The sequence below is a fragment of the Psychrobacter sp. van23A genome, assembly GCF_030845275.1.
GTDB lineage: Bacteria > Pseudomonadota > Gammaproteobacteria > Pseudomonadales > Moraxellaceae > Psychrobacter > Psychrobacter faecalis.
In genome coordinates this window covers 865,073-980,415 of record NZ_CP132595.1, presented here as the reverse complement: position 1 = coordinate 980,415, position 115,343 = coordinate 865,073, and the positions used below count along the sequence as shown (strand labels likewise).

The following is a 115,343-nucleotide window of genomic DNA, read 5'->3' as shown; positions in this document are numbered from 1 at the left end:
ACGCTCCCCTTCCCGCCATGGAACCATGGACCGCACTTGAGTTTGAAGGTCGTGACATCTATATTCGTGAAGGCTGTCACGTCTGTCATACACAAATGATTCGTCCGTTACGTGCTGAAGTTGAGCGTTATGGACCTTATTCGCGTGCTGCAGAATCAACGTGGGACCATCCATTCTTATGGGGTTCAAAACGTACTGGTCCTGACCTTGCACGTGTTGGTGGACGCTATTCTGAAGATTGGCAAAAACAGCATCTGATTGCGCCCCGTTCTTTAGTACCTGAGTCAGTAATGCCTGGTTTCCCTTGGCTTGCAACCAATGAAGTAAACGGTACCAATGTGCAAACTAAAATGCGTCTATTCCGTGATCAGTTTGGCGTGCCTTACACTGAAGAAGATATCGAAGGAGCGCCAGATGCGGTACTTGGCGCCACTGAGCTTGATGCTCTGGTTGCCTACTTACAGCAATTGGGTACCGCGATGGAAGGACAGCGCTAATGGGTATTGGTGAATTACAAACAATTGCGACCGTTTCTGCTTTTATTGCCTTCGTGGGCGTTGCATGGTGGGCGTATTCGCCAAAAAACAAAAAACGCTTCGAAGAAGATGCACAACTTGCGCTTGATGACGAGGATATCGAATCTTTGTCTGAAGAGCAGCGCAATAAGGATAAACGATGACATTTTTTTGGAGTTCTTGGATCACCATACTAAGTATTATGTGTTGGGCGGGTATCCTCGGCGTCTTACTAATGGTGTTGAAGTACAAGCCAGAAGTAGAAGAAGACGGTACTACTGGGCACACTTACGACGGTATTCAAGAATACGATAAGCCACTGCCTAAATGGTGGTTAGTGATATTTTTTGGCTCAATCATTTGGGCCGTTGCATACTGGATATTTTTCCCTGCTATCTTTCCATCAAAGTGGGAAGGTATTACAACCGTAGAAGTGGATGGCAAAACCTTACCATGGACTTCTCATAACGAGTTGAACAGCGAACTTGAAAGTAATAACAAAGTATTTACCGATAACTTTGAGCAAAACATTTTGGCCAAGGCCGATGCGAGCGGTGCAACAAAAACCCTAGCAACGCTTTCTGAGATGCAAGCAACCCTGCGTCATAGTGAGAAGCCACCAGCAGAGCTACAGGCTCAAATCGACGAGAAAGTGGCCGAGTTGGCACCTTATGTCGAAAAGCTGGCTGAAAACCCGAATGCATTGAAGGTTGGTAGTCGCTTGTTCTTACAGAATTGTGCTGTCTGTCACGGCTCTAATGCGAAAGGTGCGCTAGGCTATCCTAATTTGACCGACAATGACTGGTTATATGGCGGTGAAGCTTCACATATCCTAACGACGCTACATAATGGTCGTGTTGGTGGTATGACAGCTTGGCGTGACCAACTTGGCGAAGATGGTGTGCGGGCAGCGGCTGAATATGTCTTGTCAATCTCTGGTAACCAACCAGGTTATGAGCTTGACCAAGCTAAAGTTGCTCAAGGTAAAGCCATTTTCCATGAGCCTACTAACTGTGTGCTTTGTCATGGTGAAGACGCTAAAGGTATGATCTCTACTGGGGCGCCAAACTTGACTGATAACATCTGGTTATATGGCGGCGATCGCGAAAGTATCCGTGATACCATCCGTTATGGCCGTGCCGGTGTGATGCCAGAGTGGGAAACCAAACTAGGTAATGAGCGTATTATGCTGCTTGCTGCGTATGTTTATTCTCTATCAGACAGAACGCCTCAGCCTGCTAAAGCGCAGCCTGTTTCTGCCGCTGCACCAAAAGCAGCCACACCTGAAACGGCAGTTGCAAACTAAGCACATTTAGTCAGTTGTATATCGTAAATAAGTAGTGTTTGACAAAGGGAGGACTGTGATTGCAGTTCTCCCTTTTTAGTTATTTATCAGCTTTATGTTTTATTAATAAACTCTGCCTACGAGCAACTCGCAAAATCAAACTGCCGATAGATTTAATACTTTTTATGCTCTATCACCACTGGTTTTGATATTTATCAAGCTCAATAGTGATACGCACTTTGTCTATCAATAAGTCGCAGATAAGTATTGCTTTTTAGCATTCTCACCCCATTTATAGTAGGGAAACTGCTAAAATAGTAATCTATTAGAAACACTATAGAATCATATATTTAAGCATATTTTAATCCTTTATTTACAATCGCTCATTTGGTAGCAAGTTTGGATACTTTTTTTGGTATGGCTCTTGCTACTTACTGACATTGATAACATCGCACATCCATATACCCAGGTATTGAAGGTATTTGTTCATCATGCCAGCAGACTGATTCTTTTTTTAAAGAGGCACGTTTATGTCAGCACAACCATCCAATAAAATTCCTGTCGTTGAGGTGGATCTTAACGCCAATAAAAAACGCGTTCACCCTAGATTTATCACCGGATTTTACCAAAATATCCGCGTGATTAGCATGTATGCGTTATTGGCATTATTTTTGATTTTACCGTGGATAAGGTATAACGGCAGGCAAGCTATCTGGTTCGATGTGCCGTCGCAGCATTATTATATTTTTGGTATGACGTTTCTGACCCAAGACTTTTACTTTCTTGCCGTCTTTGCGCTTATTGCGGCTTTTGCGCTATTTATGGTGACGGTATATGCAGGGCGGGTTTGGTGTGGTTATGCCTGTCCGCAAACCATCTGGACGCATATGTTCCAATACGTTGAAAAAATAGTCATCGGCGATCGCAATAAACGTATCAAGTTTGATAAAGAACCTATGAATGCTAAAAAAGTCTTCAAGCGTTTTTTAATCTACTTTATTTGGTTTGTATTTTCGATGATTACGGCGATGACGTTTGTCAGTTATGTATCAGGGACAGAAGCTCTATATGGTAGTTGGCAAATGTTAGGGGGCGTTATCCCCTTCCCTGACTGGTCAACTTGGATATGGGTATCGATATTTATTTTCGCTTTTTCAACTTACGTCAATGCAGGCTACATGCGTGAGCAGATGTGTATCCAAATCTGTCCGTATGGCCGCTTCCAAAGCGTGATGTTTGATAAAGATACCTTGATTGTTTCTTATGATTATGAGCGCGGTGAACCTCGCGGCGCCCGTAAAAAAGGCACCCATCCTGAGAATTTAGGCGATTGTATTGACTGTACGATGTGCGTGCAAGTATGCCCGACGGGTATTGATATTCGTGATGGGTTGCAGGTTGCCTGTATTCAGTGTGCCGCCTGTGTCGATGCTTGTAATGATGTAATGGATAAAGTTGGCTACCCACGTGGCTTGATTCGTTATACCACAGAGCGTCAATTGGTCGAAAAAGAGCCAAGCCGTGTACTGCGCCCGCGCTTTTTTGCTTATTTAACCTTGCTTGCGGTACTTTGTGGCGGTGTGGTTTATGCATTGACAGACCGCGTACCGTTAGAGATTGATATTCGCCGTGACCGTAATCAGTTGTCGTCAGTAAACCAACAAGGCATGATTGAAAACAGCTATATCGTTAAATTGACCAACAAAACCCAAAGTGCGCACACTTATAAAATAAGCCTTGAGCCACAAGATGGGTTGAGCTTAGGCGTACGCTTCAACGATGTACCGTTAGAAGCAGGCGAAAGCTTTGATATGCCAGTCAGTATTTATGGCGACCCTGAAATGATTGAGTTTGGTCAAACGCCGATTACTTTAACAGTAGCCAGCGAAGATGGTAAATATAATGTAAGTAAACAAAATATCTTTACCACGCAAGGGCAGTAATTATTGAGTATGTAGTTGCTTTTATCTATTCATCCGCTCGTTAGTGGCACTCAGTCAAAGGCTAATTATCATTGACTTGCGGGTGAAGTATTTGTCATTAAACTGGCTGCATTGAGCCGTCGGTTTATTTTTTGATAGCGTTTATAATAAGCTGACAAATCGCACTTTATAAACGAATATCTGATTAATAGGTATGTTATGTCTAGTCCAGCACCGAACTTTAAGCATCAAGACAGCCAACCATGGTACAAAAACTATATGGTGGTTATCTTTGTCATTGGCATGCCAGCTTTTGTAGTAATCGCTTGCATTTGGTTTGTTTATTATTCTTATCAAATCCGTGATAGCGTGGTACGCGACGATTGGTATATGGATGGCAAAACCCTATATCATGACGTCTCACGCGACAAGCTCACCTATGATTTAGATTTACATGGCAAGATGCAGTTTGCCGATAATGGCGATGTCGTTTTTTATCTCAATTATCCTGAGCAAAGTTTGCAGTCTGGTAAGTTATTGAACGGTGAGCCTTTGACCTATCCTGACTCTTTAGAGTTGTCTATCTCGCACGCCACCGACATTAAAAAAGACCGCGATGCGGTACTCAAGCACCAAGCAGGTAACAAGTACACAGCACAAGTCGATTTGGATGACGTAAGAGGCAAATACTATCTGCAAGTCAGTTATGATGGAAAGAATGATTGGCGCATGCAGGATGTGGCAAAATTACCGCGCCCTGAGGTGAGTTTTAACCCTCTACCCGTTTTTGCCAAAAGTTAATTGTTAACGTTAGATTAATACCAAAAAATCAGCTATTCGTGAATAATGCGCTGGTTTTTTTTGGGGGTTAATTTTATAAAAATATAACGAGTGAAAAGTAATATCGATATATCACGCACTGTTGATATCAGTTTTTCTTGCTTGCTGTGCCTGCGCAGACAGAGGCCACAAAAAATTGATATCAGCAATACCGTCGCGTTTTTAGGATATTTTGACTATAGCTATCTATATGATTTAAATCACCGGATTAATCGTGGGGATTTTTTGCGTGGTACGGCTAGTTTTTGCCATGCTATCGGTGCTTTCTGCCTGCTGATCATGGTCGTGGTTGTGATGACTGGCAAACTTCGGATTAAAAACTTGAGTTTTTGGCGCTACTGGTAAACCAATCTCAGCCAAACTGTCGGTCTGCCCTGCTTGGATATTATCGCCTTCAAATAAGCGCTCATTGTCATCGCGCTCTATGCTTAAAGTTTCAAAGTCAAACAACTCGCGATCGGCCAATTGTGACGGCGCGACGTTTTGCATCGCTTTAAAAATAGACGCCAAACGCTGCGGATGGGCGTTATCCCATTCGCGTAGCATATCATTGATAATTGCGCGTTGCAGATTGGTTTGGCTGCCGCATAGATTACACGGAATAATCGGAAATTCTTTTAAACGTGCGTATTCAATGATGTCTTTTTCTTCAACGTAAGCAAGCGGACGAATCAGTAAGTTCTGCTTATCATCGCTTAGCAGTTTTGGCGGCATGGATTTCAGAGCGCCGCCGTGGAATAAGTTTAAAAAGAAAGTCGCCAGCATATCATCGCGGTGATGACCAAGGGCGATTTTGGTGGCACCGATTTGTTTGGCAAAACCATATAGCGAACCGCGACGCAGGCGTGAGCAGGCTGAGCAGTACGTTTTACCTTCTGGCACCACGCTTTTGACGATACTATAGGTATCTTTTTCTAAAATATAATGCGCGATACCTTGCTCATTCAAATAAGTGGGCAAAATATCTTCTGGATAACCGGGCTGCTTTTGGTCAAGATTGACCGCAACGATATCAAAGCTAATCGGGGCAATGCGTTTGAGCAGCAATAAGATATCGAGCAGCGTATAACTGTCTTTACCGCCTGAAACGCAAACCATGACCACATCGCCATCTTCAATCATATTAAAATCGCGAATCGCCCATGATACTTGGCGGCGTAGCTTTTTTTGTAGCTTGCGAAATTCTGCCGTTTCAGTCGGTAAAATTTGCGTAGAGGATGTTTGCTCAGTGGTATTATTACTTATAGCCGCGCCAGCAATGTCGTCATACCCCATACTATCAGTATCTTCAGCATAACTATCCCAGCCAGTATCGGTAGAACTGGTTTTCGAAGAGGCTTCATCAAACTGAGAAGGGATTTTAGGCGTAAACAAGGTCGCGACGGTCATAAGGCACTCAATATCTTTACAAAGTTGATGTTACGGTAAAAATAAGCAGCCGTAACTTTAACAGGCTGGCTCTAAAAGCAGCGATTATAACAAATTTTGCTAACAGATTGAAAAGTCGCACAAAATTAGTGGCTTTTTGAGCCTATTTTTATCGCCACTTAAGGGCAATTAAACATATCTTCAAAGTTATGCAATAATGTCACCTTAGTTAAAATAGCCATTTCTCAAAAACTCAAGTTTTTCAAATTTCTTAAACCAACAATAGACAATACTATGACTCAAATAACTGCGCAGACCTCCTCTCCCAGTCCCAAAGACAATGCTGATTTAGAAACACTACATAAAAGCCAAAATGCCGTGGTGCTGCTATCAGGCGGGCTTGATTCCGTGACGTGTTTGTATTGGGCAAAGGCGCGCTATGCGTCTGTGACGGCGGTCAGTTTTAACTATGGTCAACGCCACAATAGCGAGCTTGTCGCTGCCAAAACCATTGCAAAGACTGCCAATGTTAACCATCGCATTATTGATATCGATATCGCCCAGCTTGGTGGCTCATCACTCACCGACCACAGCATGACTGTCCCTGATGGCGATACTAATAAATTCCCGAGTAACGATAGCGATGGCAGTGATGTCAATAATATCGATAACGTTGATAACGTTGATAACGTCGATAACGTCGATAACGTCGATAACGTCGATAACGTCGATAACGTCGATAATAATGCCATTCCAAATACCTATGTGCCGGCGCGTAATACCATATTTTTATCTTATGCTTTGGCAGTCGCTGAAGTCACTGATGCTAATCATATCGTCATTGGTGTCAGTTCGGTCGACTATTCAGGCTACCCTGATTGTCGTCCAGAATATATCGCCGCCTTCGAACACATGGCAAATCTCGCCACCAAAGCTGGCGTTACTGGTCACCATTTATCGATTCAAACGCCGTTGCAGCATTTATCCAAAGCCAAAACCATTGAGCTCGGTTTAACGCTCGGGGTCGATTATGGACAGACGATCTCTTGTTATCAGGCAGATGCCAATGGTCTTGCTTGCGGTATTTGCGACAGCTGCGTCCTACGTCGCCAAGGATTTGCCCAAGCTGGGGTTTCTGATCCGACGCGTTACCAGTCTAATGAGTCTTAATAAACCTTTGGAAATATTCTCTTAAGTATTTGAAAATGGCGCTATTATTGTCTTGGCGCGGCCGCTTATTAAACATTTGCGCAACATTTGCTTGCATTAACACAGCACGCTAGCGTTGTATTTTAGACGATTTACTTGCTATGGTATGGGCGACTATGTCAGTCACAAGCGACATGTACTGCTGGTTTACTAAAATATAATGAGTGACATAGATAAAAAAGCTTTTATAGTTACCTATACTTTTATCATCACTTATATAAGCCATAAAACCTGTGACCACATAACACTACCAAGATTTTATATAAAATCTGAGAAATTGACACGACCCGTAGAGGATGTTTATGAAGTTTTTGCCCGTTTTACCCCTAGCTCTTGCTGCGCTGTTTGCCTTACCACAAGCAAACGCAGCCGACATCAAACAAGACAATATCAATACCTGTGTCAAAGGCGCGGTCAAATATAAAGTCGCTAATAAAAGCGATGCCACCAAGCTTTGTAACTGCACCATCGGTGTCCGTAGCAATATGACCATCGGTCAAATGTGGGAAATCGAAAGCTATGCAAAAAGTAAAAAAGACCCATCAGGTCTCCCTTACGTGAAAAAAATGCAAAAAGACTTGCAACAATGCACCGTGGGCTTGGACCTAAAACAGCCACAAAAACCTGCCTAAGCGGCTTAAGAAAATATTTGCTAAAAAATACAAAAGACTGGCCATTGCCAGTCTTTTTTGTTGCGAATGAATAAGTGAAGTGTAAAACGGAGTATTTATTTCTGCCAATCTGCCTATAATAAGACCATCTACTATAATATACGTATAACCGAAACTAATAAGGATTTTATAATGGCTAAGCCCACTACAGAGAACCTTGCCCTGCCCGATTTTCCGGTCACTATCGTGCGTGAGCTAGACGGCAATTTTATTCATGACGATATCAGCCTAAAAGAGCTGGTTGCCCATACCGATAAAGGGCTTATCTTATATTTTTATCCAAAAGACAACACCCCAGGCTGTACCACCCAAGCGACAGAATTTACTACTCATATCAATGCATTTGATGAGTTGGGCTACGATATCATCGGTGTGTCGCGCGATAGCGTTGAGTCTCACGAAAAATTCATCGCTAAGTACAATTTGCATATTCCTCTGATTAGCGACAGTGATGAGAAATTGTGCCAGTATTTTGATGTAATTAAAGAAAAAAATATGTATGGCAAAGTCAGCTTAGGTCTTGTACGCTCAGCCTTTGTCTTTGATAAAGATGGCACGCTCACCCATGCACAGCGCAATTTACGCGCAGCCGGCTACACCGAACGCTTACTTGCCACGCTCGCCCCATAATATTTTTATGATTGTTTGGCAATTTTATTTATCTCTATCGACTACGATAAAACCTTTTTTTTGTGAGTAATATGAATCAACAGACTGACAGCACCACCGATAATAACACTGATAAAAAAGCGATGCGCAAGGTAACGGTGGCGGTCATCGGCGCCGGTACCGCCGGTCAAAATGCCTTTCGCCAAGCCAGAAAACTAAAAGACGACGTCCTCATTATTAATGACGGCTCTTGGTCAACGACTTGTATTGCCGTCGGCTGTATGCCGAGTAAACTTCTCATCGCTGCTGCCGATCGCGCCTATGACACCAACCATTCTGGCGAGTTTGGTATTCATGCTACTGCTCAAATAGATGGCAAACAAGTGATGGAGCGGGTTCGCGCCGAACGCAATCATTTTGCCAGTTACGTGCAAAAGCAAGTAGAAAGCTGGCCTGCTGAGACAAAAATAGCGGGTCGCGCTTACATCAACCAACAAGGTCTCATTGAGGTCAATGATGAACTTATCGAAGCCGATAAAATTATCGTGGCGACTGGTAGTAAGCCGTTTATCCCTGATAACTGGGCGGATAAACTTGGCAAAACATTATTGACTTCCGATACCGTCTTTGAGCTAACTGATTTACCAAAGTCTCTCGCCGTCATCGGCGCAGGGGCTATCGGCTTGGAGCTCGCCCAAGCCTTTACACGTTTGGGCGTCGAGGTGACACTTTTTAATCGCGACAAACGCGTCGCCGGTTTAAAAGATGAAGATATCAATAATAAAGCCATTGATTGCTTAAGTCGTGAGATGACCATGCATTTGGGTAGCAAGATTAACGACGTCGGTCAGCAAGCAGCAGATAACGAAGGCTCAGCGGCTTTTATCGATTACGAAGACAGCGCTGGTGAGACGCGCCAGTGGCAGGGCGATTATGTATTGGTCGCTACGGGCCGACGCAATAATATCGCGGCTCTAGGCGTTGAAAACTTGGGCGTTGGGCTTGATGACAAAAATTGTCCAAAGCAGCTCGATAAAAAAACGGGTAAAATTGGCAATTTAGAAGTTTATATTGTCGGTGATGCTAATGCCAATCTGCCTTTATTACACGTTGCCAGCGATGAAGGTTTTAGTGCGGGTAGTATGGTCTGTAACAACAATAGCGATGCTTATATCCGCCCAACTGCTGCGCCATTTTCTATCGTCTTTTGCTCGCCACAAATCGTCAATGTCGGCATGTCGCTACCTGAGATACAAGCAGATCCAGAGCTTGAATATGTGATTGGAAAAGTCAGCTTTGACAATCAAGGTCGTAGCCGCGTGATGGGTGTCAATTGTGGTCTACTGCATATTTATGGTTGCAAAAAGACAGATAGAATCTTGGGCGCAAGCATGGTTGCCCCTGATGCTGAATATATCGGTCATATATTGGCGATGGCTATTACCAATGATATGAGTATAAAGGACATGCTCGATACGCCTTTTTATCATCCGACGATACTAGAAGGTCTGCGTACGGCGTTACGTGATGTGCAGCGTATGATGAAAATTCCTTATCAGTATCACGATACTCAAGAAGGGACTTTTTAATCGACTGATAAAACCATTTTTATTAAAATTAACGTTAATATGGTTTAAGCTATTACGCGCAGCTAAGCTCAGATCGAAAATGAGCTGCGCGGTTTACGCTGATTGTTCCTTAAAAATTTAGCGTTAAAACTTTATTATTAGATGATTTTATAGCTGAATTATCTTAGTATAAGCTCTTTTTACGATTCATTTGATGTAGACCCAAACTTTGCATGGATAAAACAATGGCAATCGCTGGTATTACTGACTTCTTTCAAGAGATTGTTCGCGACCTACATACCAGCCTATATATTGCTATCGGCGGCTCCATCGAAGAAGACTCACTCGACTGGACTTCTAAATCAGTAGAACTGGTGAGCACGGCCATCAAAATCCTAATACTGCTGGCGGTATTGGGATTTTTTTATTGGCTTGCCATCTATCTTATCAAGAAAAGCAAAAGCCGCATTGGGCTCAATGAACGCCGCTCTAAAATCGCCCGCTCGGTATTACGCTATATTTGGATAGTCAGCAGTTTAATCGCTATTATGAGTCAGCTAAGCTTTGAACCAGATACGGTCAAAGCCACGGCTAAAGCCAGTACGTGGGCGGGAATTTACTATGTGTTATGGGCGTCATCTGGACAAATTATACATAAGGTTTTACAGCATTATGGTCTAAACGCCTCTATTGAGCAGCTGCTTAAAAATATTTTATCAGTGCTATTACTAGTCTTCGGGCTTGCCAGCGTTATGGCACAATTTGGCTTTGATATCGTGTCTTTGGTAGCAGGTCTGGGGATTGCCGGTATTGCCGTGGGTTTTGCCGCCCAATCGACGCTTGCTAACTTTATCGCCGGCATTACCATTTTACTTGAGCAGTCCTTTCAAGTCGGTGACTGGGTCAATATCAATGACAATGAAGGGCGGGTTGTGGTCATCGCGTTACGCACGACCCATATTTTAACCCGTGATAACATCACCGTCATCATCCCCAACTCCAATGTCGCCTCATCAGTAGTCACCAATTTAACTTCAAAAAACTTTATCCGTTTTGATATCCGTATGCGCATTGCTTTTGAAGATGATGTCGACAAGGCGCGCGAGGTTATTTTACAAGTATTGTCTGATAGTGAAGTAGTGCTAAAACGCCCTGAAACCTCAGCGACGGTAGACGAGATTGGCGAATATGGGGTATTTTTTGTCATCCGTTTTTGGGTCAAGCCTGCCGCCGTTGCGCGTATGCCAAAAATTAAAGAAGCCTTGACGGAAAATATCAAACGGGCGTTCGATGAGGCAAATATCTCAACCCCCTACCCGCATATGCGCCTGCTAATGCCAAAAAACGTTGATTCTCCTATCGACACCAAACCCTTTGCAACCACGACCAAACTGATTACTGAAGACAACTCATTAAAAAAAGATGCTGAATAACGGCTCGATAATCTCAAAACCCAGTAAGTCATCATTTTTTCAACGTAGCTTTTAAACACTGCACCATAAACACTGCCACTTTAAACTATCAACTTCGTAATTATGGTAAAATTGCCAGTTAAACCTCATAATTTTAAGCCTTAAGATTTTAAACATCAGGGTTTTGAGGTGCATTATTTATCAATTTAGCCCACAGGTAACCGTATGACCGAAACTACCACGCCCAACTCCTTATCAACCGCTGCAGCCGAGTTGTCGCTTGACCTTATTATTACTTGTGCCGATGGGCTTGAAGCACCGCTACAAATTGAGCTAAGCAGCTTTGGCATTGCAAGTGAGATGAAAAGTACAGGACGCTTAGCGGTCACTGGTAGCTTGCGCGACCTTTATACCATTTGTTTATGGTCACGGGTAGCGTCGCGGGTCTTGATGCTGATTAAACGTAAAAATATCAATACCGAATACGATGTGGCAGAACAGCTGTATGGCTTGGCAAAATCGGTCAATTGGACCGAGCAATTTAGCTTAGAGCAGACGTTTGCCATTCGTCTGTCTGTCGATAAGCGCGTTGCCGTCAGTCAACAATTCGCCATGCTGCGTATCAAAGATGCGATTGCCGATACTTTTAATGAAGTGTATGACAGCCGTCCTAATGTCGATAGTAAAAATCCCGATTTCTCAGTATTTGCGACAGTCAATGACAAGCAAGCTGAGCTATATTTAGATTTATCAGGCACCAGTTTGCACCGCCGTGGCTACCGTGTGGCTATGACTGAAGCACCGCTAAAAGAAAACTTAGCGGCGGCGCTACTTTATAGCGCAGGTTGGCATAAAAAGAATGATGCCGGTAATGCACCTTTTTATAACGCCCTAATCGACCCGATGTGCGGTTCAGGTACCTTTATCATTGAAGCGCTACTCATGCACTGCGATTATGCTGTCGGTATCGATAAAGCGGCCAATCAATTTGGCTTTTATCAATGGCAACATCATGATGAAGCGCTATGGCAACAAATGATTGACGATGCGCAAACGCGTTTTCGTGAAGCTTTAGAGATTATCAACGAACAACCTGATACCTTGCCGCTCATTCTGGGCTTCGATGCCGATAGTGGGGCAATTCTCGCGACAGAAAAGAACTTGATTGCCGCAGGTTTGCAGGATTTATTGCCGCTACTTGACCTTGAAACCCGCGCCCTTAATCAGCTCAGCCACGTTTTAAAGCCATTAGCCGATGATGGCCGCTTAAGCAATCCTCTGGTCATTACCAACCCACCTTACGGTGAGCGCTTGGGCGATGAAGAGATGATTAAGCCATTATATCAAGCGCTTGGGCTTATCTTACAAGACAGCTTTGCGGGTAGTGGCGTCAATCCGATGCTTGGTATCTTGGCAGCCAATGTCGAACAGGTTGATATCTTGCCCATTAAAGAGCCAAAAACTTTGCGCTGCCATAATGGGGCAATCACGGTTTATTTCCGCTACGGTACCTTAATTGCTGGGCAAACAGGTAGCCTTATTAGTCGCTTTGAGAAGCGCGAGATTGCCGTGGAAGAAGGCCAAGACTTTATTAACCGTTTGCAAAAAAATCTGGGCAAACTTAAAAGACTCGCTAGCAAAGACACTGTCAGCAATATTCGCGTCTACGATGCTGACTTGCCTGACTTTAAAGTGGCGATTGATTTGTATGGCGATTATGTGCACGTGCAAGAATACGCGCCACCAAAAACCATTCCGGTAGAGACCGCGAAAAAACGTTTTAATTTGGCCTTGATGGGCATTCGCGAAGTGCTCAATATTAACCGCGAACAAGTTTTTATCAAAACTCGGGCACGCCAATCGGGCAATGACCAATATAGCAAGCAAGGCAGTAGCGAAAAACGCGGTAAATTTTATGTTGCGCGCGAAAATGGCGCCTATCTGTACGTCAACTTTACCGATTACCTCGATACAGGCTTGTTTATTGACCACCGCAATATGCGCGCCCGTATCAAAGACAACAGCCGCGGCAAATCGGTGCTGAACTTATTTGCTTATACTTGCACGGCGAGCGTCCACGCAGCACTGGCTGGCGCGAAAAAAGTCACCAGCGTTGACTTGTCGCAAAACTATCTTGATTGGGGCAAGCAAAACTTTGCTTTAAATGGTTTAAATGTCAGCAGCAATAAATATCAATTTGTCGCCGCTGATATTTTTGAGTGGATTAAGGGTAATACGGAACAATTTGATATTATCTTTATCGACCCACCAACTTTTTCAAATTCAAAAAAGTTCCAAGGTACTTTTGATGTCCAGCGTGACCATGCTGCTCTTATCAACCGCGCGATGAACCGCTTAACCTCTGACGGTGTGTTATATTTCTCAAACAATTTCACCCGCTTTGAGCTCGATGAGCAGTTAACCGAACGCTACGACATTATCGATATCACGCCACAAACGATAGGCTTTGATTTTAATATCAAAAAGCCGATTCATCAAAGTTTTGAGATTCGCCATCGTTAGAGCTGCTTGGTTAAATATAAAAGCAGCATTTAAGCCCAGTCTTTTCCAGTCAGTCTTAGCGTACACATAACTATGACCCAATCAGCTTTGATTGGGTCATTTTTTGTTGCTATGATAGAACGTTACTAGCAACCGTTAAGCGACAGATTTTTAACCGCTTTAATCCCACTTTTGCTAGCGTTTTGATTTATATACAAAATATCAAACCCTTAATCACTCTAATAACAAGGATAATCTCATGGCTTTATCATTAAATAAAGGCGGTAATTTATCGCTCACCAAAACTGACCCAAATTTAACCAAGCTACTTATCGGTCTTGGTTGGGATGAGCGCGCAACCTCTGGCGCTGAGTTCGACCTTGATGCCAGCGTGTTTTTGCTAAATACCGCTGGTAAAGTACGCGGCGATCATGACTTTATTTTTTACAACCAGCTAAAATCTGACAATGGCGCAATCGAACATACCGGCGATAACCGCACGGGCGAAGGCGACGGCGATGATGAAGTCGTCAAAGTAAACCTGACCCAAGTGCCTGCTGATGTCGATAAAATCGTCGTTACGGTCACGATTCATGATGCTGCTGCTCGTAGCCAAAACTTTGGTCAAGTCGCCAATGCTTTTATCCGTGTGGTCAATGAAGAAACAGGCACAGAAGTGGTACGTTTTGACTTAGCAGAAGATTACTCTGTTGAAACGGCAATGGTGTTTGGCGAAGTTTATCGTCATAACGGTGAGTGGAAATTCCGCGCCGTTGGTCAAGGCTATTCAGGCGGCTTACAAGCCATGTGTCATCAGTATGGCGTCAATATCTAACTCGATATTAACCTCTGCCAACAACTTAGCCCATACTAAAAACAATGCCTAGACATAAACACCGCCGAAACTTAGAGCAATATGGCAGCGCTATCCCTTGCCATTCTGCCAGTAAAATATGGTTGCAAAATAGTCACAATTATTCCTAGCTAAAAGACTGGTAATGCTTTAAGTTTCGTTTAAAATTAGGCAAAAAAGTGGTTAGCAATAACCACTTTTTTTGTGGTTTGTGTTTATAATAGACCGACTTTAGCTTTATGCAACCAGACAGGATATGTCATGAGACATTTTTATTTAGACTTTATCTTCACCATTATTGCCCTAGCAGTCGCGGCATGGTGGGGATATTCACACGGCGGTATAGGCGGTATGATAACCACCTTATCTATTACCGCTATTTTGGCCGTCATGGAAATCTCATTATCATTCGATAATGCGGTGGTCAACGCCTCAGTCCTCAAAGGCTGGGACGAGTTTTGGAAAAAGATATTTTTAACCGTTGGTATTTTAGTTGCTGTCTTTGGGATGCGCTTGGTATTCCCAATCGTTATCGTAGCAGTGACGGCTGACCTTGGGGTTATGCAAGTGGTCGATTTGGCCTTAAACGATCCTAAAGAATACTCAGCCAGACTATTGGCGCACCATGCTGAAATCTCAGCCTTTGGTGGTATCTTCTTATTACTCGTGTTCTTAAACTTTATCTTTGATGATAAAGAAGTACATTGGTTTGATTGGCTTGAGAGCCGCTTGGTCAAACTGGGTAAAGTCGATGCCATGAGCGTGTTTGTCGCCCTTATCGTGTTGATGATTGCGGTATCATTTGCCAACCCTGAGCAGTCAGCCGCGGTCCTAATCGCTGGCGTTTGGGGTATCTTGGTATACCTTGGCGTACAAGTGGTCTCGGGTATGCTTGAAGGTGACCTCGAAGAAGATTTAGAAAACAAAGAAAATGGCTCGGGCGCAGCAGCGACCAGTGCGATTATGAAAGGCGGTATTATCGGCTTCTTATACCTAGAAGTCCTCGATGCCTCATTCAGTTTCGATGGCGTGATTGGCGCCTTTGCGATTACCAATGACGTTATCGTGATTATGCTTGGTCTGGCAATCGGTGCGATGTTCGTGCGTTCGATGACTATTTTCTTAGTCGATAAAGGCACGCTTGATGAGTTTGTCTATCTTGAACACGGCGCGCATTATGCCATCGGCGCTTTAGCCATTATCATGCTATTGTCGGTGAAATTCCATGTGCCAGAGATTATCACTGGTCTGATTGGTATTGCCTTTATTGGTTGGGCGTTGGTCGCGTCACTCAATTATCGTAAACGCCAAGCGCTTGAATAACGCAATAATTGTCGACGTAATACTTAGACTTATTCAGATTGTTAAATCACAGGTCATCATCATTATTGGTTATGACCTGTTTTTTTATAGGAGCTATGAAGAATAGAATTGCGAGCAGGGATTAGCTTAGGCTATTAATTTTCGCTCTACTTATCAGCGAGCATCTTTTGCAATTTTGCCAATATCACGCCATATAAAGGTAAAAAGATAAGCACACCCATGACTATCTTAAACAGATAATCCATCGCGCCAATCTCAACCCAGTGCGTTGCCATAAAAGCATCTGGACTTTTATAAAAAGCGATGGCAAAAAAGCAGAAGCTATCGACCAGATTACCAATAAACGTCGATGCTAGAGGCGCAATCCACCACGTTTTAAGCTGACGTAACTTATTAAAAACTTTAATATCTAACAGCTGTCCAATGACGTAAGCACTAAAGCTGGCGAGGACAATGCGAAAGACAAATAAATTAAAATCGAGCAGATGTTCATGACCGACGAACTGTCCATCAGCAAATACGACCGAAAAATAGTAAGAAATGGCGAGCGCTGGCAGCATGGCAAAGAAAATAATGCGTCTAGCGAGATGTTGACCAAAGATACGTACGGTCAAATCTGTAATCAAAAATATAAAAGGAAAAGTGACCGCCCCCCATGTCGTAATAAAGCCAAATAGCCCGACCGGTATTTGCACTAAATAATTACTAATGGCGATGATAAAGATATGCAGGCTGACAAGCCAGAACAACGCACGGCTATAACGAATGGATGAAGCGGGATTGGTCGAAATGATACAGGTATTCATAAAGGAGGCCTTTTTTTGAGTCAGGGTGGAGGGAACCTGAGCGCGCTATTATAAATGATAATAAGATAAATAGCTAAAATAGGTCAGACATGCTCGTAACATCCTCTTATATAAGCAAAAATATAACTGTCAGATAGGCACACAAAATACACCTTGCTTAGTAAGCAAACGCTTAGTATAGTAAAACGTAATGATAGGCAGGTTATGGCGTACAGGTCGATTTACTGACCTTTTGCGCTGAAATACTTACGCGTAAATAGCATGACTGCCCTATTTTTATTTTATAAAATCAAATCCACTTAATTATTAATCCAAAGGATATTTATATGGCTATTAGCTTAACAAAAGGCGGCAACGTAAACTTATCAAAAGAAGCCCCAGGCTTAACCAACATTACCGTTGGTCTTGGCTGGGATCCACGCGCTACTGATGGTCAAGAATTTGACTTAGACGCCATTGCCTTTTTAGTAAACGAAGCAGGCAAAGTGCGTAATGACCAAGATTTTATTTTCTTTAACAATCTAAAGTCGGACAATGGCGCGGTTGAGCACACAGGTGACAACCGTACGGGCGAAGGCGACGGTGATGATGAAAAAATCAAAATCAATCTTGCTAGTATTCCAGCAGATGTGAGTAAAGTCGCTATCTGCGCCATCATTTATGAAGGTCAAGCGCGTAACCAAAACTTTGGCCAAGTTGGCGACGCTTATATCCGTGTAGTCAATGATAATGGTCAAGCCGAAATCGCCCGTTATGACCTATCAGAAGATGGTAGCACTGAGACAGCGATGATTTTTGGTGAGTTATACCGTCATAACGGCGACTGGAAATTCCGCGCTGTTGGTCAAGGCTTTAGTGGTGGTCTAGGCCCATTAGCCTCTTCTTATGGCGTCAACGTTTAACGCTCTATAAGATATTTGTAAGACTACTATCGCAATCGACTATTTAATTGCGATAATCAATAAGCCATCAAGTGTGTCTATTCATAGCATTTGATGGCTTTAAATGTAATTGGTAGGCTTAAATTACAGATGCTCATTTTTTATAAAAAAACATTCAAGATATTAGAATAAGGATTTACACCCCATGGCAGCGACGTTTAGCTTAATCGGCACCATTGAACCTTTTTTGCATTGTAACTTAAAAAAAGGCGATTCGATTTATTGTGAAGCCAATGCCATGGTGATGATGGAGTCGAACCTTGAGCTTAAAGGTAAGCTACAGGGCGGTCTTATGCAATCACTGATGCGCCGCTTTGCCAACGATGAATCCTTATTTCAACAGCAGATTGAAGCGGTCAATGGTGAAGGTGATTGTCTGCTAGCCCCGACGCTTGATGGCGATATGCAAATCATCGATTGCGGTGCGCAGCAATACACCTTGAGCGATGGCGCGTTCGTTGCCGCACAAACGGGCATCGACATCAGAGCCAATATCCAGCGTAACCTCGGCGGTGCGGTCTTTGGTGATACCGGCGGCTTTATGGTGATGCAAACCCAAGGTAAAGGTCAAGTTGTCGTTTCTGGTTTTGGTTCGCTATTTGAGATTGATGTGACGCCTGATAAAGACGTCATCATTGATAATGGCCATGTGGTCTGTTGGGATTCAAACCTTGATTATAAGCTGTCAGTCTCGACCAGTAAGAAAAAAGGCATCATGAGCAATATTATCAATTCGGTCACCAGTGGTGAAGGCATGGTTTTAAACTTCTCAGGAACGGGCAAAGTTATCATCTGCTCACGTAATCGTGACAGCTATCAAGGCTGGTTACAAAGCATCTTAGGTACGAGCTCAGGCGGTCGCGGTGGCAGCGGTGGTTTTTTAGATAATATTTTATAATTGAAGTTGCATTCTATCATTAAAGTCATCGCCAAGATTGAAGCTCTAAAGCAGTGCAGAAATGAAGCACTAAAACAGCGTAGAAATTAAGCACTAAAAATTCATTAATCCCCTCACAATTATTATAAGGATTTTACCATGGCAGTTAGTTTACAAAAGGGTCAAAAAATCTCCCTCAGCAAAGAAGCTGGCGGTGAGCTTACGCAAGTAAAATTGGGTTTAGGCTGGGACGTCTTTCAAGGACCACAAGAGAAAAAAGGCGGCTTCTTAGGCAAGTTATTTGGCGGCGGTACGGGCGGCGACTCGATCGATTTAGACGCTTCATGCATTATGTTTGATGCCAATAAACAAGCGGTCGATGCGATTTGGTTCAGTCAGCTAAAATCAAAAGATGGCAGCATCGTCCATACTGGCGACAACCGCACAGGTGACGGCGACGGCGACGACGAAGTCATTAACGTTGATTTATCAAAAGTGCCAGCGAACGTAGTATCGTTAGTATTTACCGTTAATAGCTTTACTGGTCAGACCTTTGAAACGGTAGAAAACGCTTTTTGCCGTATCGTCAATGCCAATAACAATCAGGAAGTTGCCCGCTACAATTTATCAGCGCAAGGTGGACACACCGCAATGATTATGGCAAAAGTCTATCGTCATAATAACGAGTGGAAAATGCATGCCATTGGCGAAACTGCTTCTGGTCGTACTTTCCATGACTTGATGCCTGCTATCACGCCGCATGCGTAAATAGGTTAAGCAATCTTAATTAAGAGTTTTAGTAATCTATAAGCAATCAGCCCGTCTATATAAATAGACGGGCTGTTTTTTTAAATTATACTTTATTATCAAAAAGCCTTATTTACTACCACGCTTCCAGCTGAAGCCCCAATTAAAGGCTTTGTCCATTTCTTGATGACCTTTAAAGTATTGATTGATCCGCTCAACATTAATACTGCCATTTTGATTGACCAGACGCGCAATCGCACACATGGGCAAGTTACCTGTGCCTTCTGTCAAACGAGTTTCAATCGGCGGCTGATCTGGCACATGAATGGTCACAACGCCATCGGTTTGCGCCCAATTTGGTACGCCTTCGTAAATAAAAGCAAAGATAAAGACTTCTTCAATCTGCGACCACTGTTGCCCGTTGATATCGAGCCACTCACCGCCACTGACTTGTCCGGTTCTATCATCGGCACGGAGCAACACATAAGGCGCTGATTGTAAATTACCAAAGCGATTGCCCAAGGCCTGAATCAGCGTTTTTTCACCATTTTTCAGATGAATCATCGCTCCGACATCAAGGTCAATACCACTAGCTTTATGCTGTTTGAACAGATCACCAAGCAAGCCTTTTTTAGGCGCTCGTGTACTATTATCTGGACGTTGATTCCAGTTGAGGTTGACAGAGATTTTACCAAAATCATCGCGTTTCTTTAGATTGATGCTAGTTTGGTTCTTGGTTAAGGTGATTTTACTGAGATTGATTGACGGATTTTGAGCAGCGCTAGGAATTGGCGGCGGCGTAGTTGTTTGCGGCGCACTACCCGCTTTTTGCGTGTTGATTGGCTTCTGCGTATTGATTGGTTGAGCTTGAGCTGGCGCTTCATCAGCAATCTCTACACCGAAATGTTCAGATAAGGGCTTTAGACCACCTTCAAAACCTTGGGCGATAAAACGGAACTTCCAGCTACCTTGGCGACGGTAGCATTCTGCAAGGATAATGGCTTTTTCATTACGTCCAGCAGCACTTAACTGACAAGTCATCAGCACTTGGCTGCCTTGCAAGACTTGAACATCCACATCGCCGACTTGCGCCAGTGTTTGCGCACTAGAAAACGCAAGGGCTATCTTGTCGATACTCGCTGGCTGCGCAGGTAAATTAATATCAAAAAATCCATCGCTATCATGTCCACGGAAGCTTACACTGCCATCATCGCTACGCGTCTGCCCATAAAATATCATGTCGCCATCGCCGCGTACTTTACCGTCAGTCATCAGGCGATAAGCGGCGCAATCGATGGCGCTTTGGCTTAAAATACGGATGCTAATGTTATCGGTTGGCAGCGGCGCATTGGCACCAGCAATCAGTTGTTGAGGTTGACTCATCATTTATCCTTTAGGTTATTTATTATTTGTTGATATGGATGCTGTTGACTATCGCACTATAGTAGCATGTATAACAGCTGATTTTTACAGCGCACGCCCGTTCAACAAAGCGTTAACCAGCCGGCAAAAACATTTTTACAAATCCTTAATGCTATTTTGTTAGCAGCATTTATAACGCTTAGCATTTGTATATAATAGCCTCTATTTTAGGTAATATGATAACGCGCTGAACGACTGACCCTCTTCAAGACTCAATTCTAGTTGTTGCACTCTATAAATTTTAATAACGCTGAGAGAATTATGAAATCCCCTGCTAACCAAAGCCCTCACACAACGTCTACTACGCCATCTGCCGTTTGGTTAGCGGAAGGTCAGTCAAGCCAGCGTGATATGCTCGCCAGCCTACAAGCATTAAAAGCCCAATCTGAGACGCCATTTAACATTATTGCTTCACACCGTCATAATAGACCTGAGATTTTTGAATTTGCCGATAGCGTATATATTGAGCCGTCTGCAAGTGCCACAGATAGCGATGAGCAAGCAGAGCTTGAGTCTGCTGAGCCAGTAATGCCGCGTTGGCAGTTTGTCTTAGAGCAAGCCAAAAATAATAACGTTAAAGTGCTACTCACGGGGCGCAATGGCATTGATTATGAAGCGCAGCGGGAAGCATTTGACGCGGCGGGTATTCGTTTATTGACTGGCGCGACAAGTGTGGCGGCGTTAGAAGCGATAGATGATAAGTTTGCCTTTATGCAGCAGTGTCATGAGCATGATATTCCCGTCGCCGAAGCGTGGCGCTTTGATAATGTCGCAGAGCTTGAATCACTCCTTGCTAGGCACGGTCATCAGCCTTTATGCGTCAAACCGGTCACTGGTATTTTCGCTCAAGGGTTTTGGCGACTTGATACCGACAAGGAAGCTGACGCACGATACGATAGCTTTGAACATTTGTACTTTACCGAAGAGAAAAAAATCAATACCACGCAGTTTATCAATGCTTATGCCAACAGCCTAATGGTGCACGAGCGCCCAATTCCTATGTTGCTGATGCCTTATTTGTCAGGGCAAGAATACTCTATCGATGTCGTCTGTGAATACGGCGAAGTATTGGCAGCTGTTACCCGCTATAAAACGGGTAAAATCCAGCATATCGGCTACGAGCAAGCGGTCATGGATGTGGTTACTCCACTGATTAAAGCGTTTGGCTGTGATGGTATCGTCAGCGTACAAACCAAGGCCGACGATGACAGGCAGCACCGCGTACTTGAGATTAATAGTCGCCCCTCTGGGGGTATCGGTTACACCACCCATAGCGGGCTCGATTTAACCCAAGTTGGGTTTGGCTATTGGCTTGGTTTAACCGATAAACCGAAGCTTGTGGATATTGCACAGCAAATCATTCCCTGCCAAGTACGCTCAATTATGGTTAGCGTAAAGATTGAAGAAGATGCTACTGAGTAAGTAAAAATAACGATTAACAAATTGCAAGACCGAAGGAAAATAAATGCCAAATAAGCAACACAGTACGACCATCACCCTACCACGCGGCACTCTTGATTTAACTTATCAAACCAATTTTAGCGGTGACAGTAAAAACTACGAGCTAGAAGACTTGCTTGGATTTGCGCAGCGCATTAACCCTAAACGCGCATTTTTGTTTGTCTCAAAAGTCTTAGGTCGCCATATTCCAGTCACGCCTAGCACCATGCGTCATGCTTTTACTGATTTGGCAAACCTAGTACCAGATGATTTGCCTGAACCCATTTTGGTTATTGGTATGGCCGAAACTGCCGTTGGCTTATCTGCGGGCGTACATCAAGCGCTACAAACGCGTTACCCCAATGCGCTACTGTTAAATTCTACGCGTCATGCGCAACATGATGGCAATCATGACAAAAGCAGCCACTCTTTATTGACCACGTTTAGCGAAGACCACAGTCACGCCAGCCAGCATCTGATTTATCAAAGTGCAGATAAAGTAACGCAAGCGCAGCTACTAGCGAGCAAAACCTTGATTATGGTTGATGATGAAGCGTCAACGGGCAATACTTGCGTCAATGTCGTCACCGCCCTTCGTAACGCAGGACTGACCGAATTAGAACAAGTGCATCTAACGACATTGGTAGATTGGTCCTTAAGTCAGAACCAATCTGATTCTGCCGAAGACACGATTGCCATTCGATTGCCAAATATTGACTTTCATCGTCATCACTTGTTATCTGGTGCATGGCAATGGACCGATGCGCCCAATCCTGAGCCGATTACCATGCCGTCTGTCGATACCACTGAGGCTGGCAACCATACGCTAGGTGAAACTGGCAATTGGGGACGCTTTCCAACGCTAGATAGTACCGATGGTTTTGATAATTACCTTTTGCAGTTTCAAACTGCTTTTAACGTTTTTAATCAGCAAGCCCAATTTGAGAAAGAACAGCTTGAGAAACGACAACTTGATAAAAAGCAGTTGCCCAAGCGGATTTTAGTATTGGGCAGTAATGAGTTTGTTTGGTTGCCGTTTTTATTAGCGGAATGGCTTGAGACACAAGCTCAAAACGCTACGGTTAAGTTTAGCGCCTTAACCCGCTCACCGATTGCCCTTGGTGGCGCGATTACCACGATGCTCAGTTTTAGCGATAACTATGGGCTTGGTATGACGAACTTTGCTTATAATGTTGAGCCTAGCGATTGGGACTTGATTGTCTTGTGCGTGGAAACATCGGCGGATAGCGTCGATGATATATGGAAAGATTTGGATAATGTGCTGGTGGTGAGTCCGACACTTTAAGCTATTTTATAAAAGCTAGCTTACAAAGGCTGTCCTATTAAAACTATCCTTTAAACCCTACTTTACTTTTCACATTTACGCACGCTTTTATGGCAAATACTATGACTAGCCCATTTTTTCAAGCCAATCCCGATATTATCAAACCCTACGCGCTGATGGATTTGGACGATACACTTTTTCAAACCCAACGTAAAATCGATGCGTGGGATTTACCTACTGCTGAAGCCAAAAACTTAGTTTGCGCGACTATTAACAAGCAAGGCAAGCCACTAAGCTTTATGAGTCAGCGTCAAGCCGCATTCTTTAATTGGCTGCTTACTAGTACTGAGCTGATAGTGGTCACTGCACGCGATCGCAGTGAAATTAAACGCGTTAAGCTGCCTTTTGACAGTTGGCAAGTCTTAACCCACGGTGCGATTATTCTTGCTAGAGACGGCACGCTACAAGCTCAGTGGCAACAGCGTATGCATAGTCAGCTTGCACCACTACAGGATAAATTGCAGCAGCTTAGCCAATTATTTGCCAATCACAGTAAAAATGACAATAGCCAGCTGTTATTTACACCACATATCGATCACTTTAATAATGGTTCTGCTAATGAAAAATTGACTATTTACCTGGCTATTAAGCATGCGCAAAAGGACCATCAAGCGTTAGTAGAGCTCGCTAAAAAGTTGCCAACGTTAATACGTGACTTTGAGCAAGATTTTTATGTGCATGTGAATGCGAATAATCTGGCGATATTGCCGCACGCGGTTCATAAACGTCATGCGGTACAGTTTTTATTAGTCCAGCATTTAGACCATCAGCGTCCAAGTTTTGGTTTTGGTGATAGCTTGGCCGATTTGCCATTTTTGCAACTACTTGACTGGTATGGCATGCCCAATCATGGTCAGCTACATGCGCGCTTTAGCTCGTAATAGTTTTTAAATAATAACAATAGTAGTAGTAGTAGAACTCATTTTTTTAAGTAGAAACCATCTTATGACCCATCCTATAACGAACCCTAATATGCGAAAAATGCAGGAATATGGCTCAGGCAGCTATCTTGCCAGCGATGTGACTGTGCTGCTTGATATCGTTGATAAAGACGCCGTTGCCGATGTACCTGTGAGCCAGAAAGAAGCGCTCATCCAAAGTGGACAGCGCCATTATTCTGATATGTTGACACTAGAGCATACGCCGACTGCCATGCATGAGCAATTGTATCAGCAGGCATTAGCGCAAGGTACCACGAGAACCGCAACTGATATTGCTAACTTGGCTTATACGCTACATCATATTTTTTGGCAAACGGTAAGTACTGAACGTCCATTAATATTAGTCAGCTTGGTACGCGCAGGTTTACCCATTGGCGTATTGTTGCAGCGTGCATTAGTAGCTGATAGCAGCTATGCGTTGCCAAGTGTGCATTATGGTATCAGTATCATTCGCGATCGCGGCCTTGATCCAGTCGCGCTGCAGATGATATTGGATGCTCATCCAAACAGTGCCATCGTATTTGTCGACGGCTGGACGGGCAAAGGAGCGATTTATCAAGAGCTATCTCGTAGCTTAGATATCTTTAGCAACCCTAATCATCCAAATTTTGCCAATATTTTCCATCAGGGTGAGAATGTTATTCCTCTATTAACCCTTGCTGACCCCGCAAGCGTTGCTTGGTTAGCGGCAAGCGAGGAAGATTGGCTGATTCCATCGGGGTTATTGAACAGTACCGTATCTGGGCTGATATCACGCAGTTTATATACCGAGCCGCAATCGGGGCTACATCGTAGCGTTTTTTATGATAACTTGGTTGCGGTAGACCATAGCCTAGCCTTTGTTGATCATATTGATAGCACGCGGCTTGCATTGTCTACGTCTCCACAATACTTGCAAACGTTCAAGCAACCACGCTATCAGACTGCGGATTTAATTGATACGTTGGCAATTGATTATGACATTGACAATCGTAATCGTATTAAGCCGACCATTGCAGAGGCGACACGGGCGATATTACGCCGTGATCCTGAGCGCATCTTGCTGGCCACCGCCGATCACCCAGATACCGTATTATTGCGCCATTTATGTAGCGAGCGCGATATCAATATCACGGTATTAGGTGCTAAAATACTCCCCTATCAAGCGATTACGCTGATCAAGCAGCGGTCAACAAACCGTCCATGATTTATTAATGTATTGATGTATTGCGAAAGAAATGCATCAATCCTGCATCAGCAGCGCTGTTTTTATCATACGTCCTTACGCTATGATTTTTTGCTATAACCATTCATTTATCACTATTTACGATGCCAACTATGTCCGATATACCGCACAACGAGTCCAACCTTTATAACAACAATCAGTCTTATGCCCACCTAATTACCGAGCGTCATGCGATGCTCAAACCGCTTACCCATCATCCGTATCAATTGGGTGCTAGCCTTTATATGCCTGCAACGCGGCAAGATATTTGGCAAGTCATTACACGCGACAAATTGCCGACGATTAACAGTATTATTATCTGCTTAGAAGATGCGGTCAGCCATAGCGATGTTGAGTTGGCGCTCATACGTCTACAAACGCTGCTACATACGTGGGCGGCGCATGTCGATAGCATTAATGACCCAACAAAAAAAAATGGCATTCAATCAAAAGCGCACACCAATCAACCAACCAGACCACTAGTCTTTATTCGTCCGCGTCATCCGGCGATGCTAGAGCAGCTGGCAGATTTTGCGCATATTGATTTGGTCGACGGTTTTGTCATGCCAAAAGTCGATATGTATAGTTTGTCTAATTGGCGTATGGCGTCTCAGAATTTAAGCACTGAGCAGCTATTGATGCCGACGCTTGAGACAGCAGCGCTCTTTAACCCGCATCACAATCAAGAATTGGCGATTGGCTTTAAAGAAGCCTTCAGTCAACCCGTTTTTGCCCTGCGTATCGGTGGTAACGACTTATTTGCCGCACTGCGTTTACGCCGTCCTAAAAATAGCATCGTTTATGATACCCCGATTGGTACGCTCGCCTATCAGCTGCTTGGCTGCTTTGTACCGCATGGTTTTTATCTTACCGCGCCAGTATTTGAATACTTAGAGCAGCCAACGCTGTTTATGAAAGAGCTGATGCGTGATGTGAACTTAGGACTGGTCGGCAAAACGGTCATTCACCCAAGCCAGATTGCGTTGGTACAGCAGGCGTATTGCGTGCCGCTGAGCACCTTGGATGAAGCGCAGGCAATCTTGCATAGCGAGGCAAAGGCGGTCTTTAAATATAACGATACCATGCTTGAGCCTGCCACGCACCGTGCATGGGCCACCGAAATCGTCAATCGCGCTGAGGTCTTTGGCACCCTTGATGATATTAATAGCGACTATACGACCCGCTTATAAATAAAGACGTTAGCCTGACTGCTTTATAGTATTTTTTAAAACTGCCGCTTTAACGTTAATCTGCTAAATGGTTTCAATAAAAAAGCCGTTATCCTATTTAAGTTAACGGCTTTTTTTCGTATAAATACTTTATTAATTGCTATGTCTGATTCAAAACTGGTTCCAGTCTCGCTCAAAGTTAGACACAGTGGGCTAAAAAGGTATTAATCACTTTATTAACCTGCTCAGGCTCTTCTACCGTCGCTGTATGTCCAGCGCCTTTAATAACCGCAAGCTTTGAGCCTTTAATGGCAAAATGCATGCGCTCCGCTTTTGAATAAGGCGTTGCCACATCTTCATCACCAACGATAATCAATGTCGGCGTGCTAATCTCGCCTAGCTGATCGTAAGTGCCCGAGCGCTCAATGACACCTGTGGTCGCCTTAACGACCCCGCCCTTACGATTGCCTTGTAACATCGTGAGCCACGCTCTGCGATCAGCCTTACGCGACTTATCGTTCAAAAAGCTACTGCCAAACATAATAGGCATGACTTTTTGACTGACTCGCTTCATACCCAGCCAGCGGATAGCCTTCATCAATTTGCGATACTGCGGGACGTTTTTTGGGTCTTCAGGGTCTGCTGACGTTTCAAGTAAGGTCAGCGATAACACTAACTCCGGACGTTTTAGCGCGATACGCTGAGCGACAAAACCACCCATCGATAACCCTAAAAAATGGCATTTATCAATATCTAGCGCATCCAACAATGCTAGCGTATCCTCGGTCAGCGTCTCCATATCATAGCCTGATTTGGTAATCTCCGACTGACCTTGCCCACGAAAATCAAACGCAATACAGCGGCAGCCAGATTTAAAGTACTCCACTTGCTTATCATACATCCGCGTATTCCATAGTAGCCCATGCGCAAAGACCATCACTGGCTTTTGCTTATCCTCCGGCGCGCTGTCTTCATAATAAATATCAACGTTATTCACATTTATCATTGGCATAATTACCTCCTTGTTTGTTGCTTGTTGATTGCTTGTTTGGTTAACGAAATCCTTAACATTACTGCCATTTAGCATAATGCACCAAGCGGATACTTCATAGCGTTATTTTTGCACGGCAGATAATATATATTTATTAAATCAAATATAAGACAAAATAAGGAAAACTCAAACATTTTTGTCCGTGCCTTTAGCGCCCACAAAACCCGCTTTTATAATCATAACAAGCTGCTATAGTAATCAGCTTGCATGACTTGTTACAACTTTGTCCATTATAACCTTCATTGTTATCCGCAATGCTTATCTAGAACTTCTTACTAAGGAAACCAACCATGTCACAACCTTTGGTCGAATATCACAGCGAAAATCATATTGCCACCATTACCATGAATGACCCTAAGACGCTAAATGCCTTTAGCACACCATTAAAAGGCGCGATTATGGATGCGCTTGATAAGGCTGATCAAGATGCCGACGTACGCGTGATCGTGTTGCAAGGATCAAACAATAATTTCTCTAGCGGCGGTCATATCGGTGAGATGTTAGAGAATGGCATGGAATCAGAAGCACTTGTGGCAAAGCTTGATTTTATGCTCAGAGAAGTGGCTGAGGTAAGCTTAAAGCTACGGAATATTCACAAACCCATTATTGCCAAATTAGAAGGTGCCGTCGCGGGTGCTGGGATGAACTTGGCATTAACCTGTGATTTCCGTATTGCCGCTGACAATGCTAAATTTGTGCAAGCATTTGTCAATATCGGCTTGATTCCAGATGCGGGCGGTATTTACTTGCTCAATCAATTGATTGGCGCGGCGAAAACCACTGAGCTTGTGATGCTGGGTGATAAGCTTACTAGCGACGATGTCGCGCGTCTAAACTTAGTCAATAGCGTCGTAAGCAAAGATGAGCTTGACGCCAGCGTATTGGCATTGGCAACTCGCCTAAGTAATTTACCCGGTAAAGCTTTGGCATCAATGAAGCATATGATTAACGTACATGCTTTTTCAGGTTTAAATGAAGCGCTCGATATGGAAGTTGACCAACAAACCATGATGGCAAAAACCGCTGACTTTGCCGAAGGCATCACCGCCTTTATGGAAAAACGTAAGCCCGTTTATCAAGGTAAATAAAAGCTTCTAACGCTACCTTCTGTACTATCAACAAAAAGACTGCCTAATTTAATAGCAGTCTTTCTGTTGATCATTTAATAAGATTAATTTCTGTATTTATGAAGAAGCAGAAGCACTCTTATCGTAATGTGGTAAGGTGAATATCTTGTCAAAACCTAAGGTAAATACAAAGGTATAAACCAAGAAAAATAGCAGTAACGCCGCCTCCATCATAAATGCTTTGATTAAACCAACGTCATACCAAATCATATAAAGTGGCAGGCAAATCAATACCAAGCCACCTTCAAACCCTATCGCATGAGCGCTGCGGATTAATAAGGTACGCTTTTTAACCTGCTTGCGCCGTTCCCACGCTTCGAAAGCCGTATTGTATAAAAAGTTCCAAATCACAGCGGCTAATGACACCATCACCGCAACGGGTAACGACTCTGCCGCATCGCTGCCGCTAAGTTTCATGAGCACAAAGGTAGAAGCAATAATAGCGATAATTTCAAAGATGGTCACATAGACAATACGACGTTTGAGTGGGGGTAAAGTAATCAACCAAGACTCCAAAGCACTTAGCACTTAAGTATAAACAAAAAGTTGCTTAGTAAAGTATCGGTCCGTCCCGAGATAGAAATGAGAAAAGAGTGCAGAGCCACGGTTTCCGCCTGCCCCTATATTATACATAAGATAATGAGAGAAACCAGTCGCAGCTTATTTTGCTGGTGGACCCCATTGATTGATTTCGAGCTTGGTATCGCTCGCTAAAAATACCAGTAAGATAATAGAGCCTATCAATGGCAAAATAGATATCAAAAACCACCATCCTGAACGGCTAGTATCATGCAATCTGCGAATAGTCACTGCTAAGCCCGGCAAGAACAAACCAAGCGCTACAACAATATAAAATAACCCTATTTCTGAATTGAAGATAATCGTATCTAAAATCATCGCTATGATGACCAATCCCATTTGCACCAATACGAAATACCAATACTCTTTACGCCGAGCACGTCCAGAGAAATTGGCATAATTCCTTAGACCTTTTTTAAACCAGTCCATAATGCCATAGTTTGCCTCAGCACTATGATTATTAACCATCCCAGAATTTGGTAAAGGTGGCGGCGTTACTTTATCAAGCATATTTTTATTTTCCATAGGATTTATTATCACTCACCTTTAACGGTAGAGTCGCCAACTAAAACATTTAATCAACGACTTTGATTATAAGCACTCAATAAAAGTTTGCAAACCATTATTCATATTTTTCAAACATGTAAAAAACCCCGTATCATCACGATACGGGGTTTGTTTTCAAAAAATTAAGAAGCTTTCGAATGAAAAACTAGGTCAACTGAGCAACGTTAATTTTATCCGCTTCTTCAGTATAGTCTTCCATACGATCAAAGTTCATGTATTTATAAACTTCATCGCCCATGCTGTTTAGCATGCCAGCATACTGCTGGTATTCGTCGTTGGTTGGCAATTTACCAAGTACCGCTGCTACCGCTGCAAGCTCTGCAGACGCGAGATAAACGTTCGCGCCTTGACCAAGACGGTTCGGGAAGTTACGGGTAGACGTTGAAACGGCCGTAGATTTCGGTGCGATACGTGCTTGGTTACCCATACATAGTGAACAACCTGGCATTTCAGTACGAGCGCCGGCTTGAGCGTAGATGTTGTAATAACCTTCTTCCATCAACTGACGCGCATCCATCTTAGTCGGTGGCGCAATCCATAGACGAGTTTTGAGGCTTCCCGCTGGTACGTCTTGTAGCAGTTTACCCGCAGCACGGAAGTGACCAATGTTGGTCATACATGACCCAATGAATACTTCATCAATGGTATCACCAGCGACGTCAGCCAATGTTTTAGCATCGTCTGGATCGTTCGGGCAGCAAAGAATTGGCTCTTTGATCTCGCTCATATCGATAGTCATATCGATAGCATATTCTGCATCTTCGTCAGCACGCATGAGGCTTGGGTTCGCTAGCCATTCTTGCATTTGCTCAACGCGGCGGCTGATGGTACGCGCATCGCCATAGCCTTCTGAAATCATCCATTTAAGCAAGGTGATGTTCGAGTTTAGGTACTCAGTCACTGATTCTTCAGACAAAGTAATGGTACAACCAGCAGCACTACGCTCAGCTGACGCATCAGACAATTCAAACGCTTGCTCAGCGGTCAAGTCTTCTAGACCTTCGATCTCTAAAATACGACCGTTAAACTCGTTGATTTTACCTTTCTTATCAACGGTCAAATAACCTTCTTTGATGGCTTGATAAGGAATCGCATGGACCAAGTCACGTAGCGTGATACCAGGTTGACGTTCGCCAACGAAGCGGACACGAACAGATTCAGGCATATCAAGTGGCATCACACCAGTTGCTGCTGCGAATGCAACCAAACCAGAACCGGCTGGGAACGAGATACCCATTGGGAAACGCGTATGCGAGTCACCACCAGTACCAACGGTATCTGGAAGTAGCATACGGTTAAGCCACGAGTGAATGATACCATCACCAGGACGTAAGCTGACGCCGCCACGGTTCATGATAAAGTCAGGCAATGTATGCTGAGTTTCAACGTCAACTGGCTTTGGATAAGCTGCGGTATGACAGAACGACTGCATCACAAGATCCGCTTGGAAACCCAAACATGCCAAATCTTTTAGCTCATCACGGGTCATCGGACCTGTGGTATCTTGCGAGCCGACCGTCGTCATTTTTGGCTCACAGTACATGCCCGGACGTACGCCTTCTAGACCACACGCTTTACCAACCATTTTTTGTGCAAGGGTAAAGCCTTTACCGGTATCAGCTGGCTCTTCTGGCTTAGCAAATACGTCTGAATGACCAAGACCCATATATTCACGAGCACGATTGGTCAAACCACGACCAACGATTAGTGGTATACGGCCGCCTGCGCGCACTTCGTCAAGCAAGGTTGGCGAGTTTAGCGTAAAGGTTGACAATACTTCGTCAGAGTCGTGCTTGGTGATTTTGCCTTCATACGGATAGATGTCAAACACATCGCCCATGTTTAGGTTATCAACGGCCACTTTTTCGATTGGTAAGGCGCCAGAATCTTCCATAGTGTTAAAGAAGATAGGAGCGATATTGTTACCTAATACTAGACCACCACCACGTTTGTTTGGTACGTTCGGAATGTCTTCGCCCATGAGCCACAATACAGAGTTGGTTGCAGACTTACGGCTAGAACCGGTACCAACCACGTCACCAACATAGGCAAGTGGATGACCTTTTTCTTTTAACGCTTCGATTTGCTTCATTGGACCAACAACACCCTCTTCGTCAGCAAAGATGCCGTCGCGAGAGTTTTTGTGCATGGCTAATGAATGCAATGGAATGTCGGGGCGGCTCCACGCGTCTTGCGCTGGTGACAAGTCATCAGTGTTGGTTTCGCCAGTGACTTTAAAGGTGGTATAAGTAGTTTTCTCTGGTACTTCAGGACGGCTTAAGAACCACTCCGCGTCGGCCCAAGATTGCACCACTTCTTTAGCAATAGCATTGCCAGCTTCGGCTTTTTCGGTCACGTCATTGAACGCGTCAAATACGAGTAATGTTTTCTTTAACGCATCAGCAGCTTCTTGTGCGACTTCCGCGTCATCAAGCGCGGCAACTAATGGCTGAACGTTGTAACCACCTTGCATGGTGCCTAAAATTTCAACGGCTTTTTTCTTGCTGATAAGTGGTGAAGTCGCTTCGCCTTTAACAATAGCAGCTAAAAATGCAGCTTTAACATAAGCGGCTTGGTCAACACCGGCAGGAATACGGTTTTCTAACAAGTCCATCAAGAACGCATCTTCGCCCGCTGGTGGGTTTTTAAGTAGCTCTACCAATTCTGCTACCTGCTTCTCATTTAATGGAAGTGGTACAGTCCCTAGCTCAGCACGTTCTGCGACATGTTTACGATAAGCTTCTAACACAATAGTCGTCCTCGTCGGTTGGTGACCAGTACATCACGTGAGTAGTCAGGATGACAGCCTACATCGATGTACTGCATTGAATAATTATCCGTGCAATCATAGCTCAAAACGCTCAAAATGTTAATGGCTGAGCCGCGAAAAGGCGCAGAATAACGCCATATTGGACATTTATTATAAAAATAGTGCCATAACTAATATGATTGACGCGGTTAAATAAAAACCGTGTGCCTGCTATACTCTGACAACCTCAGAACTTATCAGATGTTTTACGTTAGCGAATTTTTATATGCGACTTGATAAAACACACTTTGCCAATAAATATTAAGGATAATAAGATGGACGATAATGCCAATTATCAAAACGGTCTAAAAGTTCGTACCGAAGTGATGGGCGAGCGACATGTCAAACGCTCGCTCGATTCGGCGACCCCATTTACCCAGCCGCTGCAAGACTGGATTATCGAACACGCTTGGGGCAGCACGTGGCAAGACGACACCATACTACCGCGCAAATATCGCTCCTTAATTACCATGGCTTTTTTAATTGCGCAAAAAAGCCCAAATGAGCTCAAGGGACACATCCGAGGAGCAATTAATAATGGCGCCAGCGTCGCTGAAATCCGAGAAGTACTGATGCATAGCCTGCCTTATTGCGGCGCACCTGCTACCCAAGAAGCGTTTCGCGCAGCCATAGATGTGCTAAATGACATGGACATTGATATCAATAAATAAAACTAGGGTAAAGGTGCGCTTCGTAGTAGTCTTATTAGTGATAAAACCTTATTTAGCCTTAGTAGCTTTTTTGATTGTCTTAACAAGATTGCCCAAAAAACCTTGAGCCATTATCTGCTATAATAGCTGCATCCATAAAACATTCTAATAATGCCAAAAACCCTTATCATATCAAGGGTTAAGAGAACATTTGATTATGACAAACGCCGTACAAACCCACGTCCCCGCTGCCCGTGCAAAACCGAAAAAAGCCATCCAAGGCGAAAAGCTACGTGGCTACGATAAGGTCGCGCGTATCCCAATTAAAGTGATTCCGACCGTCGAGGCCAAGAAAAAGCCTGATTGGATTCGGGTTAAAATGTCGTCACCTGCGGAAGTAGCGCGTATCAAAGCCACTCTGCGTGAGCAAAAGCTTTATACCGTCTGTGAAGAAGCCGCTTGCCCGAATCTGCCGCAGTGCTTCGCTGATGGTACGGCAACCTTTATGATTATGGGTGATATCTGTACCCGTCGTTGCCCGTTTTGTGATGTCGGTCATGGTCGTCCAAATGAATTGGACAAAGACGAGCCACGCCATACCGCTGAGACCATTCAAGGTCTAGGTCTGAAATACGCAGTGATTACTTCAGTTGACCGCGATGATTTAAAAGACGGCGGTGCTGGACATTTCGTTGAAGTTCTCAATGAATCGCGCGCGCTAAGCCCAAATTGCTTGATTGAAATACTAGTGCCAGATTTCCGTGGGCGTATGGAAATAGCCTTAGATTTATTGACTGAAACCGCGCCAGATGTGTTTAACCACAATATCGAAACCGTGCCGCGTCTGTATAAAGCCTTCCGTCCAGGCTCTGACTATCAGCATTCATTAGATTTGCTTAAAATTTATAAAGAGCGCCGTCCTGATATCGCCACCAAATGCGGGTTTATGGTTGGACTTGGTGAGACCGAAGAAGAAATCTATGCGCTGCTTGACGATTTAAAAGCCCATGACGTCGATATGATTACCATTGGACAGTATCTGCAACCTAGTAAGGATCATGCGCCAGTTGATCGTTACGTACATCCAGACGAATTCCAGCGTTATATGGACTATGGTAAAAAGATTGGTTTCTTTAGCATTTGGGCCGGCCCAATGGTACGCTCAAGCTACTTTGCCGATCGTCAATACTATGGTGAAGATTGCCCAGCACCAATTCGTAGCAAAAAAGCGCTTGAAGCAGAAGGTAAGCTTGGCTGCTAAGTAATATTCGTCACGATACCAAAGTAGGATGACGAATCTTAAAACATATAAAGGGCGAATAGTAGATAGTTACTATTCGCCCTTTTTTTATGCTTATACACTTAATCCCTAAATAACGTCAAACATTTAGAGGTTGGACTGCTGTTTTACTGTTTTTCATATTTAACAACGCGATACCAAGGATGATGACACCGCCTATCAAACCTGTGATAAGACCCGGATAAATCAGCAGTAAAGCACCAATTGCCAAAATGATGCGCGTGATTGTATTCATACTGCCTTTAAAATACCCTTCTAACGCCGCACTAAGGCCAATCACACCAATCACAGACGTCACAACGGCCGTAACAATATCGATGATTGGGGGCAATGGGAATTCTTTTGCCGTAACCGCAAGACCTGTCGGGTCAATCATCAACATTGCAGGATTATAAATAAACATAAATGGAACGATAAATCCAGCCAGTGCCAACTTTAACGACAGAAACCCTGTTTTCATAGGATCACCACCAGAGATACCAGCGCCAGCAAAGGCTGCCAAACAGACCGGCGGAGTAATATTGGCAAATACGCCAAAATAGAACACAAACATATGCGCCGCCAAAATAGGAATATTGAATCCTGCTAATGCGGGCGCCGCCATCGTTGCCGTAATAATATATGCAGGAATCGATGGTAATCCCATTCCTAAAACCATCGACGCCAGCATGGTTAAAATCAAGGTGAGCAATAATGAGCCTGCTCCTAAAGTGACAATCGAAGAGGTCATCACCGTACCAAAGCTCGTTAAGCTGACTACCCCAATAATAACCCCTACGACCGCACAGGCCGCCATGACCGCTAACGACTGGCGCGCACCGTCTTCTAGCGCGCCCAAAATGTCCTTAAAACTCATGCGCGTCTCAGCTCGCAGCATACTGATGACAACAGTAAAGCCAATGGTATAGGCAGCGGCATACCCTACCGGTACATTCTTAATCAATAAAAAAATCAAAAACACAATGGGTAGCAGCATATGTCCGCGCGCTTTTAATACTTCTTTTACTTGCGGCAAACTCTCTTTTGCCATACCTTTTAAGTCTCGGCGGCCTGCGCGAAAATGCACCTGCGCGATGACGCCTAAATAATACAAGATAGCAGGTAACAATGCTGCCAAAGCAATAGTGCTATACGGTAGACCTGTGGTCTCGGCCATGATAAAAGCACTAGCACCCATAATTGGCGGCAATATTTGACCACCGACTGATGCACTTGCCTCTACAGCACCCGCAAAATCTTTATGATAACCAACCTTTTTCATCAATGGGATAGTAAACGCGCCGGTACTGACTACGTTTGATAAGGCAGATCCATTGATACTGCCCATAAAGCCACTTGAGATGACAGCCACTTTAGCAGGGCCGCCTTTTTTATCGCCTGCCAGCGCTAATGCCAAATCATTAAATAGCTGACCCATGCCTGAACGCGCTAAAAATGCGCCAAAGAGGATGAATAAAAAGATAAACGTAACTGAGGCACCGATGGCAACCGAATATAGGCCTTCGGTTTTGAGGAATAACTGACCAAAAATATCGCCAAAATCATAAGGACGAGTGAGTAGCCGGTCAGGCATAAAATTCATATGGCTGATAAATGGATATAACAAAAATATTGACGCCAATATTGGTAATATCCAACCAGTAATACGCCTACTGCCCTCGAGTACACAAATCACCGTGATAATAGAGAACAATACATCCGTTTGATTGGCGATGCCACCACGTGAGGTCACAATATCTTGATACTCATAGATAAGATATGCCATTCCAGATAAAGATAACACGAACCAAACCCAGTCATACCAAGCCACCCGCTTGCGGCTACTCTTCTTACTGGCTGGAAAAATCAGAAAAATCAATGCAAAACCAATACCTACATGCACAGAACGCTGTAACAATGATGGCATAGGATTAAAAGTAATATATAGATGAAAAAGTGAATATAAAATACAAATCGCAGCGATAATATATTTTACTGGCCCTTGAGTGATATGACGCGTAATTGACTCTCGGTCGTACTTTTCTAGTATTGCTTGTGTGAGGTTAGGATCAACGTCGTCATCGATATCAGTGCTATCATGAAGGCCAGGTTGCTTAGACAACTTAGCCTCATCGCTAGAGACAGTAGTCCCGCTATTGTGATCCATCACTTGAGAGTTCATGACAAAAATCCTTATTAAATCTATCTATTAGACTATACGATTTGGGCGTAATAGTTACTGCAGAATAATCAGGCACCCATTGATGAATTAAAATACGATGACCTGCATAATCAATCTCACCTTCAGTGCGCCTTGAAACAACCCAGTTAAGACTGGGGAGTCTTTCGTTGATTTGATAGCCAACATAGCCTGGTTTTCTTATTGGAGCGACATTTTCAGTAGATGGGGTTCCCGCCCCAAAAGCTTGTAGATAAGTAGTGGTTAGCAATAAACCTTGATTCTCACGAACATATTGCTCCTCCCACCATTGCTTTTCTACAGAATGAATCCAGCGCAATTGAAAATTAGGCTCAACGAAATAACATACTTTTTTATCAGATTCAGCAACATCATCGACGCGCACCTCGATGACAGACTGGCGGGTAAAAATTACCCAGAATATTAAAACCGCTAGCGCAGCAGTCACTGCTGCGCCGACTGTTAAACTTAAGCGTTTACTTAGCTGATTGCTCTTCATAGTATTTCTTAGCGCCTGGATGGATAGGAGCTACCATTCCTTCTTGAGCAGTCTCTAAGCTAATATCATTAGCTGCTTGGTGGGCATTTTTTAGGCCATCCAAGTTTTCAAACAGCGCTTTGGTCAGTTTATAGCCATCCTCTTCAGAGATGTCAGAACGAATCAACAACGCATTCATCACGGCAGTCGTTGGAATGGCGGCATCGTTACCATATGTTCCAGCAGGAATCTCGAACGTCTTAAAGTAAGGCTTGTTTTCGATAATTTGTTTAAGCTTATCTTGATTGATGGTGACCAGCTGCAATTTGATACCCTGCTCTAGCTCTAACAGTGAAGAGTTTGGTAAGCCGCTACTAAAAAACGCCGCTTCAATCTTACCCGCTTTCATCGCATCGGCTGCATCGGCAAACCCTAGATAGTCAACTTTGACATCATCATAAGTGATACCAAAACCTTCTAACAACGTCCGAGCATTGACTTCCGTTCCAGAACCTTGATCACCAACCGCAATACGCTTACCTTTTAAATCTTCGATATTTTTGATACCAGATTTTTCTGAAGCGACTATCTGAATCACATTTGGATATAGAACGGCAACTTGTTGAATATTTGTTATCGGTTCTTTAAAGTCTTCAGTACCTTCAACCGCATTAGTGACGACATCACTAAGTGCTAGCACCATGTCGACTTTACCTTGCGTGAGTAGATTGACGTTTTCTACTGACGCCCCCGTGGTTTGGGTCTTAGCATTAACGCCAAAGGTTTTGGCGTAGATTTCTGCTAAAGAGGTGCCAATAATATTATAAGGACCTGATGCGCCCCCTGTTGCGATAGTGACAAACTTGGTTTCAAGCTTATCACTCGCCACTGAAGCAGCAGTATTGTCCGTGGTAGCGCTATCATTGGTATCAGTCGCCGTGTTGTCTGAACAGGCAACCATCGTCATACTTAAGGCAACAATTGCAGCTAGGAGAGGAGTTTTACTAAAAAACATCATTATTTTCATCCTTGATAAAATAAAGCGAATTGGATTTATAAAATATTACTTAACCATGTCACTGTAATAGTAACTAATCCGTGTTGAATTGTGAGCTTTATATACTATATTAATTTTTGAAAAGTGTAGCGTCCCATTGATACAATCAAAAGTATCCATGTAATTAAAGCATGAGGTGTCATACATTGCTATCTTGTTTTATGCGATAGCAAACATTGGCACGCATGAATCGTAGTTTATCTCTTCAAATTTGCTAAACCAAAATAATTAGACTAGCTATTGTTTCGCTACGCGGTACTAAGTTCCATATTCTTATCATCATTTAAACAGACTTTATGCACCTTGTAAACTTCTATTAACATTTCCCTTAATTGTTAAAATAACTTTGATTCTTGCCATGCGCAGCCGACGCGTGATTACTGCTTGAATAGTTAAAAGAACACTTACTGCCAATGATTATCTTTTTTACTAATACGCAGATATCTATAATTTTTCACTACTATAATTGGTCTCTATTACATATAATCGCTAATAACATCAATAGAATCGATAAACCTTAAAGGAAAACTTATGAAAAAACTATTTGCTTCGAGCATCGTTTTTGCCACATTTGTCCTAGCTGGCTGTGCCACTTCTGATATGAATACCAATGCTGGCACGGCCATCGGTTCGGCAAACGAGATTGGGATGAATATTTTTAAAGCCGCTATTGATAACCAATGCCGCAGTCAGATTGAAAAACAAAATGCTTGGCGCATTGCTAGTGTGGCGATGTCAGATGCCCAAGAGGAAGAGATAAAAGGTCGAGTTTGCGGCTGCGTCAGCGAGCAAGCGCCGCAGCAAGTGACCCTCGTTGAACTTGGCAATGCGGCAATTGATGCCAACTATCGCACCCAACTGGTCACTAAAGTGGTAGCAAAAACGCTGCAAAGCTGTTATGGCAGTATCGTTAAATAAGTAGCTGAAAAATAGATGCTGGATCAGCGACTTGACTAAAGGGCTTATTTCACGAAATAAGTTGGGTTATTGATTGCACAACCCAACTTATTCATATAGATTATTTACTATTGTGAATGACAAATGGAATTTATCTTTAACCCATGTCAAGGATGACTGATGAAAAGACGTGCATTTATAAAACTTGGTGGTCAGCTAACGGTAGCCGGCACTGTGTTGACTCAGCTCAGTGCTTGCTCATCAGATGATGATGACGTCAGGCCACCAAATAACCTCGATGGTTTAGATGGTTTAGGCTATCAAGGCGCAGCACCTTTTGTGCATGGCATTGCCAGTAGTGACCCGCTCCAAGATCGGGTCATACTATGGACACGAATTACCAATGACGGCAGTATCCAAGCCGCCAGCATTCCTGTTGCTTATAGGGTAGCAACAGACCCAGCGCTGAAAAACATCGTTACTCAAGGTCGCGCAATAGCGACAGCGCAATCCGACTTCACCGTAAAAGTCGACCCTAAAAACCTACAACCCAATACCACTTATTATTATGCTTTTGAAGCACTAGGCTATCGCTCTCCTATTGGTCGCACACGCACCATACCACAAGCAGACTTGCCAGCAAGCGAAGTTGATCGTGTGCGCTTAGCCGTGGTTTCCTGCTCAAACTATGGCTTTGGCTACTTTAATGGTTATGCCAATATCGCCAAGCAAGCCGATATCTCTGCCGTCATACATTTGGGCGATTATATCTATGAGTATCCAGAAGGCTTCTATCGCGATGACGATTTAAAAGAAGAGCGACCGCTAGAGCCAAAAAGCGAGATTATCAGCTTAGAGGATTATCGTCGCCGCTAAGCTTGCTACCGTACCGATGTCGATTTGCAAGAATGTCACCGTCAGCATCCGTTTATCGCTGTTTGGGACGATCACGAAATCGCAGACAATTCATGGAAAGGTGGTGCAGGTTTTCATACTGAGAGTAAAGGCAGCTATATAGAACGCAAAATGTCGGCCGTGCGCGCTTATCATGAGTGGATGCCTATCCGCGATGACAGTAGCAACGAGCTAGACAGTCAATTACGCATCTATCGACGTTTTGAGTTTGGTAAATTATTCGATTTAAACATGCTAGATACGCGCATATTTGGTCGCGAAAAGCTTGATGCCAAAGCCAGCAACGAGCCTGAACGTCAATCATTAGGTCTTGAACAAGAAAACTGGCTCTATTTAAAGATGCTCGAAGGTAAACGCCGACAAGCAACATGGCAAATACTCGGGCAACAAGTTATTTTGGCGCCATTTAAAGGCACTTTTGCCACCAATTCTGGCGATATTTGGTATGGGTATGCCAGTGCACGCACACGTTTGCTCAACTTTATCGAAGAAAATAATATCTCCAATACGGTTGTTTTAACTGGGGATTATCATGCTTCCTTTGCATTTGATATTGCAAAAAACCCTTTTGAAGCAAGTAGCTATAATCCTCTAACCGGCAAAGGTTCTTTAGCTGTAGAGTTCGTCTGTCCGGCATTGACGTCTTCGCCCTTTCCTGAAACCGCAGGTGTTGAGCTAAACCCGCATCAGAAATTTAACAATCAGACCGAACGTGGTTATATGCTCCTCGATATCACTGAGCAGGCGTTTCAATGTGAATGGTATTACACGGACACCTTAAAAAAACGAGATGATAGCGTAAAATTTGCAAAAAGCTTGCTTACTAAAACACAGACTAACCACTTGATTGACGGCAGTCAATCGCGCCCGCTTACTAACGTCGCTGCCCTATCTGATGCTAACAAATCTATGGCAGTGAAAAAGTCTGCCGTTTTAAGTGGCGCTTAGCACAATATGCTCCGCACAGTATTTTGCATACTTAAGGTAAAAAAATAGTAGCCAAAAAAAAGGGTGAGTCATATGATTTACCCTTTTTTATTACTCATTTAGCTAATGGGATTTATGAAATACTGACGTACTTATGATTAGTCAATTTATAACTCATTGCTAGGCGTTGGACGAACGGGCAAAGACGCGGTCGATGGCAATATTTTACTGCGATGAAAATACTTAGATGAGCCGTCGATTATCTTATTTACTTCTTTGACCAAAGCATGGATGACATCATCATAAACGCCATGATATAACTCGGTCTCAAACGCTGTAAAAGGATGCTTACGCGATGCCGAACTGACTTCTGTCACGCCCTGCTTACTATAAAAAATGTCGACGCGGCCATCACTATTTAACACACAATTCAACTCTCCGCCTTCAAGCGCCATCTCGATACGCTCAGGCATAAAAATATAATCATCCACATCCATGAGCTTTTTTTCTACTTCTCTCTTAAAAAAAGATTTGATATCAAACATACATACACCCTTTGTCTTAAAATTTTAAAAACCTTTAGCACGTCTATTCTTATGGTCTTTATGGTATGCGTCTCGCATATTTACTTATGATAAATCGTGCTTTATTAACTTATCCTATAAGGTGTACGGATACTTTTTAAGACAGAATATGTAAAACTGCGTTTGATGTTGGTAAAAAAAAGACGCCGTCTAAGCGTCCCTTCTTTTTGGTAAATCCAATCATACGATTGTGCGTAATTACACCCAGCCTTTTTCACGAAATAACTGTAACGTCTTAATAACGACTGTCATCTCTTCGGGTGTGCCAAGTGTGATGCGGTTAAAACCTGGTATCGAAGGGAACTCGCGACCAACGGCAATACCATGTTCGAGCATACGATCGATATAGGTTTGTACATCGCCATTGACTTCATGGAAAATAAAGTTGGTTTGCGAGGGTAAATAACGCAGCCCCAGCTCATCGAGCGCTGTCTCCATTATTTTTCTTGATTGATTGGTGGTTTGTAAGCTATGCGCCAAAAACGCCTCGTCTTCTAGCGTTGCTATTGCTGCTACCGCACCTAACATGTTGATATTATCGGTAGACATCAAAGACCCGATTTCTGCAATCATCGACGGATTGGCAATCGCATAACCGACGCGCAAGCCTGCTAGCCCAAATAATTTTGAGAAAGTGCGCACGACAATCAAGTTATCTGATAGCCCCTCTTTTATCCATTCAACGCCGCTCACAAAACTTGGATCGGTGATATAGCCAAAGTAGGCTTCATCCACTAAGAAATAGTGGTTTTTTGGCGCATTTTTTATCCACGCTTTGAGTGTATCCGTTTCGGTAATGATAGCGGTTGGATTATTAGGATTGCACAAATAAAAAAGACTGATACCGTCAAATTGAGCAGCCGCTTTTTGTAGATTATCAAAGTCTAAATCATAGTCATCGCGCGTTAATGGCACTTTGACTACTGGAATATCTAATGAGCGTGCATACAGCTCTGCACAGCCGAAAGTTGGGTCTGGAATAATTAGCTGAAACCTTGTATCTGTTTTTAATGCTTTGTCATGCAGCATTTGCACCACTGCTCTGATACTCTCAATTGAGCCATTGCCCAATAAAACCTGATTTTCAGGTACGCCGTTGAGAGCCGCTACTTTACTCTGCAGCGTAACGCGATGTTTATCAGGATAGCGAGCAGCGCCAGCTAAAGCATTAGTGATGGCTTCTTTGGCAGCGTCCGACATGCCTAAAGAGTTTTCATTAAAGTCTAACTTGAGTAATTTATGACTGTTGTTATCGATATTATTATGCATGATAGGTAATCCGCCTACGTCGTCCGTGAGTGATATAGCGCATGCCGCTGCGTCATATCATCTTAAGTGGCATTTATCATAATTACAAGTTATCTAATAGCAAATTATTAGTTATTAATGCATACAAGGACAAGCTTTTTTGAGTCTCATTGTTAAATAAAAAAAGGTGAGCTGCAGCCTATGCAACTCACCTTTCTACGTCTACATTCAGTCGGAATTAAACCATTAAATCAAATGCGCTTTTAATTCCAATACTTTATCACGCGTTTTTGCCGCTTCTTCAAACTTCAAATCTCGTGACATTTGCTGCATTTGTTTCTCAAGGCGTTTGATTTCTTTGGCCAGTAAATCAGGACTGCGCAAAATGCTGATATCGACATCAGGCAAATTGCTTTTCACAGGAATCACTTGATTGTCATTGACATCAAGGTTTTCACCCGTGTCAATTTTATCGGTAATACTACGGCGCGCGCCTTTTGGCGTAATATTGTGCTCAAGATTAAAGGCGACTTGTTTTTCGCGGCGACGGTCAGTCTCCTCTATCGCTTTTTCCATACTCGGTGTAATGCGGTCGGCGTACAAAATCGCTTTACCGTTTAAGTGACGGGCAGCACGGCCAATAGTCTGAATCAGCGAGCGCTCAGAACGCAAAAAGCCCTCTTTATCAGCATCAAATATCGCCACTAATGACACCTCTGGCATATCAAGCCCTTCACGCAACAGGTTAATACCGACCAACACATCATGAACGCCTGTCCGCAGCTCATGAATGATCTGCATGCGCTCAACCGTATCGATATCTGAATGCAGATAAGCGACTTTGACATCGTATTCTTTAAGGTAACTGGTCAAATCTTCTGCCATTCGCTTAGTTAATGTTGTGATAAGCACGCGCTCGTCAAGCTCACGGCGTTTGGTAATCTCCGATAACACATCATCAACCTGCGTCAATACCGGACGAATCTCAATCTCAGGGTCAATCAAGCCGGTTGGACGCACAACTTGCTCGACCACCTGCTCGCTATGCTCAAGCTCATACTGTGCTGGCGTTGCGCTAACATAAATGGTCTTTGGCTTGATACGCTCCCACTCTTCAAACTTCATCGGGCGATTATTCATGGCACTTGGCAGACGAAAACCATAATTAACGAGGTTTTCTTTACGTGACCTATCGCCTTTATACATCGCCCCAATTTGCGAAACCGTCACGTGCGATTCATCGATAAATAACAGCGCATCTTCTGGAATATAATCAAACAAAGTTGGCGGCGCTTCCCCTGACGGACGACCAGACAGATGCTGCGAGTAGTTTTCGATACCATTACAGTAGCCGAGCTGCTGAATCATTTCAAGGTCATACTGGGTACGCTCTTTTAGACGCTGCGCTTCAACCAATTTATTATTGTCGCGAAAATACTCTAAGCGCGGCTCAAGCTCAGCACGAATGGTATGACTTGCCGCTTCCAATTTATTGCGCGGGGTCACATAATGCGATTTCGGATAAATGGTAATACGCGGCACACTTCGGACGGTTTTGCCGGTTAACGGGTCAAACCAAGTAATTTTCTCCACTTCATCATCAAATAAATGCACGCGCACCGCTAGCTGCTCAGATTCCGCAGGATAAATATCTAATAGCTCACCGCGCAAGCGATAGGTACCACGGCCAAAATCTAACTCATTACGGTTATATTGCATTTCAACCAAACGTTTAATAGTAGCAGTACGATCGATTTTGTCGCCGACGACGACATGCAAGAGCATTTTTAGATAACTTTCTGGATCGCCCAAACCATAAATGCAGGAGACCGAAGCCACAATAATCGCATCACGGCGCTCAAGCAGCGCCCGCGTCGCTGATAGGCGCATTTGGTCAATATGGTCGTTGATGGCACTGTCTTTTTCGATAAAGGTATCACTCGCCGCAACATAGGCTTCCGGCTGATAATAATCGTAATAACTGACAAAATACTCAACCGCATTATTTGGAAAGAACGCTTTAAATTCGCCATAAAGCTGGGCGGCAAGGGTTTTATTGTGCGCCATAATAATGGTTGGACGTTGGCATTCAGCGATGACCTTTGCCATGGTATAAGTCTTACCAGAACCGGTCACACCGAGTAATAATTGCTCATCCATGCCTGATTTGATGCCTTTGACCAACTTTTCGATTGCTTGTGGTTGATCGCCTGCCGGCTCAAAGTCGGTGACCATCTCAAAGGCGCGGCTTGATATTTGCGTACCAGACGCGTTGACACCACTGATTTCAGCTTCGCCTTGCAGCTGAGTGGCCAATTGGTTTAACTGACGCGACGAGCGCGGTTCAGGCATTCGCATAATGGCTTTCTTCCTGACATTTATAAAAGGTTATAAGAATTTGGATTTATAACAATGTGGGGTCTAAAGCTCAGTTTTTAAAGGATAATCGTGAGTTTCATTTCCTATTTACACACATAATTAACAGCTAAAATTTGCGCTACATTGGTGGTAATTTTAAAACGACTACTATTCATTTAATGTCTATTATTTATAGGAAAGGCACAGAATGGCAGCTAAATTTACAAAGCTTTTCACGATTAACAAAGTCATTACACGACCACTTAATAAAGCCTAAAACCTAGGGGTTCAATCGCGCTCATAAATTGCTACTATGGGCACTGAATTAATGAACAAGCAGTATTAAGAAGCGATAAATACAAGCAACAACACGCTTAAAAATTAATCCAACAACTAATAAAAACTTAAAATAATGGAGTAAATTATGAGAGAACGTTACGCAAGTGGTATTGATGATAAAACCGCTGAAAAAATGGTTGAACTGTTAAACGCTAACTTAGCCAATCTGATTGACCTAAGTATGGACAGTAAGCAGTGCCATTGGAACTTACAAGGTACTGGCTTTATTGGCGTACATCAATTGTTAGATGAGACTTATGAGCGTTTGACTGAAGCATTTGATACAGTTGCCGAACGTATCGTTATTCTTGGCGGTAAAGCCAACGGTATCTCTAAGCGTGTGGTCGAAGACTCTATCTTAGAGACTTATCCAACTGATATCACAGAAGTTGATGAGCACGTACGCGAGCTTACCAATCGTTATAAAACCATTGCCGCTTCACTGCGTGAAGGTATTGATACCGCGGGCGACGCAGGCGATGAAGATACGGCAGATTTATTGACCGAAGTAAGCCGTATTGTCGATAAAGATGCTTGGTTCATCGGTGCTAATGCCCCCAAGAAAAAATAACAATGACTGAATAAATCTATAAATGGTATTCAGATAAGTATAAAAAAAGGTCACTTTTATAGTGACCTTTTTTTATCTCTAAAACCTTATATTTATAAATTGCTGTTATAGTCAAAACATCCTAAAAACGCGACGGTATGGCTGATATAAATTTTTTATAGACTCTGTCTGCGAAGGCACAGCAAGCAAGCAAGAAAAATTGATTTTAAAGACGGGTATTAAAACGGGTTAGAATTAGACTAAAAAATAATGACTTTAAAATACGCCTTTAATAATCTGCTTCATTTGCGGCAATAGCTCGCTTAATTGCGCTTCAGTCTCGCTGGTATCTTCAGGCAAGGATTGCTGTAAAAAAGCCGCGGTAATTTGTGGCTGCTTGGCAAGGATACTTTGCCCTACCGCCGTATCGTAGAATTTAATCTGGGCATCGACTTCAGCCTGCGTATAGTAAGTCTTAGCGGCACTGATATAAGCTTGCGTCAAAGTTTGTGCGTCGGCTGCATTGCCGATACCCTCAGTCATAATCTTCGTATATTGACCTAACACGCTCTGAATTTGCTCTTGTAGCTCGCGTTGGCGCTTATTTAACTGTTGGTCACTGGCGCGCTGATTACTACTTTGATTCTGGTTTTTGGTTTGCGTATTAATGGCATCGATGGCCGCTTGTTGGCCATTGACGATAGACTGAATCTGCGCGTCGATATGCATCACTTGCATCAGTTTAATGATAGACACATCAGTTGGTGCTTGATTGTTCATTTGCTGCTTGGCAATATTATTGGTGCCCTTACTAACCCTATTTGGCTCACTATGGACAATCAATTCTGCATTAGCATTGACGATAGGTGCTGATAGCAGCGTTGTCACCACCAAAGTAAGTAATGGATTGATGCTAGTAGGACGCCGACTGGTATTTTTTTTGGAAGATTTTAGGTAATTTTTCATATAAGACTCTTATTATTATAGGTGACGATTATTTATTATTTGGCAAGATTTATTAAGCACACTGCTCATCCGGTAAACGTAAAACCTCAGCATCGGGAACAGATAATGTCAAAATCGCTTCTTGAAATAATGGATTGGCACGGAATTGGTTTTCAATATCTTCAAATTTTTGCGCGATTTGCTGTTCTTGTTGATTACCGGCGATATCGACCGCTGCCACCATAAAGATTTTTTTGGGTCCGACCCACTCTAAGTGTAAATAAGAGACGCTGTCGATATCAGGATGGTTCAATAGTTCCGTTAAGATATAGCAATGGGTCTTTTCTGAGACTTTATAGCCAACCAAAAAATCACGATTGCGATTGATTAAAAAGATGGCAACCATACCCAATAATATGCCAACGATAATAGAACCAAGGGCATCCCAGAACGGCTCACCCGTATAGGCATGCATGCCCATCGCTGCTGCTGCGACCACTAAACCGATAACCGCTGCCAAATCCTCAAAAAACACCCCGCGCAACGTTGGGTTTGAAGTATTCACCACATAACCTAACGCACTGACATTGATAGCCTGACCATGCTTTTTACTTTGTAAATACGCCTGCACTAGAGAAAAACCTTCGAGCACAAAGGCCACTGCCAAAATAATAAAGCCAATGGTGTAATTGGTTTCTGTTTCAGGCGCATTCCACTCGGTGATACCGGTATAGATGGAAACAATCGAGCCTGCCATAAAAACGCCAAAAGCGGCAATCATAGACCATACGTATGACTCTTTACCATAGCCTAACGGGTGACTGTTATCGGCAGGTTTGACCGCCTTTTTCTCCGCCACGATGAGTAGAGTGCCATTACCTGCATCTGCCCACGAATGCGCTGATTCAGCAATCATAGAAGCAGAGCCAGTCATAAATGCCGCAACGGTTTTGGCAATGGCAATAATAACATTCGCTCCTACGGCAATGAGCACAGTAACCAGCGACGAGGATTTCTCGTCTTCCTGCTTCTTGTCCTCCTGAACGTTTTCGGGGCTCGTGACGTTAGTAAAATTGAGGTTAGGATTGATATCGTCTTTAGAATTGCTCGTATCTTTGTTCAGATTGGCAATAGAACGCGCACTGCCAGCACCGCGGGTACGAACGGCTTGCGGTGCTGGCTGATCTTTGGAAGGAATGTTTGATGATTCAGTGTTTTTTGAACTCATATGAGGCTCAATAAATGGTTAATATAATGAAGTTAAATAGCCATCAAAAAAGTTAAGCCATGAGCGCTAACTATTTTTAACTGCCTTATTTATCATTAAATTTAACCAAATAGCCGCTACTGGTCAGTAAGGTTTTCGTGAGACTTTGTTTAAGTATTGATGATTTTGCTAGGTAAAATGCGCCTTATTTGGCATTGCTATGCTGAGCAAGCTCGCCAATCATATCATTGTTGTTGCCGCTTTTATCCGTCATCTTATCAGCGCCCAGACTTTCGCCAATCATTTGATTGATGTCGCAGCTCGGGCGATGCGAGCTTTGCATGCGTAGCTCTTTACGCGCCAAGCCTGCGTCAAAACGGCACTGCTGCATGGCATTTTTAATCTCAAGCGCAGGCACAGGCGTCGGTTTACCGTTATCATCAATCGCCACCATAGTAAAATAGCAGCTATTGGTATGACGAATCGTACGGGCGCGAACGTCCTCCGCTTCAACCCGAATCCCCACTTCCATAGACGTTCTACCGACATAATTGATACTAGCGGCAAAAGTAACCAACTCGCCCACATAGATAGGCTCGCGGAACATCACTTGATCGACTGATAGCGTCACGACATAGCTACCACTGTAGCGACTGGCGCAAGCATAAGCGACTTGGTCAAGCATCTTGAGCAAATCACCCCCATGGACGTTGCCGATGAAATTGGCCATATCTGGCGTCATCAGCACCGACATATACAATTCATGATTTAAAGGGGCGCTTTTAGCAGTAGAGCTGGTGTTATATTGCGACATAATATTCCTTGCTGTTATCGTAAAACCTGTCTATTTTAAATATCCGTTATACAGTAGCCTCTGCTAAATCGCAAATAAAGACAGTTAGAGTGAGTGTAGGAGATATTTTTTATTTATATGGCTAGGGCTATTTATGCTTACTTTAACCCTGTCTTTGCGCTAAAAACCTTGTAAATGCTTTTATCTACCACGTAAAAACGCAATCTTTTTAAAATCTGCAAAAAAAAGCTTGACGTATTTTTTATCTTTGCTAGAATACGCCCCACTTAGCAATAACTCATTAGAGACTTTCTAAGCTTGCCGTAAGTCATAAAAGCCTTACCGCTTATTCTCCAATAGCTCAGTTGGTAGAGCAACGGACTGTTAATCCGTGTGTCCCTGGTTCGAGCCCAGGTTGGAGAGCCATATTTTAGTTGTAAATCTTTTGAATCATTTTTGATTCGATTATGGCATTTGCCAAGACCCTCATCACTTTGATGGGGGTTTTTTTATGGCTGGTGTTTTATTTCATAAGCCTATAAATAGCAAAAACCTTTCTCTTTTCTTCTTCTATTACCAGTCTTGCAGTGCTTGGTTAATCCACAAAATAAAATCTACAAATAAAGTCAGCTTAGCTTTTATCATCGCCCTCAGTTATTGACTTATCGACCTTATATTAAACCTGCTATATTGTTGGCCAACGATAAATTCATAAATAACATTGACCCTTTAAAGCTTTATCGCTACATTGGATAAAGCTCTTATTTATGTGAAAAAACTATTAGGGATAGCGCCATGACTATAGGTATTATTAAGCCGACGTTACTGAGTATTGGACTGATGAGCATGATTGGTTGTACTGCCCTGCAAACCACCGCAAAACAGCCAAATGCAGAACAAACAAGCGATTCAGCAACGGTTTATTACAATGGCGATATCATTACCATGGAAGGTGAGCAACCGCAGATGGTCGAAGCTTTGGTCACGCAGGCTGGCAAGATTGCTTATGTTGGCAATTTAAATAAGGCGCAATCAAAATATAAAAATGCCGCTCAAGTGAATTTAAACAGCAAAACCTTGCTACCGGGTTTTATCGATCCGCACAGTCACTTTGATATGGTGTCAAACACCATGGGCCAGGCAAATTTGAACCCACCGCCAGTTGGCAAGATAGATAGTATGGATAAATTACTACAAGCCTTAAAAGACTATAAAAAGGACAATAACATCGCCGATGATGAATGGATCTATGGTTGGGGTTATGATGAGAGTCAATTAAAAGAAGGTCGTCATCCAACCAAAGCAGATATCGATAAAGTATTGCCTAATAACCCTGTATATCTGCAACACACCAGCGGTCATATGGGTGTCGCCAATAGCAAAGCCTTGGCAGCCCTGAACATTACCGCAGATACTAAAAACCCAGAAGGTGGTAATATTGCACGGGTTAAAGGTTCTAGCGAACCAAATGGTCTCGTCCAAGAAACCGCTATGTATCCATTTATGCGGCGAATGCTAGAGGTATTAGAGCCCAATCAAGCCAAATTCTTTGAGCAAACCCAAGATTATTATGCCAAAAATGGTCTGACTACCGCCCACAACGGTTCAACAGCTCGTAATACTATTCAGTTTTTCCAAAAACAAGCCGATGCTGGCAAGCTGAAAATCGACTTAGTCGCATTAGCAGGTAGCAGTGATTTAGATGAAAACTTAGCGGACAAAGACTTTGTTTGGAAGACCTATCAAAACGGTTTTAAAGTTCAAGGAACTAAAATCATAGCCGATGGCTCGCCGCAAGGTAAAACAGCTTATTTCAGTCAACCTTATTTGACGCCAGTGCCAGACTGCAAAAAAGACTGCCGCGGTTTGCCGAGTATCAGCCAAGATGCGCTCAATGAGATGTTTGCCAAGGCTTATAAGCACGATAACCAGTTGTTTATCCATAATAATGGCGATGGCGCGACAGATATGATTATTAAAGCCCACGAATATGCGGTCAAAAAGACCGGGCAAGCCGCTGATAAAGATCGCCGTACGGTGCCTATTCATGCTCAGTTTGCGCGCCCCGATCAGCTAGAAGCCTTTAAAAAATATAAGATGTTACCGTCATTTTTTACCAATCATGCCTATTTTTGGGGTGATGTGCATGTGCAGAATTTAGGCAAAAAACGCGCTGATTTTTTAAGTCCGATAGCGACAGCGGATAAAATGGGGTTAAAATACACCAACCATTCTGACGACACTGTGACACCTGTCGACCCGTTATTTACCGTTTGGTCAGCGGTTAATCGCACCTCGCGCTCAGGCAAGATTATCGGCGCCAATGAACGCGCAACCCCTTATCAAGCGCTCAAAGCCATCACGACCAATGCCGCTTATGAGTATTATGAGGAAAATAGCAAAGGTACCTTAACCAAAGGTAAGCTCGCTGATTTGGTTATATTAGATGCCAATCCATTGACGGTAAGTGCAGATAAGCTTAAAGATATTCATGTGGTCACTACCATTAAAGAAGGTAAAATAATCTATCAGCGCCCGACGAAGTAAAACTATAATGAAAGCATACTAAGAAAAATTTTAATGCTTTATAGTCAAATTCCTATAATTTTGACTATAAAGTTTTTTCTGTCTCTTTTATATCAATATTAGGATTCGTTTATGAGTAACACCGAGCAAATTACCTCCTCTGACAACACCCATTATCTGCACCATACTTTTTTTGAGCCAAGCGATAATACCACGCCGATTACTGCTACCCTACTGATCGTGCATGGCATGGCCGAGCACAGTGGCCGCTATGCAGAGTTTGCGCAGTTTTTGGCAGATCATGGTATTGCGGTCGCCACTTATGATCAGCTGGGTCATGGGCAGACGGTCAAATCAGCCAATGATTTGGGTTTTTTTGCTGAAGAACATCCGGTGCAGTCGTTATTAAAAGACGTTATTATCATGGCGGACAGCTTGAAGGTGCGCCATCCTAATGTGCCGCATTTCGTTATGGGTCATTCGATGGGCTCGTTTATCGTGCGCAATGTCCTCAAACATCACGCCCAGAACTTTACTGGTGCCATCTTAATGGGTACCGCTGATGCCAATCCATTGACCAAAGTGCTATTACCCATTAATAAAGTACTGGCAAAAGTGGCGCCTAAAAAACCAAACCCAGTCTTTGCCAATGTGATGAATAAAGTACTCAATAGTAAGCTTGATAATCGTATTTCTTCTTCAGAATTTGCTTGGCTTAATGAAGACCCTCAAGCTATCGAAGCTTATGAAGCCGATCCATTGACGGGCTTTGACTTTACCAACAATGGGTTTTTAACCTTGTTTAGCTTAATGGAAGCGGGTCTCAATAAAAACTGGGCAACGACCATTGCCAAAGATTTTCCAATGTTACTGGTCAGTGGCGAGAACGATCCGATCGGCGATATGGGTAAAGGTATTCGCAAAATTGCCAGCCGTTTAGAAAAACAGAACTTTAGCAATATCACGCTACAGCTCTACCCGCACATGCGCCATGAGCCGATTCATGAACAAAATAAACAGCAAGTTTATCAAGATATTGTAGACTGGATAAATAGCAATACTGCTGCCTAGTAACAAAATGCTTGGTAACAACATGCTTAGTAACAAAATGCTTGATTAATTTAAACGACCACTTTTATTATCTTTTTTACCCTTCACCAACTTTAGGAATATTTATGACATTGCAACAAACCATCGAGCAAGCCTTTGAAAATCGTAACGATTATAGCCCAGCAACCATGCCACAAGACATACGCGACGCTATCAACGCAGTGCTTGAACAATTAGACAACGGTAGCTTGCGTGTTGCTGAGAAAAAAGATGGCGAATGGGTGGTCAATCAATGGGCTAAAAAAGCGGTATTATTATCATTTCGTTTAAACGATAACTATGTCCAGGCGGCGGGCGAACACGTGCAGTTTTATGACAAAGTGCCGACGAAGTTTGCTGACTGGACTCAAGAGCAGTTTAAAGCAGCTGGCGTACGCGTGGTACCGCCAGCGGTTGCTCGTAAAGGCTCATACATCGCAGCAGGTGCCGTCTTGATGCCATCGTATGTCAACATTGGCGCTTATGTCGACCAAGGCGCGATGGTAGATACGTGGGCGACGGTTGGTTCGTGCGCCCAAATCGGTAAAAACGTGCATCTATCAGGCGGCGTCGGTATCGGCGGTGTCTTAGAGCCGCTGCAAGCCAGTCCAACGATTATCGAAGACAATTGCTTTATCGGCGCGCGCTCTGAAATCGTTGAAGGCGTGATAGTAGAAGAAGGCTCAGTAATTTCTATGGGCGTGTTTATCGGGCAATCAACGCGCATTTATGACCGTGAAACGGGCGAGATTCATCGCGGCCGTGTACCAGCAGGCTCAGTCGTTGTACCCGGTAGCTTGCCATCAGAAGACGGTACGCACAGTTTGTACACTGCTATCATCGTGAAGAAAGTCGATGCGCAAACCCGAGCCAAAACCTCGGTCAATGAGTTATTACGTTTGGCCTAGCTTTTCGGTGATTAAGCTTTAGTTATGACGTTAATTTTTTATCAAAAAAGATGCTGAGGTTGACTCCAGCATCTTTTTTAATGCCTTATGGCAGTTTAATGCAAAACTTTACGTTATAATCTTCGTCTCATTTGAATACCAACATTTTTAGAGTTAGTCAGATTATTGACGCTTTTTTCATTTAATAAATGCTTGATAGCATTATCAATCCCTAACTGTATTTGACATATTATGAGTGAGTTATCTTTACGCACCTCGGCAATTCCTGTCACTGATCCCGAAGCAGGGCTACGTTTGACCGAGATTTTTTATTCCTTGCAAGGTGAAGCGCTAACCTCAGGCTTGCCGACGATATTTGTACGCTTGACTGGCTGTCCGCTACGCTGCGTCTATTGTGATACCGAATACGCCTTTAGTGGCGGTGAGCGGCAATCGTTAGAAGCCATTATCGCAACAATCAAAAGCTATCCGTGTCAGCGTATCTGCTTGACTGGTGGCGAGCCATTAGCGCAGCCAAATGCCATTGAATTGATGCAACGTTTATTAAATGACGGTTATGAGATTTCACTTGAAACCGCAGGCGCGCTGACGGTAAAAAATGTACCGCCTGCGGTCAGCAAAGTGATGGATCTGAAAACGCCAAGCTCAGGTGAAGTCGATAAAAACCTTTGGTCAAACCTTAACTATCTCACCCAGCACGACCAAATCAAATTTGTCATTATGAACCGCAATGATTATGAGTGGGCAAAGGCAACACTGTTTGAGCATCAACTTGATAAATTGGTCGGTACGGTTTGGTTTTCACCAATGTTTACTGTCGCAGAAGAAGTCGTTGCTAGTGAAGCATTGAGCAGCCCCGATGTGCCAGTATTGGCGCGTGAGTTAGCTGAATGGATACTGGCTGATGCCTTGCCTGTACGTTTTCAACTACAACTGCATAAGATTATTTGGGCCGATGCTAAAGGTAAATAATGGAATGAGCTTTGCGCAAATTGGGCAAATCAATAGTTCAGATAAATAAGCAATCCAAACTCCAAACTAAACATCCTCTAAATATAGTCAAGGAATTTTAGAATCGCTACAAGGCGACCGACCGCAGATAGTACATTGAGTACATCTAGGGCGGGTAACACCGTAGCGGTTTAAAAGTGCTCTGACTATAGCTAACCTGCCGACTGCAAGGACGCATACATGGTCAAACTGATTTTATTGGGCTTACTGGCGGGGGCGTTCTTTAGCTCGACATTTATTTTAAATGAGCTGATGAGTAATGCTGGCGGCCATTGGTTTTGGTCAGCGAGCCTACGTTATGTCTTTATGTGGCTGATTATCAGCGCCGTTATTATCCTGCAACATGGCTTTGGACGTATTCGAGCGCTTGCGAGCATTTTTCTTCAGCACTGGCGCTTTTGGTGTCTTACCGGCAGTATTGGCTTTGGGGTATTTTATACCGGTATTTGCTATGCGGGCGACCACGTGGCAGGCTGGGTCGTTGCTGCTACCTTTATGTTTACGGTGGTAACCAGTTTGCTCGTACTATTGGCATTCGGACAAAGGTTTGATAAGAAATTTATTATTTATGCCTTTTTGGTGTTTATCGGGGTGGTATTGGTCAACGTCAGCGAAGGTTTGCGCGCCTCTGCCCTCGCCGATATTGATAGCGCACCGATGGCAGAAATGCTGCTTTACGGTGCCCTACCTGCGCTAATCGCGGCTTTTAGTTACCCAATCGGCAATCAACTGGTCTGGCAAGTCTCACACAACTCGCGCAAACACCATCCCCATAAAGATAAGGCTAAAACGCAACAAGCAAAAGAAGCAAATAAACCCAATCGCGAACAAAGTTATCACGAGAATGCTAACCAACCGCTTGTCTCAGAAGCTTTCGATTTGTCTGCTGTCATGTCTAGCACTTCGGATAACAACGCTACCTTAAAAACCCCCTCTAGCATCGAAGTCATACCCTCTTCGCCTCTACAAAACCTCATTGCCCGCATTCCTACTATCGAGACGAGCTTATTACAAAATGCCTTTAATAAAGTCTGGCTAATGACCTTGGGTAGTTTTCCATTTTGGCTGGTTTTAGGCGCTTTTATCCAGCCTGAACCACCTGCAACCACCCAGTTATTTAATACCTTGCTAGTAGCATTACTGGCTGGAGTAGCGGCGACAAGCATATTTTTTTATGCACGTGAGCAAGCGGTGACTTCAAGCGAAGTCGCAGGCGTTGACTCGACCCAAGCCAGCGAGGTAATCTTTGCTTTGATTGGTGGTATACTATTGTTGGATAATGCCATACCATCAGCAATGGGATTGGTCGGTATTGGGCTAATTATTCTAGGACTGATTTTATTTGCAAAAGACGGTTGAGGCTAAAATAAGTCATGATGAATCACTTTATTTTCCCCGATGTTTTGCTGTATTTATTAGATATGGTAGGCGTCATTGCTTGTGCCATTGCCGGCACTTTGCTGGCGCAGCATAAAGGCTTTGATATTGCGGGCTGTATTTTGGTTTCTATGGTCAATGCCATTGGCGGTGGTACATTGCGCGATATGGCGCTCGATCGTCATCCGCTATTTTGGATGACTGACCTCAACTATGTCATTGTCATTACTATTACCTCGCTTATTCTACAAATTTTCTTTCATCTGTATCATAAGATTGATAAAGCCCTCAAATTCTTTGACGCGATTGGTCTAGCGGCTTTTAGTGTCATTGGTTTTAAAGTGGCGTTGGCGCAAGATATATCGCCGGTTATTGCGGTTATGATGGGAGTTTGGACGGCGATTATCGGTGGTTTATTGCGTGATATTATCTGTAATGAAATACCACTGCTGCTACAGCGTGAGATTTATATCACCGCTAGTATTGCAGGATCCTTGAGCTATTTGGCGCTTGATTACTGGGGCGTTGATGCGGTTGCCAATGAATTTATGATGTTATTTATCATCTTTGCCGTGCGTATGCTGGCGCTTAAATTCGATTGGCACCTGCCCTCTATTCGTTTGGTCGATTAACTCTTCGTTTTACCGCTTAACCTCATGGGCAAAAAATACCAGTGCTTTGATATTGATGTTTTAATATAAGGGATTTAATGAGAAAAATGCATGCTCACCATCGCTTTAGATTATGAATTGATGACTACTTTTGACCCGCGTTCACTCATTTATCTGTTTGATATGATTGGGATTGTCGCTTGTAGTATTTCGGGAACGATATTGGCCAAGCATAAGAACTTTGATGTCTTTGGCTGCTTATTGGTATCGATTGTGACTGCCATCGGCGGCGGTACGGTGCGCGATGTCATTTTGGATCGTCATCCACTGTTTTGGATGGTGGATATGAGTTATTTGACGCTTATTACTATTTCGTCATTGGTGATGCAAGTATTCTTTCACCCTAACTCTAGGCGCGTTGATAAATTTCTCAAGCTCTCCGACACTATTGGCCTATCAGCTTTTACCTTAATCGGTATTAAGGTTGCTGATAGTATGGGTGCCAATGTGCCAGTGGCATTATTACTCGGGGTGATTACGATTATTGTCGGCGGTATCATCCGCGATATGATTTGTAATGAGATTCCGTTGGTGCTACAGCAAGAGATTTATATTAGTGCGTCTTTAACGGGCGGCATTCTTTATTTTGCCCTGCACAATCTTGGCGTAAGCGCTTGGATTGCCGATATCTCAGCAATGGCGACGATTTTTACTTTGCGGATGCTTGCCATTCGTTATGACTGGCAATTTCCAACCATTGAATGGAAATATTAAAGTATTCAAGCCTAGCAACTACTCGCTTTCCTCTACTGTCTCTTTTACCAGCGTCAAATCTTTGACCATCAACTGCAAGCTTTGTTTACCGTTCCACTCGTTAATGTCTAGCTGAAATAATACATGCACTTTTTCGGCGCGGTAATCCCAAGCACTACTATCAAAATTAAATTGGATTGCTTCAATTGGATATTGCACCTCAGGATAACGTAACGACAATTTAAGATGTTTGTCTTTTAATATCTTAAAGCTCAATACCTCAAATACGCCGTCAAATATCGGCGGCGCAAAGCCATGACCCCATATACTGGCATTCGCTAGATGCTCTGCAAAGTACAAGCTAAAGTCAGCCGCTTGCAAGGGTCCGTCGGTAAATTTCTGCTCGGCAAAGACTTCCTCATCCATCTGCGCCATCACTTCGTTAAACGCGGTTACGAAGCCATCGAAATGACGCCGTTTAATGGTTAAACCTGCCGCCATAGCATGACCACCAAAGTGGCTGATTAAATCAGGGTAACGTTCGGCCACTTGCTCAATCGCATCACGAATATGCACGCCTGCGATAGAGCGCGCCGAGCCTTTGATGGCATCGTCGTCACCCGTGCGTTCTGTATCCGCTGGCGCAAAAACGATACTGGGCAGATAGTGACTTTCTTTTAAACGACCAGCGACGATACCGATAACCCCTTGATGCCAATCGTCTTGATATAAAATGATGCTGCGGTTTTGATTATCAATAGCCGACTTTTCAGTTTTAGGCTGGATAAGAGTTTCATCGCTCTCGTCAGCATCATTCTTAGCATTAGAGTCAGCAGTAGCTAACGCTTGCACAATGCTATCTGCTTGCGCGCGCATCTCACCTTCGACATGACGGCGCGTACGATTAAGCTGCTCAAGCTCTTGAGCCAAACGCTGGGCGGTACTCCAGTCATCGGTCAATAAGCATTCGATACCGATGCGCATATTATCCATGCGCCCCGCAGCATTGATACGCGGACCTAAAACAAAACCAAAATCTTGCGCCTGTAATTGTTTTGGGTCGCGACCTGCTTGTTCAAGCAGTGCCAATATCCCAAGCGAGCAGCGACCTTGGCGAATGGCGTTTAGACCGTGATGCACTAAAATACGATTGTTTTTATCAAGTACACCCACATCGGCAATCGTCCCAAGCGCGACCAAATCTAAATATTGGCTGACTTGCACGCTAGACTTGCCTGCTTCGCGGCGCAGTTTCGCCAAGCGTCCGAGCACATAAAACGCCACGCCGACGCCAACCAAGGCTTTACTACTAAAGTTGCAATCAAGCTGATTGGGATTGACCACTGCTTCGGCGGGCGGTGTTTCTTTGGTGGTTAAGTGATGATCAGTAATAATGACAGTGATGCCATCAGCCTGCGCCCGCGCCACGCCGTCATGGCTTGAGATACCATTATCGACCGTCACAATCATGTCGGGCTTATAAGTTTTGATACCTAATTCAACAATCTCTGGCGTTAGACCATAGCCATATTTAAAACGGTCAGGTACTAAAAAATCAACCACCGCGCCCATCTTTGTCAGCGCGCGCATCATCAATGCGGTACTGGTTGCCCCATCGCAATCAAAATCACCGACGATTAATATACGCTGACCTTCGTCGATGGCGACATCTAACAAACGCACCGCTTCGGTGACGCCATGCAGCATTTCAGCAGGTAATAAACCAGACAGTCCTGTTTCAAGCTCATCAGGCGCAGTGATACCGCGACCGGCATAAAGCCTAGCAAGGGTAAATGATTGGGCGGCCAGTGGTTGCAACGCGGCGGGCAACTCGTCGATGCGAGTGCAGGTATAACGGGGGGTTAAATTTAGCATGGTGCTATTCTACTGACTTTGGCACATAGCCACAATGGGAATTTTTAGCACTATCGTCTAGGTTTGGCGATTGCCCAATTATACCTTATGGCGTAATTTATATGACGTATCATGTAGGAAAAATAAAGGTTACTGATGACGAATTTTTAAACTCTTGCTTGCCAACCTGCCCTTTATTTACAAAAACGGTGCAGAGAGCCTGCAATTTTCTGCATTTTGCTACAAAGCAATGATTGTATGGCGCTTATAAAGCCATAAAATGGTAAACATTCAAGATGAGTTATGCGAAGATGACTTATTTGAAAATTATAAGATACTCATCATTTTTGCCATATTTGCTTTTACTATATTAATGACTTTCTGTTTTTTAAACATTTTAAGGACGCGTTATGAAAACCACCCCAACCGCTGAAAAACTGCCTAATACCATCGACCCTAATTTAGACCTAGATAAAGTCAAAAAAGACTGCGAAAAATTGGTCAAAAAACGCGCCAAGCTTTCTGCTGGTGTCGCTATTGTACCTATTCCATTTTTTGATGTGGCAGTTGATGCCAGCATGCTGACCGTCCTGCTACCTGAGATCAGTGAGCGTTTTGGACTGATTGAAGGGCGTCAATCTGCCGTTGATTTAGAATCACGCGCCATCCATTGGCAAGCGCTAAAAGACCGTACGGTTGATTTTGCAGGACTAATGGCGACACGTGGTATCGTGAAAAAGACCGTCCAAGGTTTCGGTGGTCGTATTGCCGCCAAACAAGTGACTAAGTTCATTCCTTTAGGTGGACAAATGGTCGCCGCGACCATGGGCTATATGATTTTCAAAAAAATCGCCACCGACCATATCAATGAATGCTATAACTTGGCAAAAGACATTCAGCAAAAGCAGCATGGTAAAAATGTCTAATAGCATGCCATCATTGTTTAAAATCTAAGAAATTATCATTCGTAAAAAAACCCAGCTAAGATTACTTAGCTGGATTTTTTAATTTAAGGAACAGATTTTTTATATTAAACCAACATCGCATTTTATATAAAAATACTAACCGCCATTTTTGGCAATCCAATTTTGCATTTGCTCAATTTCAGCCTGCTGCGCGTCGATAACCGCTTGCGCCAGCTGACGCATTTCGGCATCTTTGCCATATTTTAGTTCTACTTCCGCCATATCAACGGCCCCCTTATGATGCGGTAACATACCGCGCGCAAACGCCATATCAGGTTTAGGGTTCGCGATACCCGCCATCATCTCATCGTGCATAGCATCCATCCCATCAGCGTAGGCTTGTTGCATGGCTTTGGTATCAGGCATGGCTTCAGCTGCATCAGGATGACTGGCCAGCCAGTTTTGCATCTGCTCAATCTCAGATTGTTGGGCGTCGATGATTTCTTGCGCTAGCTGACGCATCTCTTTATCCGTACCATATTTTAGCTGAATCTCCGCCATTTCAACCGCACCGACATGATGACCGAGCATCCCTTGGGCAAACGCGGCATCGGGATCGTTGTAATTCATCCCAACCATCATCGCATCGTGCATTTTTACCATCGAATCATTGTACGCTTTATGCGTCACCGACATGTGCTCAGTATCTGTGCTCATCGCTGCCATATCATGATTGGCGTGCGGGCTGGTTACTGTGTCGGTTGTCGTATCAGTGACGATTGCTTCTTCTGTAGCAGGCGCAGCGTTTTTATTAGCAGCCCCTTCATTTGCAGGCTGACAGGCGCTGATGAGCAAGGCAGCACTGATACTAGCACTAAGCAATGCTAGGCGTGAATGGTTAATAATTTTCATGGTGTATCCTTTATTTAAATAAAGCATAAAAATGGCAAATTAAGGAAAATTTGCCGAAAAAAAATAGCTAAATGACTGCGTTAAATACAGCCATTTAACTAAGAGCATTTATTAAAATATTTAGTGAATTCTTAACTTACCCTAGCGCTTTAAGAACTAAGGTCTTTAACTTCTAGGGTTTTTAAGCGTCTAAGCTAATGTATTTCTTTAATTTATTTAAGCTCTTCGATCAGCTCTTGCATTTCGCCAATTTCGCGCTCTTGCGCCTCGATGATATCATCGGCAAGTTTACGCACTCTCGGGTCGTCGATATCGGCGCGGGTACTGGTCAAGATAGCAATCGAATGGTGCGGTATCATCGCCTGCATCCAGTCAACTTGATCAACGGTCGCTTGGGATCTGACGCCCCAAAGACCGACGGCGAACATCACGATGCTCAGCCCGTAAATCATAAGATTGACTTTGGTTTTTTTGTACATATGGCTCATAAACGCCAACATGATGACCGACATAGCGGCGCCCATATATAGCGCCATATAAGCTCTGGTTTCGCTAAAATAAACGTGATCCCATTGATAAGTATTAAAATACATCATGATATACATGACGATGGTCGATGTTAAAATCATCAATGAAAATCTGATATACGGGTTCATTTTTTCTTCTTTTGAATGCTGCATAAGGTAGTCTCCCGCTACGTTGTTTATGTTTTTTTTATTAATTTATATTGCTTAGGCTATTTAAAGGCTAGCCAATGACTAAAAGGTTTTTCATTGTATTTATGAGCTTATAACCACTGCTTAGCAGACTCAACATCCGCGTATACTCGGTTTGTACTGTCTTTGTTTGCACGCATTGCTTTATATAGCGCAAATTAATCTTGTTGATTTTTATCCAAAAATGATAGCAGTATCAGCCTGACAATGAGATGACGCTAAGATGACAATGTTGTCATCTTAGCTATCTGGCATAGGCATAGCGCTGGCATTGCTCTATGATTGGAGGTTTGCAACTTGTATATGATGCAATCGCATAAAAATTATAAATAACGGGCACGATTACGCTATGAAAATACTATTGGTCGAAGATGAGCTGTCACTTGGTGATTATATTAAAAAAGGTTTGAGTGAAGCAGGCTTTATTGTTGAGCACCAAACCACAGGACTTGGTGGCTATCATGCTTTGATGACTGAGGATTTTAATGTGGTCATCATGGATGTGATGTTGCCTGATGTGAGTGGTTTTGAGTTGGTACGCAATTATCGGGCGGCGGGCAAACTGACGCCAGTGCTGTTTTTGACCGCGAAAGATGATTTAAGCGACCGCGTAAAAGGCATAGAAATCGGCGGCGATGATTATCTGACCAAGCCCTTTGCCTTTGCTGAATTATTGGTCAGAATCAAAAACCTATTGCGCCGCATCAATCAAACCGATTACGCCAACACAGTGCTACAAATTGCCGATTTAAAAATGGATATTGCTAAGCGTACCGTCATACGCGGCGAGCAGATTATTAAACTAACCGCTAAAGAATTTGCGCTACTACAATTTTTTCTTGAGCGCCAAGGTGAGGTGCTACCGCGCTCTGTGATTGCCTCGCAAGTCTGGGATATCAATTTTGATAGCGACACCAATGTGATCGACGTGGCGATACGGCGTTTGCGGATTAAAATCGATGACGATTTCGATACCAAGCTGATTCATACGGTGCGCGGCATGGGTTATCGGCTAGATATAGATGATGATGCCAATGACAGCGCCGATAATGTTACGATCATTAAATAGTATGACGCCGATTGCGACGGATGGTCGCCTATCTTTATTGTGGCGCACTATCCTGCTTTTAAGCTTGTGCGTCATCGTCACTCAGATATTTCTGTATGTCTGGATACAGCGCTCGGTTAATGACCATTTTGAACAAATGGATGCGGAGATTTTGACCCATGCGGCGTTTAATTTACGCCAGTATATGGATAGCAATAGCATAGTTGACACTAGTAACACTAAGAAAAAGCCACTTTCTCAGCAGACGCTCGCTTTACAGAACGCTAGTATCGACTATGAAGTCAAAACCGTGATTACCGATAATAACGGGCAAGTGCTTATCAGTGTGCCAACTGGTTTTATCAATCAGTCGAGTCATCATGGCGCGGTCAAAGCGTTGTGGCAAAAACATCACGAACAGCCGTTCGATCTAAAAATTAACGACCGCCATTATCGCGCTATTGTCATTCAGCACGCCAGCCGCTTAGCACTCATCGCCCTACCCGTCGATGTTCATCATCAGTATTTGGCGCAATTTAACCGTCAGCTGATTGTTATCTTAATCGCCATTACCTTTCTTTTAGTCTCTATCGCCGCTTTTAGTGTGCATTTAGGCTTTGCACCGCTTGCGACCATTCGGCAAAAAATGAGCCGTATCAATGCCGACCAGCTCGACGATAGAATTGTGATAGCGGATATGCCCAGTGAATTGCGAGCGCTTGCAGAATCCTATAATGCAATGATGGTTAAGCTCGCGCATAACTTTGAAACGTTGTCGCGCTTCTCAGACGATATCGCCCACGAGCTGCGCACGCCGCTTGCCACCCTCAGCACCCAAACCCAAGTCATGCTCAGCAAACCGCGAGCCAGCAATGAGTATATCGAGCAGCTGCATCATCAGCATGACACCTTAGCGCAACTATCGAGCCTCATTAACAACATGCTGCTACTGGCAAAAACGCAAAAAGGCTTGATTCATTCGCAGTTTAACCGCGTAGATAGCGATTTACTGCTGACTAAGATGATGGAGTATTATGAATGGATAGCCGAAGACCGCGCTATCACCTTTAAAAAAACAGGTGACTTTAAAACCATACTTGGCGATGCAAGCCTATTGCAAAGGTTGTTTGCTAACTTAATTGCCAATGCCGTTTATTATGCCGCCAGTGATAGTATTATTCATATTAATGGCAAAATTGTTACGGATAAGGTTGCAGAAAATAGGCAGGTTTTATCTTCATCAGGCATGCCAGCCTCATACCTGCAAATCTCCTTTACTAACCGTCTAACCGCCCCGATGACGCAAGCAGAGGTGGATAAATTATCAGAGCGTTTTTATCGCCATCATAAAACTCTATCAATGCATGCAGGGTCGGGCTTAGGTTTGTCAATTGTGCATGCGATTGTCAATGCCCACAATGGTAAAATAGCTATTACGGTAAAAGACGGCTATTACTTTGAGGTCAGTATCAAACTCCTTCTTGCTTAGCCACAAAAAAGCCCTGCCATTGCAGAGCTTCTTTTGCTTTTAATTGATTTTACTATTTTTACCTTTTAATGTACGGTGTTGGTTGGTAAGTTATCTGAATTTACAGGGCTATCAGGTTGATAGTTTGCATGTGAGGGTTTGGCAAAAGCAAACTTGACGACCTGCAGTGCCACACAAACCGCACCAGTAATAAAGATCACGTCAGCAAAGGTACGAATCCAGCGCAGTGTTACTAAGAAATCTTGTTGTAAGAAGCCTTCACTACGTGCGTACCATAGACCTTCGGTCATTGACGCGTGCGCTTGGAAAATACCAATCGGTAATAAGCTAGTGACAATCATCAATACCAAGCCTGCATTTAGTGCCCAAAAACCAGTTTTGATAAGGTTTTCACTAAACACATAATCAGGACGGATATAGCGCATGACCAGTAATACAAAGCCGATTGCTAAGAAGCCATAGACCCCAAACAGTGCAGCATGTGAGTGAGTGGCGGTAGTATTTAACCCTTGTAAATAGAACAATGAGACTGGTGGGTTAATCATAAAGCCGAACACCCCTGCACCCAACATATTCCAGAACGCGACCGCAACGAAACACATGATAGGCCATTTAAGCTTATTCATCCATGGCGCTTGACGCTGCATAGACCAATGCTCATAACCTTCATAGCCTAGCACCACTAAAGGTACCACTTCTAAAGCACTAAATGACGCGCCGATTGCCATGACTGGTGTGGTTGTACCAGAGAAATATAAATGGTGGAACGTACCTGGGACACCGCCAAGCATGAATAGGGCTGCTGAAGCGATGGCAGAACCGGTGGCGATTTTTTTGTTGACCAAGCCTAAGTTGTAGAAAATGAATGCGAGTGAGACGGTGGCGAATACTTCAAAGAAGCCTTCTACCCATAAATGTACCACCCACCAGCGCCAGTATTCCATGATGGTTAAGTGGGTACGCTCGCCGTAGAACAAGCCTGCACCGTAGAATAAACCCACGCAAACGACTGATGCAAAGAAGATGGCCAATAAATTTTTATCACCGCCCTCTTTTCTTCTAAGCGCTGGTAAACAGCCACGGGTCATCAATACCAACCAGAATAAGATACCAACCCATTTTAAAATCTGCCAGAAGCGACCAAGGTCAATGAATTCATAGCCTTGATGACCAAACCAGAAGTTGTATTTTGCAGGCATAATACCGGCAATCGCAAAGTACTGACTAACAAATGAGCCTACAACCACGAGTATTAATGCCACCCAAAGGATGTCTACGCCCAATTTCTGGTATTTGGGGTCTTTACCGCCATTGATAAGTGGCGTTAAGTACAAGCCTGCCATCAAGAAAGCAGTAGCAATCCAAAATAGTGCTGCCTGAATATGCCACGTACGTACTAACGAATACGGGAAGTAATCGGATACGGCGATACCATAAAACTCTTGCCCTTCAACGGTATAGTGCGCGACAAAGCCACCAATAAATACCTGAAATACGAATAGAGCAACGACTAGTACACCGTATTTTGCCAAGGCTTTTTGTGACGGTGTTAACGCCACTTTGGTTAATGGATCAGAACTTGCCGTTGCTTCTTTGACGTCTTCTTCTTTACGTAAGAACGACCAGCCCCAAATAAGAAAACCAACCCCAGCGATTAAGAACACCACACTGGCGATAGACCACATGATATTTTCAGAGGTTGGGACGTTATCAATTAAAGGCTCATGCGGCCAGTTATTGGTATATGTCGCATCAGTACCCGGACGGTTGGTAGACGCAACCCAAGTGGTCCAAAAGAAAAAGTTAGTCAGTTTTTGTCTGTCTTCAATATCTGCCAAAGTATTGTTTTTCATGGCAAAATTTTCACGCGACTTTTGCAATGAAGGCTCATTACCGTAGAGACCGATATAGTAAGGCGCGACTTCATTAATAGCGGCGATACGCGTATCTGACAGTACCACTTGATTGTTAGCATTGGTATTGCTGCCACGATATTCTTTTTTCAGTTGCGCGCTAAGTACCGCTTTTTGATCATTCGTTGCCGCGGCAAAATCATGTCCATATAACTCTTGCGCCCGGATATCTAACCACGCCACAAGCTCTCTGTGTAACCAATCTGCTGTCCAGTCAGGCGCTTGATAGGCACCATGTCCAAGTATCGAGCCAAGCTGCTGTCCTCCCGTGCGCTGCCAAGCAGATTGACCATCTAAAATATCTTCTTCTGTGATTAATGCCTTTCCGCTGCTATCAATATACTGATCAGGGATAGGAGGTGCGGTGCGATAGACTTCCACGCCGCCCCAACCTAAAAAGGTAAAGGTAATGACGAGGACGGCGATTAAGCCCCACCAATACTTTTTATATTCGCCCATATCTTGCTCCTACTGGCTAGATAGATAAACTGAACGCTTAACATTCATTTTAAATGAATTTTTATAAGCGCAATTATAATTCCATAAATGATTAATACCGCTGCCTGTTACGATAAATCTATCAATCATCTGGTGAATATTAAGCCTGCTGCCTGAGTGATACTTTAGTCTTGGGATTAAGAATAAAGTACAATAAAAGCTGGGATTAAAGGCTTAAATCTTTGATGACATTAGAGTTAATGAATAGATTTTATCGCTTCATGCGCTAAACCTATTTGATGTATATTTACATCTAGCATCAAATTGGAAACATTTTAACATTCATTTAATATGAATGTTAAGAGTTATTTTTGCTTATTCTTATGTTTCTTATAAACTGCGCGGTTCACTTTTATCAAATCACGAGTGAAGTCCTTCATTTATAACCAAATTTAGAGAGAGAAACTCGAGTGGCAAATTACTTATACCTAATGCAAAAACATAAAAAAACCAGATAATGGAAGTGAACCGACCCCCAAAAGTTGTGTCCGACTTATGGGGGTCAGTTCAAAGTTGTCTAGTTTTTTATTAGGAACACTTATTAATTACTCAGACGATTTGATAGCAGATGATAACTGCGCTCAATCACCGGCGCATCGACCATATTACCGTCTATCTTAAAGATGGCTTGCCCACTGCTTTCGTATTCTGCGACTACCCGCTGCGCAAATTCAATCTCGCTCTCAGTTGGTTGCAGGGCTTCTTTAACAATATCGACTTGCTTAGGATGGATACAAAGCATGCCTGACATGCCCATTTGCGACCATAGTTGTACGCGTTTGTGCAGACCCGCGCTGTCATTAAAGTCCACATACACGCTATCAATCGGTGCGAGCAGTTGATGGACTTTTGAGGTTAAAATAAGCTGATAGCGAATTTGATTGGCGATGATATCCGCTGATGCTGTGCCCACCTGTACCTGCAAATCGTTACATAAGTCTAAAAAGCCGTAGCTAAATGCCACCATACCACGCGCTTTTGCCATGTCGTTGGCACGGTATAAACCAATAGCATTTTCTATCACCGCAATCACCGGCAGACCCGTTTCTTGGTTAACTTTCTCTATATCTGCTGCCTGCTCCGCTTTTGCTAATAGGACGCCTGCCAGCTTTGGCAACTGCTGACATAGCACCAAATCTTTGGCAAATTCAGCACTACTCGCTTGATTGATACGTAGCCAAATCGGGCGATAGCCTTGCGCCTCATGCTCAGCAGCATAGTAGGCTTTTAATGCCGCACGAGCTTGGGCCTTGTCTGCTTGCGCAACCGCATCTTCTAAATCAACAATCACTGCATCTCCCCCGCTAGCAAAGGCTTTTTCTACCCGATCTATGCGCGTTGCTGGCACAAATAACCACGTCTTGGTATCAGCAAGTGATTTGATAACAGCTCGGTAACTTGGCGATTCAGTATTGGTATCGATACCCGTATTTTTATGGGTAGACTGATTGCTAGAAGGTGACATACTCGATTCCTAGAGGTAGATATTCATCATATAAACACTTAACGTTATTGTGCCACGACAAAAGCGCTTGTCATAGCCTAATAACGCTAGTTGGTTATAACGCTGGATATTAAGATTCCTCTGGTTTATCAAATAACTTTTCGATAGGTTTACTATGGATTTTCGAGCTGTTAAACATCGATTTATTGCCAGTATCGCCTTCTGTCCAAAAGTTGATATTAAACTGAGCATCATCGCTTAACTCTACGCGGTGCCAATATTGCGGTGGACTGACCGCAAACTGTCCGGCGTTGATAACGACTGTTTTTTCTGGCTCAGTGGCCGCTTCGTCAGCGAAACCATAAAAAGTCACCGTACCTTGCATGACGCAGATTTGGCCGTAAACGCCCTCAGCCGTATTGTGATGGGTCAATAAAGCATTGGGTACTTTATCTTTGGTGAAGAAGTGTGTCGAACGTTTGATTTTCCAATGGCTTGGAATGACGGGATTAGGATTGGTTTGGGTATCAGAACTCATGATAACTCCTTAGCTGGTTTGCTGAGTATAGATTTTTATCTCAATCTGCCTTAAAACCAATATGCAGTTAAGTGCGCAATTGAGAATAATTATCATTAATATAAAATAGCACCTTTTAAAAGCTTTTACTAGCTTTGTATGTTTTGACTATCTATAAAAATGTAACACCTTAAATGCGATCGCCGCCCCATTAACGGTCGCCCTGTCCATAAGTAGTATACAAACTACGCCCTATACTGCTTTCGCTCAATGGTGATGCTGCCCCATTATTGCTATTTTGTATCCATTACCAGCATCAGAATTTATAATGGGGACATTATTATGCATGCCAAAGAATTACTTGAGCTTGAGCGCCGTGATATCAGGGCGCTGCACTATACGTGGATTGCTTTTTTCCTCACCTTTTATGTCTGGTTTAATATGGCACCGCTGGCAACATCGATGCTACAGACAGAAAGCTATCTGACCCCTGACCACATCAAATTATTTTTAATCGCCAACGTCGCGCTAACGATTCCTGGGCGGGTTATCGTCGGCATGGCATTGGACCGTTTTGGTCCGCGGCGTGTGTTTTCTATCCTGATGGTCGTGATGGCGATACCGACGTGGTTTTTTGCGTTTGGTAACTCGGCAACCCAGCTATTCGTCTCGCGCTTATTTATGTCGATCGTCGGAGCCGGTTTCGTCGTCGGTATTCATATGACCACTTTATGGTTTAAGCCAAAAGACATCGGTTTTGCCGAAGGTTTTTATGCTGGCTGGGGCAACTTTGGTTCAGCGGCGGCGGCGATTACCATTCCAACCGTTGCTTTGCAGTTCTTTGGCGGCGACGATGGCTGGCGCTGGGCAATTGCGCTATCAGGTTTGTTAATGGCCTTATACGGCGTGGCCTATTGGTTTTTGATTACCGATGGGCCAGAAGTTGGTACGCATAAAAAATCTCGCAAAGCGGGCGCGTTAGAAGTATCGACGTGGAAGGATTTGTGGTTATATTGCTTATTTATCATTCCTTTATACGGCGTCTTATCGCTGCTGGCGTATCGTACCCAAGCGATGGGGTTTTTAAGTGCCACTGGCGGTATTATTTGTTATAGCGTCATTATAGTGATGGTCATTTACCAAATCTATAAAGCCATTAGCGTTAACGTACCTGTGATTAAAGCCGGTATTCCAGAAGATGATAAATACCCCTTTAAATCGGTAGCGGCGCTAAACGTCAGCTATTTTGCTAACTTTGGTGCAGAACTGGCGGTGGTTTCTATGCTGCCGATGTTCTTTGCCGCAACTTGGAAACTTGATCCAACGGCGGCTGGTTTGATTGCCTCTACCTTTGCCTTTGTTAACTTATGGGCGCGGCCACTTGGCGGCTATATCTCTGACAAAATCGGTAATCGCCGTTTGGTGATGTTGGTTTATATGTTTGGTATCGGCATTGGTTTTGTGCTGATGGGCGTGCTTAATGCCGAGTGGCCGTTATTTATCGCCGTGGTGTTTACCATTTTGTGCTCGGTATTTGTACAAGGAGCCGAAGGCGCGACCTTTGGTATCATTCCCTCGATTAAACGTCGTCTGACCGGTCAGATATCAGGTATGGCAGGCGCTTATGGGAACGTGGGCGCGGTATTTTACTTATTCATTTATACCTTTGTAGAGCCCAATCAGTTCTTTTATATCATTGCAGTTGGCGCATTTGTCGCATGGATTGTGTGTTATTTCTGGTTGGCAGAGCCCGAAGACGCCTTTGGTGATGAATATAAAATGTCCTCTGTCGATCGTCAGATTGCCGCAGAACAAGGCTAATTATTCATAATAGCTTTTTACCGAAAAAAAACCTACTTAGCAAACGTTAAGTGGGTTTTTTAATGGGGGCGATATTTATCTCAGAGTAATTTTTTCTAAAATAATTTAACCTAAAACGATTTAAGCTAGCACCACAGGCACATGACTATAACCGCCCAATGGTGGCTGCTCACGCTCTAAAGAAAAACCTGCCGCTAAGGTGATATCTGTGAAATGGGCTAATAGTGCTTGAGTAGCAATTCTAAGCTGCCAAGTAGCAAGCAGGCGCCCCGGGCAAACGTGCTTGCCAATACCATAAACCACGTTAGCAGCGGCATGCTCTTGAGGATCGAAACTGTTATCACCAAACACCGCTTCGTCGCGATTGGCTGATGTCCAGTTTAACTGTACGCGCGCGCCTTTGGGTAGCTTATGCGCGCCAATGGAAACGGGACACGTAGTGATACGGCGGTTTGAGACGAAAGGGTCGTCAATTCGTAATACCTCGTCGATGATAGCCTCAAGTTCGCTATCAGCAGCCTGCGACCAGAAGTTTACTTGCTCAGGATGCTTGACAATATGAGCGATGATAACGCCGACACACAAAGCGATAGACCCCAAATCGCCGCCAGTCCAATTACGCAAAATAGAAACCAGTTCGGCTTCGCTCAGCTCACGCCCATCGATACGCTCACGGCACAATTGAGCGGTGACGCTATTCATATCAAGGCTGTTTTTAGCGATATTATTTTTAGCGATATTATTTTTAGCGATATTGTTTCCAGCAGTGTTGGTTTCAGCAGTGCTCGCTTTAAACATGCCAGTCACTTCGTCAGTATTGCGGTACGGCTGTAACACCGAGCGGATAATATCATCGAAGTCTTGCGCGACTTGTGCCATTTTTACGTCGTCTTTTGAGCGAGTAGCGCTGTGATTGTCGCGCATCCACTGTAAAAGTTTCGGTTCTAATTCAGTAGGCCAACCAAGCCACGCGCATTGGGCGCGGACCGCAAATACCGCGCCGATATCAACGACTGCATTGAGCATTTTACCTTTTGGTAGCTCACTCATTAATTCTGTTGCAACCTTGTCAAAAACAGGGACATAATCCATCAGCGCTTCTTTACTAAGGTAGCCATCAATCAGCGCCCTAAAATGCTCGTGCTCTGCGCCGTCCAAACCATTGGGTACTTGCAAAAAACGCGACACCTGACTAGAAAAACGCTCATCATCTAAAGCCGCCGCCACTACATCTGCATGGCGTAACAACACCCACTCCCCTGCGTCATTTTTTATGACATCATGCGCTTGCCGTAAGTTATCGGTCAGGACGCGCAAATCACTGTCTTTACAAATAGTGACCTCAGCAGTCGCATGAGCGGTTTTTTGGTCAAATAAGTTAGATGTCATCATAAATCCTTACAGCAGGTATTCGGTTTTGTAGTGCCTTTCAATCCTCTACATGTTTCGTTTATACTTCTAGGCAACTTTATAAACGACAACCATCATACACGCAAATCCATAAGTTTTTAATGAACAAGGAAGTAATGGATAAGCAAGGCACGCTTAAAGCTCCCTTTATTTAGATAAATGATTAACCGTCCACACCGCCGCTTCTACACGCGTGCGCAGACCCGTTTTATTGAGAATATGTTTGACATGGACTTTTACTGTCGACTCGGCAATATCCAAATTGTTGGCAATCATTTTATTACTCAGCCCTTCAGCAATCATCTGAATCACTTGCAGCTCTCGGCTGGTCAAATTACTGGCGATATCTTCGATACTGGGTGTGCGCAAGGTTTGGGCAAGTATCGAGGCAAGGTTTGGACTAATGACCAGCTCGCCGCGCAGGATTTTTCTGATATCAATGATAATCAGCTCAGGTTCCATATCTTTTAGTAGATAACCATCGACGCCCAATTTCAATGCCTCTTGGACATCCTCGCCGCTATCTGAAACCGTGAATAACACGGTCTTGGTATTGATATTTCTGGCTTTGATTTCTCGTAAGGTTTCGATACCGGTCAGTACTGGCATTTTATGATCAAGTATCACCAAATCCACGTCGTTATTTTCTAAAAATGCCAATGCTTCTTGACCGTTACTGGCTTCGCCAACGACTTCGACATCGTCCTCAAGGCTTAGTAATTCAGAGATACCGCGGCGTAACATCGGATGGTCATCGACCAATAGTAGGCGCGCAGGCGACATGCTGGTATAAACTTTAGTGCTCATAACATACTCACAAATTAGAAAAAATGGTACAAAAACTCTCTTACTCAAAAAAACTGCTTAAAAAAACAAAAAATGGCAAAGTAAAAACAGCGAAAATGATAAATCTATTATCTAAAAGCGTAATTTTATTCGATTATAAATAAGCGTCTTGGGTATTTTTTTCATCAAAGAAGTTGGGCGCAAATCTGACCGTGATGATGGTACCCTGCGGTTGATTGTCTGTGACAATAAGCTCGCCGCCGATGTTGTGGGCGCGCTCTTTCATAATGATGAGGCCGTGGTGTTGGGTTTGATCGACACTTCCTGACATGCCAACGCCATCGTCGATGATACTCATGACGATATATTTATCGCCGTCCTCGTACGCCAATTGAATCTCTACATTTTTTGCCTTGGCGTGACGGCTGATGTTTGATAGTGCTTCTCTGGCAATCTGTATCAAATCTATCTGTTCAGTGGCGCTTAAATTGAGCGTCATAATCCGATTGTGCACGGTCATATTAAAATTGCCTTTTGAGGCAAACTCACTGGCAGCATCACGTAGTGCTTCATCAAAGTTATCATTATCAATGGTCAAGCGGAACGTCACCAACAAGTCTCTTAGCTGCTGATAAGCGGAACCCAAACCTATTTTTATCTGCTCAATGTTTTGATAAACAGGCGCTTGTACTGGCTCGCTACCCGCATTTTTTAGATGTCGCTCAAGGACGCTGACTTGGATTTTTAAATAAGATAACGACTGCGCCAAGGAATCATGCAGCTCACGGGCAATGGTTGAGCGCTCTTCAAACAAAATCAGCTGATGCTCTTGCTGTCTTTGTTTGCGCAGTGATAAGGCGGTACTGATTAAATTGGTCAGCGCCACGATGAGCTCGTCATTTTGTGCATCCAACTCGGCACTGACAAACGGGAAAATGCTGCCCGCTTCGGTCATTTGAATACGCTGTTCTGCCGTTATATTGCTATGATTATCAGCATTATCGTCGCCATCAGTAACAAAAGAGCGATTCATGACCAGCGTCGACTTTGGTCGTACGCGCAATTCCCCAAAGGTTTCTTGCTGATGGACGATAGGATAAGACTTGGTATGCTCGCCATTTTTAATGCCACAGCTTTCACAGCTCAGCTTTTTGCATAGCTCTTTCATTTTTTCGCCGTGCAGCACGATAGCATTTTTATTGGTGATATATTTATTTTGAATACACAAGGTAAATTCTAAATGCGGCAGCGCTTTGCTAAAGTCTGCAATCAAGTCATCGAGCTGATATAAGCTCACTTGGCTGGTGGTCAGCGATTTTGAAAAGTCATAAAACAGCGATAGCACTTGATTGGCTTTAACCAAATGCTGGGTTTTTATTTGTACTTCACTCTCAAGCGAGCGCTGATAGGTTTCAATCGTGCCCGCCATGTCATTAAAAGAGCTGCCCAATACTTCAAATTCTCGGTAGCCCTTGATGGACACACGCGTCTGAGTCTGCCCTCGTTTGAATTGGTTATTGGCTTTAATCAATTGCTGAATGGGCAGCAGTATCGATTTTTGCAAACGGCGCATGCCGATTAATACGATAATAGCGATAAGCAGCAATGAGAGGATTTGTAAGTTTTGTTGCCATGTCTGGCGCTGCTCGTTTCGGTATTGCAACTCACCGACGAAGTCATTGACATCTTCGATATAACGCGACGAGACGCTATAAAACCCTTGCTTATCTTGCGCCAATAATGCTGGCTTTAAATCTTGATACCACTGCTCTTTTATCTCTTTAAGCTGCTCATTGATGCGCACATGTCGATTGGCGCTCGTCAGCTGATAGACCTGCAATTCTTCGAGACGGTTTTCCATATCGCGGCTGAGAATATCTATCTTTTCAGCGGTCGTTTTATTGGCAAAGTCTAATTTATCCTGTTTGGCGCTCTGCGCATTGGTTTTATCGCCTACGCTGTTTTGTCCGACATGTAAACTTGGGCTAAAAGGATGGTCATCTGAAAAATCCGTGGCTATCTGAAAATTGAGTCGGTAAGTTGCCATACGCACCGAACCTGCCACATTAATGGCCTCAGCATCCGACCTTGCTACCCATGCCAGCGCGCCACTTCCTAGCGTAGACATCACCGCTAAGGTGGCTATGATCAAAATAGCGCCCCAAGCATGCAGCGATAAAGACTGTCTGTGTTGTTTAGACCTCATGAATGGCATTCACCTAGCAAATTAGCGAAAACAGGGGATAAATAACACTATTAGAGTCGTTCATTTTAAAACCGTCGACATTCAAAACCATCCGTATTCAAAATAACAAATGCGCTTATTAATCATTAAAAAACCAAACTTTTGGTAATAATTCTATTACTACTATACCCCTTTTAGCCATCAGTATACCACTATGTATGAATACTCATTATCCCGATAACAAAGTACCGTGAGTTATCATTTTTTATAAATACTTATTTTTTATAAAGACAATAAGTGAGGAAGAGTATGGGCAATAAATACAACTTCAAAGGTGGTACGCTCATTACTGACTGGCGACCTGAAGTAGAAGAGTTTTGGCAAGGCGGCGGCAAAAAAGTCGCCACGCGAAATTTATGGATATCTATTCCATCTTTGCTATTGGCGTTTGCAGTATGGATGGTATGGAGCGCGGTCATCGTGCGCTTGCCAGAGATTGGCTTTGATTTTGATGGCGGACAGCTATTTTGGCTGGCTGCATTACCGGGGCTGTCAGGGGCGACGCTGCGGATTTTTTATTCTTTTATGGTACCTATTTTTGGTGGACGTCGTTGGACAGCGATATCCACCTTATCTTTATTAATACCCGCGTTATGGATGGGTTTTGCGGTACAAAACCCTGATACACCGTTTATTATATTTGCCATTATCGCCCTACTGTGCGGCTTTGGCGGTGGTAACTTTGCGTCGTCTATGTCCAATATTTCGTTCTTTTATCCAAAAGCCGAACAAGGTACAGCGCTTGGCCTAAACGCTGGTTTGGGTAATCTAGGCGTCTCTGTCATGCAGTTTGTGGTACCGATGATTATCTTAATTGGCGCTTTTGGTAGCTTGGGCGGCGATCCACAAGTATCTGACAGCGGTCGATTATTTTATCTACAAAATGCAGGCTTTATTTGGGTACCCTTTATCTTGCTATTTACGGCATTGGCTTGGTTTGGCATGAACGATATCGCCACTGCTAAAGCGTCGTTCAAAGACCAATCGGTTATCTTTAAACGCAAACATAACTGGATTATGTGTATCCTTTATATGGCGACGTTTGGCTCTTTTATTGGCTTTTCTGCCGCCTTCCCGATGTTGATTAAAAACTCCTTCCCTGCTATTGACGCACTTAAATTTGCCTTTTTAGGGCCTTTGGTTGGCGCGTTATTTCGCCCATTAGGGGGCTGGATATCTGATAAAACCAGCGGCGCAAAGGTCACGTTTTGGAACTATATCGTGATGGTACTAGCGGTACTAGCGGTGATGTACTTCTTACCTAGTGAGACCAGTGACGGCAGCTTTGTCGGCTACTTTATCTCCTTTATGGTGCTCTTTATCACCACCGGTATCGGTAACGGCTCAACCTTTACCATGATTCCGGTTATTTTTAGAACCTTTCATGACCGCCGTGAGCCTGAAAAAGCGGGTACAGAAGAGTTATTTGTCGAGATACGTAAAGAGTCAGCAGCAGTGGTCGGCTTTACCTCAGCGGTTGCCGCTTATGGCGCTTTCTTTGTGCCAAAAATGTTCGGTTCAGGGCTGGGTATCGATGGCACCTTTATCTCTTTAATCACCTTTTATGTCCTCTGTATTGCATTAACTTGGTGGTATTACAGCCGCCCGAATGCTGAGATACCTTGCTAAAACGGCTGTGTTATAAGTCCTTTAAAGCGACTTTTATACAAGCAAAACTAAATCTATAAAGTGCTACTTGCCCATGTAAGTAGCACTTTTTTTATTTTAAATTTTTACTGCTCATGATTGGCTTAACAATCAGCGTCACACGCCGTCACTGAGCAGCTATTTAGCCTCTAATTTCCAGTGCATTTATTTTTAGCAGCTACTACTAAGGTGGTAGTGCTCTGCTCATGTTAGCGGATAGTAAGGGTGCTATGGCTTACTTAAAATGACGCTATTGAAATAATATTTACGGCTTAGGTGCATACCAATATCGAATCAAGTACGACGATACCAGCATGCGGCACTCAGCTTTAGATACACCATAGGCAATAAAACAGAGGATAGCGAAATGAGCCATTTACTCGACCAATTCCGTTTTTTTAAACGTAAACAGGGCGAATTTTCCGATGGGCATGGCGAGACGCGTGATGAGTCTCGTGACTGGGAAAACGTGTATCGTAGCCGTTGGCAGTATGACAAAATCGTGCGCTCAACGCATGGCGTCAACTGTACCGGTTCTTGCTCGTGGAAAATTTATGTGAAAAACGGCTTGGTGACGTGGGAAACCCAGCAAACCGACTATCCTGAAACCCGCCCCGACTTACCAAACCACGAACCACGCGGCTGCCCTCGCGGCGCAAGCTATAGCTGGTATATGTACTCTGCTAACCGTGTGAAATATCCAAAGGTACGTAAACCCCTACTAAAATTATGGCGCGAAGCCAGAGCTCAATATCCTGACCCTGTCGATGCTTGGGGCAGTATCGTTCAAGACCCTATCAAAGCTGAACAGTATAAATCTAAGCGTGGTCTTGGTGGTTTTATCCGCTCGACGTGGGCAGAGGTCAACGAAATCATCGCTGCCAGTAACGTTTATACAGCCAAAACCTTTGGGCCGGACCGTATTATTGGTTTCTCACCGATTCCTGCGATGTCGATGGTCAGTTACGCCTCTGGTAGCCGCTATTTATCGCTTATCGGCGGTGTTTGTTTGTCATTTTATGACTGGTATTGTGACTTACCTCCGTCATCACCGATGGTCTGGGGCGAGCAAACCGACGTACCAGAATCAGCCGATTGGTACAACTCTGACTATATCATCGCTTGGGGCTCAAACGTGCCGCAAACGCGGACGCCAGATGCGCATTTCTTTACCGAAGTACGTTATAAAGGCACGAAAACCGTCTCTATCACCCCTGACTATGCAGAAATCTCTAAGCTCACCGACTTATGGCTCAATCCTAAACAAGGTACCGATGCGGCAGTGGCGCAGGCGTTTTGTCATGTCATTATCAAAGAGTTTTATCTCAAACAGCCAAGCGATTACTTCTTAGACTACGCCAAACGTTATACCGATTTGCCGGTGCTTGTAATGCTAGAAGGTGAAGATGGCGCGCGCCGTGCGGGTCGCTACCTGCGTGCTTCTGACTTGGTCGATGATTTGGGTCAAGAAAACAATCCTGAATGGAAAACCATTGCCTTAAATAATGACGGCGAATTGGTCTCTCCGCTGGGCTCAATCGGCTACCGTTGGGGCGAAAAAGGCAAGTGGAATCTTGAGCAAAAAAACGGTACCACAGGTGAAGATATCGATCTGACGCTAACCTTAAAAGACAGCGCTGAGACTTGTGTCGTGGGCTTTGACTACTTCGGTCATGTGGATCATCCGCATTTTACCTCGGTACCAGGCGAGCCTATCCAGCAAAAAACCGTCCCTTGCAAAACCATTACCCTTGCCGATGGCAGCACCGCCATCGTTGCGACAGTATTTGATTTAACCGTGGCCAACCTTGGTGTTGACAATGGCGTCGGCGGCGAGCACGTCACCGATGATTATAACGATGCAAGCGTACCGGGCACGCCAGCTTGGCAAGAAGTGATTACCGGCCTTAGCCGTGAGCGCGTGATTCAAGTGGCTCGCGAGTTTGCTGAAAACGCTCATAAAACCCATGGTAAATCGATGATTATCATCGGTGCGGGTATGAACCACTGGTATCACCTCGATATGAACTATCGCGGCGTGATTAATATGCTCATGCTGTGCGGCTGTATCGGCAAATCTGGCGGCGGCTGGGCGCACTATGTTGGTCAAGAAAAACTGCGCCCACAAACTGGTTGGTTACCCCTTGCCTTTGCCCTTGATTGGCATCGTCCACCGCGCCAAATGGCCGGTACCAGCTTCTTTTATGAGCACAGCTCACAGTGGCGTCATGAAACCATCTCAGCTCATGAGATTCTCTCGCCAAATGCCAATAAAAAATTCTTCCCAGAGCACATGCTTGATTACAACATCCAAGCAGAGCGCGCAGGTTGGTTACCATCAGCGCCGCAGCTCAACCGTAATCCATTGACCATAGCCGCCGCCGCAAAAGCCAGCGGTAAAGACGTGGAAGAGTATGTGGTCGACTCATTAGAAGACGGCAGCTTACGCTTTGCTTGTGAGTCTCCAGACAACCCTGTGAACTTCCCGCGCAATATGTTTATTTGGCGCTCAAACCTCTTGGGTTCATCAGGTAAGGGTCATGAATATATGCTTCATTACTTCTTGGGCACCAGAAACGGTCTGCTTAACGAAGAAAACCCGACGGGTCATTTGCAGCCAAAAGAAGTCGATTGGGTAGAAAAAGGCCCTACTGGCAAGCTTGATTTGGTCGTAACACTTGATTTCCGTATGTCCTCGACCTGTTTGTACTCTGATATCGTCCTGCCGACCGCAACTTGGTATGAAAAAGACGACATGAATACCTCAGACATGCACCCGTTTATTCACCCATTAACCGCCGCCACCGACCCTGCTTGGGAATCTAAAACGGATTGGGAGATTTATAAAGGCATTGCTAAGAGCTTCTCTGAGATATCAAAAGGTCATTTGGGCGTGGAAACCGACGTGGTTACTCTGCCTATGCAGCATGATAGCCCAGGCGAGCTTGCGCAGCCATTTGGTGGCACCGACTGGAAAACCGCTGGCGAAAAACCAGTTCCTGGTAAAAACTGCCCGATGATTAAAATCGTTGAGCGTGACTATCCCAATACCTATAAGAAATTCACCTCTATGGGTCCGGCTTTAGAAAAACTGGGCAATGGCTCAAAAGGTTTGAATTGGGACATGAAAACCGAGGTCAAACAACTGGGGGATTTAAACCACCGTGTTACTGAGCCGGGTATCTCTGAAGGTCGTCCTCGTCTAAATACCGCGGTGAATGCGTCTGAGATGATTTTGATGCTGGCTCCTGAAACCAATGGTCACGTCGCCGTTAAAGGCTGGGCAGCATTGTCTGAATTTACCGGTCGCGACCATACGCATTTGGCGAAATCCAGTGAGCATGAAAAGATTCGCTTTAAAGATATCGTTGCGCAGCCACGCAAAATCATCTCAAGCCCGACGTGGTCAGGTATTGAATCTGATGAAGTGAGCTATAACGCCGGTTATACCAACGTCCATGAGCTGATTCCTTGGCGTACGATTACCGGTCGTCAGCAATTTTATCAAGATCACCCTTGGATGCAGGCGTTTGGTGAGCAAATGCAGCAGTATCGTCCGCCTATCGACACCAAGACGACGGAGATTATCCAAAATACCAAGCCCAATGGTAATAAAGAGATCGTGCTGAACTTTTTAACACCGCACCAAAAATGGGGTATTCATAGTACTTACTCTGAAAACTTGCTCATGCTGACATTGAGCCGCGGCGGTCCTTGTGTGTGGTTATCAGAAGTCGATGCTGCAAAAGCCGGTATCGTCGATAACGACTGGATTGAAGTCTTTAACGCCAACGGTGCCATTACCGCGCGTGCCATCGTTAGTCAGCGCGTCAAAGAAGGCATGACCATGATGTACCACGCCCAAGAAAAATTGGTCAACGTACCGGGCTCGCAGCAAACCGGTATTCGCGGTGGTATTCACAACTCAGTGACCCGTACTATTTTAAAACCGACGCACATGATTGGCAGCTATGCGCAGCAGTCTTACGGTTTTAACTACTATGGCACTGTCGGTTGTAACCGTGATGAGTTCGTGGTGATTCGCAAAATGTCGAAAATCGATTGGTTGGAAGAAAAACCAGATGACTCATTACCACGCCCATTGCCAACCACCCTTGATGGTTAATAGCACGTTTATACATTGCTACTGATAAGTACTTATATTAATTGCTTTTATACAAAAGCTTGGAGCACACCCCATGAAAATTCGTTCACAAGTCGGCATGGTGCTTAACCTCGATAAATGTATCGGTTGTCACACCTGCTCGGTCACCTGTAAAAACGTTTGGACCAGCCGCGAAGGTATGGAATACGCGTGGTTCAACAACGTTGAGTCAAAGCCTGGTATCGGTTATCCCAAAGAGTGGGAAAATCAAAATAAATGGAACGGCGGCTGGATACGTAACGCCAACGGCACGATAAACCCGCGTATCGGTGGTAAGTTCCGCGTGTTGGCAAATATTTTTGCCAACCCTGACTTACCAGAGATTGATGATTATTACGAACCCTTTGATTTTGATTATCAGCATCTGCATACTGCTCCGCTCGGTAATTACTCGCCTATCGCCCGCCCGCGCTCAGCCATTACTGGCAAGCGTATGCAAAAGATTGAGTGGGGTCCGAACTGGGAAGAGATCCTCGGCTCAGAGTTTGAAAAACGCCGTAAAGACAAAAACTTTGACAATATCCAAGCCGATATTTACGGCCAGTACGAAAACACCTTTATGATGTACTTGCCGCGTCTGTGCGAGCATTGCTTGAACCCAACCTGCGTGGCGTCATGCCCAAGCGGCGCGATTTATAAGCGTGAAGAAGACGGCATTGTCTTGATTGACCAAGAAAAATGCCGCGGCTGGCGTATGTGTATCTCAGGCTGCCCGTACAAAAAGATTTACTACAACTGGAAATCGGGCAAGTCTGAAAAATGTATCTTCTGTTATCCGCGTATTGAAGCTGGTCTGCCAACGGTTTGTTCTGAAACCTGTGTTGGCCGTATTCGCTACTTAGGCGTCCTACTTTATGATGCGGACAAAATCGCCGAAGCCGCTAGCACCCCTAACGAGCAAGATTTGTATCAAGCACAGTTGGATGTATTCTTAGATCCTAATGATCCTGCGGTCATCGCCCAAGCGTTAAAAGACGGTGTACCACAATCGGTGATCGATTCAGCTCAGCGCTCGCCAGTTTATAAGCTGGCGATGGATTGGAAACTTGCTCTGCCACTGCATCCTGAGTACCGTACGCTACCGATGGTTTGGTATGTACCGCCATTATCACCAATTCAAAACGCCGCCGAAGCCGGTAAAGTTGGTATGGATGGTCTGATTCCAGACGTCGACAGCTTACGTATTCCGCTGCGCTATCTTGCCAATATGCTAACCGCGGGCGATGAAGAGCCAGTACGTTTGGCGCTAAAACGCCTACTTGCCATGCGTAGTTATAAGCGTATGCAATTGGTAGAAAAACAAGAAGTGCAAAGTATCTTGGACGATGTTGGTCTGACCAAACTGCAAGTAGAAGAGATGTATCGCTACTTGGCAATCGCCAATTACGAAGACCGTTTTGTGATTCCAACCGCGCACCGCGAAGAAGCCTTAAGTGACGCTTTTGCTGAGCGTAACGGTTGCGGCTTCACCTTTGGCGAAGGCTGTTCAGGACATTCTGACAACAGCATGTTTGGACAACGTAAAGCCAATCGCCGTGATTTCATCGATACTGTCCAAAAGTGGGAGTCATAAGATGCAAACTACTCAATTTCCTAACAGTCATTCCGTGCCTGAGCCTATGACGCCCCCGACTATCGGTGCTTCGGACTTGAAGCTGCTCAAAGTATTAAGCTTGCTGATAGATTATCCAAACAATGAGCTATTTAGTGGTGATACCCTCGCCGATTGTACCGAGATTGTCGCGCGCTCGACGCTGATTAGCCCAGAAGTACGCACGCAAATCATCGACTTAATCGAAGATTTAATTGATACCGGCTGCCTTGAAGCACAAGCGCGTTATGACGGTTTGTTTGAGCGCGGTCGTTCGCTATCGCTGTGGTTGTTTGAGCACGTACACGGCGAATCGCGTGATCGCGGTCAAGCGATGGTCGATTTGATGGGTCAATATGAAGCAGCCGGCTTTGAGATTAGCGTTAAAGAATTGCCCGACTATCTGCCTTTATACCTTGAGTTTTTAGCCTATCAAGCGTCGGTGATTAATGACGATATTCAGATTCGTATGGATATTGCCGATGTCAGCCATATTATCGCCCTGCTTGCTGCCCGATTAGAGGATCGCGGCAGTATTTATCAAGGCTGCTTTAATGCGCTATTGCAAATCGCTGGCAAGCCACTTGCTATCGTTGAAGAGTATCAAGAGCAAATCAGCAAAGAGCAGCGCGATGATACTTTTGAGGCGCTAGATAAAGAATGGGAAGAGGAAGTGGTGACGTTTTTGGATGCGCAGCAAGAAGATCGCTGCCCATCACAAACAAGCACCCAAAATCTTGCGGCCAAAGCGGGGGTTCGAACCACTCCCGCGACAAATACGGTCGATGCCCCTGTACATTGGGTCGATTTTAAAACCAGCCAACCGGTTAAACAATAATAAGGAGAGATGACATGAATATTGCAGATCCGAGTGTACAGTCTGTCGCCAACCTCAATTGGCTACAAATCTTCCTTTTTGGTGTTTATCCGTATATTGCGTTGACCATTGCAATCATTGGTACTTGGGTACGTTTTGATTTATCTCAGTATTCATGGAAATCGGGCTCAACGCAGATGCTCAGAAGCAAAAACATGCGCCTTGCCAGCAACCTCTTCCACGTCGGTATTATCGTCGTGTTACTTGGGCATTTATTTGGCATGTTGACGCCGCACTTTCTTTACGACCGCTTTATTAGCGCCGGTCATAAGCAGATTTTAGCGGTGGTCGTCGGTGGTATCGCAGGGGTATTTTGTTGGTTTGGTCTGGTCATGCTGCTATGGCGACGCTTTACCGATGAGCGTATCTCACACACCTCGACGTTCTCAGACAAGCTGGTACTGGTATTGTTATTTATTCAGCTTAATCTTGGCTTAATTTCTATCTTTACCTCAGTCAAGCATTTAGATGGTTATACCATGATGAATTTGGCCGGCTGGGCACAAGACATCACCATTTTAAGACCTTGGCAAGCAGCGGCCCGTATTGAGCAGACTGACTTGATTTATCAGCTGCATATGGCGCTCGGTATCACACTGATTGCGATATTCCCGTTCACACGGCTTATTCATATTATCAGTGCACCAATTTGGTATTTCGGTCGCCGTTATCAGATTGTGAGAGAGAAACGTTCGCAATAGAAACGTTGCCAATAGAAATAGCCACAATAGTGATACAGCATTCAAGTTTAGATAAAGCTACGATACCATAAGATTCATTTCTAATGAATCTTATGGTAAAATATTAATTATTAGACCGCTAAACGCTCAATCCCAGCGTTTTTTAAAGCAGTTTAATCAAGGTTAATACGCTCATTTATTGAGCTAACGCTTCTAAACTTATCACTGTGTAAATCACTAAAGGATCCACCATGGCGTCACCAAAAACACTAGAGATCGTAAAAGCAACCGTTCCTGTACTTGAGGAGCATGGCACAGCAATTACGACCGTCTTTTATAAAAACATGTTCAACCAACACCCTGAACTCTTAGATATCTTTAACGAAACCAACCAAAAACTAGGCCGTCAGCAGACTGCACTAGCCATGACAGTTTTGGCCGCGGCAAAGCACTTGGACAAATTGGCTGTACTACTACCGCAAGTCACGCAAATCAGTCACAAACACCGCGCCTTGCAAATTTTGCCCGAGCACTACCCGATTGTTGGTCATCACTTAATAGGCGCTATCAAAGAAGTATTGGGCGAAGCCGCCAACGATGACATCATCGATGCGTGGACTGAAGCCTATGATGAAATTGCTGATGTTTTTATTCAGCTAGAAAAAACCATGTATGAGCAAGAAATGTGGGAAGGCTTTGCACCGTTTACAATCACTGAAAAAGTAGAAGCCGCAACAGATATCGCCGCCTTTACCGTCGTTCCCGCAAATGACGATATTGATTTAAGCAAATTAAGCCTGAGCGCAGGTCAATACATCACGGTCAAAACCGACCCAGAAGACAGCGACCATCTTGCTCTACGTCATTATTCTTTATACTCAGCCACGAGCGATAAAGGTATCCAATTTGCCGTTAGACGCGACAACCGTAATGAGCATTATGGTCTAGTGTCAAACCACTTACATGATCACTTAGACGTTGGTGATACGATTTTATTATCTGCACCCGCTGGTGATTTTGAGCTCAACCAAGACTTGATTCAGCAAAATGATATTCCATTGGTACTGGTGAGCGCAGGCGTTGGTGTCACCCCGATTTTGTCGATGTTAGAGGCGCAAGTCACCGCCAATCCAAAACGTCCTATCGTTTGGGTTTATGCTTGTCAGAATAAAGAGCATCATGCCTTTGATAGCAAAGTTAACGAATTACTTGCCGCCGCTGACAACGTAGAAAAGCATATTTTCTACTTTGAATCTGGGCAGATCCTAGATGAAGCATGGCTTGCTAATTTACCAAAGCCTGCTGATATTTATGTCTGTGGTTCTATGATGTTTATGGAAAGCATCATCGATGGTCTAATGGCCTTAGACCATGGCGTTGATAGCGTTCATTATGAGCCGTTTGGCCCTAAAATGAGCCTAGAGCTGGCTTAAATGTTCCATTTAATAAAGTATTGAGGGTGCGAAAAATACGCTCGATACTTTGTTAAAAAAATATAAAGTCAGTGTGCAATTGCCGTAGGGTTACCTTTAAACGCTTCATTAGTGAGTAAATATTTAAAGGTGGCTCTATTTTTTTGTTTAGACTTTTATAAATAGTCTTAAGTCTTATAGTTTTTATAAAGCTTGTTTTAAAAATAATCGTTATTAGCCATATTTTTCTCAGTAACATGATATCGTATTTTAAAATTTCTATTACCAAAACCCTTAGTGGAGTAACGCCATGACTGTCAGTACTTATAATCCAGCCGACCATGCAAACCATCAACATACTCATGGGCATAGTGACAATCATCATGGTCATGGCAATCACGACCGTGACCATCATAGTCATAGCCATAGCCATGCTCCGATGGGTCGTGGTGATGATATCTTGCGGGTTATGCCAACCTTAAATGATTTGCAAAAACCGCATTCTGACCAAGAGTTTATCGAAAAAGCCATGGCAGAAGAGCGCAGCAACCATAAAAGTCTGATTGCCTCTAGCCGTGATGAGCTGCCATCTGTAACCGTCAATGGCGTGATGATAGATAGAACTGCGATTGCCCAAGAGCTGCAATACCACCCTGCCCCAAATAAAGAAGATGCGGTGTTTCTAGCGACGCAAGCCTTGGTGGTGCGTGAACTCTTGCGCCTTGCCGTTTTAGATGAGCCAAGCCTTGGCGAGGCAGCATGGCTTGACGATGAAGAAAAAGCCGTCTCTGACTTAATAGAAAAAAACGTGCAAGCAACGATGCCCGATATCGCAACCTGCGAGCGCTATTATAAGCAGAATATCACTGACTTTAAGACCGACCCTATTATGAATGTCCGTCATATTTTGTTGGCATGTCCGCCAGAAGACGGTGATGAGCGATTAAAACTTAAAAAAACCGCTTACGAATTTATCGAACAAATCAAAGATAATGTCAATCCTGATGCCGAATTTATCCAACTGGCGCGCCAGCATTCAGCTTGCCCATCAAAAGAGCAAGGCGGCGAGCTTGGTATTATTAATAAAGGTCAAACTGTACCAGAATTTGAAGGCGCGTTATTTAAAATGGATGCAGGACTGGCGCCAAGCCCTATCGAGAGCCGTTATGGTTTTCATGTTGTCGACGTGCTAACCAAAGAGCCTGGCATTCAGATGACTTATGAGCAAGTCAGCCCTGCGATTCATAATAAGCTGAGCCAACAAGCGTTTCATCAATCCTTGTGCGATTACTTATTTACCTTAGCAAACGATGCCGATATCGAAGGTATCGAGATGTCGCTTGAACAAGAAAACATATTCCGCGGCTAAACAATCTATTTTCATTCAATTAATTTTCATATGATAAAGCCGCATTATGATAGGTAGTGATGATATAAAATAGCTCGTATGGTATAACGTATCTTGTTAGGTTATACCATCTCGATAGCTAGATGACTTTAGGGCGTGTCTTCATTTTAAAAATGGTGATAAAAATGAGATAAATTGCAGTCAAACAAGGAAAATAGCGCCGTTAATATCGGGATATTACCTAGCTATTTGATGAAGTTTGGCAAAATTTAGCCATTTTTAGCCCATTTAGATGTCCATCGATTGAATTGAAGACACGCCCTAGTCGTTGTATAAGCTAAATGGCTATCTCAGTTCAATATCAGTTCAATATATATAAATAAAATAAGTAGGGATTTATGATTACTGTCGCAGGGCTTACCGCAAAAATAACGCAGCGTATAGAAACGTATAATAATGACGATTTTCCGCTCAGCGAAAGAGACGTCGTAACCTACGATTTATTAGACAGTCGCAATCATATCTTGGCAACGGATATCGTCTCGCCGTTTGCTGTCCCTAGACAGAATCTGTCGGCGATGGATGGTTATGCGTTGGCACAAGGCAGTACGCTTGACGCCGAAAGCACGATTGCGATCGTCGGTGAGTCGCAAGCGGGCAGTCCTTATAATGGTGACATTGTCGCAGGACAAGGGGTACGCATCTTTACGGGTGCCGTCGTTCCTGACAGCTGCGATACGGTCGTCATGCAAGAAAACACCAATTTTGCCGCTATAAAAAACAGTATTGATAAATCAAAGCCTTATGATATAACGCTTAGCAAAACTGCTAATCCTAATGACAATATCCGTAAGCAAGGCGAAGAGATTGAAGCTAGGGATGTGGTATTACAAAAAGGTAAACGCTTAAATCCTACTGATATCAGCCTATTAGCGAATTTAGGCTTTGATAAAGTCGATGTTTATCAGCCTTTAATCGTTGGTGTACTTGCAACGGGCGATGAATTGGTGGCGATTGGCAATGAGCTAACCAGCCTAGCGCAAATCTATAACTCTAACACCCCGACGCTAAAAACCTTACTCTCAAGCTTACCCGTCACTGTCCGCGATTATGGCATCATTGCTGATGATTTAGATAAAACCACCGCTGCCGTAACCCAAGCGATGCAAAAGTGCGACGTCCTTATCTCTACCGCTGGCGTATCGGTTGGTGACTATGACTTTTTAACCACCGTCATTGAGCAGCTAGGGCAGATTAATCATTATAAAGTCGCCATGAAACCCGGCAAACCCTTTGTCTTTGGCGAGCTGACGCAAAATCTTGCTAAGCCGGTACTATACTTTGGTTTACCCGGCAATCCCCTATCAACTGTCGTTGGCAGCTTACAATTTGTCATTCCCGCTTTATGGCAAATGGCAGGCGCTGCGCCCCAAGAGCGACCCATGCAGCTTAGCTTAACCGCTACCCTTAAAAACGATATCAAAAAATCAGCCGGACGGATGGATTTTCAAAGGGGCATTATGTCGCAGAATGCAGCTGGCGATTTTGCAGTTGAAAGCTTTAGCAAGCAGCAATCACACCGTATCAAACAGCTGAGCCACGCCAATTGCTTTATTGTCTTGGCGCAAGATTCTGGCAATGTAGCCGCTGGCGAGCAAGTATTGGTTCAGCCTTTTCCTTGGTCATATAGCTAAACGCTGTGTTATTAATAAGGCTGCACTATTAATCCTTACATAGTGACTTAATGGTTACATAGTTAATAACTCTTTATGCCATTAATCGTGAGAAACTGAGGGTTTACTATCAAGTGCTATCTACTACTTTGGTGGTAGTTTTTAGCTCACTTACGGTGAATGGTTATTTACGCGCAAGCTGTCATAATTAACTATAAATGGAATTTCCCACTCACAACCTGAGGCAACGCCTAAAAGTACACACTATACTTAATATTAATGGTAATCATCTATGAACCATCTTGCCCCCAACGTAGGCAATGTACAACTGTACTCGCCTGCCGCTGCACCTGCTATTTTTGACGGTGACTTATCGTCGAAAACGGCTCTCTCGTCGACGTATTCTCCGGTCACGCTCTCTCAACCATTAACCGATGGTTTCGCACGACGTCTTACCTATTTGCGTTTATCGATTACTGATTTTTGTAATTTTCGCTGTGAGTATTGCCTGCCAGATGGCTATCAAGGCAAGCCCCCACAAAACGAGCTCAGTATCAACGAAATTGCCACCTTAATCCGCGGCTTTGCCCAAGTTGGCACCAAAAAAGTTAGGATTACCGGCGGTGAACCTTCTATACGCCGTGATGTGGTAGACATTATTAAAACCATCAAAAACACCGAAGGTATTGAAACGGTTGCTATGACCAGCAATGGCTATAAGCTTGGCAAGCATTTGGCTGCTTGGCAAGCGGCTGGACTGAATCAAATCAATATCAGTATGGACAGCTTTGACGCCGCAACCTTCCATAAGATGACAGGCTTTGATATGTTGCCGCAGCTCTTGGCTGATATGGATACCTTACTTGCGACCACAGATATTAAGCTAAAAATAAACAGTATTTTAATGGCTGAAACCGCCTTTGAAAATCTGATGAATGCAATCGACTATGTCAAAGACAGAGCGGTCACCTATCGCTTTATCGAATTTATGCAGACCAGTGACAACAGCGATTTGTTTTTTGCCCAGCACGCACAGTCTGACATCATCACCAATTATTTAATCAAGCACGGCTGGCAAACCCATGTGCGTGGCAGCAATGACGGTCCAGCGATAGAATATAGCCATCCAGATTATAAAGGCCGTATCGGTATGATTGCTCCTTATGCTGCCCATTTTTGTGACAGCTGCAATCGTTTACGGGTTAGTAGCCAAGGTAAGGTGCATCTGTGTCTATTCGACCAAGGTAATTACGATATTCGTCCGTATCTCGAGCAAGACGATGTTGCAGGGCTTGTGAATACCCTGCACAGCTTTATGCCGATTAAACCTGAGCATCATCACCTTCATGAATCAAACAGCGGCATGATGAATAATTTGTCGATGATTGGTGGTTAATTTATTAATAATAAAAACTTTTATTTTCACAACAAGCGTATTTATTAAGGAACATTCATGAGTAAGCTGCAAGCACCTTTTACCCCGCTTAATATCGCCATCTTAACGGTTTCTGACAGTCGTACTCTTGCAGAAGATACTTCAGGGCAATATTTGGTCGATCAACTGACCGCAGCAGGACATCAGCTGGCAGATCGTCAGCTGATAATTGATGATATTTATAAAATCAGAGCCGTCATTAGTAACTGGATTGCCGACCCAGATGTGCACGCTATTATTACCACAGGCGGTACTGGTTTTTATATCCGCGACAGTATGCCAGAAGCGGTTGGCGTCTTGTTTGATAAAGCGGTTGATGGTTTTGGCGAAATGTTCCGCTTAATCTCAAAAGACGATATTGGCATGTCGACGATTCAATCTCGCGCCGTGGCTGGTATGGCAAACGGTACGGGTATCTTCTGCCTGCCCGGTTCATCAGGTGCTTGCCGCACTGCGTGGGAAGGTATCTTACAAGAGCAGCTCGATAGCCGCACGCGTCCTTGTAACTTTGTGCCGCACTTTATGCGCACCAATCCAGGCCACGATTGATTGATGCTGGAAGTTGCAGACAGCTTAATCAAAGCTGATGAACTCAGCCGCTTAGCCGGTATCGTTATCTTAGCAGGCGGCGCCTCCAAACGTATGGGGTCGCCAAAAGCTGAGCTTATCTTGCCAACAGCTGAGCGTTTGCTTGATTATCATGTCAGACAAGCGCTTGAATTAAGCGCTGCGATGATGAGCAATCTACCTATTATGATTGCTGATAACGGACGTGGTTTTAGCGTCAATGCAGATTTGTCTAAGAAAAAACTGCCGTCGCCAATTTTCCATATTACTGATTATCTTTCTACTAACACTCTTTCTAGTAAAAGTGTTTCTAAAAAAGATGATAAACCGATTGAAACCGGCGGCGCGTTGGTAGCGATTGAAGCAGCGCTGCAATCATTAAAGCGTTTGGCAAGTTCAAACCCATTAACGAAAAACGCAAACTGGCAGCAATCTTGGCTACTGGTCATTAGCTGTGATAGCTTGATTCCTATCAGCGATTTATGGCAAAAACTGCAACCTTATATCACGCAAGCTGACGACAAGTCTGTCATTTGCCTGACCGATGACAGTCATTTATATCCATTATTAGGTTTATATCGTTTAAGTATTGAGACTGAGTTAAAGCAATATATTGACGACGGACAGCGGCAAGTAATGAAATTTATTAAGCCGATTGTGCAGCCTGTACCCTTTACCAAAGCATGGCAAGCGTTAACCAATTTTAATACGCCTAAAGATTTTGCCCGTGCTTGTTTAGCCTTGAACAACTTATAAAAAGGTTTATTTAAAGGTTTGGTTAAAGAAAGCAACTTTAAGAAAAATGAGCCCTTTAAGAGAAATAAAGAATGAATAGCGATAGTCAAAAAGACAACAACCAAGCGACTAAGCTACCAAGTAACCAGTCTGGCTTATCGCATCTAGATAGCGACGGTGATATCACCATGGTCGATGTGAGTGGTAAAACGGCTAGTACCAGAGAAGCCCATGCAAGCGGACAGGTCGTTTTTCCTGCGGACATCTATAAGCAAATCAAAGCTGCTGATGGTATGACCAAAAAAGGCAGCATTACTCAAACCGCTCATATTGCTGGTATCATGGCAGCCAAACGCACCCACGACCTGATTCCCCTTTGTCACCCCCTGCCCTTAGATAAAATTGGTCTAAGCTTTGCATACGATGATGCCCATCATAGCATTACCGTAACCGCCACCGTGAAAGTCACTCATAAAACTGGGGTGGAAATGGAAGCATTAACCGCCGTTAGCGTCGCCTGCTTGACCATTTATGATATGACCAAAGCCATCTCGCATGACATTGTGATTGATAATATCCATCTCATGAAAAAAACTGGCGGTAAATCCGACTATCAGCATAAGTAAGAATGATTTAAAAAAATAAAGTTCTGAAAAGCATACCGTTAGACAGTGAACAAGCAGTTTATAAATAAGGGAGATTGCTATGAGCAGCATAGTAGAAAGCAATACAGACTCTAAGTTAGAAACCATGATGAATATCAACGTCTTATATTTTGCCAGCTTAGCCGATGAAGCCAATTGCCATGAAGAAAAAATCACGGTGCCACAGTCGACTTCATTGACCGAACTCTATGAGCAGCTGCGCCAAAAGCATCGTTTTAGCCGTCCGCAGTCGGAGCTACGGGTGGCGGTAAATGACTATTTTGCCAAGTGGACGGATGAGATTTATGATGGCGATAGTGTGGTTTTTATCACGCCAGTTGCTGGTGGTTAATTTAACATAGCTTTTTATTAACCTACTCATTTATCCTTTTTTATCAATCTACTTTTTATGAGCGTCGTGACTTTACGCGATGCTTAAAAGTTAAAAATCTTGTTAAACGAAATTGCTAAATAATAGGCAGAAAAAATGACAGACAACGTACATGGCCAATCGATGAGCATTAAACGCAGTATCGATGAAGCGTACCTCATCGCTGAACGTGATGGTTTTGCGCTGTTAGATACCGATATTGACGAAAGTCGCCTTAAGAAAACGCTCGATAATGACAGCTGCGGCGCCTTTGTCTGCTTTGAAGGCCGCGTACGCAACCATAATAATGCCACAAGCGTCAATCGTCTAACCTACTATGGCTATGAAGATTTGGCCATCAATCAAGGCCGCGCCATCATCAAAGAGGCCAAAAAGCGCTTTGAGATTCTCGATGCCATTGCTATCCATCGCATTGGCGCGCTAGAGATTGGCGATGTAGCGGTTTGGGTTGGTGTGGTTTCTGCCCATCGCTATCCTGCTTTTGACGCTTGCCGCTGGATATTAGATACCATTAAAGCCGATATTCCGGTGTGGAAACAGGAGTACTATCAAGATGATTCTTCAAAATGGCTGAGCAATAATGGTTAATTAACGGTTAATTAATGATGACTCACTCAATAACATTGATGAAAAATAGGTAGTCGTGATATGCATATCGTTTAGAAAATAATTAAGCCAATAACTATAAAAAACTGATGTATACTGCAAAATTATTCATTTTTACTGACTATTGTTCTTTTTTTAAAGTAGAGGATGTAGGTTATGCAATCAAAACTATCAAATGCTCAGCATCAACCCATTACCAATTTTTCTTATTTAAAACGGTATAAATCGATAGCAACATTGGGCGCATCCGCGTGCTTGGCTTTGGCACTAGGCGCTTGTAGCCAAGAAAACAGCCCTAATGAAACCGCAGTGGTTACAGAAAACGCACCACAGACCACTCAACCTAGTGAAGCCATTCGCATTGCTGCCGCCGCCAATTTATCGGACGTATTGCCTGAAATCATCGAAGGTTATAAAAAAGATAAGAACCTGCCCAATCAAGAGATCGAGGTTACCTTTGCTTCTTCAGGTAAGCTATATTCGCAAATCACTGCCGGCGCACCTTACGATATTTTCTTAGCAGCCAACCAAGAGTTTCCGGCCAAATTGGTCGATGATATGTTTAAAGGTGACAGCAGTCGGACGCCGTTTACCTATACTCAAGGTCAACTCTCCATTTATAGCGCGGCCAAGCCGGTTGATAGTTTGAATCAGAGTACACTGACTGAGTTATTAAAGCGTGATGACAAGACGAAAATTACTATTGCCAACCCTGAGCTTGCGCCTTATGGCGAATCTGCCAAGGCTTATTTACAAGCACAGAACCTTTACGACTCTCTAACGGCACAAAAGCGCATCATTCAGGCGGAAAATATTGGCCAAGCCTTTCAATATGCCCACACAGGTAATGTCGATTATGGCTTTGTCGCCCAGTCGCAAGTGACCGCCATCAAAGCGACGCCTGAGCAATTTTATATTTTACCAGCCGACTCTTATCCTGCTATCCTGCAGGACGGTATCGTTATTACCGATGTTGCTAGCGCAGCAGATTTTACTGATTACCTGCGCTCGCCTGCTGGACAGGCTTATTTTGCTAAAGCGGGTTATTTGGCTGTTAAGTAGCTTGTTTGCAGCAATCTATCGAAAGAATAGGTACGGCTTAGGTTTGCTCAAGTGAGTACTTTAGCCCTTGATATGCTTGCCTTCGTGAAATAAGTGAAATGTGACATAAGTGACATAAGTGACACGTTATCAAGGCAAGCTATCTATAAATAACATGGCATCATAAATAATGTCCTATCAGTGGCGCACTGGATAAAAGGTAGATAGATAATCACGCTATGACGTCCCAGTTTCTTATTTCAGACATGCTGCTGCCGGTATGGGTAAGCATCAAGCTTGCCAGCATTACCACCCTTTGCTTATTGTTATTTGCAACGCCACTCGCCTATTGGCTTGCCAAGCCTAGCCGCGGAAATATCGTTGGGCGCATAAAGATTCTATTGATGGGCATCATTGCGATGCCCCTTGTTTTGCCCCCTACCGTCATTGGTTTTTATTTATTATTATTACTCAGCCCGAGCGTCGGTATTGGACAATGGCTTATCGAGCATAATATCAGCCCTTTGGTTTTTACCTTTGAAGGGCTGGTGATCGGCTCTATCATCTACTCCTTACCCTTTTATATTCAGCCCGTCTATGCTCAGTTTTTGCGTATTCCTCAAAGCGTAATGGAAGTGGCAAGCTTATTAGAGCCTAGCCGTCTTAGACGTTTTATAAAAATTGTCCTACCGCAAGCGCGTATCGGTATTATTCTAGGCGGCTTAATCAGTTTTGCGCATACCATTGGCGAATTTGGCGTGGTACTGATGATAGGGGGCAGCATTTCAGGTGAGACCAAGGTTGTCTCTATTGCGATATATGAGCAAGTAGAGGCACTAAATTATGAAGCAGCGCACCTGATGTCGGGGATTCTTATTATTATGGGTGTTATTATGGTGGCGCTGATTGCTACTGTCAGTCGGCTTAATCAGCGCCCATAAGCACTTGTTTTATAAACCAATAACAAGTCAAATTTCTTGTTGTAAGCAATCAAACTTCTGGCTTACGGCTTTTTTTCGCCAAATCCAAATCGCTGGCATAAGCAAATAAAGCCGGCGCACCGCCAGTATGCCAAAACAACACACTATCGGTTTTCTTAATCTTCCCCCTACGAATCATATCGATAAGTCCGCCCATCGCGCGACCAGTATAAACAGGGTCGACCAATATCCCTTCTGTTTGCGCCGTTAAAGCAATCGCCTCATTTTCTAATGCACCCACTACGCCATAGCCTGCGCCAACATAATCAGAGTTAAGAATCAAATCTGACGCGGTAAATTCATAATCTGTCTTGATTAATTTTGCCGTGCTATTAGCAAGCGCTAGCGTATATTGATCAAAGGCGACTTTATCGGTTTCGCTTTTATCAATATTAATACCGACGATTTGATAAGGTGAGTTAAAGATTTTATTGCCAAGCATTAGGCCTGCTTGCGTACCGCCAGAGCTTGAGGCAAATACGATATGGGTCAAGGATATATCCAGGCTTTGACGCTGCAATTCTAGCTCTTTAAACGCCTCTACAAAGGCTAACGCCCCAAGCTCGCTTGAACCACCGTACGGCACCACGTAGACGTTTTTACCTTGGTTGGTTAATTGCTCAACGATGCTAAGAATGTCCTCGCCTTTGCGATGATTGCCTGCCCAGTGGATATGACAACCAAACAGCTTATCTAGTAAAAGGTTGCCATTTGCCTGCTCCGGCTCTTCACCGCCCAAGACTAAATGACACTCTAGTCCTAAGCTTGCCGCCGCCGCTGCTGTCTGACGGCAATGGTTTGACTGTATCGCGCCCGCAGTGATGATGGTATCGGCACCTTTGGCAAGAGCGTCACCGAGGATAAATTCAAGCTTGCGGGTTTTGTTGCCACCCAATGCCAGCCCCGTATTGTCATCTCTTTTCATATAGATTTTGGGACCGCCCAAGGCTTGACTCAATCGTTTCAGCTCAACCAGCGGGGTTGGAAAAAAGCCTAACGGCTCTCTAGGTATGTGGTTATATTCCATGTTATTTTCTATCCTTATTAACAATAGCCATGTAAAATTTAGCTATTAGCACAGCATACAATAGAAATATAAGTCACGCCGCTACTATTTAAAATGAGCAGACACAAAAAAACCCCAAACAATCTAATGTTTGAGGCGAAACTTGCTTAGACTTAACAGTCTAAATTCGTTTTCTAATACTACAGAAAATGGCGCAGCGGACGGGACTCGAACCCGCGACCCCCGGCGTGACAGGCCGGTATTCTAACCAACTGAACTACCGCTGCTTAGGTCGTCTTTAGCATGTCGTCTTCTAAAAGACCCACTCGCTAAATGAGTGGTGGGTGATGACGGATTCGAACCGCCGACATTCTGCGTGTAAGGCAGACGCTCTACCAACTGAGCTAATCACCCTGAAAAGCGTTAAAAAATTGCACTGCAATTTTAGCTTCGCAAGGGAAATCCTTTAAATAGAATTCCCTGAAAGTTTTAACATTCAAAGCTGTCACCCTTTAAATAACTTTCAACAGAAGAGAACTAACTAAAGCCTCGCTCTGTGGGTGTGTATTATATAGATTTACACATGGCTGTCAAACCCTATTTGCCTTTTTCTTGCGTATTTTTTCTTAATTTAGCAGCAATTTATGCAAACCTATGTTTTTATTGGCTTTATATTTTACATAAAATTAATAATTTCTCTAGCTTATTATTTATTTGGCCGCTAATGCTTGTTCAATATCTGCTTTCAGGGCTTCAGGCTTCGTCGTTGGCGCATAACGGTCAATCACTTGCCCATCGGCACCAATCAAAAACTTAGTAAAATTCCATTTGATACCATCTGTCAGCAGCCCGCCTTTTTGGTCTTTAAGCCAATCAAAAATCGGATGCGCATCTTTACCGTTGACATCAATTTTTGCCATCATTGGAAAGCTGACGCCATAATTTTTTTGGCAAAACGTGCCAATCTCCTCGTTAGTCCCAGGGTCTTGCGCGCCGAACTGATTACAAGGAAAGCCAATCACCACTAATCCTTGCTCTTTATATTGTTGATACAGCGCCTCTAGGCCTTCAAACTGCGGCGTAAAGCCGCATTTACTGGCGGTATTGACGATTAATAATACTTTGCCCTTATAATCAGCAAAGGCTTGCGAGGTGCAATCCATACGTTCAGCGGTAAAATCGTAAATAGTGCTCATGATTCATCCTTAAATTGATTGTTTTATTATTTTTACTATTAACGTGCGTACTGATAAGAAAAAAGGAAGCACCGCGTACTTCCCTTTTATCATGCTAACTTTGACTAAAACATTGATTATATTAATACTTATTATTCAGCTTTATCCAAATCGATAGACACTGAGTTGATACAGTAGCGCATACCAGTGGTCTCACGTGGGCCATCAGGGAATACGTGTCCCAAATGCGCGCCGCAATTGCTACACGTCACTTCGGTACGGCGCATGCCAAGTGAATTGTCTTCGTGCTCATCGATAGCGCTATTATCGATACTCTGATCGAAGCTTGGCCAGCCGCAACCGGCGTCAAACTTATTGTCCGACTCAAACAAGCTGGCACCGCAGCCTTTACAGCGGTAGATACCTTTATCATTGACATCGTTATAAACGCCGGTAAATGGACGCTCTGTGCCCTTCTCGCGCATGACGTGATACTCGTCGGCACTTAAACGCGCTTTCCAATCTGCGTCGGTCAATTGGCTGATTTCTTCTTTGCTTAATTGATTGTCTTGCATCTTTTATCCTTATTAAATGATTGGTTATCTCATTTGCGATATGTCAGTTACTGACCAATTTATCGTACGTTTTTATAAAAACGCTAGGCTTTATCTGCTGCTGATTATCTGACTATTCAAGGTAGTGATTATAAAAGTCCTCAATCTAGCAGTGTAAAGTTTCAGGTTTAAAGAAATAACATTAGAGATAGAGAAGTAAAATATAGCAAATTACGCTGCCGCCTAAATCAGTAAAGTTGTAATTTTATTAAACGCGCATTTGGCTCATTTTTTTATTGCTGAAAAATCACGATAGATTGCAAGTTATTCTTGCATTAAATATCAACTTTATAAAAATTCTGTCTTTAGGCTTGCATTAATAAAGTGTATGCAATAATATCTTGCATTAGGAATAGATTATCTTTAATAAAAGGCTCAAACAACAATGTCTGATAGCGAATTTTCCCAAACTTCTCAAAGTATGCAAGCCGAACGACTGGTACAGCTGCGCCGCGATAAAGGCATGACCGCCGAACAATTGGCGCAGGCGATGACGGCAGCAGGGGCCAAGGTGAGTCGCGGTGCGATTTCTAATTGGGAGCGCGGCACCAATGGTATCGTGTCATCGAAGCTGCCGACCCTAGCGCGTATCTTAGGCTGTAGCGAAGGCTATTTATTACGTGGCGATTTGCAAAACGACATGGATAGCGTTGCTAATTCAAATCAACCTATCAATTCTTATAATACAACCAATATTCATAATAAAAACGAAACCCCTGGGCAGCAAAGCGTAGCCCCTACTTCTACCGCAAATTTACAACCCAACCCGATAAGTGGTCACTCTATGAATCCAATTAAAAAATCCGATAAATTACAAAACGTTTGCTACGACATTCGTGGTCCGCTTTTGCAAACAGCCAATAAAATGGAAGCTGAAGGTAAGCGCATTTTAAAGCTAAATATTGGCAACCCTGCGCCGTTTGGCCTTGAAGCACCGCATGAGATTTTGCGCGATGTAGCGATGAACCTGCCAGAAGCGACAGGATACTCGGACTCGCAAGGGATTTTTGCGGCACGTAAAGCGGTCTTACAATATTATCAATCAAAAGGTCTGCTATCAGCTGTCGATGTGCGCGATGTATATTTGGGTAATGGTGTTTCTGAGCTGATTGTGATGACCATGCAAGCACTCATGAACGATGGCGATGAGGTGCTTGTGCCAATGCCCGACTACCCGCTTTGGACAGCCGCGGCCAACTTAGCAGGCGGTACAGCGGTACATTATCGCTGTAATGAAGACGACAATTGGCATCCTGATATCGAAGATATCAAGTCTAAAATTACGTCCAAAACCAAAGGCATTGTGGTGATCAACCCCAATAATCCAACGGGCGCGCTGTATAGTGATGAGGTGTTATTGCAAATTATCGAAGTCGCCAAAGAGCATGATTTAATCATCATGGCCGATGAGATTTATGACCGTATTCTTTATGATGACATGACGCATACGCCGATGAGCACCTTGACTGATGATGTACTGGTGCTGTCTTATAACGGCTTATCAAAGTCGCACCGCATCGCCGGTTTCCGTGCTGGTTGGATGATGGTGTCTGGTAAAAAAGACCACGCTGCCGACTTTATCGAGGGCTTAGATATGCTAGCGTCTATGCGTCTATGCTCAAACGTTCAAGGGCAATATGCCATTCAAACGGCAATGGGCGGCTATCAAAGTATGAAAGAGCTCACTTCAAAATCAGGACGGCTATCAAAGCAGCGCGAACTAGCCGTTTCACGTCTTAACGCAATAAAAGGCATTTCTTGTACCATGCCGCAAGGGGCGTTTTATTGCTTTCCAAAGATGAATCCTGAGGTTTATCCTATCAAAGACGATATGCAGTTTATGATGGATTTATTGATAGAAGAAAACGTTTTAATGGTACAAGGGACCGGCTTTAACTGGGATGCACCCGACCATTTCCGCTTGGTGTTTTTGCCCAATCTGCATGATTTAGAAGATGCGATGGACAGATTGGACCGCTTTTTTGCCAAAAAACGTAAGCAGTTTGGTACCGAGTAAACATTCAAACTTGTATAAAAAAACGCTTATCAGCAGCTGCCGATAAGCGTTTTTTATTTATTAATAGAAAACCATAATAAATAACGATAAAACTTTTATTTAAAAATATTACTTAATAACAGATAGCTGATAGCCGACATCGAAGCGGCCGCAGGCAGGGTAATTACCCATGCCAAACCGATAGGCTTCATCAGCGCCCAATTGGTATCACGATTGACGATGCCAATCCCCAATACCGCACCAACCAGCGTATGCGTACTCGATACGGGCAGACCCATGGTCGACGCGCCCATGACGACAGCAGCCGCAGCCAATTCCGCGGAAAAGCCTGAAGCTGGGTGCATTTTTGCTAGATTAGTACCAACGGTTTGAATAACTTCTTTACCGATAAACCAAAGACCAACGATGAGCGCCACACCAAAGGTCAACATCACCGCAGGCGGTACAGCCGCTTCAGTCGCTATACTATTGGTACGGATAACGTCCATAATCGCCGCAAAAGGACCGACAGCATTGGCGATATCGTTTGAGCCATGACTAAAGGCAAAGGCGGAAGCAGTAAAGACCTGCATCCAGCTAAACATAATAAACGTCGCTTTGGTCAAATCTTCTTTATGCTTGCCGCGGATACTTTTGGTATAAATAAAGGTCGCAAGCCACACCAGCGCCGCGATCATACCCATGATGAAAAAGCCTTGAATCGTCGTCATGTTACTGTTGACGTTTTTTAGGCCTTTGAACACCACCAAAGAGGTCATGACCGCGCCGCCTGCACCAGCGATGAGCGGTACCCACTGTTTGAGGGCTTTTAGGGTATCAAGGTTGCTACGTTCGTGCTCAATCTTATAAAGCTGTTTGTAATAATCGGTTTCTAAATCCTCGATGTCACAATCATCATCTTTATAGATTTCTTGATCGCGCAGCATCGCTGAGGTATACGCCAATTGCTCTGACTCGGTTAGACTTTCTAGATACTCTTTGTGGTTTTGCTTGACGGTTTTTTTATCGTCTTTTAGCGTCGCAATATGCGCTTCGGTTCTATCATTATATTCAATGATTTTTTTCTTAATTTGGCCGTATAACAGGTAAGAAAATACGCCGCCTAACACTGGTGAGATGACCCAAGAGATGGCAATTGTTCCAATCGTACCCCAATCGACGGTCGATAGTGCCATGTCGGTACCACCTAAAGAGATACCGAGTACAATAGAGCTACCAACGACGCCACCGATAATGGCATGCGTAGTCGAAACGGGCAAACCTTTTTTGGTGGCAAACAACAGCCAAAATGCCGCCGCGATAAGCGCTGAGAGCATGACATAAATAAACTGATTGGGCGAAACCGATAAACCATCTAAGTCAACGATGCCGCTGCGAATGGTATCGGTGACTTCACCGCCCGCCAGTACCGCGCCCGACACTTCAAATATCGCGGCGATACCCAAAGCTTGCGGAATCGTCAACGTCCCTGCTCCCACCGAAGTACCGAAGGAGTTGGCGACGTCATTACCGCCGATATTGAATGCCATAAACACACCAAAAGCCGTCGCTACGATAAATAGCGTCGTCTGCTGATGCATGGTGTAATCTAGACCCCACCATAAAAAGTAGGCGGTCATCGCAATCAGTAAAATGGCAAAAAATAGATTGATTCTCATAGAACCGACTGCTTTGGTTGGTCCTGTAGAACTGCTGCTAATACCCATACGTTGATACGTCCTGCGTAAGCTGATTGAAATTATAGGTGATTAATGACGTTGCGGCGCTAACGATGGCATTGTTTGCACCACCCAACATTATGATAGCGCGTCCGCAACGTGGTTTTGACTTACTATGTTGAATTTGTTTCTCGAAATACTGCTCTGAATGTACGAATTTGAAAATATGGTTATAAAAAATTGCTATCTACTGCGCTCTATATTGTCCTGATAGTTTTGCGTGCTTGTAAATATTCACGCGCAAGCTTGCCCACCTATCAGCGAAAAACCTAAGCCACAAAATGCCATAAAGCCGCAAGTAGTCTTGCCAAATCATCCGATTACAGCAGCTTGCGGCTTAGGTTTTATAGTGATAGCGTTGGTTATAAAAAATCTGTTGTTAATAATTAAAACATTTATAGGATAAATACCATCTCTGACTGTGCAGCTATTTTGTGAGCAGGCAGAAGTTATTACGCGCCTATTATATTAAATATAGACACAGATTGCATGATGATATTGCGAGATTTGTAACTTTGAATATATCACTCAAAAAAGCCGCCTATTTAGTAGAAAATTGTTGCTAATTTTTCCTAAGACTTCAAATAAGAAATAATACTAACCTTTAAACTCGTATAAAGCCTTTATCACTATTACTATTCAATACGAGCCATCACTTATCATCCATTTATTTAGTATCAGCAGTGATAGACAATGCCGCGGATAGCTGTTTAATAGCGTGGTCTAATACCTCTAGTCGCGCTTGACGCTTTTCATTAGTCGCGATGATTGCCCAAGGTGCATCCTTGGTATTGGTACGTGCCAACATATCAGCCGCCGATTGCACATAATCCACCCATTTATCACGATTACGCCAATCATCATCGGTCAGTTTAAACTGCTTATGCGGCGTCTCTTCGCGCGCCTTAAAGCGTTTGAGCTGCTCCTCTTTATCAATAGCGAGCCAATATTTGATAACTATCGTGCCAGCGGCGACCAAATCTGCTTCAAAACGATTGATTTCAGCATAAGCCCGCTGCCATTCTGCGTCAGTCGCAAAGCCCTCGATACGTTCGACCAATACGCGTCCATACCACGTACGATCAAAGATGGCGATACGGCTGATACGATCGATTTGCTCATTGGGCAGCTTGGTCCAAAAACGCCATAAATAAGGATGCTGCAATTCATATAGCATCGGTGCGCCAATATTATAAATCTGATATTCGCGCGGATCGAGTGGCGCAACCAGCCTTTTGATCGCGCCGCCTTTGCCAGCGGCGTCCATCCCTTCAAAGGCAAAGACCACGTGCCGACCCTGACGCGCCCGTAGCAATTTGGCAAGGTGTGCTTGCTTATCGGCAAGCGCTTTATGATAGTCAGATTTATCTATCTCGGTATCGTCAACCTCTATCAAAATTTTAGGGATTGCTACAAGCTCGAATTTTGCTGCTTCTTTTATATTCTGACTTTCTGCTTTACTACTTTCTGCTTTACCGCTTTCTGCTTTACTGCTTTCGAGCGCGGTTTGCATCGCTTGCAATACTTCATGACAAAAATGAGTGGCAGCCTCTGATTTATCATCACCATTGATAATAATCCAGTCATTCTGCTGGCGTAATAGCGCGGTTGCTACCTTATTAAAAGTATCGACGACCTGTTTACTTTTCCAATCGATTTGATATAAAAACTCTGGATCAGCTTCATCGTCATTTAGCCGCGCCTGCAAGGTTTCGATATCGACATGAAACCAGCATTTAAGCAGTTTGGTTTGGTTAGCAGCAAGATCTTGTTCAAAGGCTTGTAGTTTGGTGAGTTCTTGCTTTAAATAGTCTTGCCATTGGCCAATAGGCAAGGCGTTATTTTTCAGCGTCTTATTATTCTTATCTTCACTTTTTTTCACCTTATCGTCATCATCTAGGGTCGCCATGCGCATGACGTTATAGAGTAAGTCGGCATACCAGTTGCCAAAATACACCATCACATCGCCATGACGTGGCAGCGCTTTGGTATGCGCTTGCCAAATCGGCTGATGCTCTAAGGGACAATCTCCGATAGTCGCCTCAACCTTGAGTAAGCGCGGGTCAACCCATTGCCGCAGCTGGGTGACTGCTGTGCCCTTGCCCGCTTGCTCCATGCCGTTGACCAGCACCAAGAGCCCAGTTGGTTTATTGGTAGTCGGCGGTGTTTGCTGCCGCGTGGCGCGTAGGGCAAACTGAGCGGTGACTAACGCCAAGCGCAATGTATCTTTGTCCATAGCAAAGATATTTAACGGATTGGGCGTCAAACGCTGCTCGACGACTTGCTTACTAAACTGGTCACTTACCGCTTCTGGCGCTTGGCTTTCAGTCGATTTATTTTTTTTGCTCATGTCCATACTCGCTTTATTATTAGATAATTTTTATATAGGTCTTATTTATGGTTTTTATTAGCTGTCTTATTTATATAGTGAATCATAGCATTGCGTAAAACCAGTAAATAACCCTGCTATGTAACAGTTTGGCATTTGTATTCTGTGGTATTTTCTTTTAAGGTGAACAAAATCTTGCGCGCATGCTTTAATAGCTGCCCACAAAGATAAGAATTTAGTATCATTTCCACTCTTTTATTAGCAATTTTATTGCCATTTTTACTTTTTATAGGATTACCTGCCATGTCTGCGTTAGCCAATTTACAACAGCACTTAAACCGTTTTTGGGCGCTGCCACACCATAAAGATGCTGCCTTAAATACCAAGCTCAAAGAAGTGCAAGCATGGCAACAGGCACGTATTAAGCATACCCATAGCGCGCTGTTTGAACAACCAAAAAACAAACCGATGGCAGAGTATTTTTTAACCCAGCTATACGGTGGTGATGAATTTAAAGTATTGGCAGAGCAGTTAGATCGTATCTTACCCAAAGCCAAAAAACTTGAACGCCTTGCTAAAGAAGCTTCTTTAGAAGCGGGCAGCATGGGCATTCAAGCGTCTATCTTGGCCATTGAGCTGGATTTACATTTGGCCGAGTGGTTGGTTGCGCAAGATTTAGCAGTCAATGAAGAAAATATGCTTGCCGCTTACCGCGCAGTCGATGAGGCCAATGAGCGCCGCGTGCAGATTAATAATTTAAAAGAGGTTTGCTACCGTACTGATAAAGATTTGAATTCATTTATGCTCAAAAAAGCCTTTGGTCTCGCAAAAGGCACGGCTTATCGCCATAACTTCCAGCCGCTTTACGACTTTATCGATTCAGGCTTTAAAGCGATGAAACCGCTAAAAAGTGTCAGCAGCTTTATTGAACCGTTTTGTGAGCGCGAGCTTGAGATTATTGACGAAGTTCATGACACCGATAATGGCGGTAAGCCAGCAGCGTTTGGTGTATGATAGGGTCAATAATGCCCGTGGCTAACTGACCGTTATAGTGCTTAAATAGGGTTTAAACCGTATGCAATCGGTGTTTAAACCTTATGCAAACAACGCTTAAATACGCCATCATAAAAACAAATAATAGGATAATCGTATGACTGATAACTCAAATAACAACCCTAGCCAAGCCGATCAATCCCATACTGATAACCCTACTTCTCATGGTCATCTGCAAGATAAATTGGTTAAAGACAGTATTGCTCATAATCAAAGCATCACCGCGCAAGTAAAAGCGCGTCAAAACCAAAGCGCTAGTACGACGCTGAATGCCAATGCTGCAGCCGATAGCAGCGATAATAACGACTTCACCCAAGTGCAAGACTTACCAACCGGAACCCCACAAGGTCAACAAACGACTATGCCAAACACCATAAATAACAGCGCCAATCCTACTGCTACGCACGCACAAACGGCCAAACAAACGCTATTTAACCAACGTGATGACATCAATAATCCACATACGCCTGATACCGATGGTAATGAGCAAACGCATTTTGGCTATAAAACGGTCAATAAAGCAGAAAAACAAGCGCGCGTTGCCGATGTTTTCACCTCAGTTGCCAAAAAATACGACATTATGAATGACTTAATGTCGTTTGGTATTCATCGCCTGTGGAAACGTTATGCGATTAGCTTGTCAGGTGTACGCGCCGGCCAGCAGGTGCTCGACATCGCTGGCGGTACGGGTGATTTGGCCAAAGTATTTAGCCGTGAAGTGGGTCGCAACGGCCATGTGGTATTATCAGATATCAATGCAGCGATGCTAGAAGTTGGCCGCGAACGCCTCATCAATGCCGGCTGTAATAACGTTGATTTCGTCTTAGCAAACGCTGAAACTTTGGCGCCATTTGATGATGAAAGCTTTGATTTGGTGACTATCAGCTTTGGTCTGCGTAACGTCACAGACAAGGATGCAGCGCTAAAATCTATGTATCGCGTCCTCAAGCCAGGCGGTCGTTTATTGATTTTAGAATTCTCAAAACCTGTGTTTGAGCCATTATCTAAAGCTTATGATTTGTATTCATTTACGGCGTTGCCGATTATGGGTAAGTTGGTTGCCAATGACTCTGAGAGCTATCAATACTTAGCAGAATCAATTCGTATGCACCCTGATCAGCAAACACTTAAGCAGATGATGCAGCAAGCAGGCTTTGAGAATTGTGATTATCATAACTTGACCGCTGGTATCGTTGCGGTGCATCGCGGCTTTAAAGCTTAGTTTTAAAAAATCACAGTTTTAGAAAAGCACAGTTTTAGAAAAAGAATAGCTTTAGCGCTTTTCAAAAGCTGCTTAGATAAACACGCTTTTTATAATACAAAAACGTCTGTCGTTGAGCAGGCGTTTACATCGTTATAACAGCCAATATTGAAATATGCGCCGCGCTTATGGCGCTCAACCAAACATTGTGAGGGCCTTATGCTGACTGTGTTACTTTTGGCAGGTGCCGAAAAGTTTATTAATATCGCCATTGCCAGCGATGAGATTACTAAAGCTGGGCTAGCGCCGCTTGCGGGCAAAGTGCTGCGTCTCAATATGGGCATGCCTGAGATTAATCTAGACGTTTTATTTACCGAAGATCGTTTGCGCTTTGAGCCCGTCATGACAGAAGGCGTGTTTGAACCAAGCGGCAGTATGAATGAGCGCCAACAGGCCAGCCTAGAGCGTTCGCGACTTGGCCATAGTCGACCAGACTGTATCATTACCGTTGATAATCCTGCGCAGCTGCTGAATCTTATGCGCGGCACAGAAGGCAACTTACCGATTGCTGGTGATTACAAAGTGCTGATGCAACTTAAGCAGCTGGTTGCAGGGTTTGATCCTGATATCGCCGGCCAGCTTGAGCCGTTTATTGGGAAACCGATGGCCAGTCAACTTCATTTGCTGATATCACAACTAAAAGGCAGCTGGCGTCATAATGCCAAACGCGCCTTTAACGATGTCAGCGACTGGGCCAATGACGTAGCTGGCAATGCCGCTCCTGACCCGATGGAAGCCGCCGAAGTCAATGATCTAAAGCAGCAGTTATTAAAGCTGCGTGCGGATATCGAACGTGAAGAAGCCAAGCTTGCCGCTATCAAAGATGAGCAAGCACGTTTAACCAATCATAGATAATAATAAATAGAGTCTATGACGACCTAAACGCTAACTATGCGCCATCATAGACTCTGCCCTATTTTCGACTTTTTAGAGTAACCCTATCTCATGCTACTATCCCATCGCGCCCGCTTGCTTGAACTTTGGCGTATTGCCGCCGCTTATCGCATTGATACCCACCTTTCTGTCGAAGAAGCGCCGCAATTGCAACCTTTGGCGCGTTTAATCCGTTTACACCCGGCGGCTTGGGGTAAAAAACATCAGCCCAATGCCATCAAGTATGCGCTTGAGGATATGGGTACGCTGTTTTTAAAACTGGGACAACTGCTCTCGACGCGCCGCGATTTGGTGCCGCCTGAGATTATCGAGCAATTGGTGCAGTTGCAAGACAAGGTCAAGCCTTTCGACTCTGACGTTGCTATTGCCCAGATCCAAGATACCAGATATGGTTTGGGTCAATCTATCGCTACGCTATTTGCCCGCTTTGATTTTAAACCATTAGCAGCGGCTTCTATCGCTCAAGTACATACGGCCGCTTTGCATGATGGCCGTGAGGTAGTAGTGAAAGTGGTTCGCCCTGATATTCGCACCACTATCGTTGCTGACTTTGAACTACTGCGTGAGCTTGCTAATTGGGCATCGGCGCGTATCGAAGCGGCGCGCGCGATTCACATTGTTGATATTGTCGAAGACTATCGCCAAGTGATGCTTAATGAATTAGATTTAACCTTGGAAGCGGACAATACCACGCAGATGCGCAATAACTTCTTAGGTTCAGCACTGATGTATGTGCCTGAAGTCTATGACGCTGCCAAAAACGTCATGGTCATGGAGCGTATTCAAGGCGTTCCTATCTCACAAGTTGAGGTGTTTGATAAGCTTGGTTATGACCGTGCGACACTAGCAGAAAAAGGCTTAACGATATTTTTTACCCAAGTATTTCGCGATAACTTTTTTCATGCCGATATGCATCCGGGTAATGTCTTTGTAGAAACGCCGCCGGTTAAAATACTCACGACAGATATGACAGCGGTCAATTTGGGTCATGAGCCACGCTATATCGGGCTTGATTGTGCCATTATGGGTACGCTATCAAAAGACGATCAGCTTATCGTCGCGCGCATGCTGTTGGCGGTGATGAATAATAACTTTACGGCGATGGTTGATATCGTCAGCCGTGCTGGGTGGATACCGCCCAATACCGATAAGCATGCGCTCATGCGCGATATGAAACGCACTGTCGGTCCGATGCTGCAAAAATCCATTAACGATATCGACTTTGCTGGTGTCTTGATGCAAATTCTGGATATCGCGCGACGCCATCATATGAGTATCCCGCCTCAATTGATGCTGCTGCTGAAAACCTTGGTGCATGTCGAGGGACTTGGTCGCGATTTATATCCTGAGCTGGATATTTGGTCGCTTGCTAAGCCCATTTTAAGCGGCTGGATCAAAGAGCAGCTCGACCCGATGCGTAATCTGCAACACTTACGCCAGCAGTTGCCAGAGATTTTATTATCAACGACGGATATTCCTAAGCTGCTAGACCAAGGTCTACAAAGCCTTGCCTCACAAGGTTCGCGCCAAGACAGTCAACTGCGCGAGATCCAACAAATACGCGCTGATATGCTCAATGATCGACGCCGTGATTGGCTAGCGCTATCAGGTTTTGCAGTATTTATTGCTATCGCCACACAAGTCGGTTGGTTTGCGCCTATCTTTTATCTATTAGCCATTATCGTCGTTATTTGGCGGGTTTTAGCTTAGACTATTAATTTTTAACGAAAAAGTATCCGTTAATTACTATCAAAATATCTCACTTGAATAAGCTCTAATGCATTTTAATTGCCCTTTAACGACAATTAAAATGCATTAGAGCTTAACTTTTTATCTTATTTAGCATGTCGTTTACCCAGTAAATATACGTCTTATATGGAGAATTTACCTATGTCGACCATATCATCTATATCGCCTTCCAAATCTCATGATTTAATTAAATCAGACCATAGTGACGCTATTGCCGCTTTGCAAACACGCTTTGGCAAACAACTTAGCACCAATACCACTGTACGTGAACAGCATGGTCATACCATGACCTGGCTTACTAACCAGCCACCCGACGCGGTATTGACCGTGCAGGATAAACACGAGGTTGCTGCTGCGGTTGAGATTTGCAATCAGCATCAGATGCCAGTCATCGCCTTTGGTATTGGCTCATCCTTAGAAGGTCAATTAAATGCGCCCTATGGCGGGCTATGTATTGATATGCATGGCATGGATGCGATATTACAGGTTAATAATGAAGATTTGACGGTAACGGTACAACCTGGGGTCACGCGCGAGCAGCTCAATCATTATTTACGTGATACTGGACTATTTTTTCCAATAGACCCCGGTGCCAATGCCAGTATCGGCGGTATGGTCGCGACCCGTGCTTCAGGCACCAATGCCGTCCGCTATGGCACCATGAAAGATGTGGTACTCGCCCTTGAAGTGGTGACCGCCAGTGGAGACATTGTGCGCACTGGTACTCGCGCCAAAAAGTCGGCCGCTGGTTATGACTTGACGCGCTTAATGATAGGCTCTGAGGGGACACTTGGCATTGTAACCGAGATTACGCTTAAACTATTTGGTATTAGTGAGTGTATTGGTAGTGGTATTTGTCATTTCCCAACGATTGAGGATGCCTGTCAGGCGGTGATGTTGACGATTCAAATGTGCTTGCCAATTGCCCGTATCGAGCTGCTCGATGCGATGCAAATCAAAGCTTGTAACCAATATGCCAATTTGAATTTAACAGAAACGCCTACGCTATTTGTAGAATTCCATGGCACAGAAGCCAGCGTCGCCGAGCAAGCGCAAATCTTTACCGATATCATCGAAGAGTTCGGCGGTACAGATTTTGCTTGGGATACCAACGAAGCCGAGCGTAAACGTCTGTGGCAAGCGCGCCATAACGCCTATCATGCCAGCTCTGCCTTACGACCTGAAGCCAGCGCCTTATCGACTGATGCCTGCGTGCCCATTTCACGCTTGGCAGAATGCGTCAGCGCTACGGCAAAAGACATCGAAGCATCGGGTATGATTGGACCTATCGTCGGTCACGTCGGCGACGGTAATTTTCATGTTTTATTATTGGTCGATACCAATAACCCTGAAGAGGTTGCCACCGCCGATGGTATCATCAGCCGCCTTGCCAGCCGTGCGATTGAGATGGATGGCACCTGTACCGGTGAGCACGGTATTGGACAAGGCAAACAAAAATATATGCAGCAAGAGCACGGCAATGCTTTAGTGTTGATGCAAGCCATTAAGTCAGCCCTTGACCCTAAAAACATTTTAAATCCAGGGAAGATATGGCCTGAAGCTTTACCTAAAGCTTAATTTAAAAAACTGCAGTATGAAAAAGCGTTTACCTTTAATCTCACAATTAAAGGTAAACGCTTTTATAGTTTTAATATGGTTCATTTATTTTGAAATAAATGCGTGGCTGCAGGTATGAGTTTTTCAAAGCCTCTGGAATGCAAAGCACATAGCAAGCGAAGAAAATTGATACCCGCACCATGCTATTAAAGACACGCTTCGTGCGTTTCGAACTGACTATCCTACAACATCTGGTCAATCGCCATCTGCGTCAATACCCGACCACGCGCCGTACGCAGCACATAACCTTGTTGTATTAAATATGGTTCAATCACATCCTCAAGCGTACCGCGATCTTCGGCCATCGCTGCTGCTATTGCTTCAACGCCTGCAGGACCACCATCAAAACGCTCGTGTAATATCTCTATATAGCGTCTGTCCAAATGGTCGAGACCTCGTCTATCTACGGCAAGCATATCAAGCGCACTACCCGCTATCGCGCCATTGATACTGCCATCTCCTCTGACTTGGGCATAATCACGCACACGGCGTAATAGCCGATTGGCAATCCTTGGCGTACCGCGCGAACGGCGCGCAATCTCTACTGCGCCATCTTCGCTCATCGGTACCCGCATCAAACGCGCCGCACGGCTAACAATCGTTGTCAGATCAGCGATATTATAAAACTCTAAGCGCTGCACGATGCCAAAACGATCTCGCAATGGCGAAGTCAGCAGCCCTGCGCGTGTGGTTGCTGCCACCAAAGTAAACGGCGGTAAATCAAGCTTGATAGAACGTGCCGCTGGACCTTCGCCAATCATAATATCAAGCTGAAAATCTTCCATTGCTGGATAAAGAATTTCTTCAATGACCGGACTTAGACGATGAATCTCATCGATAAAGAGCACATCGCCCGCTTCTAAATTGGTCAGCATGGCGGCCAAATCACCAGCACGCTCAAGTACAGGCCCTGAGGTAGAACGCAGATTGCCACCCATTTCACGGGCAATAATATTAGCAAGTGTGGTTTTACCAAGCCCCGGCGGACCAAAAATCAAAGTATGATCTAATGCCTCGTCGCGACCACGTGCCGCGCCAATAAACACTTCCATCTGTTCACGCACCACCGGCTGACCGATATATTCAGCCAATAATGCCGGTCGAATATTAGAGTCAGGCGCATCACCTGCCCCTTCTAACGGATTAATCAAACGATCTTGCATCATAGGTTTTATCATTTTATTAAAATCATTATTTTTAAAAGACTAAATCATAAACAGCATAACCAAACGCTGCGCATAAGTCATGCAAAACATCATAAAGCAGGTAGTCAATAAAACACAGCCTAAAACGAAAATAAGCGACAATCAATGTCGCTTATCTGTTTAAAATTTAACATAATTACTTATAGTTTAAATAATTAAAAGCCAGAGAGCTGTTGCAGAGTGGCTTTTAACAAGCTTTGCGTATCGGCAAAGGTATCGCCGTTACTTTTCGCTGCTTTAATCGCTTGCTGCGCTTCTCGTTCTTTATAACCCAAGCTAATCAGCGCGCCCTCGACCTCAGCGATGATACTGCCTTCAGCAGACATAGGCGCAGGCTGAAGCGCAAATTCTAAACTGCTATTATCAACCTCGATATTTTTCAGCTTATCTTTTAGCTCAATCAATAAACGCTGTGCGGTCTTTTTACCAATACCCGGAATACGCGTTAATGCCGTCTCAGACTCTTGCTCGACGTGCATTTTTAGCTCAGCCGCTGACATCGCAGACAGCATCGCCAGCGCCATTTTTGCCCCAACGCCATTGATTTTAATCAATTGGCGAAAAACATCGCGCTCTTTACGATCGATAAAACCAAAAAGCAGCTGCGCATCTTCACGCACGTGAAAATGCGTCCAAATGCTCGCCTGCTCATTAAGACGCAACTGGCAAAATGACGGCAGCGGCAGCTCTATATCGTAGCCTACGCCAGAGGCAGTCATGACACAGGCAGTCGGCGCCATCAAATATTGCACCTGCCCCGTAATCAATCCAATCATTAATCCACCACCTTTTATAAGATTTAATATAAAAACTGCTTATAGCATTTGCGCTAAAAATAAGCGGCTGTTATGGCTCAATGAGCATGCTTTGCTAACCACGCTTATTTATAAAAATCGACCATACCTTCGAGGCTGATAGGACGAATTTTATGCGCCTGACCCGCTGAGCCAAAGGCTTCAAAACGATTGGTACAGATATCTGACATCGCAACCATAGAGGCTTTGAAATATTTACGTGGATCAAATTCGCTAGGGTTTTCTGCCAAGAATTTACGGATAGCGCCCGTTGATGCCAAACGTAAATCGGTATCGATATTGACTTTGCGGACGCCGTGCTTAATCGCTTCAACGATTTGTTCAACCGGTACACCATAGGTTTCACCGATATCACCGCCGTTTTCATTAATAACTTTTAGCCATTCTTGCGGTACTGACGACGAACCATGCATCACCAAATGGGTATGCGGGATACGCGCATGAATCTCTTTGACGCGCTCAATCGATAAGATATCGCCTGTCGGTGGGCGGGTAAATTTATACGCGCCATGACTGGTACCAATGGCAATGGCTAATGCATCGACATTAGTATCTTTAACAAACTGCTCGGCTTCATCAGCACTGGTCAATAGTTGCTCGTGATCCAATACGCCTTCTGCGCCTGAGCCGTCTTCTTCGCCTGCCATGCCGGTCTCAAGGCTACCTAAGCAACCGATTTCACCTTCGACAGACACGCCGCACGCGTGGGCCATTTTCACCACTTCGCGGGTCACGCTGGCATTATAATCATAATCCATTGGCGTTTTTCCGTCTTCACCGAGCGAGCCGTCCATCATCACCGATGAAAAACCAAGCTGAATTGAGCGCTGGCAAATCGCAGGTGACATACCATGGTCTTGATGCATCACCACCGGAATATGCGGCCATTCTTCAATCGCAGCAATAATTAGATGACGTAAAAATGCTGACCCTGCATAACTACGCGCGCCCGCACTGGCTTGCACGATAACAGGTGAATCACAAGCGTCGGCCGCCATCATAATGGCACGCATCTGCTCTAAGTTATTGACGTTAAAGGCAGGGACACCATAGCTGTGCTCAGCGGCATGATCCAAAAGTTGACGTAAAGATATTAAGGCCATAAAACGCTCTCTGATTAGATTTTAAAATAAATACTTGTAACGATTTGGTGATTACAAGTGTTCTATCCTCGCTGCAAGGTAGTTAAATCGACAAGCAGCACTATAGAACAGTTGGGAAAATGCAGGATTTTTACTAGCAATTATCACGCGCAGATTATAGCAAATTTTGCCCACGCTTCGTAGCGGTTGAGCGACTATTTATTAGGCACATATTATTAAGCTAGATTAAGCTTGCGGTTTTATTGAGTATACCGATTGTATTAAGGTTACAGCTTTGGTTTAATTGATGAATGATGCTATTGCATACTTTACTTTTAACAATGCATAAAACGCAAAAAGCCTTGGTCATCACCAAAGCTTTTTAGTATTTCGAGGCTTATAAGACCGCTATTGATTATAGCGCTATGCATGCAAGTCAATTATTAAAATCAAATAACTTGAATGAATCATAACTGATTAGCAATCAATTAGTACTGTTGTTCTGCTTCTACTGCGTTTTCACTGGCTTTCTCTTCAACAGCAGAGGCACCATCAGCAACCACGCCAGCAGTAGCGGAAACGGCTTCATTTGCGCCAACTACAACTGCTTCACCAGTATTTTCTATCGCGTCAGTCGCAGCAGCCCCAGCTGTTTCAGCGCCTTCAGCAACTTCTGCGCCGGCGTTTTGGGCAGCAACTTCAGCGTCAGCAGCAGCGGCTTCGGTTTCAGCAGCGGCAACTTCTGTGTTAGCAGCAGCATCATCACCCGCAGACTCAGCAGCAGCTTCCGTTTTATCTTGTGTTTCTTGGCTACATGCAGTAATTGCAAAGGTACCAGCAAGGACACTAGCAAGTAACAAATGACGTTTTAACATAATAAACCTCTCGTAAATAAAGCATGCCAAATACATGATTTTCGCTATTTTATAGAGTACAAATTGGGCATGCAATCATAATTTTCAGTATGGAAACAAATAATTACTACTTAATAATAAGCTGTGACCTTTCACGCTCACTTTTATCCTGCAGCTCTCATATAGACAGGCCAAACAGCAATAGAACCAAACACGGTGGTCACTTTATTATTTTTATAGCCTACCCCAGATACTCATAATAAGTTGTACGTCTAATGTTACTTAATTGATAAATGACGATAAAACGATTACTCGCTGATTTGTAAGGCGGCAACCGCAGGTAATACTTTACCTTCTACGAATTCTAAGAACGCGCCGCCACCCGTCGACATATAACTTACACCGTCAGCTACTTGATATTTATCAATTGCCGCTAACGTGTCACCGCCGCCCGCAATCGAGAACCCTTGGCTATCTTTAACCGCGTTTGCCACAATTTGCGTACCTTGTCCAAAAGCATCGACTTCAAATACGCCGACCGGTCCATTCCATAAAATGGTTTTTGCCTTGATGATAGCAGCCGCTAATTGCTCGGCACTCTCTGGCGCGATGTCTAAAATCATGTCATTATCGCCGATGGTATCGACCGACTTGATAGTCGCCGCCGCTTTTTGTAATGAGCCGTTAAAGTCCGCAAAATCAATCTCATTTTTATCGGCCACGACCACATACTCTGGCAATAAAATCTCAGTCTTACTCATAATATCACGAGCGGTATCGACCAGTTCCGCCTCATATAA

94 protein-coding genes, 3 tRNA genes and 1 pseudogene (2 of these 98 running past the window's edge) are annotated in these 115,343 nt (G+C 44.0%); 61 read left to right on the top strand and 37 right to left on the bottom strand.

The window, feature by feature from the left end:
- The 5 genes from ccoO to RAH45_RS04320 form a co-directional block, all read left to right on the top strand.
- A protein-coding gene (gene ccoO / locus RAH45_RS04340) for a cytochrome-c oxidase, cbb3-type subunit II (RefSeq protein WP_191690614.1) crosses the window boundary here: on the top strand, positions 1–497 show its 3' portion. It extends 142 nt beyond the left edge of the window; only the last 497 of its 639 coding nucleotides appear in the window; the start codon falls outside the window, past its left edge; it ends in the stop codon at positions 495–497.
- Positions 497–679 (top strand): cbb3-type cytochrome oxidase subunit 3, encoded by a 183-nt coding sequence (locus RAH45_RS04335; protein WP_191690612.1) that lies wholly within the window; start codon positions 497–499, stop codon positions 677–679. Before ccoO ends, RAH45_RS04335 begins: the two co-directional genes overlap by 1 nt.
- Entirely contained in the window at positions 676–1,821 is a 1,146-nt protein-coding gene (ccoP, locus tag RAH45_RS04330; RefSeq protein ID WP_191690610.1) for a cytochrome-c oxidase, cbb3-type subunit III, read from the top strand. The genes RAH45_RS04335 and ccoP overlap by 4 nt, the downstream gene beginning before the upstream one ends.
- Positions 1,822–2,330: 509 nt before the next feature.
- Positions 2,331–3,743, top strand: a complete 1,413-nt coding sequence (gene ccoG / locus RAH45_RS04325; RefSeq protein ID WP_306495578.1) for a cytochrome c oxidase accessory protein CcoG — start codon at positions 2,331–2,333, stop codon at positions 3,741–3,743.
- Between the two features lie 198 nt (positions 3,744–3,941).
- Positions 3,942–4,523, top strand: coding sequence for a FixH family protein (locus tag RAH45_RS04320; RefSeq protein WP_306495577.1), 582 nt, complete (start codon positions 3,942–3,944; stop codon positions 4,521–4,523).
- A gap of 234 nt (positions 4,524–4,757) precedes the next feature.
- Here RAH45_RS04320 and ttcA read toward each other — a convergent pair whose 3' ends face one another.
- A complete protein-coding gene (gene ttcA / locus RAH45_RS04315; RefSeq protein ID WP_306495576.1) occupies positions 4,758–5,951 on the bottom strand; it encodes a tRNA 2-thiocytidine(32) synthetase TtcA in 1,194 nt (397 codons plus the stop codon).
- Positions 5,952–6,224: 273 nt separating this feature from the next.
- Here ttcA and RAH45_RS04310 point away from each other — a divergent pair, with 273 nt between their 5' ends.
- The 8 genes from RAH45_RS04310 to RAH45_RS04275 all read left to right on the top strand — a co-directional run bounded on the left by RAH45_RS04310 (position 6,225) and on the right by RAH45_RS04275 (position 16,077).
- Positions 6,225–7,100: a 7-cyano-7-deazaguanine synthase gene (locus RAH45_RS04310; protein ID WP_306495575.1), complete on the top strand. Its 876-nt coding sequence runs from the start codon at positions 6,225–6,227 to the stop codon at positions 7,098–7,100.
- Positions 7,101–7,441: 341 nt separating this feature from the next.
- The gene (locus RAH45_RS04305; RefSeq protein ID WP_144297135.1) at positions 7,442–7,771 is read left to right on the top strand and encodes a hypothetical protein; all 330 of its coding nucleotides are present in this window, start codon (positions 7,442–7,444) and stop codon (positions 7,769–7,771) included.
- Between the two features lie 171 nt (positions 7,772–7,942).
- Positions 7,943–8,440 carry a peroxiredoxin gene (locus RAH45_RS04300; RefSeq protein ID WP_198327913.1) on the top strand — a complete coding sequence of 166 codons (498 nt, stop codon included), beginning with the start codon at positions 7,943–7,945 and terminating at the stop codon, positions 8,438–8,440.
- Positions 8,441–8,511: 71 nt separating this feature from the next.
- On the top strand, positions 8,512–10,008 hold the full coding sequence (locus RAH45_RS04295) for a dihydrolipoyl dehydrogenase (RefSeq protein WP_306495574.1): 1,497 nt from the start codon (positions 8,512–8,514) through the stop codon (positions 10,006–10,008).
- Between the two features lie 224 nt (positions 10,009–10,232).
- Positions 10,233–11,420, top strand: a complete 1,188-nt coding sequence (locus tag RAH45_RS04290) for a mechanosensitive ion channel family protein (protein ID WP_226928854.1) — start codon at positions 10,233–10,235, stop codon at positions 11,418–11,420.
- A gap of 204 nt (positions 11,421–11,624) precedes the next feature.
- Positions 11,625–13,922 (top strand): bifunctional 23S rRNA (guanine(2069)-N(7))-methyltransferase RlmK/23S rRNA (guanine(2445)-N(2))-methyltransferase RlmL, encoded by a 2,298-nt coding sequence (rlmKL, locus tag RAH45_RS04285; protein ID WP_198327911.1) that lies wholly within the window; start codon positions 11,625–11,627, stop codon positions 13,920–13,922.
- 238 nt (positions 13,923–14,160) lie between these two features.
- On the top strand, positions 14,161–14,736 hold the full coding sequence (locus RAH45_RS04280; RefSeq protein WP_068408067.1) for a TerD family protein: 576 nt from the start codon (positions 14,161–14,163) through the stop codon (positions 14,734–14,736).
- Between the two features lie 279 nt (positions 14,737–15,015).
- Positions 15,016–16,077, top strand: coding sequence for a DUF475 domain-containing protein (locus RAH45_RS04275; protein WP_306495573.1), 1,062 nt, complete (start codon positions 15,016–15,018; stop codon positions 16,075–16,077).
- A gap of 146 nt (positions 16,078–16,223) precedes the next feature.
- Here RAH45_RS04275 and RAH45_RS04270 read toward each other — a convergent pair whose 3' ends face one another.
- Complete coding sequence (locus RAH45_RS04270; RefSeq protein WP_306495572.1) at positions 16,224–16,883, bottom strand: 7-cyano-7-deazaguanine/7-aminomethyl-7-deazaguanine transporter; 660 nt, start codon at positions 16,881–16,883, stop codon at positions 16,224–16,226.
- A 326-nt stretch (positions 16,884–17,209) separates the two neighbouring features.
- Between RAH45_RS04270 and RAH45_RS04265 the strand changes: the two genes are divergently transcribed.
- The 3 genes from RAH45_RS04265 (at position 17,210) to RAH45_RS04255 (ending at position 19,469) form a co-directional block, all read left to right on the top strand.
- Complete coding sequence (locus tag RAH45_RS04265; RefSeq protein ID WP_068408073.1) at positions 17,210–17,785, top strand: TerD family protein; 576 nt, start codon at positions 17,210–17,212, stop codon at positions 17,783–17,785.
- 184 nt (positions 17,786–17,969) lie between these two features.
- Positions 17,970–18,722 carry a TIGR00266 family protein gene (locus RAH45_RS04260; RefSeq protein WP_198327908.1) on the top strand — a complete coding sequence of 251 codons (753 nt, stop codon included), beginning with the start codon at positions 17,970–17,972 and terminating at the stop codon, positions 18,720–18,722.
- A gap of 138 nt (positions 18,723–18,860) precedes the next feature.
- Positions 18,861–19,469, top strand: a complete 609-nt coding sequence (locus RAH45_RS04255) for a TerD family protein (protein ID WP_144297141.1) — start codon at positions 18,861–18,863, stop codon at positions 19,467–19,469.
- Between the two features lie 108 nt (positions 19,470–19,577).
- Here the strand turns inward: RAH45_RS04255 and RAH45_RS04250 are convergent, their stop codons facing one another.
- Positions 19,578–20,831 (bottom strand): TerD family protein, encoded by a 1,254-nt coding sequence (locus RAH45_RS04250; protein ID WP_306495571.1) that lies wholly within the window; start codon positions 20,829–20,831, stop codon positions 19,578–19,580.
- Positions 20,832–21,131: 300 nt separating this feature from the next.
- Here RAH45_RS04250 and RAH45_RS04245 point away from each other — a divergent pair, with 300 nt between their 5' ends.
- The 5 genes from RAH45_RS04245 (at position 21,132) to RAH45_RS04225 (ending at position 26,990) form a co-directional block, all read left to right on the top strand.
- Positions 21,132–22,292, top strand: a complete 1,161-nt coding sequence (locus RAH45_RS04245) for an ATP-grasp domain-containing protein (RefSeq protein ID WP_198327906.1) — start codon at positions 21,132–21,134, stop codon at positions 22,290–22,292.
- Between the two features lie 43 nt (positions 22,293–22,335).
- A complete protein-coding gene (locus RAH45_RS04240; RefSeq protein ID WP_306495570.1) occupies positions 22,336–23,616 on the top strand; it encodes a phosphoribosyltransferase domain-containing protein in 1,281 nt (426 codons plus the stop codon).
- Between the two features lie 101 nt (positions 23,617–23,717).
- Entirely contained in the window at positions 23,718–24,536 is an 819-nt protein-coding gene (locus tag RAH45_RS04235; RefSeq protein WP_198327904.1) for an HAD hydrolase family protein, read from the top strand.
- A gap of 91 nt (positions 24,537–24,627) precedes the next feature.
- Positions 24,628–25,782, top strand: coding sequence for a cysteine protease StiP domain-containing protein (locus RAH45_RS04230; protein WP_227678217.1), 1,155 nt, complete (start codon positions 24,628–24,630; stop codon positions 25,780–25,782).
- Positions 25,783–25,913: 131 nt separating this feature from the next.
- Positions 25,914–26,990: an HpcH/HpaI aldolase/citrate lyase family protein gene (locus RAH45_RS04225; RefSeq protein ID WP_198327902.1), complete on the top strand. Its 1,077-nt coding sequence runs from the start codon at positions 25,914–25,916 to the stop codon at positions 26,988–26,990.
- Between the two features lie 178 nt (positions 26,991–27,168).
- On the opposite strand, the gene RAH45_RS04220 is transcribed toward RAH45_RS04225, so the two are convergent.
- Positions 27,169–27,981: an alpha/beta fold hydrolase gene (locus RAH45_RS04220; RefSeq protein ID WP_198327901.1), complete on the bottom strand. Its 813-nt coding sequence runs from the start codon at positions 27,979–27,981 to the stop codon at positions 27,169–27,171.
- Between the two features lie 329 nt (positions 27,982–28,310).
- Here RAH45_RS04220 and RAH45_RS04215 point away from each other — a divergent pair, with 329 nt between their 5' ends.
- On the top strand, positions 28,311–29,108 hold the full coding sequence (locus RAH45_RS04215; RefSeq protein ID WP_198327900.1) for an enoyl-CoA hydratase/isomerase family protein: 798 nt from the start codon (positions 28,311–28,313) through the stop codon (positions 29,106–29,108).
- 96 nt (positions 29,109–29,204) lie between these two features.
- Here RAH45_RS04215 and RAH45_RS04210 read toward each other — a convergent pair whose 3' ends face one another.
- The 3 genes from RAH45_RS04210 to acnB form a co-directional block, all read right to left on the bottom strand.
- Positions 29,205–29,651 (bottom strand): PACE efflux transporter, encoded by a 447-nt coding sequence (locus RAH45_RS04210; RefSeq protein WP_193031206.1) that lies wholly within the window; start codon positions 29,649–29,651, stop codon positions 29,205–29,207.
- Positions 29,652–29,807: 156 nt separating this feature from the next.
- Positions 29,808–30,251 carry a DUF805 domain-containing protein gene (locus RAH45_RS04205; RefSeq protein WP_306495569.1) on the bottom strand — a complete coding sequence of 148 codons (444 nt, stop codon included), beginning with the start codon at positions 30,249–30,251 and terminating at the stop codon, positions 29,808–29,810.
- A gap of 187 nt (positions 30,252–30,438) precedes the next feature.
- Positions 30,439–33,042 carry a bifunctional aconitate hydratase 2/2-methylisocitrate dehydratase gene (acnB, locus tag RAH45_RS04200; protein WP_068406186.1) on the bottom strand — a complete coding sequence of 868 codons (2,604 nt, stop codon included), beginning with the start codon at positions 33,040–33,042 and terminating at the stop codon, positions 30,439–30,441.
- Positions 33,043–33,377: 335 nt separating this feature from the next.
- Here acnB and RAH45_RS04195 point away from each other — a divergent pair, with 335 nt between their 5' ends.
- Entirely contained in the window at positions 33,378–33,773 is a 396-nt protein-coding gene (locus RAH45_RS04195; RefSeq protein ID WP_193031204.1) for a carboxymuconolactone decarboxylase family protein, read from the top strand.
- 196 nt (positions 33,774–33,969) lie between these two features.
- Complete coding sequence (gene lipA / locus RAH45_RS04190) at positions 33,970–35,013, top strand: lipoyl synthase (protein WP_068406192.1); 1,044 nt, start codon at positions 33,970–33,972, stop codon at positions 35,011–35,013.
- Positions 35,014–35,131: 118 nt separating this feature from the next.
- On the opposite strand, the gene RAH45_RS04185 is transcribed toward lipA, so the two are convergent.
- Genes RAH45_RS04185 through RAH45_RS04175 form a run of 3 tightly spaced genes read right to left on the bottom strand, consistent with a single transcriptional unit; the run spans position 35,132 to position 38,724 of the window.
- Complete coding sequence (locus RAH45_RS04185) at positions 35,132–37,213, bottom strand: TRAP transporter permease (RefSeq protein WP_306495568.1); 2,082 nt, start codon at positions 37,211–37,213, stop codon at positions 35,132–35,134.
- The gene (locus tag RAH45_RS04180; RefSeq protein WP_191690573.1) at positions 37,185–37,730 is read right to left on the bottom strand and encodes a DUF1850 domain-containing protein; all 546 of its coding nucleotides are present in this window, start codon (positions 37,728–37,730) and stop codon (positions 37,185–37,187) included. The genes RAH45_RS04185 and RAH45_RS04180 overlap by 29 nt, the downstream gene beginning before the upstream one ends.
- Entirely contained in the window at positions 37,708–38,724 is a 1,017-nt protein-coding gene (locus tag RAH45_RS04175; RefSeq protein WP_373429184.1) for a TAXI family TRAP transporter solute-binding subunit, read from the bottom strand. The genes RAH45_RS04180 and RAH45_RS04175 overlap by 23 nt, the downstream gene beginning before the upstream one ends.
- 573 nt (positions 38,725–39,297) lie before the next feature.
- Between RAH45_RS04175 and RAH45_RS04170 the strand changes: the two genes are divergently transcribed.
- Both RAH45_RS04170 and RAH45_RS04165 read left to right on the top strand, forming a co-directional pair.
- Positions 39,298–39,684, top strand: a complete 387-nt coding sequence (locus RAH45_RS04170; RefSeq protein ID WP_191690569.1) for a hypothetical protein — start codon at positions 39,298–39,300, stop codon at positions 39,682–39,684.
- Positions 39,685–39,843: 159 nt separating this feature from the next.
- A pseudogene (locus tag RAH45_RS04165) lies at positions 39,844–41,526 on the top strand (alkaline phosphatase).
- A 146-nt stretch (positions 41,527–41,672) separates the two neighbouring features.
- On the opposite strand, the gene RAH45_RS04160 reads toward RAH45_RS04165, so the two are convergent.
- The 3 genes from RAH45_RS04160 to uvrB all read right to left on the bottom strand — a co-directional run bounded on the left by RAH45_RS04160 (position 41,673) and on the right by uvrB (position 45,695).
- Positions 41,673–42,050 carry a hypothetical protein gene (locus tag RAH45_RS04160; RefSeq protein WP_102077848.1) on the bottom strand — a complete coding sequence of 126 codons (378 nt, stop codon included), beginning with the start codon at positions 42,048–42,050 and terminating at the stop codon, positions 41,673–41,675.
- Between the two features lie 237 nt (positions 42,051–42,287).
- Positions 42,288–43,358, bottom strand: a complete 1,071-nt coding sequence (locus RAH45_RS04155) for a pyridoxal phosphate-dependent aminotransferase (protein WP_225211591.1) — start codon at positions 43,356–43,358, stop codon at positions 42,288–42,290.
- Between the two features lie 225 nt (positions 43,359–43,583).
- Entirely contained in the window at positions 43,584–45,695 is a 2,112-nt protein-coding gene (uvrB, locus tag RAH45_RS04150) for an excinuclease ABC subunit UvrB (RefSeq protein ID WP_191690563.1), read from the bottom strand.
- A gap of 424 nt (positions 45,696–46,119) precedes the next feature.
- Here uvrB and dps point away from each other — a divergent pair, with 424 nt between their 5' ends.
- Complete coding sequence (gene dps, locus RAH45_RS04145) at positions 46,120–46,605, top strand: DNA starvation/stationary phase protection protein Dps (RefSeq protein ID WP_068406213.1); 486 nt, start codon at positions 46,120–46,122, stop codon at positions 46,603–46,605.
- Positions 46,606–46,860: 255 nt separating this feature from the next.
- Here the strand turns inward: dps and RAH45_RS04140 are convergent, their stop codons facing one another.
- The 3 genes from RAH45_RS04140 to RAH45_RS04130 form a co-directional block, all read right to left on the bottom strand.
- Complete coding sequence (locus RAH45_RS04140) at positions 46,861–47,550, bottom strand: DUF2059 domain-containing protein (RefSeq protein ID WP_191690561.1); 690 nt, start codon at positions 47,548–47,550, stop codon at positions 46,861–46,863.
- A gap of 52 nt (positions 47,551–47,602) precedes the next feature.
- The gene (locus RAH45_RS04135) at positions 47,603–48,757 is read right to left on the bottom strand and encodes a cation diffusion facilitator family transporter (protein WP_191690559.1); all 1,155 of its coding nucleotides are present in this window, start codon (positions 48,755–48,757) and stop codon (positions 47,603–47,605) included.
- Between the two features lie 184 nt (positions 48,758–48,941).
- Positions 48,942–49,550 (bottom strand): acyl-CoA thioesterase, encoded by a 609-nt coding sequence (locus tag RAH45_RS04130; RefSeq protein ID WP_191690557.1) that lies wholly within the window; start codon positions 49,548–49,550, stop codon positions 48,942–48,944.
- Between the two features lie 329 nt (positions 49,551–49,879).
- Here RAH45_RS04130 and RAH45_RS04125 point away from each other — a divergent pair.
- From RAH45_RS04125 to RAH45_RS04090, 8 genes are all read left to right on the top strand, one after another.
- Positions 49,880–49,955: transfer RNA gene (locus tag RAH45_RS04125), tRNA-Asn, on the top strand.
- Positions 49,956–50,324: 369 nt separating this feature from the next.
- The gene (locus tag RAH45_RS04120) at positions 50,325–52,076 is read left to right on the top strand and encodes an amidohydrolase (RefSeq protein WP_225211590.1); all 1,752 of its coding nucleotides are present in this window, start codon (positions 50,325–50,327) and stop codon (positions 52,074–52,076) included.
- 111 nt (positions 52,077–52,187) lie between these two features.
- Positions 52,188–53,126: an alpha/beta fold hydrolase gene (locus tag RAH45_RS04115; RefSeq protein WP_191690555.1), complete on the top strand. Its 939-nt coding sequence runs from the start codon at positions 52,188–52,190 to the stop codon at positions 53,124–53,126.
- Between the two features lie 104 nt (positions 53,127–53,230).
- Positions 53,231–54,052 (top strand): 2,3,4,5-tetrahydropyridine-2,6-dicarboxylate N-succinyltransferase, encoded by an 822-nt coding sequence (gene dapD, locus RAH45_RS04110; protein WP_306495567.1) that lies wholly within the window; start codon positions 53,231–53,233, stop codon positions 54,050–54,052.
- Between the two features lie 231 nt (positions 54,053–54,283).
- A complete protein-coding gene (gene queE / locus RAH45_RS04105) occupies positions 54,284–55,024 on the top strand; it encodes a 7-carboxy-7-deazaguanine synthase QueE (protein ID WP_191690551.1) in 741 nt (246 codons plus the stop codon).
- Between the two features lie 219 nt (positions 55,025–55,243).
- The gene (locus RAH45_RS04100; RefSeq protein WP_191690549.1) at positions 55,244–56,422 is read left to right on the top strand and encodes a multidrug resistance efflux transporter family protein; all 1,179 of its coding nucleotides are present in this window, start codon (positions 55,244–55,246) and stop codon (positions 56,420–56,422) included.
- Positions 56,423–56,436: 14 nt separating this feature from the next.
- Positions 56,437–57,072 (top strand): trimeric intracellular cation channel family protein, encoded by a 636-nt coding sequence (locus RAH45_RS04095; protein WP_144297166.1) that lies wholly within the window; start codon positions 56,437–56,439, stop codon positions 57,070–57,072.
- A gap of 90 nt (positions 57,073–57,162) precedes the next feature.
- Entirely contained in the window at positions 57,163–57,825 is a 663-nt protein-coding gene (locus tag RAH45_RS04090; protein WP_191690547.1) for a trimeric intracellular cation channel family protein, read from the top strand.
- An 18-nt stretch (positions 57,826–57,843) separates the two neighbouring features.
- Here the strand turns inward: RAH45_RS04090 and recJ are convergent, their stop codons facing one another.
- On the bottom strand, positions 57,844–59,679 hold the full coding sequence (gene recJ / locus RAH45_RS04085) for a single-stranded-DNA-specific exonuclease RecJ (RefSeq protein WP_191690545.1): 1,836 nt from the start codon (positions 59,677–59,679) through the stop codon (positions 57,844–57,846).
- Positions 59,680–60,068: 389 nt separating this feature from the next.
- Here recJ and RAH45_RS04080 point away from each other — a divergent pair, with 389 nt between their 5' ends.
- Positions 60,069–60,584: a hypothetical protein gene (locus RAH45_RS04080; RefSeq protein ID WP_068408032.1), complete on the top strand. Its 516-nt coding sequence runs from the start codon at positions 60,069–60,071 to the stop codon at positions 60,582–60,584.
- 135 nt (positions 60,585–60,719) lie between these two features.
- On the opposite strand, the gene RAH45_RS04075 is transcribed toward RAH45_RS04080, so the two are convergent.
- Both RAH45_RS04075 and RAH45_RS04070 read right to left on the bottom strand, forming a co-directional pair.
- Positions 60,720–61,475, bottom strand: a complete 756-nt coding sequence (locus tag RAH45_RS04075) for a CopM family metallochaperone (protein ID WP_191690543.1) — start codon at positions 61,473–61,475, stop codon at positions 60,720–60,722.
- A gap of 212 nt (positions 61,476–61,687) precedes the next feature.
- Complete coding sequence (locus RAH45_RS04070) at positions 61,688–62,155, bottom strand: DUF305 domain-containing protein (RefSeq protein ID WP_225211589.1); 468 nt, start codon at positions 62,153–62,155, stop codon at positions 61,688–61,690.
- 385 nt (positions 62,156–62,540) lie between these two features.
- On the opposite strand from RAH45_RS04070, the gene RAH45_RS04065 reads away from it, so the two are divergent.
- Positions 62,541–63,260 (top strand): heavy metal response regulator transcription factor, encoded by a 720-nt coding sequence (locus tag RAH45_RS04065; RefSeq protein ID WP_306495566.1) that lies wholly within the window; start codon positions 62,541–62,543, stop codon positions 63,258–63,260.
- Positions 63,241–64,728 carry an ATP-binding protein gene (locus RAH45_RS04060; RefSeq protein ID WP_227678203.1) on the top strand — a complete coding sequence of 496 codons (1,488 nt, stop codon included), beginning with the start codon at positions 63,241–63,243 and terminating at the stop codon, positions 64,726–64,728. Before RAH45_RS04065 ends, RAH45_RS04060 begins: the two co-directional genes overlap by 20 nt.
- Positions 64,729–64,793: 65 nt before the next feature.
- Here the strand turns inward: RAH45_RS04060 and RAH45_RS04055 are convergent, their stop codons facing one another.
- The 3 genes from RAH45_RS04055 to RAH45_RS04045 form a co-directional block, all read right to left on the bottom strand.
- Positions 64,794–67,100: a nitric-oxide reductase large subunit gene (locus RAH45_RS04055; RefSeq protein WP_191690539.1), complete on the bottom strand. Its 2,307-nt coding sequence runs from the start codon at positions 67,098–67,100 to the stop codon at positions 64,794–64,796.
- A gap of 580 nt (positions 67,101–67,680) precedes the next feature.
- The gene (locus tag RAH45_RS04050; RefSeq protein WP_191690537.1) at positions 67,681–68,604 is read right to left on the bottom strand and encodes an HpcH/HpaI aldolase/citrate lyase family protein; all 924 of its coding nucleotides are present in this window, start codon (positions 68,602–68,604) and stop codon (positions 67,681–67,683) included.
- Between the two features lie 109 nt (positions 68,605–68,713).
- Complete coding sequence (locus tag RAH45_RS04045; RefSeq protein WP_144297173.1) at positions 68,714–69,121, bottom strand: TehB family protein; 408 nt, start codon at positions 69,119–69,121, stop codon at positions 68,714–68,716.
- A gap of 321 nt (positions 69,122–69,442) precedes the next feature.
- Between RAH45_RS04045 and RAH45_RS04040 the strand changes: the two genes are divergently transcribed.
- Entirely contained in the window at positions 69,443–70,921 is a 1,479-nt protein-coding gene (locus RAH45_RS04040) for an MFS transporter (protein ID WP_306495564.1), read from the top strand.
- 120 nt (positions 70,922–71,041) lie between these two features.
- On the opposite strand, the gene RAH45_RS04035 is transcribed toward RAH45_RS04040, so the two are convergent.
- The 3 genes from RAH45_RS04035 to RAH45_RS04025 all read right to left on the bottom strand — a co-directional run bounded on the left by RAH45_RS04035 (position 71,042) and on the right by RAH45_RS04025 (position 75,323).
- On the bottom strand, positions 71,042–72,313 hold the full coding sequence (locus tag RAH45_RS04035; RefSeq protein WP_306495563.1) for a cytochrome P450: 1,272 nt from the start codon (positions 72,311–72,313) through the stop codon (positions 71,042–71,044).
- Between the two features lie 165 nt (positions 72,314–72,478).
- Positions 72,479–73,138, bottom strand: a complete 660-nt coding sequence (narL, locus tag RAH45_RS04030) for a two-component system response regulator NarL (protein WP_191690532.1) — start codon at positions 73,136–73,138, stop codon at positions 72,479–72,481.
- Positions 73,139–73,271: 133 nt separating this feature from the next.
- Entirely contained in the window at positions 73,272–75,323 is a 2,052-nt protein-coding gene (locus tag RAH45_RS04025) for a histidine kinase (RefSeq protein WP_198327887.1), read from the bottom strand.
- A gap of 288 nt (positions 75,324–75,611) precedes the next feature.
- Between RAH45_RS04025 and RAH45_RS04020 the strand changes: the two genes are divergently transcribed.
- The 16 genes from RAH45_RS04020 (at position 75,612) to modB (ending at position 95,115) form a co-directional block, all read left to right on the top strand.
- Positions 75,612–76,991 carry a NarK family nitrate/nitrite MFS transporter gene (locus RAH45_RS04020; RefSeq protein ID WP_191690528.1) on the top strand — a complete coding sequence of 460 codons (1,380 nt, stop codon included), beginning with the start codon at positions 75,612–75,614 and terminating at the stop codon, positions 76,989–76,991.
- 385 nt (positions 76,992–77,376) lie between these two features.
- On the top strand, positions 77,377–81,135 hold the full coding sequence (locus RAH45_RS04015; RefSeq protein WP_191690526.1) for a nitrate reductase subunit alpha: 3,759 nt from the start codon (positions 77,377–77,379) through the stop codon (positions 81,133–81,135).
- Positions 81,136–81,208: 73 nt separating this feature from the next.
- On the top strand, positions 81,209–82,747 hold the full coding sequence (gene narH, locus RAH45_RS04010) for a nitrate reductase subunit beta (protein WP_068404987.1): 1,539 nt from the start codon (positions 81,209–81,211) through the stop codon (positions 82,745–82,747).
- Between the two features lie 46 nt (positions 82,748–82,793).
- On the top strand, positions 82,794–83,603 hold the full coding sequence (gene narJ, locus RAH45_RS04005) for a nitrate reductase molybdenum cofactor assembly chaperone (protein ID WP_068405004.1): 810 nt from the start codon (positions 82,794–82,796) through the stop codon (positions 83,601–83,603).
- A gap of 14 nt (positions 83,604–83,617) precedes the next feature.
- The gene (gene narI, locus RAH45_RS04000; protein WP_068404985.1) at positions 83,618–84,343 is read left to right on the top strand and encodes a respiratory nitrate reductase subunit gamma; all 726 of its coding nucleotides are present in this window, start codon (positions 83,618–83,620) and stop codon (positions 84,341–84,343) included.
- Positions 84,344–84,573: 230 nt separating this feature from the next.
- The gene (locus tag RAH45_RS03995) at positions 84,574–85,755 is read left to right on the top strand and encodes a globin domain-containing protein (protein ID WP_193031757.1); all 1,182 of its coding nucleotides are present in this window, start codon (positions 84,574–84,576) and stop codon (positions 85,753–85,755) included.
- A 418-nt stretch (positions 85,756–86,173) separates the two neighbouring features.
- The gene (locus tag RAH45_RS03990) at positions 86,174–87,103 is read left to right on the top strand and encodes a peptidylprolyl isomerase (RefSeq protein ID WP_373429183.1); all 930 of its coding nucleotides are present in this window, start codon (positions 86,174–86,176) and stop codon (positions 87,101–87,103) included.
- 377 nt (positions 87,104–87,480) lie between these two features.
- Positions 87,481–88,776: a molybdopterin molybdotransferase MoeA gene (glp, locus tag RAH45_RS03985; RefSeq protein ID WP_306495562.1), complete on the top strand. Its 1,296-nt coding sequence runs from the start codon at positions 87,481–87,483 to the stop codon at positions 88,774–88,776.
- A gap of 271 nt (positions 88,777–89,047) precedes the next feature.
- Entirely contained in the window at positions 89,048–90,151 is a 1,104-nt protein-coding gene (moaA, locus tag RAH45_RS03980) for a GTP 3',8-cyclase MoaA (RefSeq protein ID WP_193031751.1), read from the top strand.
- Between the two features lie 57 nt (positions 90,152–90,208).
- Positions 90,209–90,739: a molybdenum cofactor biosynthesis protein B gene (gene moaB, locus RAH45_RS03975; protein ID WP_193031749.1), complete on the top strand. Its 531-nt coding sequence runs from the start codon at positions 90,209–90,211 to the stop codon at positions 90,737–90,739.
- 3 nt (positions 90,740–90,742) lie between these two features.
- Entirely contained in the window at positions 90,743–91,513 is a 771-nt protein-coding gene (locus tag RAH45_RS03970; RefSeq protein ID WP_193031747.1) for a molybdenum cofactor guanylyltransferase, read from the top strand.
- 71 nt (positions 91,514–91,584) lie between these two features.
- Complete coding sequence (gene moaC / locus RAH45_RS03965) at positions 91,585–92,118, top strand: cyclic pyranopterin monophosphate synthase MoaC (protein ID WP_373429175.1); 534 nt, start codon at positions 91,585–91,587, stop codon at positions 92,116–92,118.
- A 79-nt stretch (positions 92,119–92,197) separates the two neighbouring features.
- Positions 92,198–92,488: a MoaD/ThiS family protein gene (locus RAH45_RS03960; RefSeq protein ID WP_193031743.1), complete on the top strand. Its 291-nt coding sequence runs from the start codon at positions 92,198–92,200 to the stop codon at positions 92,486–92,488.
- Positions 92,489–92,623: 135 nt separating this feature from the next.
- Positions 92,624–93,115 carry a molybdenum cofactor biosynthesis protein MoaE gene (locus RAH45_RS03955; protein ID WP_068404974.1) on the top strand — a complete coding sequence of 164 codons (492 nt, stop codon included), beginning with the start codon at positions 92,624–92,626 and terminating at the stop codon, positions 93,113–93,115.
- 174 nt (positions 93,116–93,289) lie between these two features.
- Positions 93,290–94,195 carry a molybdate ABC transporter substrate-binding protein gene (gene modA / locus RAH45_RS03950; RefSeq protein ID WP_082894282.1) on the top strand — a complete coding sequence of 302 codons (906 nt, stop codon included), beginning with the start codon at positions 93,290–93,292 and terminating at the stop codon, positions 94,193–94,195.
- A 218-nt stretch (positions 94,196–94,413) separates the two neighbouring features.
- Entirely contained in the window at positions 94,414–95,115 is a 702-nt protein-coding gene (gene modB, locus RAH45_RS03945; protein ID WP_068404973.1) for a molybdate ABC transporter permease subunit, read from the top strand.
- A gap of 49 nt (positions 95,116–95,164) precedes the next feature.
- Here the strand turns inward: modB and RAH45_RS03940 are convergent, their stop codons facing one another.
- From RAH45_RS03940 to msrB, 5 genes are all read right to left on the bottom strand, one after another.
- Positions 95,165–96,181: a D-cysteine desulfhydrase family protein gene (locus RAH45_RS03940; RefSeq protein ID WP_306495561.1), complete on the bottom strand. Its 1,017-nt coding sequence runs from the start codon at positions 96,179–96,181 to the stop codon at positions 95,165–95,167.
- A gap of 189 nt (positions 96,182–96,370) precedes the next feature.
- Positions 96,371–96,447: transfer RNA gene (locus RAH45_RS03935), tRNA-Asp, on the bottom strand.
- Between the two features lie 51 nt (positions 96,448–96,498).
- Positions 96,499–96,574: transfer RNA gene (locus RAH45_RS03930), tRNA-Val, on the bottom strand.
- Between the two features lie 296 nt (positions 96,575–96,870).
- Positions 96,871–97,356, bottom strand: coding sequence for a glutathione peroxidase (locus RAH45_RS03925; RefSeq protein ID WP_306495559.1), 486 nt, complete (start codon positions 97,354–97,356; stop codon positions 96,871–96,873).
- A gap of 131 nt (positions 97,357–97,487) precedes the next feature.
- Entirely contained in the window at positions 97,488–97,910 is a 423-nt protein-coding gene (gene msrB, locus RAH45_RS03920; protein ID WP_068404968.1) for a peptide-methionine (R)-S-oxide reductase MsrB, read from the bottom strand.
- A gap of 424 nt (positions 97,911–98,334) precedes the next feature.
- On the opposite strand from msrB, the gene RAH45_RS03915 reads away from it, so the two are divergent.
- Positions 98,335–99,966 carry an aminotransferase class I/II-fold pyridoxal phosphate-dependent enzyme gene (locus RAH45_RS03915; RefSeq protein ID WP_193031737.1) on the top strand — a complete coding sequence of 544 codons (1,632 nt, stop codon included), beginning with the start codon at positions 98,335–98,337 and terminating at the stop codon, positions 99,964–99,966.
- 95 nt (positions 99,967–100,061) lie between these two features.
- On the opposite strand, the gene RAH45_RS03910 is transcribed toward RAH45_RS03915, so the two are convergent.
- Together RAH45_RS03910 and RAH45_RS03905 are read right to left on the bottom strand one after the other, a co-directional pair.
- Positions 100,062–101,672, bottom strand: coding sequence for an inorganic phosphate transporter (locus RAH45_RS03910; RefSeq protein ID WP_102077809.1), 1,611 nt, complete (start codon positions 101,670–101,672; stop codon positions 100,062–100,064).
- Between the two features lie 679 nt (positions 101,673–102,351).
- Positions 102,352–104,034, bottom strand: a complete 1,683-nt coding sequence (locus tag RAH45_RS03905; protein WP_306495558.1) for an ATPase — start codon at positions 104,032–104,034, stop codon at positions 102,352–102,354.
- Between the two features lie 282 nt (positions 104,035–104,316).
- Here RAH45_RS03905 and RAH45_RS03900 point away from each other — a divergent pair, with 282 nt between their 5' ends.
- The 5 genes from RAH45_RS03900 to RAH45_RS03880 all read left to right on the top strand — a co-directional run bounded on the left by RAH45_RS03900 (position 104,317) and on the right by RAH45_RS03880 (position 110,548).
- On the top strand, positions 104,317–105,027 hold the full coding sequence (locus RAH45_RS03900) for an FFLEELY motif protein (protein WP_201588757.1): 711 nt from the start codon (positions 104,317–104,319) through the stop codon (positions 105,025–105,027).
- Positions 105,028–105,427: 400 nt separating this feature from the next.
- Complete coding sequence (gene ubiE, locus RAH45_RS03895) at positions 105,428–106,288, top strand: bifunctional demethylmenaquinone methyltransferase/2-methoxy-6-polyprenyl-1,4-benzoquinol methylase UbiE (protein ID WP_193031764.1); 861 nt, start codon at positions 105,428–105,430, stop codon at positions 106,286–106,288.
- Between the two features lie 198 nt (positions 106,289–106,486).
- Positions 106,487–107,182, top strand: coding sequence for a ubiquinone biosynthesis accessory factor UbiJ (locus RAH45_RS03890; protein ID WP_306495556.1), 696 nt, complete (start codon positions 106,487–106,489; stop codon positions 107,180–107,182).
- A gap of 90 nt (positions 107,183–107,272) precedes the next feature.
- On the top strand, positions 107,273–108,931 hold the full coding sequence (locus tag RAH45_RS03885; RefSeq protein WP_306495554.1) for an ABC1 kinase family protein: 1,659 nt from the start codon (positions 107,273–107,275) through the stop codon (positions 108,929–108,931).
- Positions 108,932–109,111: 180 nt separating this feature from the next.
- The gene (locus tag RAH45_RS03880) at positions 109,112–110,548 is read left to right on the top strand and encodes an FAD-binding oxidoreductase (RefSeq protein ID WP_306495553.1); all 1,437 of its coding nucleotides are present in this window, start codon (positions 109,112–109,114) and stop codon (positions 110,546–110,548) included.
- Between the two features lie 221 nt (positions 110,549–110,769).
- Here the strand turns inward: RAH45_RS03880 and ruvB are convergent, their stop codons facing one another.
- The 5 genes from ruvB to RAH45_RS03855 all read right to left on the bottom strand — a co-directional run.
- Positions 110,770–111,750: a Holliday junction branch migration DNA helicase RuvB gene (gene ruvB / locus RAH45_RS03875; protein WP_068404994.1), complete on the bottom strand. Its 981-nt coding sequence runs from the start codon at positions 111,748–111,750 to the stop codon at positions 110,770–110,772.
- 197 nt (positions 111,751–111,947) lie between these two features.
- Positions 111,948–112,568 carry a Holliday junction branch migration protein RuvA gene (gene ruvA / locus RAH45_RS03870; protein WP_068404947.1) on the bottom strand — a complete coding sequence of 207 codons (621 nt, stop codon included), beginning with the start codon at positions 112,566–112,568 and terminating at the stop codon, positions 111,948–111,950.
- Positions 112,569–112,672: 104 nt separating this feature from the next.
- Positions 112,673–113,710: a class II fructose-bisphosphate aldolase gene (gene fba / locus RAH45_RS03865; RefSeq protein WP_198327873.1), complete on the bottom strand. Its 1,038-nt coding sequence runs from the start codon at positions 113,708–113,710 to the stop codon at positions 112,673–112,675.
- Positions 113,711–114,177: 467 nt separating this feature from the next.
- Positions 114,178–114,564 carry a hypothetical protein gene (locus RAH45_RS03860; RefSeq protein WP_238060650.1) on the bottom strand — a complete coding sequence of 129 codons (387 nt, stop codon included), beginning with the start codon at positions 114,562–114,564 and terminating at the stop codon, positions 114,178–114,180.
- A 287-nt stretch (positions 114,565–114,851) separates the two neighbouring features.
- Positions 114,852–115,343 carry the 3' end of a phosphoglycerate kinase gene (locus tag RAH45_RS03855; protein ID WP_306495552.1) on the bottom strand. The gene runs 711 nt beyond the window's last position, so 492 of the gene's 1,203 nt are visible here — the last part of the coding sequence; its start codon lies beyond the right edge, outside the window; its stop codon occupies positions 114,852–114,854.

What these genes read in the sequence shown, in the direction of transcription:
- RAH45_RS04335 (WP_191690612.1), top strand. Translation starts at nt 497, where the DNA reads ATGGGTATTGGTGAATTACAAACAATTGCGACCGTTTCTGCTTTTATT.
- ccoP (WP_191690610.1), top strand. Translation starts at nt 676, where the DNA reads ATGACATTTTTTTGGAGTTCTTGGATCACCATACTAAGTATTATGTGT.
- ccoG (WP_306495578.1), top strand. Translation starts at nt 2,331, where the DNA reads ATGTCAGCACAACCATCCAATAAAATTCCTGTCGTTGAGGTGGATCTT.
- RAH45_RS04320 (WP_306495577.1), top strand. Translation starts at nt 3,942, where the DNA reads ATGTCTAGTCCAGCACCGAACTTTAAGCATCAAGACAGCCAACCATGG.
- ttcA (WP_306495576.1), bottom strand. Translation starts at nt 5,951, where the DNA reads ATGACCGTCGCGACCTTGTTTACGCCTAAAATCCCTTCTCAGTTTGAT.
- RAH45_RS04310 (WP_306495575.1), top strand. Translation starts at nt 6,225, where the DNA reads ATGACTCAAATAACTGCGCAGACCTCCTCTCCCAGTCCCAAAGACAAT.
- RAH45_RS04305 (WP_144297135.1), top strand. Translation starts at nt 7,442, where the DNA reads ATGAAGTTTTTGCCCGTTTTACCCCTAGCTCTTGCTGCGCTGTTTGCC.
- RAH45_RS04300 (WP_198327913.1), top strand. Translation starts at nt 7,943, where the DNA reads ATGGCTAAGCCCACTACAGAGAACCTTGCCCTGCCCGATTTTCCGGTC.
- RAH45_RS04295 (WP_306495574.1), top strand. Translation starts at nt 8,512, where the DNA reads ATGAATCAACAGACTGACAGCACCACCGATAATAACACTGATAAAAAA.
- RAH45_RS04290 (WP_226928854.1), top strand. Translation starts at nt 10,233, where the DNA reads ATGGCAATCGCTGGTATTACTGACTTCTTTCAAGAGATTGTTCGCGAC.
- rlmKL (WP_198327911.1), top strand. Translation starts at nt 11,625, where the DNA reads ATGACCGAAACTACCACGCCCAACTCCTTATCAACCGCTGCAGCCGAG.
- RAH45_RS04280 (WP_068408067.1), top strand. Translation starts at nt 14,161, where the DNA reads ATGGCTTTATCATTAAATAAAGGCGGTAATTTATCGCTCACCAAAACT.
- RAH45_RS04275 (WP_306495573.1), top strand. Translation starts at nt 15,016, where the DNA reads ATGAGACATTTTTATTTAGACTTTATCTTCACCATTATTGCCCTAGCA.
- RAH45_RS04270 (WP_306495572.1), bottom strand. Translation starts at nt 16,883, where the DNA reads ATGAATACCTGTATCATTTCGACCAATCCCGCTTCATCCATTCGTTAT.
- RAH45_RS04265 (WP_068408073.1), top strand. Translation starts at nt 17,210, where the DNA reads ATGGCTATTAGCTTAACAAAAGGCGGCAACGTAAACTTATCAAAAGAA.
- RAH45_RS04260 (WP_198327908.1), top strand. Translation starts at nt 17,970, where the DNA reads ATGGCAGCGACGTTTAGCTTAATCGGCACCATTGAACCTTTTTTGCAT.
- RAH45_RS04255 (WP_144297141.1), top strand. Translation starts at nt 18,861, where the DNA reads ATGGCAGTTAGTTTACAAAAGGGTCAAAAAATCTCCCTCAGCAAAGAA.
- RAH45_RS04250 (WP_306495571.1), bottom strand. Translation starts at nt 20,831, where the DNA reads ATGAGTCAACCTCAACAACTGATTGCTGGTGCCAATGCGCCGCTGCCA.
- RAH45_RS04245 (WP_198327906.1), top strand. Translation starts at nt 21,132, where the DNA reads ATGAAATCCCCTGCTAACCAAAGCCCTCACACAACGTCTACTACGCCA.
- RAH45_RS04240 (WP_306495570.1), top strand. Translation starts at nt 22,336, where the DNA reads ATGCCAAATAAGCAACACAGTACGACCATCACCCTACCACGCGGCACT.
- RAH45_RS04235 (WP_198327904.1), top strand. Translation starts at nt 23,718, where the DNA reads ATGACTAGCCCATTTTTTCAAGCCAATCCCGATATTATCAAACCCTAC.
- RAH45_RS04230 (WP_227678217.1), top strand. Translation starts at nt 24,628, where the DNA reads ATGCGAAAAATGCAGGAATATGGCTCAGGCAGCTATCTTGCCAGCGAT.
- RAH45_RS04225 (WP_198327902.1), top strand. Translation starts at nt 25,914, where the DNA reads ATGTCCGATATACCGCACAACGAGTCCAACCTTTATAACAACAATCAG.
- RAH45_RS04220 (WP_198327901.1), bottom strand. Translation starts at nt 27,981, where the DNA reads ATGCCAATGATAAATGTGAATAACGTTGATATTTATTATGAAGACAGC.
- RAH45_RS04215 (WP_198327900.1), top strand. Translation starts at nt 28,311, where the DNA reads ATGTCACAACCTTTGGTCGAATATCACAGCGAAAATCATATTGCCACC.
- RAH45_RS04205 (WP_306495569.1), bottom strand. Translation starts at nt 30,251, where the DNA reads ATGGAAAATAAAAATATGCTTGATAAAGTAACGCCGCCACCTTTACCA.
- RAH45_RS04195 (WP_193031204.1), top strand. Translation starts at nt 33,378, where the DNA reads ATGGACGATAATGCCAATTATCAAAACGGTCTAAAAGTTCGTACCGAA.
- lipA (WP_068406192.1), top strand. Translation starts at nt 33,970, where the DNA reads ATGACAAACGCCGTACAAACCCACGTCCCCGCTGCCCGTGCAAAACCG.
- RAH45_RS04185 (WP_306495568.1), bottom strand. Translation starts at nt 37,213, where the DNA reads ATGAACTCTCAAGTGATGGATCACAATAGCGGGACTACTGTCTCTAGC.
- RAH45_RS04180 (WP_191690573.1), bottom strand. Translation starts at nt 37,730, where the DNA reads ATGAAGAGCAATCAGCTAAGTAAACGCTTAAGTTTAACAGTCGGCGCA.
- RAH45_RS04175 (WP_373429184.1), bottom strand. Translation starts at nt 38,724, where the DNA reads ATGTTTTTTAGTAAAACTCCTCTCCTAGCTGCAATTGTTGCCTTAAGT.
- RAH45_RS04170 (WP_191690569.1), top strand. Translation starts at nt 39,298, where the DNA reads ATGAAAAAACTATTTGCTTCGAGCATCGTTTTTGCCACATTTGTCCTA.
- RAH45_RS04160 (WP_102077848.1), bottom strand. Translation starts at nt 42,050, where the DNA reads ATGTTTGATATCAAATCTTTTTTTAAGAGAGAAGTAGAAAAAAAGCTC.
- RAH45_RS04155 (WP_225211591.1), bottom strand. Translation starts at nt 43,358, where the DNA reads ATGCATAATAATATCGATAACAACAGTCATAAATTACTCAAGTTAGAC.
- uvrB (WP_191690563.1), bottom strand. Translation starts at nt 45,695, where the DNA reads ATGCGAATGCCTGAACCGCGCTCGTCGCGTCAGTTAAACCAATTGGCC.
- dps (WP_068406213.1), top strand. Translation starts at nt 46,120, where the DNA reads ATGAGAGAACGTTACGCAAGTGGTATTGATGATAAAACCGCTGAAAAA.
- RAH45_RS04140 (WP_191690561.1), bottom strand. Translation starts at nt 47,550, where the DNA reads ATGAAAAATTACCTAAAATCTTCCAAAAAAAATACCAGTCGGCGTCCT.
- RAH45_RS04135 (WP_191690559.1), bottom strand. Translation starts at nt 48,757, where the DNA reads ATGAGTTCAAAAAACACTGAATCATCAAACATTCCTTCCAAAGATCAG.
- RAH45_RS04130 (WP_191690557.1), bottom strand. Translation starts at nt 49,550, where the DNA reads ATGTCGCAATATAACACCAGCTCTACTGCTAAAAGCGCCCCTTTAAAT.
- RAH45_RS04120 (WP_225211590.1), top strand. Translation starts at nt 50,325, where the DNA reads ATGACTATAGGTATTATTAAGCCGACGTTACTGAGTATTGGACTGATG.
- RAH45_RS04115 (WP_191690555.1), top strand. Translation starts at nt 52,188, where the DNA reads ATGAGTAACACCGAGCAAATTACCTCCTCTGACAACACCCATTATCTG.
- dapD (WP_306495567.1), top strand. Translation starts at nt 53,231, where the DNA reads ATGACATTGCAACAAACCATCGAGCAAGCCTTTGAAAATCGTAACGAT.
- queE (WP_191690551.1), top strand. Translation starts at nt 54,284, where the DNA reads ATGAGTGAGTTATCTTTACGCACCTCGGCAATTCCTGTCACTGATCCC.
- RAH45_RS04100 (WP_191690549.1), top strand. Translation starts at nt 55,244, where the DNA reads ATGGTCAAACTGATTTTATTGGGCTTACTGGCGGGGGCGTTCTTTAGC.
- RAH45_RS04095 (WP_144297166.1), top strand. Translation starts at nt 56,437, where the DNA reads ATGATGAATCACTTTATTTTCCCCGATGTTTTGCTGTATTTATTAGAT.
- RAH45_RS04090 (WP_191690547.1), top strand. Translation starts at nt 57,163, where the DNA reads ATGCTCACCATCGCTTTAGATTATGAATTGATGACTACTTTTGACCCG.
- recJ (WP_191690545.1), bottom strand. Translation starts at nt 59,679, where the DNA reads ATGCTAAATTTAACCCCCCGTTATACCTGCACTCGCATCGACGAGTTG.
- RAH45_RS04080 (WP_068408032.1), top strand. Translation starts at nt 60,069, where the DNA reads ATGAAAACCACCCCAACCGCTGAAAAACTGCCTAATACCATCGACCCT.
- RAH45_RS04075 (WP_191690543.1), bottom strand. Translation starts at nt 61,475, where the DNA reads ATGAAAATTATTAACCATTCACGCCTAGCATTGCTTAGTGCTAGTATC.
- RAH45_RS04070 (WP_225211589.1), bottom strand. Translation starts at nt 62,155, where the DNA reads ATGCAGCATTCAAAAGAAGAAAAAATGAACCCGTATATCAGATTTTCA.
- RAH45_RS04065 (WP_306495566.1), top strand. Translation starts at nt 62,541, where the DNA reads ATGAAAATACTATTGGTCGAAGATGAGCTGTCACTTGGTGATTATATT.
- RAH45_RS04060 (WP_227678203.1), top strand. Translation starts at nt 63,241, where the DNA reads ATGTTACGATCATTAAATAGTATGACGCCGATTGCGACGGATGGTCGC.
- RAH45_RS04055 (WP_191690539.1), bottom strand. Translation starts at nt 67,100, where the DNA reads ATGGGCGAATATAAAAAGTATTGGTGGGGCTTAATCGCCGTCCTCGTC.
- RAH45_RS04050 (WP_191690537.1), bottom strand. Translation starts at nt 68,604, where the DNA reads ATGTCACCTTCTAGCAATCAGTCTACCCATAAAAATACGGGTATCGAT.
- RAH45_RS04045 (WP_144297173.1), bottom strand. Translation starts at nt 69,121, where the DNA reads ATGAGTTCTGATACCCAAACCAATCCTAATCCCGTCATTCCAAGCCAT.
- RAH45_RS04040 (WP_306495564.1), top strand. Translation starts at nt 69,443, where the DNA reads ATGCATGCCAAAGAATTACTTGAGCTTGAGCGCCGTGATATCAGGGCG.
- RAH45_RS04035 (WP_306495563.1), bottom strand. Translation starts at nt 72,313, where the DNA reads ATGATGACATCTAACTTATTTGACCAAAAAACCGCTCATGCGACTGCT.
- narL (WP_191690532.1), bottom strand. Translation starts at nt 73,138, where the DNA reads ATGAGCACTAAAGTTTATACCAGCATGTCGCCTGCGCGCCTACTATTG.
- RAH45_RS04025 (WP_198327887.1), bottom strand. Translation starts at nt 75,323, where the DNA reads ATGAGGTCTAAACAACACAGACAGTCTTTATCGCTGCATGCTTGGGGC.
- RAH45_RS04020 (WP_191690528.1), top strand. Translation starts at nt 75,612, where the DNA reads ATGGGCAATAAATACAACTTCAAAGGTGGTACGCTCATTACTGACTGG.
- RAH45_RS04015 (WP_191690526.1), top strand. Translation starts at nt 77,377, where the DNA reads ATGAGCCATTTACTCGACCAATTCCGTTTTTTTAAACGTAAACAGGGC.
- narH (WP_068404987.1), top strand. Translation starts at nt 81,209, where the DNA reads ATGAAAATTCGTTCACAAGTCGGCATGGTGCTTAACCTCGATAAATGT.
- narJ (WP_068405004.1), top strand. Translation starts at nt 82,794, where the DNA reads ATGACGCCCCCGACTATCGGTGCTTCGGACTTGAAGCTGCTCAAAGTA.
- narI (WP_068404985.1), top strand. Translation starts at nt 83,618, where the DNA reads ATGAATATTGCAGATCCGAGTGTACAGTCTGTCGCCAACCTCAATTGG.
- RAH45_RS03995 (WP_193031757.1), top strand. Translation starts at nt 84,574, where the DNA reads ATGGCGTCACCAAAAACACTAGAGATCGTAAAAGCAACCGTTCCTGTA.
- RAH45_RS03990 (WP_373429183.1), top strand. Translation starts at nt 86,174, where the DNA reads ATGGGTCGTGGTGATGATATCTTGCGGGTTATGCCAACCTTAAATGAT.
- glp (WP_306495562.1), top strand. Translation starts at nt 87,481, where the DNA reads ATGATTACTGTCGCAGGGCTTACCGCAAAAATAACGCAGCGTATAGAA.
- moaA (WP_193031751.1), top strand. Translation starts at nt 89,048, where the DNA reads ATGAACCATCTTGCCCCCAACGTAGGCAATGTACAACTGTACTCGCCT.
- moaB (WP_193031749.1), top strand. Translation starts at nt 90,209, where the DNA reads ATGAGTAAGCTGCAAGCACCTTTTACCCCGCTTAATATCGCCATCTTA.
- RAH45_RS03970 (WP_193031747.1), top strand. Translation starts at nt 90,743, where the DNA reads ATGCTGGAAGTTGCAGACAGCTTAATCAAAGCTGATGAACTCAGCCGC.
- moaC (WP_373429175.1), top strand. Translation starts at nt 91,585, where the DNA reads ATGAATAGCGATAGTCAAAAAGACAACAACCAAGCGACTAAGCTACCA.
- RAH45_RS03960 (WP_193031743.1), top strand. Translation starts at nt 92,198, where the DNA reads ATGAGCAGCATAGTAGAAAGCAATACAGACTCTAAGTTAGAAACCATG.
- RAH45_RS03955 (WP_068404974.1), top strand. Translation starts at nt 92,624, where the DNA reads ATGACAGACAACGTACATGGCCAATCGATGAGCATTAAACGCAGTATC.
- modA (WP_082894282.1), top strand. Translation starts at nt 93,290, where the DNA reads ATGCAATCAAAACTATCAAATGCTCAGCATCAACCCATTACCAATTTT.
- modB (WP_068404973.1), top strand. Translation starts at nt 94,414, where the DNA reads ATGACGTCCCAGTTTCTTATTTCAGACATGCTGCTGCCGGTATGGGTA.
- RAH45_RS03940 (WP_306495561.1), bottom strand. Translation starts at nt 96,181, where the DNA reads ATGGAATATAACCACATACCTAGAGAGCCGTTAGGCTTTTTTCCAACC.
- RAH45_RS03925 (WP_306495559.1), bottom strand. Translation starts at nt 97,356, where the DNA reads ATGAGCACTATTTACGATTTTACCGCTGAACGTATGGATTGCACCTCG.
- msrB (WP_068404968.1), bottom strand. Translation starts at nt 97,910, where the DNA reads ATGCAAGACAATCAATTAAGCAAAGAAGAAATCAGCCAATTGACCGAC.
- RAH45_RS03915 (WP_193031737.1), top strand. Translation starts at nt 98,335, where the DNA reads ATGTCTGATAGCGAATTTTCCCAAACTTCTCAAAGTATGCAAGCCGAA.
- RAH45_RS03910 (WP_102077809.1), bottom strand. Translation starts at nt 101,672, where the DNA reads ATGGGTATTAGCAGCAGTTCTACAGGACCAACCAAAGCAGTCGGTTCT.
- RAH45_RS03905 (WP_306495558.1), bottom strand. Translation starts at nt 104,034, where the DNA reads ATGAGCAAAAAAAATAAATCGACTGAAAGCCAAGCGCCAGAAGCGGTA.
- RAH45_RS03900 (WP_201588757.1), top strand. Translation starts at nt 104,317, where the DNA reads ATGTCTGCGTTAGCCAATTTACAACAGCACTTAAACCGTTTTTGGGCG.
- ubiE (WP_193031764.1), top strand. Translation starts at nt 105,428, where the DNA reads ATGCCAAACACCATAAATAACAGCGCCAATCCTACTGCTACGCACGCA.
- RAH45_RS03890 (WP_306495556.1), top strand. Translation starts at nt 106,487, where the DNA reads ATGCTGACTGTGTTACTTTTGGCAGGTGCCGAAAAGTTTATTAATATC.
- RAH45_RS03885 (WP_306495554.1), top strand. Translation starts at nt 107,273, where the DNA reads ATGCTACTATCCCATCGCGCCCGCTTGCTTGAACTTTGGCGTATTGCC.
- RAH45_RS03880 (WP_306495553.1), top strand. Translation starts at nt 109,112, where the DNA reads ATGTCGACCATATCATCTATATCGCCTTCCAAATCTCATGATTTAATT.
- ruvB (WP_068404994.1), bottom strand. Translation starts at nt 111,750, where the DNA reads ATGCAAGATCGTTTGATTAATCCGTTAGAAGGGGCAGGTGATGCGCCT.
- ruvA (WP_068404947.1), bottom strand. Translation starts at nt 112,568, where the DNA reads ATGATTGGATTGATTACGGGGCAGGTGCAATATTTGATGGCGCCGACT.
- fba (WP_198327873.1), bottom strand. Translation starts at nt 113,710, where the DNA reads ATGGCCTTAATATCTTTACGTCAACTTTTGGATCATGCCGCTGAGCAC.
- RAH45_RS03860 (WP_238060650.1), bottom strand. Translation starts at nt 114,564, where the DNA reads ATGTTAAAACGTCATTTGTTACTTGCTAGTGTCCTTGCTGGTACCTTT.